Annotated in this window: 91 protein-coding genes, 5 tRNA genes, 1 other RNA gene and 8 pseudogenes (2 of these 105 cut by a window edge); 65 read left to right on the top strand and 40 right to left on the bottom strand. The window is 40.0% G+C overall.

Annotated features, from left to right (window positions below; all coding sequences use genetic code 11):
- The 4 genes from minD to CAP51_RS08285 form a co-directional block, all read right to left on the bottom strand.
- A protein-coding gene (gene minD, locus CAP51_RS08300) for a septum site-determining protein MinD (protein WP_087620271.1) crosses the window boundary here: on the bottom strand, positions 1–8 show its 5' end (the start). The gene continues 805 nt to the left of window position 1, outside the view; only the first 8 of its 813 coding nucleotides appear in the window; it begins with the start codon at positions 6–8; its stop codon lies beyond the left edge, outside the window.
- 63 nt (positions 9–71) lie between these two features.
- Positions 72–770 carry a septum site-determining protein MinC gene (minC, locus tag CAP51_RS08295; protein WP_087620270.1) on the bottom strand — a complete coding sequence of 233 codons (699 nt, stop codon included), beginning with the start codon at positions 768–770 and terminating at the stop codon, positions 72–74.
- A gap of 140 nt (positions 771–910) precedes the next feature.
- The gene (locus CAP51_RS08290) at positions 911–1,975 is read right to left on the bottom strand and encodes a hypothetical protein (RefSeq protein ID WP_087620269.1); all 1,065 of its coding nucleotides are present in this window, start codon (positions 1,973–1,975) and stop codon (positions 911–913) included.
- A gap of 24 nt (positions 1,976–1,999) precedes the next feature.
- Positions 2,000–2,905: an acyltransferase gene (locus tag CAP51_RS08285; RefSeq protein ID WP_087620268.1), complete on the bottom strand. Its 906-nt coding sequence runs from the start codon at positions 2,903–2,905 to the stop codon at positions 2,000–2,002.
- 274 nt (positions 2,906–3,179) lie between these two features.
- Here CAP51_RS08285 and CAP51_RS08280 point away from each other — a divergent pair, with 274 nt between their 5' ends.
- Complete coding sequence (locus tag CAP51_RS08280; protein ID WP_087620267.1) at positions 3,180–3,824, top strand: YiaD family glycine zipper/OmpA-like lipoprotein; 645 nt, start codon at positions 3,180–3,182, stop codon at positions 3,822–3,824.
- Between the two features lie 76 nt (positions 3,825–3,900).
- On the opposite strand, the gene CAP51_RS08275 is transcribed toward CAP51_RS08280, so the two are convergent.
- Entirely contained in the window at positions 3,901–5,361 is a 1,461-nt protein-coding gene (locus tag CAP51_RS08275) for a DASS family sodium-coupled anion symporter (protein WP_087620266.1), read from the bottom strand.
- A gap of 330 nt (positions 5,362–5,691) precedes the next feature.
- Here CAP51_RS08275 and CAP51_RS08270 point away from each other — a divergent pair, with 330 nt between their 5' ends.
- The 8 genes from CAP51_RS08270 to CAP51_RS08235 all read left to right on the top strand — a co-directional run bounded on the left by CAP51_RS08270 (position 5,692) and on the right by CAP51_RS08235 (position 15,576).
- Positions 5,692–7,734 carry a UvrD-helicase domain-containing protein gene (locus tag CAP51_RS08270; RefSeq protein WP_087620265.1) on the top strand — a complete coding sequence of 681 codons (2,043 nt, stop codon included), beginning with the start codon at positions 5,692–5,694 and terminating at the stop codon, positions 7,732–7,734.
- A gap of 6 nt (positions 7,735–7,740) precedes the next feature.
- A complete protein-coding gene (locus CAP51_RS08265; protein ID WP_087620264.1) occupies positions 7,741–8,094 on the top strand; it encodes a VOC family protein in 354 nt (117 codons plus the stop codon).
- 30 nt (positions 8,095–8,124) lie between these two features.
- Positions 8,125–8,577: a dUTP diphosphatase gene (gene dut, locus CAP51_RS08260; protein ID WP_087620263.1), complete on the top strand. Its 453-nt coding sequence runs from the start codon at positions 8,125–8,127 to the stop codon at positions 8,575–8,577.
- 186 nt (positions 8,578–8,763) lie between these two features.
- On the top strand, positions 8,764–10,161 hold the full coding sequence (locus CAP51_RS08255; RefSeq protein WP_425426778.1) for a phosphomannomutase/phosphoglucomutase: 1,398 nt from the start codon (positions 8,764–8,766) through the stop codon (positions 10,159–10,161).
- Positions 10,162–10,171: 10 nt separating this feature from the next.
- Positions 10,172–11,077, top strand: coding sequence for an acetylglutamate kinase (gene argB, locus CAP51_RS08250; protein ID WP_087620261.1), 906 nt, complete (start codon positions 10,172–10,174; stop codon positions 11,075–11,077).
- Between the two features lie 193 nt (positions 11,078–11,270).
- Entirely contained in the window at positions 11,271–11,801 is a 531-nt protein-coding gene (locus CAP51_RS08245) for an RNA polymerase sigma factor (protein WP_087620260.1), read from the top strand.
- 13 nt (positions 11,802–11,814) lie between these two features.
- On the top strand, positions 11,815–12,846 hold the full coding sequence (locus CAP51_RS08240; protein WP_087620259.1) for a FecR family protein: 1,032 nt from the start codon (positions 11,815–11,817) through the stop codon (positions 12,844–12,846).
- A gap of 210 nt (positions 12,847–13,056) precedes the next feature.
- Positions 13,057–15,576: a TonB-dependent siderophore receptor gene (locus CAP51_RS08235; RefSeq protein ID WP_087620258.1), complete on the top strand. Its 2,520-nt coding sequence runs from the start codon at positions 13,057–13,059 to the stop codon at positions 15,574–15,576.
- Between the two features lie 313 nt (positions 15,577–15,889).
- Here the strand turns inward: CAP51_RS08235 and CAP51_RS08230 are convergent, their stop codons facing one another.
- On the bottom strand, positions 15,890–16,294 hold the full coding sequence (locus CAP51_RS08230; RefSeq protein ID WP_087620257.1) for a type II toxin-antitoxin system VapC family toxin: 405 nt from the start codon (positions 16,292–16,294) through the stop codon (positions 15,890–15,892).
- Positions 16,291–16,554 (bottom strand): antitoxin, encoded by a 264-nt coding sequence (locus tag CAP51_RS08225; protein WP_087620256.1) that lies wholly within the window; start codon positions 16,552–16,554, stop codon positions 16,291–16,293. Before CAP51_RS08225 ends, CAP51_RS08230 begins: the two co-directional genes overlap by 4 nt.
- A gap of 540 nt (positions 16,555–17,094) precedes the next feature.
- On the opposite strand from CAP51_RS08225, the gene CAP51_RS08220 reads away from it, so the two are divergent.
- The 6 genes from CAP51_RS08220 to CAP51_RS08195 all read left to right on the top strand — a co-directional run bounded on the left by CAP51_RS08220 (position 17,095) and on the right by CAP51_RS08195 (position 21,389).
- Positions 17,095–17,179 (top strand) — tRNA-Leu (locus CAP51_RS08220).
- A gap of 203 nt (positions 17,180–17,382) precedes the next feature.
- Positions 17,383–18,162: a GNAT family N-acetyltransferase gene (locus CAP51_RS08215; RefSeq protein ID WP_087620255.1), complete on the top strand. Its 780-nt coding sequence runs from the start codon at positions 17,383–17,385 to the stop codon at positions 18,160–18,162.
- A 101-nt stretch (positions 18,163–18,263) separates the two neighbouring features.
- Positions 18,264–19,112 carry a class II glutamine amidotransferase gene (locus CAP51_RS08210; RefSeq protein ID WP_087620254.1) on the top strand — a complete coding sequence of 283 codons (849 nt, stop codon included), beginning with the start codon at positions 18,264–18,266 and terminating at the stop codon, positions 19,110–19,112.
- Positions 19,113–19,356: 244 nt separating this feature from the next.
- Positions 19,357–19,818: a bacteriohemerythrin gene (locus tag CAP51_RS08205; RefSeq protein ID WP_087620253.1), complete on the top strand. Its 462-nt coding sequence runs from the start codon at positions 19,357–19,359 to the stop codon at positions 19,816–19,818.
- Between the two features lie 144 nt (positions 19,819–19,962).
- Positions 19,963–21,051, top strand: a complete 1,089-nt coding sequence (locus tag CAP51_RS08200; protein ID WP_087620252.1) for a hypothetical protein — start codon at positions 19,963–19,965, stop codon at positions 21,049–21,051.
- Positions 21,052–21,053: 2 nt separating this feature from the next.
- Positions 21,054–21,389 (top strand): RnfH family protein, encoded by a 336-nt coding sequence (locus CAP51_RS08195; RefSeq protein ID WP_425426768.1) that lies wholly within the window; start codon positions 21,054–21,056, stop codon positions 21,387–21,389.
- A 71-nt stretch (positions 21,390–21,460) separates the two neighbouring features.
- Here the strand turns inward: CAP51_RS08195 and CAP51_RS08190 are convergent, their stop codons facing one another.
- From CAP51_RS08190 to CAP51_RS08165, 6 genes are all read right to left on the bottom strand, one after another.
- The gene (locus CAP51_RS08190; protein WP_087620251.1) at positions 21,461–22,384 is read right to left on the bottom strand and encodes a CysB family HTH-type transcriptional regulator; all 924 of its coding nucleotides are present in this window, start codon (positions 22,382–22,384) and stop codon (positions 21,461–21,463) included.
- Between the two features lie 48 nt (positions 22,385–22,432).
- Positions 22,433–23,497, bottom strand: coding sequence for a sulfate/molybdate ABC transporter ATP-binding protein (locus CAP51_RS08185; RefSeq protein ID WP_087620250.1), 1,065 nt, complete (start codon positions 23,495–23,497; stop codon positions 22,433–22,435).
- A gap of 48 nt (positions 23,498–23,545) precedes the next feature.
- Entirely contained in the window at positions 23,546–24,430 is an 885-nt protein-coding gene (gene cysW / locus CAP51_RS08180) for a sulfate ABC transporter permease subunit CysW (protein ID WP_087620249.1), read from the bottom strand.
- A complete protein-coding gene (gene cysT, locus CAP51_RS08175; protein ID WP_087620248.1) occupies positions 24,427–25,260 on the bottom strand; it encodes a sulfate ABC transporter permease subunit CysT in 834 nt (277 codons plus the stop codon). The genes cysW and cysT overlap by 4 nt, the downstream gene beginning before the upstream one ends.
- 65 nt (positions 25,261–25,325) lie before the next feature.
- Positions 25,326–25,940, bottom strand: a complete 615-nt coding sequence (locus CAP51_RS08170) for an RBBP9/YdeN family alpha/beta hydrolase (protein WP_087620247.1) — start codon at positions 25,938–25,940, stop codon at positions 25,326–25,328.
- Between the two features lie 41 nt (positions 25,941–25,981).
- Positions 25,982–26,992 carry a sulfate ABC transporter substrate-binding protein gene (locus CAP51_RS08165; protein ID WP_087620246.1) on the bottom strand — a complete coding sequence of 337 codons (1,011 nt, stop codon included), beginning with the start codon at positions 26,990–26,992 and terminating at the stop codon, positions 25,982–25,984.
- 176 nt (positions 26,993–27,168) lie between these two features.
- Here CAP51_RS08165 and pabC point away from each other — a divergent pair, with 176 nt between their 5' ends.
- From pabC to tmk, 3 genes are read left to right on the top strand one after another with little or no spacing between them, the layout of a single operon-like run.
- Positions 27,169–28,008 (top strand): aminodeoxychorismate lyase, encoded by an 840-nt coding sequence (pabC, locus tag CAP51_RS08160; RefSeq protein WP_087620245.1) that lies wholly within the window; start codon positions 27,169–27,171, stop codon positions 28,006–28,008.
- A 6-nt stretch (positions 28,009–28,014) separates the two neighbouring features.
- Positions 28,015–29,088 carry an endolytic transglycosylase MltG gene (gene mltG, locus CAP51_RS08155; RefSeq protein ID WP_087620244.1) on the top strand — a complete coding sequence of 358 codons (1,074 nt, stop codon included), beginning with the start codon at positions 28,015–28,017 and terminating at the stop codon, positions 29,086–29,088.
- Between the two features lie 20 nt (positions 29,089–29,108).
- Positions 29,109–29,726, top strand: a complete 618-nt coding sequence (gene tmk, locus CAP51_RS08150; protein WP_087620243.1) for a dTMP kinase — start codon at positions 29,109–29,111, stop codon at positions 29,724–29,726.
- A gap of 625 nt (positions 29,727–30,351) precedes the next feature.
- Here the strand turns inward: tmk and CAP51_RS08145 are convergent.
- A tRNA-Leu gene (locus CAP51_RS08145) sits at positions 30,352–30,437 on the bottom strand.
- Between the two features lie 279 nt (positions 30,438–30,716).
- Between CAP51_RS08145 and CAP51_RS08140 the strand changes: the two genes are divergently transcribed.
- Positions 30,717–32,483 carry an alkaline phosphatase D family protein gene (locus CAP51_RS08140; RefSeq protein WP_087620242.1) on the top strand — a complete coding sequence of 589 codons (1,767 nt, stop codon included), beginning with the start codon at positions 30,717–30,719 and terminating at the stop codon, positions 32,481–32,483.
- A gap of 132 nt (positions 32,484–32,615) precedes the next feature.
- Here the strand turns inward: CAP51_RS08140 and CAP51_RS08135 are convergent.
- Both CAP51_RS08135 and CAP51_RS08130 read right to left on the bottom strand, forming a co-directional pair.
- Positions 32,616–32,701, bottom strand: a tRNA-Leu gene (locus tag CAP51_RS08135).
- Between the two features lie 10 nt (positions 32,702–32,711).
- A tRNA-Cys gene (locus CAP51_RS08130) sits at positions 32,712–32,785 on the bottom strand.
- Positions 32,786–33,030: 245 nt separating this feature from the next.
- Between CAP51_RS08130 and folD the strand changes: the two genes are divergently transcribed.
- Both folD and CAP51_RS08120 read left to right on the top strand, forming a co-directional pair.
- Positions 33,031–33,879, top strand: a complete 849-nt coding sequence (gene folD / locus CAP51_RS08125; protein WP_087620241.1) for a bifunctional methylenetetrahydrofolate dehydrogenase/methenyltetrahydrofolate cyclohydrolase FolD — start codon at positions 33,031–33,033, stop codon at positions 33,877–33,879.
- Between the two features lie 6 nt (positions 33,880–33,885).
- Entirely contained in the window at positions 33,886–34,545 is a 660-nt protein-coding gene (locus CAP51_RS08120) for a class I SAM-dependent methyltransferase (protein WP_087620240.1), read from the top strand.
- Between the two features lie 52 nt (positions 34,546–34,597).
- Here the strand turns inward: CAP51_RS08120 and CAP51_RS08115 are convergent, their stop codons facing one another.
- A complete protein-coding gene (locus CAP51_RS08115) occupies positions 34,598–35,029 on the bottom strand; it encodes a hypothetical protein (RefSeq protein ID WP_087620239.1) in 432 nt (143 codons plus the stop codon).
- A gap of 221 nt (positions 35,030–35,250) precedes the next feature.
- Between CAP51_RS08115 and glpK the strand changes: the two genes are divergently transcribed.
- Entirely contained in the window at positions 35,251–36,765 is a 1,515-nt protein-coding gene (gene glpK, locus CAP51_RS08110) for a glycerol kinase GlpK (RefSeq protein ID WP_087620238.1), read from the top strand.
- Between the two features lie 154 nt (positions 36,766–36,919).
- Here the strand turns inward: glpK and CAP51_RS08105 are convergent, their stop codons facing one another.
- Entirely contained in the window at positions 36,920–39,049 is a 2,130-nt protein-coding gene (locus tag CAP51_RS08105; protein ID WP_087620237.1) for a TonB-dependent siderophore receptor, read from the bottom strand.
- Positions 39,050–39,179: 130 nt separating this feature from the next.
- Positions 39,180–41,009 carry a phosphoenolpyruvate carboxykinase (GTP) gene (locus tag CAP51_RS08100; RefSeq protein ID WP_087620236.1) on the bottom strand — a complete coding sequence of 610 codons (1,830 nt, stop codon included), beginning with the start codon at positions 41,007–41,009 and terminating at the stop codon, positions 39,180–39,182.
- A gap of 350 nt (positions 41,010–41,359) precedes the next feature.
- Here CAP51_RS08100 and CAP51_RS08095 point away from each other — a divergent pair, with 350 nt between their 5' ends.
- From CAP51_RS08095 to CAP51_RS08075, 5 genes are all read left to right on the top strand, one after another.
- Positions 41,360–42,301 (top strand): diacylglycerol/lipid kinase family protein, encoded by a 942-nt coding sequence (locus tag CAP51_RS08095; protein ID WP_087620436.1) that lies wholly within the window; start codon positions 41,360–41,362, stop codon positions 42,299–42,301.
- Positions 42,282–43,058, top strand: coding sequence for a metallophosphoesterase family protein (locus CAP51_RS08090; protein WP_087620235.1), 777 nt, complete (start codon positions 42,282–42,284; stop codon positions 43,056–43,058). The genes CAP51_RS08095 and CAP51_RS08090 overlap by 20 nt, the downstream gene beginning before the upstream one ends.
- A 177-nt stretch (positions 43,059–43,235) precedes the next feature.
- Positions 43,236–43,526 (top strand): co-chaperone GroES, encoded by a 291-nt coding sequence (locus CAP51_RS08085; protein ID WP_087620234.1) that lies wholly within the window; start codon positions 43,236–43,238, stop codon positions 43,524–43,526.
- A gap of 78 nt (positions 43,527–43,604) precedes the next feature.
- On the top strand, positions 43,605–45,239 hold the full coding sequence (gene groL / locus CAP51_RS08080) for a chaperonin GroEL (RefSeq protein WP_087620233.1): 1,635 nt from the start codon (positions 43,605–43,607) through the stop codon (positions 45,237–45,239).
- A 547-nt stretch (positions 45,240–45,786) separates the two neighbouring features.
- On the top strand, positions 45,787–45,990 hold the full coding sequence (locus CAP51_RS08075; protein WP_087620232.1) for a hypothetical protein: 204 nt from the start codon (positions 45,787–45,789) through the stop codon (positions 45,988–45,990).
- A 368-nt stretch (positions 45,991–46,358) separates the two neighbouring features.
- On the opposite strand, the gene CAP51_RS08070 is transcribed toward CAP51_RS08075, so the two are convergent.
- Complete coding sequence (locus CAP51_RS08070; protein WP_087620231.1) at positions 46,359–46,757, bottom strand: hypothetical protein; 399 nt, start codon at positions 46,755–46,757, stop codon at positions 46,359–46,361.
- Between the two features lie 361 nt (positions 46,758–47,118).
- On the opposite strand from CAP51_RS08070, the gene CAP51_RS08065 reads away from it, so the two are divergent.
- Positions 47,119–48,798, top strand: a complete 1,680-nt coding sequence (locus CAP51_RS08065; protein ID WP_140404415.1) for a YadA-like family protein — start codon at positions 47,119–47,121, stop codon at positions 48,796–48,798.
- 364 nt (positions 48,799–49,162) lie between these two features.
- On the opposite strand, the gene ssrA is transcribed toward CAP51_RS08065, so the two are convergent.
- From ssrA to CAP51_RS08045, 4 genes are all read right to left on the bottom strand, one after another.
- Positions 49,163–49,522: a transfer-messenger RNA gene (ssrA, locus tag CAP51_RS08060) on the bottom strand.
- A gap of 295 nt (positions 49,523–49,817) precedes the next feature.
- Complete coding sequence (locus tag CAP51_RS08055; RefSeq protein WP_087620230.1) at positions 49,818–51,347, bottom strand: DHA2 family efflux MFS transporter permease subunit; 1,530 nt, start codon at positions 51,345–51,347, stop codon at positions 49,818–49,820.
- A 6-nt stretch (positions 51,348–51,353) separates the two neighbouring features.
- On the bottom strand, positions 51,354–52,514 hold the full coding sequence (locus CAP51_RS08050) for an HlyD family efflux transporter periplasmic adaptor subunit (protein ID WP_087620229.1): 1,161 nt from the start codon (positions 52,512–52,514) through the stop codon (positions 51,354–51,356).
- Between the two features lie 148 nt (positions 52,515–52,662).
- On the bottom strand, positions 52,663–53,160 hold the full coding sequence (locus tag CAP51_RS08045; RefSeq protein WP_087620228.1) for a thioesterase family protein: 498 nt from the start codon (positions 53,158–53,160) through the stop codon (positions 52,663–52,665).
- A gap of 111 nt (positions 53,161–53,271) precedes the next feature.
- Between CAP51_RS08045 and hemB the strand changes: the two genes are divergently transcribed.
- Complete coding sequence (hemB, locus tag CAP51_RS08040) at positions 53,272–54,282, top strand: porphobilinogen synthase (RefSeq protein ID WP_087620227.1); 1,011 nt, start codon at positions 53,272–53,274, stop codon at positions 54,280–54,282.
- Positions 54,283–54,325: 43 nt separating this feature from the next.
- Complete coding sequence (locus tag CAP51_RS08035; protein ID WP_245809104.1) at positions 54,326–55,429, top strand: NAD(P)/FAD-dependent oxidoreductase; 1,104 nt, start codon at positions 54,326–54,328, stop codon at positions 55,427–55,429.
- Between the two features lie 69 nt (positions 55,430–55,498).
- Here the strand turns inward: CAP51_RS08035 and CAP51_RS08030 are convergent, their stop codons facing one another.
- The gene (locus CAP51_RS08030; RefSeq protein WP_087620226.1) at positions 55,499–55,939 is read right to left on the bottom strand and encodes an ABZJ_00895 family protein; all 441 of its coding nucleotides are present in this window, start codon (positions 55,937–55,939) and stop codon (positions 55,499–55,501) included.
- Positions 55,940–56,476: 537 nt separating this feature from the next.
- Between CAP51_RS08030 and CAP51_RS08025 the strand changes: the two genes are divergently transcribed.
- The 4 genes from CAP51_RS08025 (at position 56,477) to CAP51_RS08010 (ending at position 60,983) form a co-directional block, all read left to right on the top strand.
- A complete protein-coding gene (locus CAP51_RS08025) occupies positions 56,477–59,578 on the top strand; it encodes an efflux RND transporter permease subunit (RefSeq protein WP_087620225.1) in 3,102 nt (1,033 codons plus the stop codon).
- A 79-nt stretch (positions 59,579–59,657) separates the two neighbouring features.
- Positions 59,658–59,945, top strand: a complete 288-nt coding sequence (locus CAP51_RS08020) for a DUF3817 domain-containing protein (RefSeq protein ID WP_087620224.1) — start codon at positions 59,658–59,660, stop codon at positions 59,943–59,945.
- Between the two features lie 77 nt (positions 59,946–60,022).
- On the top strand, positions 60,023–60,604 hold the full coding sequence (locus tag CAP51_RS08015) for a DUF4112 domain-containing protein (RefSeq protein WP_087620223.1): 582 nt from the start codon (positions 60,023–60,025) through the stop codon (positions 60,602–60,604).
- A 13-nt stretch (positions 60,605–60,617) separates the two neighbouring features.
- Positions 60,618–60,983 carry a VOC family protein gene (locus tag CAP51_RS08010; protein WP_087620222.1) on the top strand — a complete coding sequence of 122 codons (366 nt, stop codon included), beginning with the start codon at positions 60,618–60,620 and terminating at the stop codon, positions 60,981–60,983.
- 48 nt (positions 60,984–61,031) lie between these two features.
- On the opposite strand, the gene htpX is transcribed toward CAP51_RS08010, so the two are convergent.
- Both htpX and CAP51_RS08000 read right to left on the bottom strand, forming a co-directional pair.
- Positions 61,032–61,931: a protease HtpX gene (htpX, locus tag CAP51_RS08005; protein ID WP_087620221.1), complete on the bottom strand. Its 900-nt coding sequence runs from the start codon at positions 61,929–61,931 to the stop codon at positions 61,032–61,034.
- Positions 61,932–62,045: 114 nt separating this feature from the next.
- Positions 62,046–62,894, bottom strand: a complete 849-nt coding sequence (locus tag CAP51_RS08000) for a lytic transglycosylase domain-containing protein (RefSeq protein WP_245809103.1) — start codon at positions 62,892–62,894, stop codon at positions 62,046–62,048.
- Between the two features lie 537 nt (positions 62,895–63,431).
- On the opposite strand from CAP51_RS08000, the gene ttcA reads away from it, so the two are divergent.
- Together ttcA and CAP51_RS07990 are read left to right on the top strand one after the other, a co-directional pair.
- On the top strand, positions 63,432–64,346 hold the full coding sequence (gene ttcA / locus CAP51_RS07995; protein ID WP_245809102.1) for a tRNA 2-thiocytidine(32) synthetase TtcA: 915 nt from the start codon (positions 63,432–63,434) through the stop codon (positions 64,344–64,346).
- 252 nt (positions 64,347–64,598) lie between these two features.
- Positions 64,599–64,982 carry an SCP2 sterol-binding domain-containing protein gene (locus CAP51_RS07990; protein WP_087620218.1) on the top strand — a complete coding sequence of 128 codons (384 nt, stop codon included), beginning with the start codon at positions 64,599–64,601 and terminating at the stop codon, positions 64,980–64,982.
- Between the two features lie 58 nt (positions 64,983–65,040).
- Here CAP51_RS07990 and CAP51_RS07985 read toward each other — a convergent pair whose 3' ends face one another.
- Entirely contained in the window at positions 65,041–66,156 is a 1,116-nt protein-coding gene (locus tag CAP51_RS07985; RefSeq protein WP_087620217.1) for a transglycosylase SLT domain-containing protein, read from the bottom strand.
- A gap of 348 nt (positions 66,157–66,504) precedes the next feature.
- On the opposite strand from CAP51_RS07985, the gene greB reads away from it, so the two are divergent.
- Entirely contained in the window at positions 66,505–66,978 is a 474-nt protein-coding gene (gene greB / locus CAP51_RS07980) for a transcription elongation factor GreB (protein WP_087620216.1), read from the top strand.
- Positions 66,979–67,081: 103 nt separating this feature from the next.
- Positions 67,082–67,171, top strand: a tRNA-Ser gene (locus CAP51_RS07975).
- Positions 67,172–67,882: 711 nt separating this feature from the next.
- On the opposite strand, the gene CAP51_RS07970 is transcribed toward CAP51_RS07975, so the two are convergent.
- The gene (locus tag CAP51_RS07970) at positions 67,883–69,382 is read right to left on the bottom strand and encodes a M81 family metallopeptidase (RefSeq protein WP_087620215.1); all 1,500 of its coding nucleotides are present in this window, start codon (positions 69,380–69,382) and stop codon (positions 67,883–67,885) included.
- A 12-nt stretch (positions 69,383–69,394) separates the two neighbouring features.
- Positions 69,395–70,708, bottom strand: coding sequence for an MFS transporter (locus tag CAP51_RS07965; protein WP_087620214.1), 1,314 nt, complete (start codon positions 70,706–70,708; stop codon positions 69,395–69,397).
- Between the two features lie 117 nt (positions 70,709–70,825).
- On the opposite strand from CAP51_RS07965, the gene CAP51_RS07960 reads away from it, so the two are divergent.
- From CAP51_RS07960 to CAP51_RS07935, 6 genes and pseudogenes are all read left to right on the top strand, one after another.
- Positions 70,826–71,740, top strand: coding sequence for a LysR family transcriptional regulator (locus CAP51_RS07960; RefSeq protein ID WP_087620213.1), 915 nt, complete (start codon positions 70,826–70,828; stop codon positions 71,738–71,740).
- Positions 71,741–71,757: 17 nt separating this feature from the next.
- Positions 71,758–72,134 (top strand): annotated as a pseudogene (locus tag CAP51_RS07955) (IS3 family transposase); the annotation flags it as partial.
- A 323-nt stretch (positions 72,135–72,457) separates the two neighbouring features.
- Complete coding sequence (locus CAP51_RS07950; RefSeq protein ID WP_087620212.1) at positions 72,458–73,435, top strand: DUF1852 domain-containing protein; 978 nt, start codon at positions 72,458–72,460, stop codon at positions 73,433–73,435.
- 43 nt (positions 73,436–73,478) lie between these two features.
- Positions 73,479–74,513 carry a methionine synthase gene (locus CAP51_RS07945; RefSeq protein ID WP_087620211.1) on the top strand — a complete coding sequence of 345 codons (1,035 nt, stop codon included), beginning with the start codon at positions 73,479–73,481 and terminating at the stop codon, positions 74,511–74,513.
- 198 nt (positions 74,514–74,711) lie between these two features.
- Positions 74,712–75,215 carry a flavin reductase gene (locus CAP51_RS07940; protein WP_087620210.1) on the top strand — a complete coding sequence of 168 codons (504 nt, stop codon included), beginning with the start codon at positions 74,712–74,714 and terminating at the stop codon, positions 75,213–75,215.
- A 204-nt stretch (positions 75,216–75,419) separates the two neighbouring features.
- Complete coding sequence (locus CAP51_RS07935; RefSeq protein ID WP_245809101.1) at positions 75,420–77,540, top strand: TonB-dependent siderophore receptor; 2,121 nt, start codon at positions 75,420–75,422, stop codon at positions 77,538–77,540.
- Between the two features lie 141 nt (positions 77,541–77,681).
- On the opposite strand, the gene CAP51_RS07930 is transcribed toward CAP51_RS07935, so the two are convergent.
- Entirely contained in the window at positions 77,682–78,119 is a 438-nt protein-coding gene (locus tag CAP51_RS07930) for a GNAT family N-acetyltransferase (RefSeq protein ID WP_171294754.1), read from the bottom strand.
- A gap of 358 nt (positions 78,120–78,477) precedes the next feature.
- Between CAP51_RS07930 and CAP51_RS07925 the strand changes: the two genes are divergently transcribed.
- From CAP51_RS07925 to CAP51_RS07910, 4 genes are all read left to right on the top strand, one after another.
- The gene (locus CAP51_RS07925; RefSeq protein ID WP_087620208.1) at positions 78,478–79,476 is read left to right on the top strand and encodes an ABC transporter substrate-binding protein; all 999 of its coding nucleotides are present in this window, start codon (positions 78,478–78,480) and stop codon (positions 79,474–79,476) included.
- Positions 79,477–79,479: 3 nt separating this feature from the next.
- Positions 79,480–80,490 carry a FecCD family ABC transporter permease gene (locus CAP51_RS07920; protein WP_087620207.1) on the top strand — a complete coding sequence of 337 codons (1,011 nt, stop codon included), beginning with the start codon at positions 79,480–79,482 and terminating at the stop codon, positions 80,488–80,490.
- 1 nt (position 80,491) lies between these two features.
- On the top strand, positions 80,492–81,262 hold the full coding sequence (locus CAP51_RS07915) for an ABC transporter ATP-binding protein (protein WP_087620206.1): 771 nt from the start codon (positions 80,492–80,494) through the stop codon (positions 81,260–81,262).
- Positions 81,263–81,551: 289 nt separating this feature from the next.
- The gene (locus CAP51_RS07910) at positions 81,552–83,189 is read left to right on the top strand and encodes an OFA family MFS transporter (protein ID WP_087620205.1); all 1,638 of its coding nucleotides are present in this window, start codon (positions 81,552–81,554) and stop codon (positions 83,187–83,189) included.
- Positions 83,190–83,284: 95 nt separating this feature from the next.
- Here the strand turns inward: CAP51_RS07910 and CAP51_RS07905 are convergent, their stop codons facing one another.
- Together CAP51_RS07905 and CAP51_RS07900 are read right to left on the bottom strand one after the other, a co-directional pair.
- Positions 83,285–84,283, bottom strand: a complete 999-nt coding sequence (locus CAP51_RS07905) for an ABC transporter substrate-binding protein (protein WP_087620204.1) — start codon at positions 84,281–84,283, stop codon at positions 83,285–83,287.
- Between the two features lie 4 nt (positions 84,284–84,287).
- On the bottom strand, positions 84,288–84,875 hold the full coding sequence (locus tag CAP51_RS07900; protein WP_087620203.1) for an ANTAR domain-containing response regulator: 588 nt from the start codon (positions 84,873–84,875) through the stop codon (positions 84,288–84,290).
- Between the two features lie 463 nt (positions 84,876–85,338).
- Between CAP51_RS07900 and CAP51_RS07895 the strand changes: the two genes are divergently transcribed.
- From CAP51_RS07895 to CAP51_RS07875, 5 genes are all read left to right on the top strand, one after another.
- Positions 85,339–86,679: an MFS transporter gene (locus tag CAP51_RS07895; protein ID WP_087620202.1), complete on the top strand. Its 1,341-nt coding sequence runs from the start codon at positions 85,339–85,341 to the stop codon at positions 86,677–86,679.
- Between the two features lie 27 nt (positions 86,680–86,706).
- Positions 86,707–89,256, top strand: a complete 2,550-nt coding sequence (nirB, locus tag CAP51_RS07890; RefSeq protein WP_087620201.1) for a nitrite reductase large subunit NirB — start codon at positions 86,707–86,709, stop codon at positions 89,254–89,256.
- Positions 89,257–89,278: 22 nt separating this feature from the next.
- On the top strand, positions 89,279–90,883 hold the full coding sequence (gene nirD / locus CAP51_RS07885; RefSeq protein ID WP_087620200.1) for a nitrite reductase small subunit NirD: 1,605 nt from the start codon (positions 89,279–89,281) through the stop codon (positions 90,881–90,883).
- A gap of 192 nt (positions 90,884–91,075) precedes the next feature.
- Complete coding sequence (locus CAP51_RS07880; RefSeq protein ID WP_087620199.1) at positions 91,076–91,885, top strand: formate/nitrite transporter family protein; 810 nt, start codon at positions 91,076–91,078, stop codon at positions 91,883–91,885.
- Between the two features lie 80 nt (positions 91,886–91,965).
- Entirely contained in the window at positions 91,966–93,714 is a 1,749-nt protein-coding gene (locus CAP51_RS07875; RefSeq protein ID WP_087620198.1) for a bifunctional protein-serine/threonine kinase/phosphatase, read from the top strand.
- 2 nt (positions 93,715–93,716) lie between these two features.
- Here the strand turns inward: CAP51_RS07875 and CAP51_RS07870 are convergent, their stop codons facing one another.
- Positions 93,717–98,366, bottom strand: a complete 4,650-nt coding sequence (locus tag CAP51_RS07870) for a molybdopterin-dependent oxidoreductase (RefSeq protein WP_087620197.1) — start codon at positions 98,364–98,366, stop codon at positions 93,717–93,719.
- Positions 98,367–98,909: 543 nt separating this feature from the next.
- Between CAP51_RS07870 and CAP51_RS07860 the strand changes: the two genes are divergently transcribed.
- Complete coding sequence (locus CAP51_RS07860; protein WP_087620195.1) at positions 98,910–100,883, top strand: oleate hydratase; 1,974 nt, start codon at positions 98,910–98,912, stop codon at positions 100,881–100,883.
- 191 nt (positions 100,884–101,074) lie between these two features.
- Here CAP51_RS07860 and CAP51_RS07855 read toward each other — a convergent pair whose 3' ends face one another.
- Complete coding sequence (locus tag CAP51_RS07855) at positions 101,075–101,953, bottom strand: LysR substrate-binding domain-containing protein (RefSeq protein ID WP_087620194.1); 879 nt, start codon at positions 101,951–101,953, stop codon at positions 101,075–101,077.
- 293 nt (positions 101,954–102,246) lie between these two features.
- Between CAP51_RS07855 and CAP51_RS07850 the strand changes: the two genes are divergently transcribed.
- On the top strand, positions 102,247–103,683 hold the full coding sequence (locus CAP51_RS07850; RefSeq protein ID WP_087620193.1) for an aspartate ammonia-lyase: 1,437 nt from the start codon (positions 102,247–102,249) through the stop codon (positions 103,681–103,683).
- Positions 103,684–104,114: 431 nt separating this feature from the next.
- On the opposite strand, the pseudogene rtcA reads toward CAP51_RS07850, so the two are convergent.
- From rtcA to CAP51_RS17600, 3 genes and pseudogenes are all read right to left on the bottom strand, one after another.
- A pseudogene (gene rtcA / locus CAP51_RS07845) lies at positions 104,115–104,886 on the bottom strand (RNA 3'-terminal phosphate cyclase).
- A 253-nt stretch (positions 104,887–105,139) separates the two neighbouring features.
- A complete protein-coding gene (locus CAP51_RS07840) occupies positions 105,140–105,598 on the bottom strand; it encodes a DIP1984 family protein (RefSeq protein ID WP_087620192.1) in 459 nt (152 codons plus the stop codon).
- A gap of 14 nt (positions 105,599–105,612) precedes the next feature.
- A pseudogene (locus CAP51_RS17600) lies at positions 105,613–106,263 on the bottom strand (RtcB family protein); the annotation flags it as partial.
- Here CAP51_RS17600 and CAP51_RS07830 point away from each other — a divergent pair.
- The 4 genes and pseudogenes from CAP51_RS07830 to tnpC all read left to right on the top strand — a co-directional run.
- A pseudogene (locus CAP51_RS07830) lies at positions 106,261–106,635 on the top strand (RtcB family protein); the annotation flags it as partial. The pseudogenes CAP51_RS17600 and CAP51_RS07830 sit on opposite strands and share 3 nt — an antisense overlap.
- 4 nt (positions 106,636–106,639) lie before the next feature.
- Positions 106,640–106,837 (top strand): hypothetical protein, encoded by a 198-nt coding sequence (locus tag CAP51_RS07825; protein WP_087620190.1) that lies wholly within the window; start codon positions 106,640–106,642, stop codon positions 106,835–106,837.
- Positions 106,828–107,244: an SIR2 family protein gene (locus CAP51_RS07820; RefSeq protein WP_213062682.1), complete on the top strand. Its 417-nt coding sequence runs from the start codon at positions 106,828–106,830 to the stop codon at positions 107,242–107,244. Before CAP51_RS07825 ends, CAP51_RS07820 begins: the two co-directional genes overlap by 10 nt.
- Before the next feature lie 308 nt (positions 107,245–107,552).
- Positions 107,553–108,287 (top strand): annotated as a pseudogene (gene tnpC / locus CAP51_RS07815) (IS66 family transposase); the annotation flags it as partial.
- A 98-nt stretch (positions 108,288–108,385) separates the two neighbouring features.
- Here the strand turns inward: tnpC and CAP51_RS17435 are convergent.
- Positions 108,386–108,523: pseudogene (locus CAP51_RS17435) on the bottom strand (IS3 family transposase); the annotation flags it as partial.
- Positions 108,524–108,857: 334 nt separating this feature from the next.
- Between CAP51_RS17435 and CAP51_RS07810 the strand changes: the two are divergent.
- Entirely contained in the window at positions 108,858–109,529 is a 672-nt protein-coding gene (locus tag CAP51_RS07810) for a hypothetical protein (RefSeq protein ID WP_087620188.1), read from the top strand.
- A gap of 489 nt (positions 109,530–110,018) precedes the next feature.
- Positions 110,019–110,153 (top strand): AAA family ATPase, encoded by a 135-nt coding sequence (locus CAP51_RS17695; RefSeq protein WP_140404414.1) that lies wholly within the window; start codon positions 110,019–110,021, stop codon positions 110,151–110,153.
- Positions 110,154–110,620: 467 nt separating this feature from the next.
- Here CAP51_RS17695 and CAP51_RS07805 read toward each other — a convergent pair.
- Positions 110,621–112,252 (bottom strand): annotated as a pseudogene (locus tag CAP51_RS07805) (DNA polymerase); the annotation flags it as partial.
- Between the two features lie 334 nt (positions 112,253–112,586).
- Here CAP51_RS07805 and CAP51_RS07795 point away from each other — a divergent pair.
- The 4 genes and pseudogenes from CAP51_RS07795 to CAP51_RS07780 all read left to right on the top strand — a co-directional run.
- Positions 112,587–112,898, top strand: a pseudogene (locus tag CAP51_RS07795) (hypothetical protein); the annotation flags it as partial.
- Positions 112,899–112,910: 12 nt separating this feature from the next.
- The gene (locus CAP51_RS07790) at positions 112,911–113,207 is read left to right on the top strand and encodes a hypothetical protein (protein WP_087620184.1); all 297 of its coding nucleotides are present in this window, start codon (positions 112,911–112,913) and stop codon (positions 113,205–113,207) included.
- 93 nt (positions 113,208–113,300) lie between these two features.
- Positions 113,301–115,172: a hypothetical protein gene (locus CAP51_RS07785; protein ID WP_087620183.1), complete on the top strand. Its 1,872-nt coding sequence runs from the start codon at positions 113,301–113,303 to the stop codon at positions 115,170–115,172.
- A gap of 22 nt (positions 115,173–115,194) precedes the next feature.
- Positions 115,195–115,343: the 5' portion of a hypothetical protein gene (locus tag CAP51_RS07780; RefSeq protein WP_087620182.1), read on the top strand. 100 nt of this gene lie beyond the right edge of the window; the window shows 149 of its 249 coding nt (coding positions 1–149); its start codon is at positions 115,195–115,197; its stop codon lies off the right edge, out of view.

The following is a 115,343-nucleotide window of genomic DNA, read 5'->3' as shown; positions in this document are numbered from 1 at the left end:
TTGGCCACCGAATATACTCCTGTTAGGTATTCCTGCCCCGGAAAAGGGCTTTATCTATATTTTAGCCTACCTTAAATGGATAAAGGCTCAAATTCAAGTTCTTGATTGTGATTTAAGTAAATTTGCACCGCTTTTTTAAAATATTCGCTTGGAATATCTTCTGCCACATAATAGGTCCCTGCAATCGAGATCAATTCGGCTTCTAGGCTATTACAAAAAATACGGGCATTCATATCACCACTGGCGCCAGCAATCACGCGGCCACGGGCAGTACCATAGATATAAATATTACCGGAGGCAATAATTTCAGAACCGCTATTCATGCTGGCAGTCAGTACAATATCACCATTTTCCTCAACCAAACTTTGACCTGTACGTAAAATTTCGTCATGGTAAACCGTAGGCTGGGCAACAGGTTTGATCACAGCCACTTTTTCCAGCACTGCTTCTTCTGTCTGGATCGTTTGAGAGGTCGCGGTAATGCGTTGTACCGGCTGGTCAGGGGAGATCACTGGAAACTGGATGGCACGGGCATCATCACCCAGAACACCATCGACAGCAGCCATAGGTTGGAGCTTGTATTCAATCAGTAATTGAATCAGTTCGATCAATTCTTGCTTGACAGTACTGTCAATGATCACCAGTGTACCACTGTAATCATCATCGGCAAGAATTGCTGAAAGTTGCTGGCGGATACGATCGAGGTCATTGGTTTCAAAAGTCAATCTTGAGAAATTGACCATGCGTCCTGTGATACGAATATCAGCCATATGTGTTCCTTATGTGCAAATAGTCTAAAATGCCAGTTGCGAGATAATGTATGTAAATGCTGTAATCCTAGTGGAAATTGCCAAAATGTTCTACCCCAAATCGCCAATTTCATCAGACTGTTGATGAATTCAGCGACTTTTTATGTGAATGATTTTTCATTTAAATTATTTTCATCCAGAAGTTGTTGCCAGTGTTTGATTTTAACCTGTTCACGAATACCGTTTAGGCTTTCACGGACGACTGATTCAACCAGTGCATCGATTTTTTCAGACTTTAAGGGCACTTGACTGATCTGAGTCGAAATTTCACTTAACAATGGATTGGCATTTTGCCTGCTAAGCTGCGTTTGTTGGCTAAACGGCGCAATAATACCTTGCGTGATATTTTCCCCCAGACGTTGTCCAATTGACTGAATTTGCTGTTCGATGCGACCACCGACGATTGGAATCAGTCTTAATAATTGTGTCAGTTCCGGTGTATCTTCTATGGCTTGATTAACGATCTGACCAATATTTTTACTGATATTGTCCTGTTGTTCGGCCAGTGCCTGAGCCAATGATTTTTGCAGGGTTTCAGCCAGTGTGTCTGCAAAAAGGTCACGGTGATGATCAATAATATTATGGATGATTTTATTGTGTATATTATTGGTATCGAGTTCTTTTTCAATTTGATTGAGTGCAGTCAGCACAATACGATCCGTGAGTTCTTCCATGACCACTTCGTAATAAAATTTAACCCGGACCAGAATCCAGTGCGGTACAACTTTATAACCCAGCTCATGTAAGCGATAGGCAATCACGCCGGCACGCAACAATCTTAAAAAACGCAACATCGGGATGATGGCAAGTACTTCATACCAGTGAATAAACGGGAAGAACCACCAGCGTCGATGATGTTTACCAATAATGGCAATCAACCAGCGAATCACCAGTTCGGAAATCAAAAAGCAGATAAAATAAAAGTCAATGCGGCGAACAAGCGGACTGAGGTGTTCGATATAAAAGAGTCTTTCGCCAGTAATATGCAGAGATTGAGCAATCCATGCGCCAAAGTCACTTAGAATAAATGCCTGTAGACCCAAAGTGACAAGGTTAATGACGATCAATGCCATCATTAACACGTCATAGGCAAGGAATAGTTTCCATTGCCATGTGGTGTGATCAATTGGACGAAAACTGTTTTTAGCCTGATTTGGGGCGGCCATACTCAATCTCTTTAGCGAATTGGATTATTGTAAATTTGCTTTCATTTGTTCGATACGCAGATCTTTTTCTTGCCAGATTTGATCGACCCATTGCTGAAATTTTTCCCGATAGGCTGGATCGTCTTCGTAATTTCCGCTATTGATCCAGTCTGGCAGATCAATTCTTCTTAAGTCAACGGCAATTCGTGGTACATCACCAAGCCAGAACTCGCCATAACCCGGTACACCATCCGGATAAACAATGGTCATATCGACAAAAGCATCAATTTGATCACCCAAAATATTTAAAGCCAACGCCAGACCACCAGCTTTAGGTTTAAGCAGGTTTTTGTAGGGTGAATGTTGCGCAGCATGTTTTTCTGCGGTAAAACGCGTGCCTTCCAAGTAATTTAGTAAAGTAAAGGGCTGGCTTAAAAGTTGCTGGCACGCTTTACGAGCTTCTTCCATGTCTCTAGTTTTTAATTGTGGATTTTTGGCAATCTCGGCTTTACTGTGCCGTTTCATCATGGGAAAGCCCAAAATCTTAAATGCCTGCCCGACAAATGGAATAAAAATAAGTTCCCATTTGGTAAAGAAACGGGTGAGTGGCATACGTGATACACCAAAATACTGATTAACCGTTGTATCCACCCAGCTTTGATGATTACAGATCATCAAATATCGTCCCTGCATACTTAGGTCTAGTTTTTCATCGACTGTAATGGTCCATTTGGTATTAGGCAAGACATGATCAATCAGCCAGTTGTTGATACCTAGCCAGCTATTGGTAATTTTAATATTGGTTTCGTCCACCTTTTTTGAGTTGGCGATGAGTTTGGTTAAGCCCAATGCCAAAACTGGTGGACCATGCACAAATGTACTTGCGGTAATGGTAGAGGCAACAGAGACACCACGGCTGATTTTTTTTAACAAGGTGTTGGATTTGGACATGTTCTACTCACGATTATAAGGGCTTATTGATCGTTTTTTTACCAAATATCAATAGAGCTTACATAATGAAATTGTTAAGTTGGAACCTTAGCAAAGATTTATAAATCTGTCATTCCCATCATTATGAAGTAAAATGGAATAGTTTTATGAGTGCTGTGCTTATAAATATTGCAAAATGTAAAAATAAATCACTTTTTTTACAATACAGCCATGGAACAAGATGTTTATTGATTGATAATAGTCATATAGCAAACATAACAGATGGAGATATACAATGCGTGCATTCGCTATTTCAGCGTTAATTGGGGCAGTTGCATTAACTGGTTGTACAACTGATCCTACAACTGGTCAAAGAGACTATAACAAAACTGCAATTGGTAGTGTTATTGGTGCTGCTGCTGGTTACGGCCTTTCTAAATCGAATGCCAATTCCAGTTCACAAAACAATCGTGGTGCTTTGATTGGTGCAGTGATTGGTGGTGCAGGTGGTTATATTCTGGATCAACGTGAGAAAAAATTAAAAGAGCAATTGGCAGGTTCTGGTGTAAGTGTAGATCGTAACGAAGATGGTTCTATCGGTCTGGTTATGCCGGGTAACATTACTTTTGCGACCAATGATGCAACTATTAATCCGCAATTCTATGCAACTCTGAATAAAGTTGCACAACAATTGAACGATGGTAAAGTTGCTGTTGTGGTATCAGGTTATACAGATAGCACAGGTAATGATTCGATCAACATCCCATTATCTCAACGCCGTGCGCAATCAGTACAAAACTATTTGATTCAACAAGGCGTACCATCTAACCGTATCAATGCACAAGGTTATGGCGCAAGCAACCCGATTGCAAGTAATGCGACTGCCGAAGGTAAACAACAAAACCGTCGTGTTGAGTTGAGCATTTATGCAGTGTCTTAATGTTTAAATCAATGTTAAAAAACCACGCTTAAATAGCGTGGTTTTTTTATCAGAATAATAACAATATTAGGTTGTATCACCAGTAACCCAAGATTTTCCACCAAAGTCCGCCAATAAAGATAAAAATGATAATTTCAACCACACTCATGACAAATCCGGCTTTCCACCATTCGCCTAGCGTAATGTAGTTTGAGCCAAAAATAACCGGTGAAGTGCCTGTCGCATAATGGGTGAGCGTCATCATGATGCTGGAGGCGGCAGCCATAATCAATGCAAAAAACATTGGTGGTGCGCCTAATGCCAGACCAGCAGTATAAAATGCTGCAAACATTGCCGTGATATGTGCAGTGGTACTGGCAAACATATAATGTGCATATAAATAGGCCAGCATTAATAATAAACAGGCAGGGATCCAACTCCATCCGAGTTGTGCAATGTTTGACTCCAGAATCCCGGAAAACCAGCCGATTAATCCAAGTTTGTTGAGATATGTTGCCATCATCACCAATGCCGCAAACCAGGTAATGGTATCCCATGCGCTTTTTTGCGTCAGAATGTCATCCCAAGTCAGAACGCCAGTGATTAATAATAAGCATAAGCCTAAAAATGCGGTGGTGGTTGCATCAACAGTCCATGCTTCGCCAAAAATCATGGCAGGAATACCGGCCCATAACAGTAATAAAATCCCAAATACACCGAGCATGATCAGTTCATGGTGCGTGATAGTGCCCATTTCCCTGAGTTTTTCCTTGGCAAACTGAGTGGCATTTGGCGTTTGTTTAACTTCAGGGGGATACATCCAGTACAACACCAAGGGCATGAGAATTAGACAAATCAAGCCGGGTAATAACATGGCAACTGCCCATGTGGTCCAGCTTAGGGAAATCTGACTATTGGTGGCTTTTGCGACCAGATCAACCACAAGAGGATTAGGTGCAGTTGCAGTAATAAACATGGCAGAGGTAATGGGATTGGCATGATAATTCACTAGGGATAAATATTTGCCCATGCGATTTTCTGTGCCTTTTTCTGGATCTGAATCGTAACTGTCGGCAATTGCCCGTACAATTGGATGAATGATCCCACCGCCACGTGCGGTATTACTTGGTGTCACTGGTGCAAGTAATAGCTCTGACAATACCATGCTATAACCGATCCCAATGGTACGTTTACCCCAGACAGCTATAAACATATAACCGAGCCGTGCACCCAAGCCGGTTTTCTGTAATCCTTTAGAAATCATGATAGAAATACCAATTAACCAGATGAGGGGATTGGCAAAACTACTTAATGCATCTTTCATCGCATCACTTGGGTTGGGATTGGTCACCCCCGTAATGGCGACCAGCATGATGGCAATGATAGCGATGGCACCGATTGGCATGGCTTTACCAATAATGGCCGCAATTACACCCACAAACATGGCCAGTAAGTGCCAGGCTTGAGGTTCTACGCCTTGAGGTACAGGAATAACAAACCAGATAATTAGGGCAATAGCCAGCGCAATGGCAGTAGGAATAGGCTTAAAACCGAACATGATGTCCTCTATTGTATTTAGGTCATTGGACCGAGTGTGAGGGATATAGATGACATTATTATAATCATGAACAATTAAAACAGCTTTGTTTTATAAAATGTTTTTTATTCTGCATATAGAGGCCTAGTATTTTGCATCTATAACTGCAATGTTTGGTGCTATTTAAGCATTCGGCAGCAACAATGCTGGTACATTATTTTGGCTATAAAATGATTGAATAGCTGATTGGCACAAGCTGGTCATTTTCTGTTGTATTAAAATAACAATGATTGCATGTGCAAGGTGAACGATTATAATCACAGTTCGTTTTTGCATAGTGGAACGATCATCATGTCGGCAGGTTCACATCTGAATGATAAACAACAAGAGGCAATGCGCTATACCAAAGGGCCATTGCTGGTACTTGCTGGGGCAGGTTCAGGTAAAACCTCGGTCATCACCCAAAAAATTGCCTATCTGATTGAACAATGTAATATTCCGGCACACCGGATTACCGCAGTGACTTTTACCAATAAAGCGGCACGGGAAATGAAGGAACGTGTGCTGAAATTGTTGAGTAAGGAACAGTCCAAAGGCTTGAATGTTTCGACGTTCCATACCTTTGGTTTAAATCTTTTACGTCTGGAACTCAAGCATACACCGCTCAAAAATAATTTTTCTATTCTCGATGCCGATGACTGTAAACGAATTTTGATGGATTTAATGCATCGCGATAATTTGGCAGGCGCCGAAAGTAAAGAGCTGATTGCCAAGGCGATGAAAAAAATCTCCGACTGGAAAAATGATCTGATTCCACCGGAACAGGCACATGTCACTTGCGAAACACCGGAAGATGTCCAGCTTGCACATTTATATCAACTGTATGAGCGTAATCTCCGTGCTTATAATGCGGTTGATTTTGATGATCTAATCGTGATGCCAACCCGACTGTTACAGGACAATGCCGAAGTTAGGGACAAATGGCAAAATCGTGTGCGCTATCTATTGGTGGACGAATATCAGGACACCAATACCGCCCAATACATGATGGTAAAACTGTTGGTAGGTGTCATGGGGCAGTTTACTGCGGTGGGGGATGATGACCAGTCGATTTATGCATGGCGTGGTGCCAAGCCGGAAAATATGGCATTGCTGGCACAGGATTTTCCAAATTTAAAAGTGGTCAAACTGGAACAGAATTATCGATCGACCAGTATTATTTTAAAAGCTGCCAATGCTGTCATTACAAACAACCCACATATTTTTGAAAAAGAGCTTTGGAGTGATAAAGGTCGTGGTGATGCGATCCGGGTAATTACCTGTCGTAATGATGATGACGAAGCAGAACGTGTGGTTAAGGATTTGATTACACATAAATTAATGAATGGTAAAAACTGGAAAGATTATGCTGTGCTGTATCGTGGTAACTTCCAGTCACGTGTAATTGAAACGCAATTACGTCAAATGCAGATTCCTTATAAATTGTCTGGTGGACAATCATTCTTTGCTCGGGCAGAAATTAAGGACGTGATGAGCTATCTGCGTTTGATCATCAATCCGGAAGATGATAGTGCTTTCCTGCGGATTATTAACACGCCAAAACGTGCGATTGGTCCTGTAACGCTGGAAAAGCTGGGATTATTTGCACAGGACAATCATTTGTCTTTATTGGGCGCAGCTTCCGATCAGCGTTTAGCCATGGTTCTGCCTAAAAAAGCCATGACACAATTGCATGAGTTTGCCGAGTTTATCCAGAATTTTACCCGTGAGCTGCATGATCATGATGACCCTGTACCATTGGTGCGTCAGATGATGAATGAAGCGGGTTATATTGATTATGTGCGTGAGCAGGCAGCGACCCCTGCACAGGAAAAAACCAAACTGGACAATATCGAAAGTCTGTACAACAGTATCCAAAGTCTGATTAACAAGGCCGATGATGTCGATGATCGCAATATTGAAAGTGCGATTCGTAAACTGGTGTTGATTGATATGTTGGAGCAACAACAGGAAGCCGAAGATATTGATAAGGTTAATTTGTTAACCCTACATGCAGCAAAAGGTCTGGAATTTCCTTATGTATATATGATGGGTCTGGAAGAAGAGTTATTGCCACATCGTAACTCGATTGCAGCCGATACCATTGAAGAAGAACGTCGTTTGATGTACGTAGGCATTACCCGCGCCAAGCAAGGTTTAACCTTGACCTTAGCTGAGCAGCGTAAGAATGGCGGGCAAATGAAACAAATGAATCCAAGTCGTTTTCTCGATGAATTACCCGCAGATGAAATCGAGTGGCTAGGACGTAAAAAACCGGCAAATGCGACACAGGTTGATCCAATGGAACAGGCACGACGTGCATTGGAAAATCTTAAAGCTTTGCGAAAAAGATAAACGACGATGACCGTTAAAAGAATTGTTGCAAACCTTGCCTCAGAGCATCTTGACGTGATGAGAGCATTTTATTGTGACCTATTTGAGTTGGAGCTGGTGATGAATCATGGCTGGATTCAGACTTATGTTTCACCAGAAAAGATGCAGGTACAACTGAGTGTTGCAATCGAAGGCGGTTCAAATACCCGTGTTCCAGATTTATCTATCGAAGTTGATAATCTGGATGAAGTATTACAAAAGGTAATGGATAGAAAATTGGACATCGTTTATGGCCCACAGATTGAACCCTGGGGTGTTCGCCGATTTTATATCCAAGATCTGATTGGTCGGTTATTAAATGTATTACAGCATATTGCGTAATATTTAGAATTTAAATGAATGGAACAAAAGATGAAAGTACAAGTCAAAGTTTTGGATGAGCGTTTAGGTAAACTATGGGATATGCCCAACTATGCCACCACGGGTTCTGCCGGTCTGGATTTACGCGCTTGTCTGGATGAGGCAGTGAGTATCGAACCGGGACAAACTGTATTGGTCAAAACAGGTCTGGCGATTTATATTCAGGATCCGAATTTTGCCGGTCTGGTTTTGCCTCGTTCTGGTTTGGGACATAAACATGGTATTGTTCTCGGTAATCTAGTGGGTTTAATTGACTCTGATTATCAGGGGGAATTAATGGTATCGGTATGGAATCGTGGGCAAAATACCTTTGTATTGGAACCGGGCGAGCGTTTGGCACAATATGTGGTCGTGCCAGTACAACAGGTTCAGTTTGATCTTGTCAATGAATTTGCAGCCTCAGAACGTGGTGCTGGCGGTTTTGGCCATACTGGTAAGCATTGATTATTTTAAAAAAGCACAGTAATTCTGAAATCAAATCAATACTAAAATCGGGTATTGATTTGATAAATTTTTCAGTATGATCACAAGGATAACGGTTTAGAATGATATTCAGACGAAGCACGAGATTGCTTGTCTGTCCTTATGATTGAAGATTTTATTGTGAATCAACTTGCTATTACAACAAACATATCGCCCCAGTGGGCTGTATCTCGAAAAATTTTCCGTGCTTATGATATTCGTGGGCATGTCGATCTTTTAACCGCAGAATTGGTTTATGCCATTGCTTTGGCTTTGGCGACCGAGTATCGGGAACAACAACAAAAACAGGTGGTTTTGGGCTATGACGCACGCTTAAGCAGCCCCAAAAATGCCGAAATGATGGCACAGGCTTTGACCGCTTCTGGCCTTGATGTCATTGAAATTGGCTGTGTTAGCTCGCCATTATTGTATTTTACTGCATTGCAACATGGTGGTAATGGCATCATGATTACTGCAAGTCATAATCCTGCACATGACAATGGCATTAAATGGTTAATCAAAGGTTTACCGCCATCTCCAGAACAAATACAGCAGGTTGCCGACCGGATTGAACAACAGGATTTTATTCAGGGGAATGGTTGCCTGACACACGGCTCAGCATTACCACACTATATCGACTTTCTACGCCATGATATTTGCTTGTCAAAAAATTTAGCCATTAGTCTGGAAGGATTGAATGGTTCGGCAGGTGCTATTGCATTGGCAGTTTTACAACAATTTGGATGTAAGGTCGATGCTTTACATTGCCATGCAGATGGTCATTTCCCTTTAGGTGCACCGGATCCGAGTCATCCTGAACGCTTACAGGCATTGGCTCAATCGGTGATTACTCATCAATCGCTTATGGGTATTGCATTAGATGGTGATGGTGATCGGTTGGTGGTGGTTGATGAGCAGGGTGATTATGTCAGTCCTGATCGATTATTGTGTTTATTTGCCAAAATTTGTCTATTGCAACATGCCAATGCAGAAATCGTCTGTGATGTAAAATGTTCTAGTAAGGTTGGGCAAACAGTTCAGCAATATGCAGGACGATTAACCATGATTCGTACCGGCAGTAGTTTTTTACGTAATTATTTATATCGTCATCAAGCGATTTTCGGTGGCGAGTTTGCTGGGCATTATGTATTTAATGATGGACGTGGCAAAGGTTTTGATGATGGCTTGTATGCAGCCTTACGGTTACTGGAATATTTAAGCTCAACCAAACAACGTTTGAGTCAGGTGTTGGCCGAATTCCCGGAACGAGTGGCAAGTAAGGACATTTATATTGCTTGTGACGGTGTCGATTGTCAGCAAATTCTGGCACAAATTGAACAATCTATTGATCTAAATACAGTACATTTATGCAAAGTGGATGGAATAAGACTTGATTTTCCATTTGGTTTTGGCATTATCCGTCCATCGAATACGGGTGAATATTTTACTGTGCGATTTGATGCCGATAGTCCGGCACATTTTGATGAAATTCGTCAAATTTTTGTGACAGCTTTGGGACACAAATTTTCATCCATTGCACAGGCAATTACCCAGATAACTTATTGAGGAGATCTTCATGTCAGCAAATCAACCTGCAATTGACAAAGCGACGGTTCTTACTGAAGCTTTACCTTATATTCAACGCTTTGCAGGTAAAACCATTGTGGTGAAATACGGTGGTAATGCCATGACAGATCCGGAACTTGAACGGTCTTTTGCCCGTGATATCGTGTTGTTGAAAACCGTCGGCTTAAACCCTGTGGTGGTTCATGGTGGTGGCCCTCAGGTTGATCATTTTCTCAAACAACTTGGGCGCGAGTCTGACCGAATTGACGGCATGCGGGTAACCGATGAAGCCACTATGGAAGTGGTGGAAATGGTGCTAGGTGGTAGTGTCAATAAATCGATTGTTAATCTGATTAACCAGCACGGTGGTCGCGCGATTGGTTTAACCGGTAAAGATGGTAATCTGATTCGTGCCCGTAAGCTGCTGATGGAAAAACAGAATGAAGATGGTTCTGTACAGAAGATTGATCTGGGTATGGTCGGTGAAGTGGTTGGGGTCAAAATTGATGTGATCAATATGTTCGTCAATAGTGACTTTATTCCGGTCATTGCACCGTTGGGTGTTGATGAAGAGGGCAATAGCTATAATATCAATGCCGATCTGGTGGCAGGCAAAGTGGCTGAAGCACTGGGCGCAGAAAAGTTGATTTTACTCACCAATATTCGCGGTGTATTGGGTGCCAATAAAGAATTATTGACTGGATTAAATACCCATGATGTGGATGCCTTGATTGCAGATGGTACCATTCACGGCGGTATGATCCCCAAAGTGACCTGTGCACTTGATGCAGTAAAAGGTGGGGTTGGTAGTTCGGTGATTGTCGATGGTCGTGTGCCCCATGCAACTTTGCTGGAAATCTTTACCGATCATGGTGTGGGAACATTAATTTCTAATCGCTTGCATCATAAAGCATAATATTTTTCTAGGGCAAATTGTATTGTCACGATTTGCCCTATACTGATCTTATTGGCAGTAAAATAACGCAATATAAAAATCAAAAAAAATAATGATTGAAGTGGTAATCATTATCGTTTGTTGTTAGACTTATTTACATTGTACCCTTGTGTTGTCGTTTTTTTCTAATCACATCCTTTTTGATGCAGATGAAATGGTGAAATCCTTAACAACCAGTAAAACTGATCATAACCTGAAAATTAGCCAATTTTATGCCGAGAATTATCAATGGCTATATGGCTGGTTATGTAAAAATTTACGCTCTCATAATCATGTAGAAGATATTTTACAGGATACTTTTTTAAAAATATTTATTACGCCTGAGCGCCTAGAAAAGATTCGGGAACCTCGCTCTTATTTAACCGTGACAGCCAAAAGTATTATTATCAGTCAGGCTCGGCGCAAGAAAATCGAAAATGACTATTTAAAACATCTTGCAGAGCAGCAGCAACTAGATGTTGATTGTTCCCCTGAAGACTTGGTGATTGTGACAGAAACCTTATACCGTATTGTCAGCGCATTAAGTGGTCTGGAACCACGTCCGCGTGAAGTGATGATGTTGCATTATCTGCATGGGATGTCACAAATGTCTATTGCTGAAAAACTGGGTATTTCCAGAACCACAGTACAAACTGATTTAATCAAGGCTGTGATGTCTTGTCATCGTCTGATGCAGCAGGATTAAATCATCAACACATATGATAAAACCTGATCAATCCCCGCTAAATATGGCAGACAGCAATGCTGAAGATGAACTTTTGCAGCAAGTCGCCGAGTGGTTGGTGAAAATGAGTGATGAGGATTGCTCGGAAGCAGATCGGCAGGCTTTTCAGGCATGGCAGAATCAGGATGCTCAACGACAAAAACTGGTTGAGCAGGTACAGGCAACATTACAACAATTTACCCAGATACAAGACAGCACGTCGCAACCATTTGCAACACAAGTTATAGAAGAGACCTTGAATGATGATAGCTTGAATCCTCATGTTTATTCGTCGGGATTGTTGCGTTCAGTGATGATATTTTTATGCAGTGGACTCATCATCGCCCTGATGGCATGGCAAATGCTGCCAATGAATGACTGGTTGGCTGATCGTCGTAACGGATACAATCAATGGACCGTACAATCCTTATCCGATCAGAGTCAAATTAACATTAGTGGCAAAACTGCATATGATATTGACTTTGACCAAGCACAACGTCTGATTAAATTGTTTAAGGGTAATATTCTGGTTGATGTGGCAAAAGATGCACAGCGTCCATTTGTGATTGAAACTCAATATGCCCGTATCACTGCTTTGGGCACGCGGTTTATCGTGCAGCATTATGATCATGCCACAATATTGATGATGCTGGAGTCGAAAACCAAAGTTGAGTATTCTGGTACAGCAATTCATTCCCCCGTAAATGTTGAAATAGCCGCAGGGCAGCAAGTCATCATTGATGCACAGGGGATACACCCAAGCCGCCAAATCTCGCCTGAATTACTAGAAAACGCATGGCAAAAACACATGCTGGTGATTCATCAAATGCCACTGGATCAGGTCTTGGGTATATTACAAAGTTATCAGCATCAACGCTTAAGTTACGATGCCAGACAATTACAACATATTATGGTGAATGCGGCTCTGCCATTAGATGGTGGCGCACTGCAATTACTACAAGACAGCCTACCAATTCAGGTACAACAAAATATGTGGGGCAGTCTACAAATTACTGAGAAAAAATAAAAAGATGACCAGTTTCCATTAATGTTTAAAGATTTATATTAAAAAATTTTTAAAAATAAAAATTATAAATAACAAATGATTATATGGAAAATGAATATTATTTTAATTTTTGACCAATCAATTTCGATTTTCATGCGTCCTATCCAATGAAAAAGATAAATGCTTATCGTTTTATTTTGATCAAATTTATACCATTTAAATGGGGCAACCATGATGAAAAAGCCAAGTCCTTGTACCAATTTTATTTTAAAACCTGTTGTACTTTCTATCCATCTTGCTTTTGCCAGTAGCTTTGCATTTGCCACGTCGAGTGCAACCGCCAGCAGTACCGAAAATATCCAGCCATATGCGATTGCAGCAGGGGATTTATCGCAGGCATTAAATCAGTTTGCAGTACAGTCTGGTGTGGCAATCTCGACTGAGGGTAAGGCTTTAACAGGTTTGACCACCAAGGGGCTATATGGAAATTATCGGGTTGAGCAGGGCTTAAATATTTTATTGCAAGGTACGCCTTTTACAGCCCAACCGACCCAAGTTGGTTATATCTTGATTGGAAAAAATGGCAACGACAGTGTACAAGCCCGTGATATGGGGCAATTAAATCCGATTGATGTGACTGCCAGAGGAACAGCAAATGGAAACATCACCCAATTGCCTGTAATTACTGTAAATGCAGAAATTACCGATGGTTCGGCTGATCAAGGCTATATTGCCAAAAAATTAAAACAAGTCGGACCCTGGGGCGAAAAATCGTTACAGGATACACCTTATTCGATGAGTGTAATGTCTAGTGAGCTGATTGAAAATGCAATTGCCGGAGATATGGATCAGATTTATAAAATGAATCCTGTCATTCAAAATTCTGCACCCTCTACAGTATATGGCACACCATATGCTGCATTTCGTGGTTTTCATAGCCAAGTTGGGATTATGGATGGTCTGCGCTTGTCATCGACATCTACTGGTATTGCCATGGAAGAGCTTGACCGAGTTGAAATAATTAATGGTCTAACAGGATTTATGTATGGGGTGAGTGGTAGTGAAGGAATTGGTGGTACAACGAATTATGTTTTAAAAAGACCAACCTATGATCGTTTGACTAATTTTACATTTGGTAATTATGGGAATGAACAATGGTTTGGACATATTGACCTCGGTAATAAAATTGATGAGGATGGGCAATTTGCATATCGCTTTAATATGGCATATCAAAATGGTGAAACAGGTAAATCTGACCAAAATATAGAACGAGCATTATTTAGTGGGGCTTTGGATTGGAACATTACAGATAAATTACGTTTACAGGCAGAAGCAGCGCATACCAAATATCATTTAGATGGAATAGATTCACGATTTTATGCTTATGCCAATAGTAGTTATGGGGCATTGGATTATTGGATACAACCTTTGGCAAATGATAAAACCTATACACCTGACTGGACATATCTTGATATTAAAACAGATCGTATGGGGCTTAATATTAATTATGACATTAATGAAATATTTAAATTTAGAGCAGCTTATATATACAAAGAAGATGAACAAGAATCTATTAATCTGTATCCTGCCTATTTCGCCGATTCTGGTTGGGTAAATGGATGGACATCCAAAAGTGCACCGAGCTGGAATATTGCACATGGCGCTTATGCATATTTAGACAGTACATTCAACACAGGAAAGATTCAACATAAACTTATCGTTGGTGCTTCGGGTGATATTTTGGAAACTAAACGATATGAAAATAATTCCAAGAGTGCTGGAAATTCACCAGCATATACAAATGTGAATGAAATGATGAACTGGTCTAAACCAGAGATTTTAAGTCAAGCTTGGGATTATGGGGCAAAATATAAATCGAGTAAATCAACCAATTCAAATGTTATTATTGGTGATGACGTTAAATTTAATGATCAATGGAGTGCATTACTGGGGCTAAATTATACAACTGTAACCACTGATAATTATAATGTTTTAGGCGTAAAGACTCCCGGCTATGATAAATCCAAATTAACACCAACGGTTTCTATTTTATTTAAACCTTTTGAGCAACTTACAACGTATACCACCTATATGGAAGGTTTATCAAAGGGTTCAACCGTACCAGATGATGCCATAGAATATAATGATCCTGGCAAAGTTCTAGATCCTTATATTAGTAAACAATACGAAATTGGGGCAAAATATGGATTTAATGAGAGTTTCTTATTAAGTTCTGCATTATTTAGAATTGAAAAAGCAAATACCTTAAATGAAAGGACGGCAAACGGCAAGATTACAGTCAGTCAGGATGGTTTACAGGTCCATCAAGGTTTAGAACTTTCGCTTACAGGAAAAATCACCGATGCCTTAACACTCATCATGGGTGGTACATTGATGGATTTAAATGTTGAAAAAGCGACGGATGAAAACTTGGAAGGTAAGGTGCCTGCTGGTGTATCTAAGGTTCTCGCAAAAATTTATGCAGAATATCAAGTTCCCGAATTAGAAGGCTTAAGTTTGACAGCGGGCGCATATCATTCGGGCAGTAAATATAAAGATAGTGAAAATTTACAAGAAATTGCTGGTTATACAATTTTTGATTTAGGTGCACGTTATAAAACAGAAATTCATGCTATTCCCACAACTTTTAATTTTAATATTTCAAATTTAACCAATAAAGATTATTGGGCAACGACTTATTCTTTGGGTATTCCAAGAACTGTTGCTTTTTCAGTTAAAACCCAGTTTTAATTTACAGTCAGAATGGTATCTAAATTTCCTATTGCAAAATTAATGATTAATTAATAATTTATGTTATTTTTAACGCTCCCTCCTTTGCAAAGGAGGGTTGGGGAGGATTTAAATATATGATTAAATCCCTATTCTTTACAATCTACAATGATTAAAAAAGATCTAGGTAAAAGTTGGTTTTTAAAGAGAGGGGGGAGATTTAAAATTATACTTAAATAATAGCCGAGTTTAAACGATTAATAATCATATCGTTTTATAGATTAAGTGTACAGGTAGACAAAAGAAACAAGGTTTTTTCCAAGTAATGGCATGGCTACACCCAGTTTTGCAATTGTAAATCGGGAATACGTTCAAATTCTTTCGTATTGTTTGTCACCAAAGCACAGCCCAGTGCCAGAGCATGACTGGCAATCCACAAGTCATTACTGCCAATGGGTGTTCCCTGACGTTTTAATCTTATAGCATGTTTAGCATAATAATCACAGATTAGCGATTGATCACTATATTCGACAGGAATAATATTGATCAATTTTGCCAGTTGTCGCAGGACTTTTTCTTGTCGCTGACTATCGTATGCACCTTTCAACAGTTCAGCATAACTCACAAATGACATGCACAAAATATCTGTGATGGGCAACAGGTTAATTTGTTCGACAACGCTTACAGGTTTATTCTTCATGAAATAAATCAGAATATTAGTATCAAGCATATATCTCATAATGCTTCACGTTCCTGTATCGGATTATCTTCCAAACGATTTTTTTCAAGAATTTCGACAAAATCATCATCGAAACCTTGCACCACTTTCAGTAATGCATCACCACGACTTTTTTCAATATCCGGCAATGGATGGATCACTAAATCACCATGTTCATTTTTACGAATGCTAACTCGTTTGGTGTCTAAGCGTAGTTCTTGTGGGATACGTATCGCTTGGCTATTGCCATTCATAAATACTCGGGAATTAAAATTTTGCATTTTTATCACCATTAAGTATGTACATCAATGTGTGTACATTAAAACACGTTTTTATTCATGAGGCAAACATGAAGCAAGGTTTTCGCCAGTTGATGGTATGGCGACTATGGACAGGTTTGATGGATGAGTATTATTGTTTATCTAGATTACGTCAATCTCAACTGTAATTTATTATTAAGTAATTGATAAATAATATATAATCTTTAATTTACACAAATATTGCTCGCATTACCGCCTTTGGCGGCTCGGCGAGTGGATGAGAGGCACTGCATCGCTGGGGAAGCTCTGATAAGCGATTAAAGCTTCGCAAGTATCTGCAATTTTGGTTGCCGTAGGCAACCAAAATTACAAAAACATAAGATCATTAGTGTATTAGTGAAAAATGATATTCTTAAATTAAGTTGAGATTAGCGTGTAACTTATTTAAGCACGAAGGAATAATTAGCGTAAAAAAACAACAGACCAATGAATCTTAAAGTAAAAAAATGATTTTTCCCTTGACGATAGGAGCAAATATTCATAATATTCGCCACACGGAAAGCGGATGTGGCGGAATTGGTAGACGCACTAGTTTCAGGTATTAGCGAGTAAAATCGTGGGAGTTCGAGTCTCCCCATCCGCACCATAATAAAATCATAATTATATTTTGTACAACAAACCTCTCGATACTGTAACCTCAAACAAACGATTCTCTTATTTAAGCAAAACATATTTTGTATTGGTATTAATTTTCATTCCTATGTAACGTTGTCATCAATTGCTCATCTAATCGTCATTGATTTGTCATCGCTTTTATCTAGTGTTGGATAAAAATGAGGAGTACAAATTATGTTGGAAAAATTCAATCAGTACCGTCAAACGCTTACTTCACCTTTACTTAGAAATAAAAATAACGCTAATCAATTCCGTTTTGAATGGGTCGATGACCTTAAACAATTACGTCAGGTTCAGCAATTCAGAGCCAAACAATTTGCCGATCAATTCGGAATTTCCTTTGATCAGGGAATGGATCAGGATGTTTATGATTTTGGCTGTGAACATGCTGTATTACGGGAAAAATGGTCTGGAGAGATTGTCGCATATACCCGGTTAAAACAATTTAAAGGACATGAACTAGCACAAAGTTATAGTGAACAGGAATTTGATGTGGTCGCCCGATTGTCACATTTACCCAATATTGTCGAAGTTGGTCGTACCTGTGTGCATCCGGAATTTCGTTCGGGTAAAGCATTATCGATGTTATGGTTAAATCTTGCACCAAAAGTTTTATGGGGTATGCGCGCCAAATATCTGATGGGCTGTGTCAGTATCCGTTTGGAGGATAATCTGGCCCGTGCATATCATACCCATCGTTATTTACAGCAGTTAGATGCTTCACAAAGTATCAATATTCAGTCAAAACAACGCTTCGAACCAAGTGTGCCAAGTCATAGTTTTGCGCAGGATGAACGCATTCCAAAGCTATTCGATGCTTATCTGAGTATGCAGGCAAAACTCTCCAAGCAAGCCTATTATGATAAAGATTTCAATTGCTTGGATTATTTTGTATTTTTAGAAGTGAATCAGGTTGCCAAGTCATTTGTTATGAATAAAATGATTAAAAAATAGTTTTTATATATCTTTTATAGATAAGTATATATGGATTGAAATTTGCATCCCTATTTTTGCTCATGCACAATATAAGCAGAAATAAGGGTTAAATGAAATCTATGTGTCAGTTATTGGGAATGAATTGTGCAACACCTACGGATATTAATTTTTCGTTTCGTGGGTTTTCTCAACGTGCAGGTATTACGTCAGATCACTCTGATGGTTTTGGTATTGCCTTCTTTGAGGATAAGGCATGTCGATTGTTTGTAGATAATCAATCGGCTGTCGATTCTCCTTTGGCTGAATTAATCCGTAATTATCCGATTAAATCCCGTAATGTGATTGCGCATATCCGCAAGGCAACTCAAGGTAAAATCAATCTTGAAAATTCGCATCCATTTATGCGGGAGTTGTGGGGGCGTCAATGGATTTTTGCTCATAATGGTGATCTTATGGGTTTTAATCCTGCATTAAGCGGGCGTTATCAGCCAGTGGGGGATACCGACAGTGAATTGGCCTTTTGCTATATTTTAGAGCAGCTTTCTTCCCGTTTTGGTGGTGTTCAGCCAACGCTGGATGATATTTTTGCATGTTTGGCAGAGATTGCTCCTCAGATTGCAGAGTATGGGACCTTTAATTTCTTTTTGTCTAATGGTCAGGCATTATTTAGCTATGCCACCACCAAGTTACACTGGATTATTCGTGAGTATCCATTTCAAAATGCACATCTGATAGATGTCGACATGGATATTGATTTTAGTACAGTCACGACGCCTGATGATCGGGTTGCTGTGATTACCACAGAACCATTGACCAATAATGAAACATGGCAGGCATATCAACCTGGTGAGATGATTCTGTTTAAAGATGGCAAAATAGAAAAGCAAAAATTAACCACGGTTAACCGTTTAAAACGTGAACGAGAAGATCCGAGTCTGATTCGTAAAACCAAAGCGGATATTTATTAATAGAAAGTAGGGTGTATTGGCAAGTTTATTGCTTCATTGTCAATATATCCTCCTTACTAACTTATTGAATTGGTTAAAAAATACTTTAGCCTTTTACTCGGGATATATTGTTAATTCCATAATTTTATTAAGGAATTTTGTGAAACATGACCTATTTTAGTAATTCTTAGTAATTTACTTGTTTTTATTTAAATTTATTTAACAGTAACATGGTGTTTAGTTAGGCAACATAGGTCTGATCCCCATGGCAATGAAATGGTTAAGTGAATACGATACAGGTATTGAAGTAATTGATGAGCAACACAAACGGATTGTTGATTATATCAATGATCTCGAAGATGTATTGTCAATGGGTAATTATCAACGCTTTCAGATTCAGGAAGTCCTGAATAATATTGTGGATTATACCCAGTCACATTTTACCTTTGAAGAAAGTTTGCAGGAAGAAGCAAATTATAAATATCGTGTGCCACATAAACGTGTTCATGATTTATTTATTCGTAAGATTGAAAGTTATCTTGAACGGTTTAATGCCGGTGAGTCAATTGAACAGGAATTGCATCAATTATTATGTAGTTGGTTAATCAATCATATTAAGCATGATGACCGGGATTATGTCGGTGCAGTGAAAGAAAATATGATTGGTATTATCAAACAACACGAAAAGAAAAAAGGGAAAAGCTGGTTTGCTCGTTTTTTTAGCTAAACCGAAAATAAAGAAAAGGACTTTGGCTTCGCGCAGCAAATCATTTAAATGATTTGCTTTTTTTATGTCTGAAACTTTTGCTTTTATAAGGTTTGAAAGGCAAAATACGCTTAAGTTTTTTATTGCAATTGCAAAAGAGGCACCATGCAAGACCAGCGAATTTCTTTCTGGACAACTCCTATTTTAGCCTTTTGCTTATCTTTGTTGTTAAGTGTAACTTTGGCGCCTGCTTTGGGGCTAGTAGACTATCAACAATATGATTTTTGGCTATTTTGGGTATTTTCCATGTTGATTTTGGCTTTGCCATTTACAATTCTGGAAATTGCCCTGGCAAAACGTGCACAATCCACACCACTACAAGCCTTTGTTAAATTAACCCGAGAAGCGGATCGCAGTACCAGATGGCGTTTAATCGGTTGGGCTTCAGTGGTTTTTGTCCCTTTTCTGGCGGGTGGAATTTTAGAATTTGCAGCACAACACGTTGATACCCAATTTGCACTGCCATTTTCCCATAGTATTTTGCTGTTGATTTGTGCGGTGATTGCAGTAGCTTTATCGTTATTACCCCGCATGATTCTATTCATTGCCTTGTTTGTTGCGACATTGGCTGTATTAATTATCGGTGTGCTGTCCAATACTGTACATACTTGGCAATGGACTCCATTCGAATTAAAAGAATGGGCAAAAGTGGTGACCCTTACTCTGGTAACAGGGGGCTTGGGACTGGGGCTTTATTGGCAAAATGCAGTCAATGCGGTTAAGACTGAGCAGAAAGCGCTGCCTGTAGTTTTACCCATTTGGCTTGCTCAAGTATTGGGACTCGGCGCATTTATATTTGTCAGCAACGTTCATTCTGATCTTCATGCTGTGGTTTTATTGATTGCTGCCCTGATCCTTGCCGGGATTTTTTTACAATATATACGTGAGCAGTTTTTAGAGCGTCAGACATCTATTGTGATTCAGGCAATCATACTGTTACTACCGATTTTGGTTTGGGCAATTCCTCAAGCGACATCGACATTTTATAGTATTGTGATTATTTTTGGCTTATTGCTGTGTTTTGCTCATGCTGTGTTTGCCGGTTGGTTAATGAAAATTAGCCATTTGCGTAAATCGATTAATTTTTCCAGTGAGGCAAGCTACAATATCTGGCGTGTGTTGATTCGTATCATTGTCCCACTTTCCATTATTCTGGCAGTGATTGGCTGGATTATGGCGTTGACAGGAGTATAAGGTTGACTCTGGCAAAAGTATGGGTTGTCTATTGTGCCGAAGATCAGCAATATGCAATTCATCTTCCTTTTCAACAAGGCATGACGGCTGCACAGGCCCTGGCACAAAGTCAGTTGGCGCAAAAAGTTGCCTTGCCCGAACCTCTGCAACTGGGTGTTTTCGGTTTAAAAATTAAAGATCCGGAACATTATCTATTAAATGCAGGGGATCGCTTGGAGATTTATCGTCCATTAAAGATGAATCCTAAAGATGTAAGACGAAAGCGCGCAGCACAACATCCTGTCGGACGTTTTAGTCGAGGAAATCAATGGCGTAAGCAGCAAAAAACCACTGAATAATTCAGTGGTTTTTTTATGGGAGAGGGTTTATTGACTTGATTGTATTTATATCAATCAAGTTAGATCGCCGTTTATTCTTCTGGATAAGCGGCTTTTTTCAATGCTTTGATGTCTGTGGTTGGTGAGCATAGGGAAATGAAGTCATAACCGTAACCACGCAATAAATGACCTTTTCTGACTGCAATCCATGTGGTATTGACACCAAAGATATCGGTATTGATCTGTTTTAAGCGGTGGTCGCGTTCTGCATCATAAGCCAGACTGTTGACGATTCCGACACCCATGCCCAGTTCGACATAAGTTTTAATGACGTCGGCATCGAGTGCTGCCATCACAATATCCGCTTCTATACCTGCATCATCAAAGGCTTTGTCAATTTTTGATCGTCCGGTAAAACCACCATGATAGGTGATGAGTGGATAACCAGACAAATCTGCCAGAGAAATTTGATCCTGCTGGGCAAGTGGATGATCTTTAGGGGTGATGACAGAATGTTCCCATTGATAATAGGGTGTACTTGCCAGCATTTCTTCAGCAGTTAACGATTCAGTCGCAATTCCGATATCTGCTTCACCTTGTAATAACATCTCGGTAATTTCAGTCGGACTTGCCTGTTGCAGAATTAAATGTACCTTGGGAAATAGTTTTTTAAACTGGCTAACAATCGGTGGTAATACATATCTGGCTTGTGTATGCGTGGTTGCAATGGTTAAAGTTCCTTCATCCACACGATTAAAGTCATCTGCCAGACGTTTGATATTATCGGCATCCACGAGCATGCGTTCAACAATATTTAATAAGGCTTGTCCTGGTTCGGTTAAACCTAATAAGCGTTTGCCTTTACGGATAAAGAGCTGCACGCCCAATTCATCTTCAAGGTCTTTAATATGTTTACTCACACCTGATTGAGAGGTGTAGAGCGCTGCGGAGGCTTCGGTCAAATTATAATTTTGACGTACAGTTTCCCGAATAATACGGAGTTGTTGGAAATTCACTTTAATCTCTCTCCCAAATGATGAGCTTCACACCATTTAAGTATGTGGTTAAGCATATTGTGTTGCATCAAATAAATGGAAATTTGAAGCAGTGATCCAGACAGTTTGTTGACTGCGCAATTTTAACTGGTCTGATTGTTCAGGCGTTAAGGAAATTTCAATTAAACGACCATCCTGATCCTGTAATTCGGCACGAATATCACCAGCAATCCAGACTTCACGCAAAAAATTGGCTTCAATTGCATTGTTGTGTGGTGCCGTATGAATATGCAATTCATTCGGGCGAGCAAATGCAATGATATTGCCATCTTGTGCTTGCGTATGCTGTGGCAGAATAATCTGGCTTTGACCAAGTTGTAAGGTGTCTTGTTGTAAGGTACCCTCAAAACGGTTGGCTTGTCCGAGGAAATCGAATACAAAAGGACTTGCAGGATGGTCATAGACTTCACGTGGTGTACCAATTTGCTCCACCTGACCTTTATTCATGACCACAATCTGATCGGCAACTTCAAGTGCTTCTTCCTGATCGTGGGTCACAAAAATCGAGGTAATGTGTAGCTCATCATGCAAGGTACGCAACCAGCGACGCAGTTCCTTACGAACTTTGGCATCCAGCGCACCGAATGGTTCATCCAGTAACAGTACCCGAGGTTCAACGGCCAGTGCACGTGCCAGAGCAATACGCTGACGTTGTCCACCAGAAAGTTGGGCTGGGTAGCGATCAGCTAGAAAGCCCAGTTGTACCAAATCCAGCAAGCGTGTCACACGTTTTTTGATTTCGGCTTCATTCGGACGAGTGGCACGCGGGCGTACACGTAAACCAAAAGCGACATTATCAAATACGGTCATATGGCGAAACAGTGCATAGTGCTGGAATACAAAACCAACCTGACGATGACGGACATGTAGGGTTGTGGCATCCTGACCTTCTAACAACACTTGACCTTCATCGGCTGATTCCAAACCTGCAATAATACGCAGCAGGGAGGTTTTCCCGCAACCTGACGGACCAAGTAATGCAACCAGTTCACCTTCCGGGAAGTCTAGTGTAATGTCTTTTAACGCATGGAATGCGCCAAAATGTTTGTTAATACCTTTAACTTGAATACTCATTTTTTTATCCTAAACTGTTAAACCAAGGTTGATTTTTAGTCCTAATCTTTATTGCGAAGCTTGATCATCATGTTGTAATGACTGCTCTTGACGATATTCGATCCAAGATTTCACAATTAAGGTGACGATTGCTAATAATGCCAACAGGGTTGCTACTGCAAAAGCGGCACTAAAACTATATTCGTTATAGAGAATCTCGACATGTAGTGGCAAAGTATTGGTTTCTCCACGAATATGGCCAGATACCACAGATACCGCGCCAAATTCACCCATTGCCCGTGCATTACATAGAATTACGCCATATAGCAAACCCCATTTGATATTCGGTAATGTCACATTCCAGAAGGTTTGCCAGCCTGAAGCACCAAGTACAATCGCTGCTTCTTCTTCTTCGGTACCCTGTGCTTCCATTAGCGGGATCAATTCACGTGCGACAAATGGAACGGTAATAAAGACTGTGGCCAATACAATGGCAGGAACAGCATACAGAATTTTGATATCGTGATCCTGTAACCACACGCCCCACCAGCCTTGTGTACCGAACATTAACACCAGCATTAAACCTGCGATTACTGGTGATACAGAGAACGGGATATCGATTAATGTGGTCAGTAACGATTTCCCTTTAAATTTGAATTTGGCCACAGACCATGCCGCTGCAATACCAAACACCACATTTAAAGGTACTGCAATTGCTGCGGTCAATAATGTCAATTTCACCGCAGATAGCGTATCAGGTTCAACCAACGCTCTAAAAAATACCTCGATACCTTGTCGAAATGCTTCAACAAATACCAGAACTAGTGGTAACAACAGGCAACTGGCAAAGAAAATCAGTGCAATTGCCAGAAGAATATAACGGACAATTGTCGGTTCACGGGTTGCATCGCGGGACTGTAATTTATTGGCTAAAGAACTGTTAACTGAACTCATTGTGCTGTTCTCCCAGTACGACGGCTTGCCCAGGTTTGTAATAAGTTGATGATGAGTAAGAACAGGAAGGAAATGACCAGCATCACTACAGCAATGGTTGTTGCACCGGCATAATCATATTCTTCCAGTCGGGAAATAATCAAAAGCGGTGCAATTTCTGTTTTAAATGGCTGGTTACCGGCAATAAAGATCACAGAACCATATTCACCAACACCACGGGCAAAAGCAAGGGCAAAACCAGTGAGCAGGGAAGGTAACAGGATTGGCAGAATCACTTTGGTCACGGTTTGAAAACGATTTGCACCGAGTGCGCTTGCTGCTTCTTCAAGTTCAGTTTCAATATCTGCAAGAACCGGTTGCACAGTCCGTACCACAAATGGAATACCAATAAAAATCAAGGCTAAAGTAATCCCGATCGGTGTATAGGCAATTTCAATTCCAATTTTTTCAAAGTATTGCCCAACCCAGCCATTTTTTGAATAGAGTGCTGTCAAGGCAATACCTGCCACCGCAGTCGGTAAGGCAAATGGAAGATCAACCAGCGCATCGATAATTTTTTTACCGGGAAAACTGTAACGAACCAGACACCATGCCAATAACAAACCAAAAACAACATTCACCCCAGCAGCAATCAGTGCAGTCGAAAAACTGAGTTGTAGCGATTTTATAATACGTTCTGAACTCAAAATCTCCCAAAAGCCATCCCAGCCAATCCCCATTGATTTAATAAAAACCGCAGAAAGCGGAATAATGACAATCAGGGATAAATAGGCAAGAGTAAAGCCTAGCGATAGTCCAAACCCAGGAATAACACGGGATTGACGAGACATGGTCGCTCCTTAATAAGCTTAAATGTTATAAAATTAATCTTGATCAGTTGCCAAAGCGCAAAGAGCTATACAGCAAAATGAAAATGTTGATGTGTTGCAAAATAATCTGTGTTGACTTTATGGCTACACATTGAAATATTGTCGATGTAATGCAAAAGTTCAGGCCATTTACCATAACCCGATGCAACATTGATATGACCTGCCAGACCCTGGTTGATATAGGGAATATTCCACAATTTTGAGTATTCGGTCGCTTCACTATAACTGAGCCATGGATCATTTTCACTGATGATCATCAATGAGGGTACATTGATACTGAAATTTTGAAACAAGGGGCCTAATTGCTCATCACTGTTGGCAAAGCCATGTTGACTGAACCGTGCAGGATTTGCAGGTGCAACCAGTAAGATAGAATGTACCCAACGACTTAAGTTTGGGTACTGATTCAGTGCCGCAATTGTGGTGAGGCAGCCAAAACTGTGAGCGACAATACGTACCGGACGGTTTAACTGGCGTACATGCTGATAAAACTGATCAACCCATTGATTCAGAATCGGCAGATTCCAGTCTTGTTGCTCAACACGGGAAGAGTCGGAAAGATGACGTTGTAACCATGATTGCCAATGGTCTTGATCACTACCGCCTACGCCAGGAACGATGACTGTATGTAAATGATTCATCTTTAACTCCTCCCACCACATATTACAATGACTTGCTTTTATTACTTGCTATTATTGGCTTTTACAATTTGATCAAAGATACCGCCATTGTCAAAGTGTAGTTTTTGCGTTTTAGGCCAGCCACCAAATTCTTTATCAATTGTTACCAGTTTCAATGGTTTAAATACATTGCTGTATTTTTTCAGGATTTGCTGATTACGAGGACGATAGAAATTTTTGGCTGCAATTTCTTGACCAGCTGGAGAATATAAATAGTTCAGATAGCCTTTTGCCAGATTGACGTTACCTTTACGCTCAGCATTTTTTTGTACAATCGCAACAGGTGGCTCTGCCAAGATAGATAAAGATGGTGTTACGATCTCAAATTTACCCGGTTGTTCACGAATGGCAAGATGTGCTTCATTTTCCCAAGCCAGCAATACGTCACCAATGCCACGTTCTGCAAATGTTGTGGTTGCACCACGTGCGCCGGAATCCAGTACCTTGGTATTTTTATAAATCTGGCGTACAAACTCTTGTGCTTTGGTATCGTTACCACCTGGTTGATGTTTTGCCCATGCCCATGCACCGAGATAATTCCAGCGCGCACCGCCCGATGTTTTTGGATTTGGCGTAATGATTTCTACACCCGGTTTGATTAGATCGCCCCAGTCTTTGATTCCTTTTGGATTGCCTTTACGTACCAGAAAAACAATCGTAGATGTATAAGGCGTAGAGTTGTCAGGTAACAGTTTTTGCCAGTTTTCCGGTAATAATTTTGCCTGTTCTGCAATCACATCAATATCTGCGGCAAGGGCCAAAGTCACGACATCGGCATCTAAGCCATCAATCACGGCACGGGCCTGTTTGCCAGAACCACCGTGCGATTGACGGAAATTCACATCCTGTTTAGTTTTTTCTTTCCACCAAGCACCAAAAGATTTGTTAAATTCATCATAAAATTCACGGGTTGGATCATAAGAGACATTCAGGAAATCTTTTGCAGCAAACGTAGCACTAGATAACCCCAGTAAGGCAATTGCAATACCTGTTTTTAATTTTGAAAATTTCATGTATAGCTTCTCCGAATTTTTTTGCAATAAATTGTTAATCTTGCGATTGAGCGAAGCATATGCAATTTTTTAATCCATAAAAAATAATAAAAAATGTATTTTATATGAAAAAAAGTGATTTGTAATGTTGGGTAAGTTTGAAATGATGACAAAATCGAATAAGCTTGGAAGAAAAAATGTTATATCTGAAAAATGGAGATTTTGTCGATCAACATATTGTTTCTATTGAAGATAGAGCATTTTTATATGGGGATGGTTGTTTTACAACTGCACGCTTGAAAGCTGGTGAAATTATGCTATGGAAACGGCATCTACAACGGTTGCAACAGGCGATTACTGCTCTAAGAATAAATTGTGATATAGATTTTATAAAAAACGATAAAGAGAAATTTTTGCAACATTTACCTGATGGAGCGACCGGAACAATAAAAATTCTCATTAGTCGGGGAACTTCAGCGCGAGGCTACGCCATACCGAATCAAAGTGCAGATATTTATTTTTATTATTATCCGGATGCACATTGTCTCACTCAGCCCGTGATATTAGAAAGGGTTGGACTCATAGCAGAAACATTAGCAAGCAGTTTTCGTCCATTAAAAGGCATAAAGACTTTAAATCGTCTCGAACAGATCATGTTAAAAAGTATGGCGATACAGCAGCAATGGGACGAAGCTTTGTGTTTTGATGTAGAGCAAAATTTGGTGGAAGGGATTTCCAGTAATTGTTTTGTATTCATTGATGGTATATGGCACACCCCGGATTTACAATGTACTGGCATTAATGGCATTATGCGCCAGGAAATTTTGGCACGTATGCAACACTATCAAATTCCGCATCAAGTCCGTATCATTAGCAAAGCAGAAATTTCGCAGATTGAGGCGGGATTTTTGTGTAATGCATTACATCCCATGCAAATCATGGGGCAGCTTGTGCGTGATCAAGACATTGTACAATCGCTGGATCGGCAAAAGTGTCTACAGTTATTCGAATCGTTACAATTGAAAGAATTGGTTTAATGTTTTATGGCAAAATCTAAAAAAACAGGCGCAAAGAAATCAAAAACATTTGCTCAGAAACGCCGATTTAAAAAACTGCTTTTTATCATTGTCCTTATTTCTATTGTTGTTGTGACTTGGGTTTTATCACAAAGTTTATTTAAGCATTATCCTGTAAATAATAAAGTCCAATTATTGTCGATCGATAAAGGTGAGACATATTCTGCCTTTATTCAGCGGCTTGCCGATCAGGAGAAAGTTAAATTTCCGATAGTCCTAAAACTTTATCAGAAAATTTTTATTCATGATTCTTTAAAAGCTGGGGTTTATCAAATTCATCAGGGTATGAGTGTACGTCAGGTATTGGTCATGCTCAGTGATGCCAATAATGCACAAATGAATCGTATTGCAGTGATTGAAGGAACCACGTTTAAGCAGTTAAAGAATAAACTTAAAGCGGATAGCAATGTTAAAAACACCGTTTTGGATTTATCCGATGCCGAGATCATGAAAAGTATTGGTGCGGAATATAGTCATCCGGAAGGATTATTCGCACCGAATACCTATTTTTTTGCCAAAGGTGAAACGGATCTCAATATTTTAAAAGAGCTTTATCAACGTCAGATCAAGGCATTGGATCAGGCTTGGGCGAATCGCGCTAAAGATTTGCCTTATCATAATAAATATGAAGCCTTGATCATGGCATCTATCGTCGAGAAAGAAACTGCACTGGAAGAAGAGCGTAGGCAGGTTTCAGGGGTATTTGTGCGTCGTTTACAGACGGGTATGCGTTTACAAACCGATCCAACCGTCATCTATGGCATGGGCGATAAATATCAGGGCAATATCCGTCGTGAAGATTTAAGAGCAGCAACCCCTTATAATACATACACCATGCATGGTTTACCGCCAACGCCAATTGCTTTGCCAAGTGAACGATCGATTGAGGCTGCCTTGCATCCGGATCAGTCCAAAAATGTCTATTTCGTTGCGACAGGCAATGGTGGACATAAATTCAGTGAAACACTGGAGCAGCACAATCAGGCGGTAAGAGAATATCTGGCTGTATTACAGCAAAAGCGTCAAATCAATTCAAATTAAACCAACCCGGGACAATACACATGTTTATCAGTTTTGAAGGTACAGAAGGTGTAGGTAAAAGCACTTTAATCGCTACATTACATCAAATCCTGTCACAACGTTATGCGGTGGTATTAACCCGTGAACCTGGCGGTACCCCGTTGGCTGAAAAAATAAGAGAAATCCTATTACAGCCAAATCAGGAAAAAATGTCTGATTCAACCGAGTTATTATTGATTTATGCGGCTAGGGCACAACATGTTGAACAGGTTATTTTACCTGCATTACAACAAAATAAAATCGTCCTGTGTGATCGATTTGTGGATGCCAGTATTGCTTATCAATATGGTGGTCGTGGTATGGATCGGGAGAAAATCGATATTCTCACCCAAAATTTTGTCAAGCAATTACCGGAAATCACATTCTGGCTAGATGCGCCCGTGGCATTGGGCATGCAACGTGCACAAAAGCGGGGAGAGCTGGATCGTTTTGAGCAGGAAAAGCTAGAGTTCTTTAATGGTGTACGTGTGGCATATCAGGAACTGGCAGAACAGGAACCTGATCGTATTGTTCGTATTGATGCAACACAGCGCCCTGAAGAAATTGCAGCGCAGGCATTAGAACTGATTGAACAACGGCTTAAGCATAAAAATAGCTGAGTTAATCAGAGAGCGTATTTTGAGTGTGGCTGAGTAAATGTTGGGAAGTGTTAGGTTACAGATAAAGCCTGTAATTGTTTGAGGTTAAGGATTTGGTCGTTGTTTTGAAAAAATATGGCTAGTTATTATACGGATAATAAAGTATGCGGATAATAACTAGCCCTGCTCTGGAGAAGATTTATTTTAATTCTCTATTTTAGTTATCCTTAATAGATGCTATATCACAACAGGCTCTATAAATAGATAAATTTATCAATAGATTCCGTAGGTTGTATAATGATAAAGCATCAGCACTTGTAATCAGTATAATGAAGTTTGACATTTGAACTATTGCATAAAATTTCAAATCATCAAAATTTTTATCTTTTAGAAAATTAAATAAACTCAGTATTTCTAATAATTTGGTTTAATTTTTCTAATAAATAGTGCATTTAATAGGCAAGGATTAGGGTAAATATACTTGCTAATTGATACTAAAAATCTTGATAAAAATAGTCAAAATTGGCAAAAAGTGACAATTTTTATAAATATAGTGAAATGATGAATAAATAGAAGTAAAAAATTGACAATAGAAGAGATTAAATTGAGAAATATTTAATTGATCATTGTATAGCAATGATAAGGATGGTGCCCGGGGCCGGACTCGAACCGGCACGCTTTGTGGGCGGGGGATTTTAAATCCCCTGTGTCTACCTATTTCACCACCCGGGCGTGAGCGTGATAATAGAGGACAATGTTTAGAATGACAAGATGTAAGTGGGTTTAATTGCATTAATTATGATCAAAGGCAATGATAATAAACGAAAAGGAAGAAATTGATGCACATATAGCATTTGTGAGTCATAGACTTGAATTATGATTTTGAATAGAGGTTAAATCAAAATATATTGCGCTATATTTTGATTTTGTCATGAGATGTTCATTAAAGTGATATCGGACTTTCATATTGCGCTTGTAGGGTGCTGCTAATGTTATTTTATGAGCAAGATCATGACGAAACAACTCAGCCGTAGAGAATTATTACAGCGTACCTTATTGGGCTTTGGCGCATTATCCTTGCCAGTTTCACTGACTGCATGTAATAACGATAATGACGATGCAACAGAAAATGCGATTCAAGTTGAGTTTTTACATGGCGTGGCAAGTGGTGATCCACTCTATGATCAAGTCATTTTATGGACACGAGTGACACCTAAAGATAATAGTAGTCGCTTGAATGTCATCTGGGAAATAGCAACAGATCAACAGTTTACAAATCTTGTTAATTCTGGTGCAGTAGAAACATCAAGTGTGTCTGATTTTACGGTCAAGATAGATGCCGATAAATTATCAGCAGGGCAGCGTTATTTTTATCGGTTTAAATGTGGAACAACATATTCTCCAGTTGGGCAAACCAAAACATTACCCAAAACTGCCACAGAAGTGAAATTTGCCGTATGTTCTTGCTCGAATTATCCTGCGGGTTATTTTTATGTCTATCGTGAAATGGCAAAACAGGATGTTGATGTAGTACTGCATCTTGGTGATTATATTTATGAATATGGTCAAGATGGCTATGCGACTGAAGATGCTGTCAGTCTGGGACGTACACTGGCAGAAGATAATAATCAGGAAATTATTCAACTAGATGATTATCGCAAGCGATATGCCTTATATCATACAGATCCAGATTTGCAGGCAGTACATCAACGCCATCCTTTTATTGTGGTTTGGGACGATCATGAGTTGGCCAATGATACTTGGCGTGAAGGTGCAGAAAATCATCAGGATAATGAAGGCAGTTTTCTGGATCGAAAACTGGCAGCATTACAGGCATATTTTGAATGGATGCCGATTCGTCCGGTCGCTGAAAATGATCATTTAAATATTTACCGTCAGTTTAAATTTGCTGATCTGGTTGATTTGACCATGCTGGATACCCGTATTCTGGCAAGAGATCAGCAGCTTGAATATGCTGATTATATTTCTGCTCAGGGCGTGGATTTTGAAAAATTTCAGCAGGATTTAACCAACCCAAGTCGGACTTTATTAGGTTATCAACAGCGCGAATGGTTACAAACTCAATTGAGCCAATCCACTGCTGTATGGAATGTGTTGGGACAGCAAGTGTTGATGAGTAAAATGTTGATTCCAGCAGAATTGTTATTATCTCTTGGTGCGATTACTAGTGGTAATGCAACTGCCGATGCACTGGCTGCCATGAATGCGACAATCACCGAATTGGTGATATTAAAAATGCGTATGTTACAGGGCGATCCAACATTAACCGTGGAGGAAAAAGCCAGATTACAAACGGTTGCACCGTATAATCTGGATGCATGGGACGGTTATTTTGCCGAACGGGAAATTCTGTATGCCACCTTAAAAGCACTGAATAAAAAGGTCGTAGTGCTGGCAGGTGATACACACAATGCCTGGGCATCTTATCTGCATGGTTATGACCAAACATATGTTGGTGTAGAGTTGGCAACAAGTTCGGTATCTTCACCAGGTATGGAAAAGTATCTGAATATTCCTTTGGCACAGTTACAGCAGTTTGAACTGGCGTTTACCACATTGATTGATGAACTGGCCTATTGCAATTTAAATCAGCGTGGTTATTTGTTGGTAAATTTTGATCAGTCTCAGGTTCAGGCACAGTGGATTTTTGTTGATAGTATTAAAACCACAGCTTATCAAGTGGATGAATCTCGTCAGTATGAATTGGTGCTGGATGTAAATTTGCTGGAAGTTCAGCAAACGCAAAAAAGTGCCTAAGTCGAACATTTGAATTTTAAAATGGATAAACCTGATGCAAATCAGGTTGTCTTATATTCAGAAATTTTAGACATAAAAAAACCAGCTTACGCTGGATCTTTATTTGCACCATTTATTCTATTGTTAAATAAATGGTGCCCGGGGCCGGACTCGAACCGGCACGCTTTGTGGGCGGGGGATTTTAAATCCCCTGTGTCTACCTATTTCACCACCCGGGCTTGACCAAATTGGAGGCGGAGGTCGGAATCGAACCGGCGTCCACGGAGTTGCAGTCCGCTGCATGACCACTCTGCCACCCCGCCACATTTGGTGAAGCACATATTAACAATGTTTTGAAAAAAAACAATACCGTGGCGTGTGAATGTGCGCATAAAAGCAACATATAAAAGAAAATTAAAATTTTAGCAGTGATTCATCGCTATTTATCGTGAGCGAAAATTAAAATTATATGGGAGAGAAGATGCAATCCATAGATGAATGTTTAATAAGCCTTGTTAATCATGTATGATTTGCAACATTGATTTTTCACCAGAATTGGAGTTGCGCTGTGGCATTGGTATTAGATGGTCGTGCATTGGCAAAGAAAATTGAAGCAGATTTACTGCAACGTGTTGAGCAATTAAAACAAAAATCTGGTCGCACACCGATTCTGGCCACCATTTTGGTTGGTGATGATGGTGCATCTGCTACCTATGTTCGTATGAAGGGGAATGCCTGCCGCCGTGTCGGTATGGATTCTTTAAAAATTGAATTGCCAGAAGAAACCACGACAGAACAATTGCTGGCCGAAATTGAAAAGTTAAATGCTAATCCTGATGTGCACGGTATTTTATTGCAGCATCCGGTACCTGCACAGATTGATGAACGTCTTTGTTTTGATGCCATCGACTTAAATAAAGATGTTGATGGGGTGACATGCCTTGGTTTTGGTCGTATGGCCATGGGTGAAGCTGCATATGGTTCTGCTACGCCACAGGGCATCATGACCACATTACAAGAATACGGGATTGAAATTGCCGGTAAACATGCGGTTGTGGTTGGTCGTTCTGCGATTTTGGGTAAACCCATGGCAATGATGTTATTGCAGGCCAATGCAACAGTGACGATTTGCCATTCACGTACGCAAAATCTGGCAGAGCTGGTCAAACAGGCAGATATTGTGGTTGGTGCAGTGGGTAAAGCAGAACTCATTCAAAAAGACTGGATCAAGCAAGGTGCGGTTGTGGTTGATGCAGGATTCCATCCTCGTGATGGTGGCGGCGTGGGTGATATTCAATTACAGGGTATCGAAGACATTGCATCGGCATATACGCCTGTACCAGGCGGTGTAGGACCAATGACAATTACTACACTGATTCGTCAGACTGTGGAAGCAGCCGAAAAAGCTTTGGCTTAATTCAAGATGACAGCATTGCATCAAGTGCCTCAGCATTTGCTTCAGGCACTGCATCAGATTATTCCTAATTGCGAGTTGTTGGCACAGCAATTGCCTGAAACCCCTATATCTTTATGGTTGATTCCACCGATTTTTTCACATGATCGGCTTGATGATGAGGTAATTCGTCGCATCTGGAATGATACACCATATTGGATTTTTTGCTGGGCATCGGGTTTGGCAATGGCACAGTGGTTATTGAGTGAGCCACAGCATGTGCGAGATCAAGTGGTTTTGGACTTTGGTGCCGGTTCTGGTGTGGTGGCGATTGCTGCAAAGCTGGCAGGTGCAAAACGGGTAATCTGCTGCGATATTGATCCTGTTAGTCTGGCAGCTTGTCGTGAGAATGCCAAATTGAATGGTGTTGAACTGGAATATCTGGACGATTTATACCAAGCACAGTCCGTTGATGTATTGTTGGCGGCTGATGTGTTATATGACCAGTGTAATCGTTTTTTTCTTGATGATTTTCTGAAATTTGCTGATGAGGTCTGGGTTGCAGATAGTCGGGTTAAAAACTTTAGTCACCCCAACTATCAAAAGCTTGATGAAAGAAGTGCAACCACATGGCCAGATCTGGATGAAGCACATGAATTTCGCAATGTCAGCTTTTATAAAACTTTATAACTTTTTTCAAGGAATTACCGAGGCAAGTGTTTAATTGCCTCTACCTCAAGAGTTATGTTGGTGAGCAAGTATAGCGGATTACTTTTAAAGTGCTAGGACGGGTTTCCAGTGCTTGACGTGTTGAATAGTCTTCACTATTGGTGGTGCTTGGTGTGTTGGATAAACCAAAAGAAGTTTGGCTTTGTCCAATTTTAACCCCTGTCTGTAGTGGTTGTAATTGCTGATTCTCTATTTCTGCGGTACTGAGTATTTGTATTGCAAATGATGCATTCGCACCCAATACCTGTTGGCAGGCACGATGTAGTTTTTTCTGTTCATTTTGGTCTTTACTGTTCGCTGCAAGGGTATAGCGCAGGGTAGCAACATTGTTGCTTAGACTCTCGACCTCAAAGCCAGTGACACCATTATAGGGCTGTGGCTTGGTTTGACAGGCAGTGAGCAATAACAGGCTAGAGAGGGTGCTCAGTAAAATTAATGCTTTCATGATAAATTCCTCGGTGATGGTCAATAGTATGGCATAAAGGCAATAGATTTGCGTATTTCAAATTATTTTTCTGCATCGTTGTTTTTAAGTATGGATAGCATTTGAGATTTATATTTTGCTTTTGATCGCTGTTATTTCTATATTATGATTTGGTCAATTTTTTACGATATGCACACTGAAAATAGAAATGTATGGTCATTATTATGTAAGGATATTTAACGTTGCTAAAGACAAATAAGAAATATATCGTCGCTTTTGATCAGGGAACAACAAGTTCAAGGGCGATCGTGTTTGATCATGATGCCAATGTCGTCAGTATTGCACAAAAAGAATTTACCCAAATTTATCCAAAAACAGGATGGGTCGAGCATGACCCGATGGAAATTTGGGCCACTCAGAATGCAGTATGGGTTGAAGCACTGGCACAAGCCAACATTTCCAGTGAGCAGATTGCAGCCATAGGCATTACCAATCAACGAGAAACTACGATTATTTGGGATAAGCTGACGGGCAAGCCGATTTATAATGCAATTGTCTGGCAAAGTCGTCAAAGTACCGCGATTTGTCAGCAGCTTAAGCAGATGGGATTGGAGCAACATGTACGGCAAGTCACTGGCCTGGTGATTGATCCCTACTTTTCCGCAACCAAGATTAAATGGATTTTAGACCATGTTGAAGGGAGTCGGGAACGTGCCAGAAAGGGTGAGTTGTTGTTTGGTACAGTAGATACCTGGTTGATCTGGAAACTGACCCAAGGTGAAGTCCATGTTACCGATTATACCAATGCATCGCGTACCATGTTATTTGATATTGAAAAATTACAATGGGATGACACCTTATTACAGGCATTGGATATTCCCAGAGAAATTTTGCCAGAAGTGCGTTCATCATCGGAAATATACGGCTATAGCCATACCGTGAGTGGACAAGAGATTCGTATTCCGATTGCAGGGATTGCAGGTGACCAGCAAGCGGCTTTATTCGGGCAGATGTGTGTGCAGTCGGGTCAGGCAAAAAACACCTATGGCACAGGCTGTTTTCTGCTGATGAATACGGGGAAACGTATTGTACAGTCAGAGCATGGTTTAATCACGACAATTGCCTGCGATGCACAAGGTGGCGTCAGTTATGCGCTGGAAGGGGCAATCTTTAATGCCGGGTCCAGTGTGCAATGGTTGCGTGATGAAATGAAAGTCATTCATGATTCACATGATTCTGAATATTATGCGACCAAAGTCAATGATAGTCATGGCGTCTATGTTGTTCCTGCGTTTACAGGCTTGGGGGCACCTTATTGGGACCCAGATGCACGGGGGGCAATTTTTGGTTTAACCCGAGGGGCCGGTGTCGAGCATATAATTCGGGCCATACTGGAATCGATTGCCTATCAGACCAGAGATGTGCTCGATGCCATGCAACAGGATGCACAGCAAAAATTACAAACCTTGCGTGTTGATGGTGGTGTCATCAGTAATAATTTTTTAATGCAATTTCAGGCAGATATTTTACAGGTCGAGGTTGAGCGTCCCACCATGAAAGAAACGACGGCAATGGGCGCAGCATTTTTAGCTGGATTGGCGGTAGGATTTTGGTCAGATCTACAAGAATTAGAAAATAAGACCTCTATTGAACAAATATTTCAACCGCAACGTCAAGCGGAGGAAGTGTCTAAACTTTATCGAGGTTGGTTAAAAGCTGTTGCTCGGACACGGGACTGGGCAAAAGATGAGGTTTAAATTAATGCTATCAAGTTCTCAAAACAAAAGTATTGGAGGTTTTAATTATTGGTAGGTTGGGGTTCCCATGCTGATCTTAATTCAAGCCAGATCAATCCAATCATGGCTAGACAATCAAAAGGCCGCCGAAGCGACCTTAGATCAATCCTGTGCTTTAATATTTAAATTTTAAGGCAACGGAGTAGTTTGCTGGTTCACCATAAAAAGCCTGACCATATGCAAAGCTATTTAAATATTTTTTATCAGTCACATTATAACCATTCGCTTGAATGGTGAGATGTTTGTTGACATCATAACTTGCCATTAAGTCAACCAGTGCATAAGCATCTTGATGTATTGTTGCATCTATATCAGAGAAATATTGTTCGGTATCGTTTTGATAGCGTAAAGCTGCGCCGACTTTAAGTGCAGGAACTTGAGGGATTGTATAGGTGGTTGATAAATTTATTGTTTGTGTCGGATTGTAGGTGCGGGCATCGCCTCCATTTTTGAGATCTTTTAAGCTAAATTGAGTAAAACCAAAAGATAGATTCAGGTGATCGGTGAGTGCTCCGGTTAAGCCAACCTCAACACCTTGTGCGCGCATATCAGTCGTGGGAACATCGTGATTGAATGGATTGTCACTGGTACGCAATGGATAATTATTTTCTTCAGTTCTAAAAATTGCCAATGTACTTGTCAATTGTCCATCTAGCCATGCACTTTTTACACCGAGTTCATAGCTTTCACCTTCAATTGGGTCATTAACTTTACCTTCATTTGTTGCAGTTTGGGGGCGGAAAATGGAGGTATAGCTTAGATAACCTGTATATTCCGGGCTAAAATTATAGGTAATTCCCGTATATGGAGAAAATTTGTTTACATCATAATAAACACTGGCATTGTAACTCTCACCGTCACTTTTTGCATTTACAAAGTTACCACCAATGATAAGTTTAAAATCATCATTTAAGTGTAATCGTGTGGCTGCAAAAATTGAGTGAATGGTCTGTTCATAATTTGCTGCTTCATAAAAATCCCCCATATCAAACGCGGAGAGTGTAGAAGGTGTCCAACTGGCTAGATCTGTCGTATAAAGGTAATTGTTGGCAGCAGCTTCAGATTGTCGGTATTGATATTGTGACCAGCTATAACCGATCATTGCCTCATGTTGACGGTTAAATAAGCTATAGCGACCATCTAGACTTATATTGGCTTGGCGGGTTTTAATTTCACCAGCATAATTACCAGGCCATAATAGAATACCGCTGGTATTGTCTGTACTTGATGGGGTGCCATAAAGATATAGCAGGGAGGACTGGTTGTCTTCTTTACTATCATCATAATTGAGTTTTAGCGTCCAATCCTGACCGAGTTTTTGTTCCAAACCTACAAAATAATTGGTCACTTTATGGTCTTTGTAGGTCCAGTCCGGACTATAGTTATAACTGCGAGAATAACTTAATTCTTCGCCAGCATCATTGTAAATCGGATTTGCACCCCAGTTCGCTGCATTGGCATAACTTCTGGTTTGAGAGATGCCGGCAGAGAGTAAAGTTGAATCGCTAAGGTCGGCTTCAATGATAGCAGCAAGACCATTTTTCTCTTTGGAATAACGATCTAGGTAAGAGTCCCCAGTTTGTTCATAGCCCATGACACGTCCACGAACATTACCTGATTGTGTTAAAGCCCCGGAAACATCTGTTTCATAACGCTGTGTATTCCATGATCCATAACTGATATTGGCAGCAGCATTAAACTCTTTGCTAGGTCGCTTGCGAATCATATTGATGGTGGCACTTGGATCACCAAATGCGTTGGTTAATGCATCTGCACCTTTTACTACTTCAATCCGATCATACAGGAAAGTGTCCTGATTAAGATCATTGTAGTTGTAGCTGCCGAGCGGAAAGCCTACGCCATCGACTAAAATATTTGAAATTTCAAAGCCTCGGGCTAAATATGAACTTCGGTCTGTTTCTTCATTGGATACAGTGATACCAGGTGTGAGTGTAAGTGCACTACGAATACTATTTACATTAAAATCTTGCAACTGTTGTTGCGTCACCACGTTAATGGTTTGAGGTGTTTCTTTAGCCTCAATATTAAGTTTGGTCGCACTTGAACTATTTTTGATGTTGTAGGCATTGCTCGCCAGTGAACCAGTGTCATCTGTTGCAAGAACCTCAATGGTGGGTAGTTGTTGTATTTCGTCTTGTGCAAAGCACGCCATACTGGTGATTGAGGCACTACAACATACTGCAATATACAAGCGATGATAGGAAAATAGACGAGGGGTTGGCATAGATAGTACCTGTTAATAGTAATCTTTCTAATTATCATTTATAAATAAAATTACTGCAATAAAGTGTAAAACTTTTTTAATTAAAAAAGGCCGCCGAAGCGACCTTTTGATATTTTACTTACTGCAATATTTATGCAGATTTCACAGCATTTAACAATTCAGCCTGACGATCTTTTAAAGCTTGTGGTAAGCGTTCGCCAAGTTTGTTAAATAATTCGGTATGACTTTCGATTTCTTTTAACAACAGCTCTTTATCTTGAGAAGTCACTTTCTCAAAATCTTCTGGAGAGAAATCTGTACCTGCCCAGTTAAGATCCTGATAGGTTGGCACATAGCCAATCGGTGTTTCAACCGCATTGGCACGACCTTCTACACGGTCAATGATCCATTCCAGTACACGGGTATTTTGACCAAAACCTGGCCATACAAAGTCACCGTTTTCATCACGACGGAACCAGTTGACATTAAAGATTTTTGGTAATTTATTGCCAGCAGCTTCTGCTTTTTTGGCAACTGTTTCACCCATTTGCAGCCAGTGATTGAAGTAGTCTGCCATGTTATAACCTGTGAAAGGTAACATTGCAAACGGATCACGACGTACAACACCTTGTTGACCAACCGCAGCAGCAGTTGTTTCAGAACCCATGGTCGCTGCTTTGTAGACACCATCAACCCAGTCAAAAGCTTCGGTAATTAATGGCACAGTATCGGCACGGCGACCACCGAAAATAAATGCAGAAATCGGTACGCCTGCTGGATTTTCCCAATCGGCATCGATAGATGGACATTGTGCCGCAGAAACTGTGAAACGTGCGTTTGGATGTGCAGCTTTTTCACCGGCAATATGTGGTTGACCTTTCCAGTTGGTCAATTTTGCAGGCGCTTCTTTGGTTAAACCTTCCCACCAAACTTCACCATCTTCGGTGACTGCAACATTGGTATAAATCACATCTTTATGCAATGTTGCCATACAGTTCGGGTTGGTTTTGGTATTTGTACCTGGTGCAACACCAAAGAAACCAGCTTCTGGGTTAATGGCATACAAACGGCCATCTTCACCAGGTTTGATCCAGGCAATGTCATCACCTACGGTTTCAATTTTCCAGCCTTCATAACCTTGTGGTGGGATTAGCATGGCAAAATTGGTTTTACCGCAAGCCGATGGGAATGCCGCTGCGATATAATGTTTTTCACCTTGTGGATTGGTCACACCCAAAATCAGCATATGTTCAGCTAACCAGCCTTGTGCCCGACCCATAGATGAAGCGATACGAAGAGCCAAACATTTTTTACCCAGTAATGCATTACCACCGTAACCAGAACCGTAAGACCAGATTTCGCGGGTTTCTGGATAATGCACGATATATTTCTCTGCATTACATGGCCATGCAACATCTTTTTGACCTTCTGCAAGTGGTGCACCGACAGAATGAACGCAAGGTACATATTCACCATCTGTACCTAAAACATCATAAACTGCTTTGCCCATACGTGCCATTTTGGTCATGCTGACTGCAACATAAGGTGAGTCTGTTAACTGAACACCAATTTGTGCAATATGACTGCCTAAAGGACCCATAGAATAGGGTACAACGTACATGGTACGTCCTTTCATACATCCATCAAATAGACCATTTAACTTGGCACGCATGACACTTGGTGCTTCCCAGTTATTTGTTGCACCGGCATCTTCTTGTTGTTCAGAACAAATAAACGTGCGATCTTCAACACGTGCAACATCAGAAGGATCAGAATTTGCAAGATAAGAACCAGGATGCTTTTCTTCGTTTAATTTTTGCATGGTACCATTTGCAATCATCAGGTCGATTAGACGCTGATATTCTTCTTCGCTGCCGTCACACCATTCAATTTTGGCTGGTTTGGTTAACTTGGCAATTTCTTCAACCCATGCGATAAGCTTGGGATGACGAACGAATTCTGGTGCGTTCACTTGGGTCATGTTGAGGCCTATAAGTAAAAATGTACAAAGTACAAATCATCACCGTGATACGGTGACGTAAATGACTAAAAATTGTGGGCGTATTAAAACATAATTCAATTTAAATGATAAGCAATCGAATTTGGCATGCCAGAAAATGGCGTGATATTTTTATTTAAAAATTTTTTAAATTTAATGTGTTACAAGTCAACATTTATTTTTTTGATAAAAAAACTCCATATATTTCTATAGGAAATATCAAGAGCTTTGGTCGTCATCGTATCATTATTGCAAATGTTTTATTGTTTTTTTATACAATCGTTTATGATAACAATAAGGTAAAAAATCGATTGTTTTTTAAGAGAAAAATCATGCATGTAGGCCAGCCATTATCGATCATTATGAATGTTCGTTCCGGACATCATGGACAAGGTCATGAAATGGAAATGCAGTTAATTGCACAAACCCTTGAAAAAACTGGATTTGATGTAGAGATTTTTTTTACCACTGAAGACTTTCCTTTACAGCAATGTATTCGCACAGCAATCGCAAGACATCAACCTTTTGAAATAGGTAAACAGGGGATGGTTGTTGCAGCAGGGGGAGATGGTACGATTAATGCAGTGGCTCAGGCATTAATCCATACCCAGATTGAACTCGGAATATTGCCACTTGGTACTTTTAATTATGTCGCTCGAGCGTTGAATATTCCCATCGAATTACCTGTTGCGGTACAGAATTTAATTGAGGGTAAAGCGCGCCCCATTCATGTTGGGCAGGTGAATCAGATGATTTATCTTAATAATGCCAGTATTGGGTTATATCCTGTAATCATTGAAAATCGTGAATATTATAATAAAAAGTTTGGGCGTTTTCCGCTGGTGGCTTATTTATCCGGCTTGGGCGTCTTGGTAAAATCACATAAACATTATAATTTGCAGCTTAAAATTGATGGACAGCAATATCCGCTGGATACGCCAATGGTATTTTTTGGCAATAATCAATTGCAACTACAAGACTTGCGTTTAAAGCTGGCCGCTTGTGCCGCACAAGGTAAATTAGCGGGTGTGGCGATTGGCGAGGTCAGTCGATGGCAGCTATTACAACTCATGATTAAGCTATTAAAAGGGGAGCTTGAACAAGCCGAAGATGTTTATAGCTTTTGTGCAGATCATGTGGAAATTTCCGCCAAACGTCCACTGATGAAAGTTGCGTTGGACGGAGAAATATTGCAATTACGCACCCCTTTAAAATTTTCTGTTTTGCACGATGCAATTCAAGTGAGAGTGCCACATGCTATTACATCTCTCTGATTTGCACTTTGGTACAGAACAACCTGATCGGGTGGCAGCAGTCAGACAATTTTGTCTTGATTATCAGCCAGAATTAATCGTGGTCAGTGGTGATTTGACACAGCGGGCACGATTTCATCAATTTTATTTATGCAAACAATTTTTGGAAAGCTTGCAATGTCCTTATCTGGTGGTGCCAGGTAACCACGATATTCCGCTGTATCATGTCTGGCGACGTTTTTTTTCACCTTTCAATCGTTACCAATTATTTTTTGGTTCTCCCGAAAATGTGATGCAGACAGAACATTTCTATGTGATCGGTGTGAATAGTATTCGGCCTTCCCATCATACAAAAGGCTATGTATCAACCGAACAAATATTGCGGGTGACGCAATTGTTGCAGCAGGCACCCAAGCATCTATTAAAATTTATCGTTGTCCATCAGCCGTTTTATACCGAACCCGATGATAAACATGGCAGTAAAGATTGTCCTGTACTGGGTGAAATTGCCTTACAGCACTGGGCTAAAGTTGGATTAAACGGGTTGTTGCATGGTCATTTGCATCAGTCTGCGGTTTATCATTTAAACCAGCTTTATCAATTACCGGGTGCTCAGGATGTACTGGATATCCATGCTGGGACAGCTTTGTCTTTTCGTCTGCATCATGGCCAGCAAAATGGATTTAATCTGATTTATCCAGATGGGCAAATTGATGGATTTTTATTTAATCCTGCGACACAAATATTTGAAAAAGATCAGACATTATGGACGTGTTGAATTAAGAGATTAAAAAATACACAAATCATGCAAAAAAAATAAAAATTCCCCTTGAAGCAAAAATTTGTAACCCCACTACAGAAGCAACAATTTTTTATATCAAACATAAAAGTTGTGCAAAGGGTATTTCATAATTTTTATGTTGTTAATCTAGACTAAGTCTGATGGAGTTAAAACATGAGCAATATTCGTCCGTTACATGATCGCGTTGTGGTAAAACGTGTAGAAGAAGAAACCAAAACTGCGGGTGGTATCCTTTTACCTGGTTCTGCTGCTGAAAAGCCATCGCAAGGTGAAGTGATTGCTGTAGGAAATGGTCAAATCACAGATAACGGTGTACGTGCACTAGATGTAAAAGTTGGCGATAAAGTATTGTTTGCGACTTACGCAGGTACCACTGTAAAAGTAAATGGTGAAGAGTTATTGATTATGAAAGAAGCAGATATTTTAGGCGTATTGGAAGGCTAAATATCTCGATCATATCTAAAACGATTTTAGATAAATAAATAGTCAGATTAAATAGATAAATGATACTTGGAGTTTAACATGTCAGCAAAAGACGTAAAATTTGGTGATTCAGCTCGTTCAAAAATGATTGCAGGCGTAAATGTGCTTGCAGATGCAGTAAAAGTAACTTTAGGACCAAAAGGTCGTAATGTCGTGATTGACCGTTCATTTGGTTCACCACACATCACCAAAGATGGTGTAACTGTTGCCAAAGAAATCACATTAAAAGACAAATTTGAAAACATGGGTGCGCAACTGGTGCGTGAAGTGTCTTCAAAAACCAATGATGTTGCAGGTGATGGTACAACCACAGCAACTGTATTGGCTCAGGCTATTTTAAATGAAGGGATCAAATCAGTAACTGCTGGTATGAACCCAATGGATTTAAAACGTGGTATTGATCTTGCTGTAAAAGCAGTGGTTGAGAATATCCGTTCTACTGCGAAAGCAGCTGATGATTTTAAAGCGATTGAACAGGTTGGTTCAATTTCTGCTAACTCTGACCATACTGTCGGTAAACTGATTGCACAAGCCATGGAAAAAGTGGGCAAAGAAGGTGTAATCACTGTCGAAGAAGGTTCTGGCTTTGAAGATGCGCTGGACGTTGTAGAGGGTATGCAGTTTGATCGTGGTTATATCAGCCCATACTTCGCCAACAAACAAGATACGTTAACAGCGGAACTGGAAACACCATTTATCTTGCTGGTAGACAAAAAAATCAGCAATATCCGTGAATTAATCACCGTATTGGAAGCAGTTGCCAAAACTGGTAAACCACTTTTGATCATTGCCGAAGATGTTGAAGGCGAAGCTCTTGCAACTTTAGTTGTAAACAACATGCGTGGTATTATCAAAGTTTGTGCGGTTAAAGCACCTGGTTTTGGTGATCGCCGTAAAGCAATGTTACAAGATATTGCCATTTTAACTGGTGCAACAGTCATTTCAGAAGAAGTTGGCATGTCTTTAGAACAAGCGACACTGCAAGATTTGGGTACTGCACATAAAGTGACTGTATCTAAAGAAAATACAGTGATTGTTGATGGTGCTGGCGATGCCAATGCGATTGCCGAACGTGTTCAACAAATTCGCGCACAAATCGAAGAAGCTACTTCTGAATATGACAAAGAAAAACTTCAAGAACGTGTGGCTAAACTTGCCGGTGGTGTTGCAGTGATTAAAATCGGTGCAGCAACAGAAGTTGCAATGAAAGAGAAAAAAGATCGTGTAGACGATGCGCTTCATGCAACACGTGCTGCGGTTGAAGAAGGTGTAGTTGCTGGTGGTGGTGTTGCTCTGGTTCGTGCCATTGCTGCACTTGACGGCTTAACTGGTGCTAATGATGACCAAACTGTAGGTATCAATATTTTACGTCGTGCCATTGAAGCACCACTGCGTCAAATCGTTTCCAACTCTGGTGATGAGCCATCTGTTGTAATTAATGCAGTGAAAAGTGGTGAAGGTAACTATGGTTACAACGCTGCAACTGGTGAATATGGCGATATGCTGGAAATGGGTATCCTTGATCCTGCAAAAGTAACGCGTTCTGCACTTGAACATGCTGCATCTGTGGCTGGTTTGATGTTAACCACAGAAGCCATGATCACTGACATTCCAGAAGATAAACCTGCTGCACCAGATATGGGCGGTATGGGTGGCATGGGCGGTATGATGTAAATTGCTCATATATAGTATAAATTTTTGTAATTTAAAATAATTTATACTTAATATTTTAAGCATGTCCACCATGTTACTCACATTTGGGCGTGTTACAAGAAAGGTCGCAAATAAAAGTTTGCGGCCTTTTTTAATAAGGGAAGTCTTGCTTTAAAATAATTTAAAAAAAACAAATATTAGATCAAGAGCAAGTGCATTTAAGCTGAGATACAAAAATTTTTTAAATGATCATAAAAATTCAAAAGATAAAAATAAATATATGAATTTTAATGATTTAAAAAAAATCTAGTATTGGACACCACCTGTCCATCTTATTGGTTATTATGGTTGAATTAACATTGTATTTAAGGAAATATATGATCATAATCATCAATATAGAATTAGTCTTAGAGCAGTAGTTGATACATAGATTACATATAGTGTATAAAAAAACATTAAGCAGTTGTGAGCTATCTCAAGAAAATCATTGTTACATGAATCAAGTAAGAAAACCTTTTAAGTGTTAAGTTGTTGGCTAAAGTTATAGTATTGTGGGAAATAGATAAAAATGTCGAGTGAAAATCAGTTAAATGTTGAGCAGCAGAAAGAATATGCGATGTATCCTGTGCAGGAAATCCAGCGATTGTACATGCTACATCAACACTATCAGATGCTACTTATACAAATAGAACAACTTAAAGTAGAAAATTACTCGCTTAGGCAAAAAATATTGGAATTAAGCAAAAATACTGCAAATAATAAAATAGACTAAATTGATTCATAGATACACAATTTAAGACAATTACTATTTAAAAAATTGCTAATTTAGCAACATGATAAATTTTTGCGATAGGAAGTATTTGACCCCTATAAGCAGAAAATTTTGATCCAGAATATTCCAAAATTAGAACATTAATAAAAAATTTGGGGGATTATCCTAGGAAATAAAGATGAGTATTGAACTTGTAATGAATGAAGTGATATTGTTAAAACAGATTATGTCACATAAAAAAAGAAGCAATATATGCGATATCTTATAGTTGAAGTTAAAAGATCATCGGTTGAAATATCAGATGTTATGCCAAGTATTTGAACACCTATCAGTATAAATAAGTAGAATTATTTTGAAGTTTATAATCATTATTGATTATTGATAAGCATTTCATTAATTAAATGATAAATAAGGAATTTTTGTTTGTTGCTAAGTTTTTCAAATTTATCTGCTAGATCACTAAGTTGAATAGATTGATTATAAATCAATCTTTGATCTGCTTTATAATCATTCGGTTGTTCTTCACCAAACCGTAACCATTGGCTTGAGGTATCTAGCCATGTTGCGAGAATCTGTAATTTATCCTGATTGGGAATAGCATTTCCAGATAACCAGTTACTAGCGGTCTGCACACTAATCGATTGCCCACTATAGCGTAAATTAAATTCCCGTGCTAACCAAGTAGGGCTGTTGACTGGCCAGCTATATTTTGCCAGTAGTTGTTTAAGTCGAAGACTAAAGGCAGATTTTTCACTTTTTTCTTTCATAGAAAACATTAGACCATATAGATGTTGGAATAACTTAACATGTTTAAATTCAAGTTTTGATTGATAAAATGTTGTTATTTAATTAGCCTATTTGCATTATTTTTGGTTAAAAAATATGCTTTTTAAGTTTTTTTAAGAAAATCATATGAATAAAAAGTAAAAAATATATATATTTTTAATCAAGTTTTGATTGATTAATGTTTAAAGTGAAACTAGAATTGGCCTATGGGTTACCTCGGATGTATTTTCATCTGAACTACTGATGCTATGTCAATGTGAGAGCTCATAATAGATAAGTAGTGAAGACACGAACCGTGTTTTGGGGAAACAATTCGTAAAGTAAATTTAAAGGTAGTTTTATATGAAAAAGACATTGTTAGCGTTAAGTTTGACTATGGGTGTATTTGCGGGTCAAACATATGCTGCTCCTATCACTAGTGAAGCCGATGTGTATAAATATGCTGATGCTCAAGGTAACACAATCCTAAAAGTTGAGATTCGTAATGGTAATGATGAAATCATCTCAACTGGTGCGTATACTTTGGTAAATAATGAACTTGTAGCATATACAGGTGATACATCTAAATATTCAACTTTGATTAGTGGTGGACAAGTAGCAGCTGAATATGAAGAAGGGGATGTTACAATTGGTGGGCAAACAAATACTAAGAATGATTATTGGTCATATAGTACGCTCACTACGAGTGGTTTTGATTTTAATCTAGAAGGACAATTAGTTGATTCTAATGGTGTTGTAATTGATGAATTGGATGCATACAAAAGCGGTAGAAATGATACACTTGCGCTTAAGGATGTCGAAGTTGGTAATCTAGAAGCGGCCAATCAAGTTGAAGCAGTGAGAAACTTTACTTTGTCATCTTCTAGTAAAAATGCACAAGGTTTAATTTCACGTGATGGTTCTTCTGTAACAGCGGTTACAGGTAATGGTATTGCCTTAGTTAAAAATAGTGAAGGTACTGAGATTGATGTAACCAAGGGTACAGCAACTAAGACAGTAACAATTACTGGTAGTAAAGAATCTTCCAAAGAGCTAAAAGCTTATACTACAGCTAATAATAATAAAGTTTTCCAGATTGGTGATGAATATTATTCTGTAGGAAACAATGGTCAATTAACTACTTTCACTGGAAACACATCTTCATTAACACAATATGCTGCTGGTGTGGCTGATCAATTTGGTGGTGGTACAACTAATAAATCTGTAAATACAGCTTTTGTAAGTAATGAAAATGTAACCTATGGTGAAAGTGTTTCATCACAAGCTAATGCTGGAACAATTACATTAGGTAGTACAGATCCCAATTTAGTTCAGGATTTGGGTGTTAATTATACTTTAGGTACTGCTGGTGATGTTGTAGAAACATCTAAATCTGTAGTAACTGGTATTATTGATACTAATGAAACAACAGGCAATACATATGGTTTGGAAGCTACTACTACAAAAGATGGTATTGTAACTGATAAAACTACTATTACTGCTGCTGGTATCTCAACAACTGGTACAATCAATGCATCTGACTATCAAGTAAATGGTGTAAGTATTACTGAGTCATTAAATAATGCTGTTACTCAGGCTCAAGATGCCGCAAATGGTGTTAAAGAAGCTGCTATAACTGAATCAAATACTTATACTGATACTCGTGAAGCATCAATTCGTACAGATTATGCTGCCGCTGATGCTAAAACATTAACTGATGCAAATGCTTATACTGATGCAGCGGTAAGTAGTTTCCAATCTAATGTTAACCGTATTAGCAAAAAACTTGATGATGTTGAGAAAACTGCTTATCGTGGTGTTGCTATTGCATTAGCTGCACAACAACAAGTACCAAACATCAAACCGGGTCAATTTGCAGTGTTTGGTGGCGTAGGTCACTATGAAGGCGAAAGCGCAGGTGCATTAGGCTTAGTCAGTGCGTTAGCTGATGGTCGTACATCAATCAGTGCTGCTTTGGGTGTTGCAGGTAGCGGTGAAGTAGGTGGTCGTGTTGGTGTCGCTTACGTTTTCGGTGGCAACTAATTTAATATAAGTTTAAGTTTTCATTTCCTCCTCTGTCCTCGCTTCGGCGGGGATTTTTTATTGCAAAAAGTAAAAAAGATCATAATTGTTTTTGATGCTGAACCAGGCGTTATTTCATCTCTTGTCATTTAGTGCAGAATAACTTTTAAAATTCTAGTGCAGAATGAAATGCAAATTAGTGCAGAATTGACTGTAAACTAACAGTATCACAGCGGTTTCAATAAAAGTGCAATGATACAAGCTATGCAAGGTTGTAATTCGTGATATGAATGTGTAATTACATAAGAAAAAAGGCTTAAACCATTACAGTTTAAGCCTTTTCATTTTATAGATCGTGATAACTCGATCTGTAAATTTAAGTATATGGTGGAGATGGGGGGAGTTGAACCCCCGTCCGCAAGCACTACACTCGAGAATACTACATGCTTAGATATCGTCTATTGTTTTAACACTTTATGACCCGACGAACAGGGTACAAAGCGCGATCCTCTAAGTTTGGTATAAAGTCCCGAGGCTTAACTTTATACGGACTTGTGTGCGTGCGCTTCAGTCGGGCTACCAGACCACAAGTATTCTAGTAGGCGGACAAGCTGCCCTTAGGCAGCTAGAGCGTAAGATTCGTCGTTTGCGACTATTAAAATGCAAATTTTATTTACGAGAGGAAATGCGCTCTCGGCATGCATCTATGAGTTTCATCACCAGCGTCGAAGCCAATAACATCCCCAGATGATTTGCCAATACTAACAGAGAAAAAGCAAAATTGCTAGCTTTGACTTTTCCTATATGCACTTGGCCTTGCACTGTATATGGTGTGTTGTTAAAAAATTTCAAGAGGGGGAAATGAAAAGAAGAAGTTTATAGAGTTATAGTCATCTGTTCTTGAATGAGCATACCTGATTTTATTACATAATGATTTTCATAGTGATAAATATATTGTCCTACAAATTAATCTCAAGAGATATCGTATCGAATGCTTGTAAAGCAGGTTAGATCATGATGACCTAACCTTTTTATTAGGATTAATGGGCAGCACCTTTGGGAATAGAGACTTTTTGGGGTTTCGGTGCAAGCCAGACCAGTGCCGCTGCAACAAAAAATAGTAGTGTAAATAATAGAAATACATGATCGACAGCAACAGTAAGTGCTTCCTTATTGACTAAATCGGAAACAATACCTAGGGCAACTTCATGGGAAAATCCATTTTCTTGTAAGCTTGTTAAGGTTGCATCGGGCTGTAAGGTTGAGACGATTTGATTACGTGCCATAGAGGAACGATCATCCCAGATTGTGACTGCCAAAGAGGCACCGATTGCTCCGGCAATGGTTCTTAAAAAGTTCATTAATCCAGCTGCTGAGGCAATTTCCTGAGGCAGTACTGATGCGAGTGCTAGATTAGAGAGGGGAATAAAAAACATTGGCACGCCAAAACCCTGCAAAAATTGCGGGAGTGCAACGACCCAGAAATCAGCATCGTTGGTCCAGAAGGCACGCATGAGTGTAACTCCTCCCAACCAGATCAACCCAAATGAAGCAATGGCACGAGGATCATATTTAGTGGACCATTTGGCGACCAGTGGCGACATCATAATGCTGCCAAAGCCCATAGTTGCAGTCACATAACCAGCCCAAGATGCTGTGTAGCCAATGTTACTTTGTAGCCATTGGGGGATGACGACAATACAGCCAAAAAAAGCACCAAAACCAAAAGCCAGCGCAACAACCGCACTACTAAAACCGAGATGTCTAAAAATCTTGATGTCAACAACTGGATTGGATTCAGTGCTTTCCCAAATAATAAAACTGATAAAACCAAGTATGGCAATGATGGCAAGACTACAAATAAATGTACTGCCAAACCAGTCATGTTCATGGCCTAGATCCAGCATGAGTTGTAATGCGCCAATCCACAAAACCAATAAGGCTAAACCCATTGCATCCATACGAAGTTTAAAGGTATCGGTCTCGGCTTCACGTAAATAGCGCCAGACACCCACCGCACAAAGTATGCCTACTGGAATATTGATAAAGAAAATCCAGTGCCAGGATAAATTGTCACTAATCGTACCTCCGAGAATAGGGCCTAGAATTGGTCCGATAACAGTGGTTAGTGACCAGATCGCCATGGCTTTGGCATGTTGTTCGCTAGGGAAAATACGCATCAACAGGGTTTGGCTCAGTGGCATAATCGGACCGCCGAACAGACCCTGACCAATCCGGCAAATGACCAGCATGGCCAGACTATTGGACAAACCGCACAAGATTGAAAAAGAGGTAAATCCAATCAGCCCAACGACAAAGACCCTGACTGTACCAAAACGATTGGCTAGCCAACCTGTTAAGGGAACACAAATGGCTTCGGCAACCGCATAGGAGGTAATGACCCATGTGCCTTGCGAACTGGAAACTGCTAATCCACCTGCAATATGTGTCAATGAGACGTTGGCAATGGTCATGTCCAGCACCACCATAAAGTTGGCAAGTGCTAATAACATTGCTGCAATCAGTAATCTTGTACCTTGCAGGCTGGTAGGATAAGTTTGTGCATTCATGGCAGATTACTTGCTGCTTAAGTCGATACTTGCTTGCATGGATAATCCGACCCGCAATGGATGAGCAATTAACTCTTTGGGATCCAATGTGATGCGTACCGGTAGACGTTGAACCACTTTAATCCAGTTTCCGGTTGCATTCTGGGCTGGAATCAGGGCGAATGCAGCACCTGTTCCTCCGGCAATACCTGTGACCTTGCCATGATAAACAATATCTTTACCGTAATAATCAGAGGTGAGAGTGGCAGTTTGTCCTACACGGACTTTTGCCAATTGACCTTCTTTAAAATTGGCATCAACATAGAGTTGTTGTACTGGGACAATCTTCATGATGACACTGCCCGCAGCAAGACGTTGTCCAATCTGGACGTTGCGCTGCGTCACGATACCTTCTATTGGGGCACGAATAATGGTTCGTTCAAGGTCAAGCTGGGCTTGTTCGACGTTGGCTTTAGCAACCAGCACATCAGGACTGTCATTTTCGGTGCTTCCCTGAATCAGGGCATCATTGGCAGCCAGATTGCTTTGGGCAGCATTGCGGCTGGATTGCGCCTGAGCCAGACCTGCTTGTGCAACTTGTAGTGCAGCTTTGGCTGTGTTGACAGTTGTTTGTGCTGCACTTAAATCTTCTTTCGAAACCCCACCGATAGCCACCAGTTGTTGACGGCGTTTAAAATCATCGAGTGCTTTATCATAATCGGCTTGGGCTTTGTTGATCTGGGCTTTGGCACTATTGATGACATCATTACTAACATAAATTTGTGAATCCAGTGCACTGCTATTGGCTTTACTTTGTTTAAACTGGCGTTGTGTTTTAGCCAGTTGCGCCTGTGCTTGTGCCAACGCAATTTTAGCATCCCGATCATCAAGCTGTACCAGAATATCGCCTTGATGCACCAATTGGGTATCATTGACTAGAACTTTTAGCACCTGAGCATTGGCCATGGATGTGACCTGTGCTGTATATGCTCCGACATAGGCATTATCCGTATCAACTTCATCACTAAATAGCCAAGACCAGAGCAAATAAGCCAGTACAATGATAAAAATCAATAGGGCAAAAATTTTAAATAATTTTTTTCGTGTGGCTGTAGGTGAAGCAGTTTGTTGATTGTCACTTTCACCTGTATGAGGTGCATCACTGCTAGGGTGTTGAGCGTCACGCATAGAACATTATCCTGAAATAGAACATGATCGCAATATTTAACATCGACGTTAAAATAGTGTACTGATCAGTACACGAATAATAATCCTATTTCAGAAAAAAACTAGTCACTCTTTTTACTGCAAATGAAATTTTTTGAGTAAAACAACGCTAATATGAATAAGAACCGATTGCCGTCGCAATCAATTGTTCTTCGTTATTGGTCAGATCCATACGCATGGTACAGCTTTTGCGTCCCATTCGTAAAACGTCTGCCCGTGCAATAAAGTATTCACCTCGACCCGGGGCAATGTAATCGACACGCATATCCATGGTTGCCAGACGTGTGACTTTTTTAATGGTGTCAGCAAATTCTTCGGCTTTTGCCCGTTTATATAGCTCACCCATGGCCACAATACCGCCGATACTGTCTAAAATCGTTGCAGCCACTCCGCCATGTAAAATCTGAAATGCAACATTGCCGATTAAATAGGGTTTCATCTCGATATAGGCTTGGATTTGTTCATCAACAACCTGCATTTGCATATTATTGTGAGAAAAGAAAGGAGAGGAGTTAAATGCCATACACAATTGCTCAAGGATTAATTGTATTTGCCCCTGATTTTCAGGGTTTAAGTTTCCGGTCCAGTCAGAAGTGCTCTTGCTCATTGGATTTGCTCGCCTATTTCCTTTTTGATATTTCTCATCCGATCACTTTGCCCATTTGTAGGCAAAGGCGTACAATAGTTGCGTATTCTAATCGCAATTTTTGAGAATGTTATGACTTATACGTTCAATCGTCCTGCATTTCCAGCGACACGCATGCGTCGTATCCGTAAAAATGATCAAATCCGTGAGATGGTAAGTGAAACGCAATTAATGGCAAAACAGCTTATTTATCCAGTATTTGTATTGCCAGGGCAGAATCAGCGTCAGGACATTCCAAGCATGCCGAAGATTCAGCGTTTATCTGCTGATTTATTGCTCAAAAAAGCTGAACATTTATTGCAATTGGGTGTGTCCAAGCTGGCATTATTCCCGGTAACACCACAGCAAGACAAGTCTTTAACGGCTGAGGCTGCATGGCATGAAAATGGTCTGGTACAAAATACCTGCCGTTTATTAAAAAAAGAATTACCAGAAATGGTGCTGATTACTGATGGCGCGCTGGATCCTTATACCACGCATGGTCAGGATGGCATTATTGACGAAACTGGCTATGTGTTAAATGAAGAAACTGTAGAATGCTTGGTAAAACAAGCATTAAGTCATGCCGAAGCGGGCAGCGATATTATTGCACCGAGTGATATGATGGATGGTCGGATTGCATCAATTCGTCAGGCACTTGAGCAAAATGGTTATATTTATACCAATATTATGGCATATTCGGCGAAATATGCATCCAGCTATTATGGACCATTTCGTGATGCAGTAGGTTCCTCAGCCAATCTGAAAGGTGCCAACAAATATAATTACCAAATGGATTTTGCCAATCGTGCCGAAGCATTGCATGAAGTCGCACTGGATATTCAAGAAGGTGCAGATATGGTTATGGTAAAACCGGGTATGCCTTATCTGGATGTGGTACGTGAAGTAAAAGATACCTTTGGTATTCCGACATTTGTATATCAGGTCAGTGGTGAATATGCCATGCATATGGCAGCGATTGAAAATGGCTGGCTCTCTGAAAATGTGATTCTGGAATCATTGTTATGTTGTCGCCGTGCAGGTGCCGATGGTATTTTGACTTATTTTGCCGAAGTTGCAGCAGAAAAGTTAAAACAATTTTAAATTTTTACTATCGCAGTTTTTCGATAAAAATTAAGGACGATTTGTGTCTTTCTCTCAAGAAAAAGTCATTATTATTGGTGCAGGCATCGTGGGTTTGATGACTGCACTGGAATTGATAGAACATGGCTATCATGTCGAAATTTTTGATCAAACCGATGCTGCCAAAGCGGCTTCATGGGCAGGAGGCGGTATTCTTAGCCCGATGTATCCGTGGAAATACCATCCGGCAGTTAATCAACTGGCACAATTTGGCAAACAAAGCTATTTGAGCTGGAATAAAAAATTAATGCCGGTTTCCGGAATTGATTTTGAAATTGAACAAGTCGGGATGCTGATTTTTGATCATGACCAATATGATTATGGTTTAAATTATGCACATGATTTTCATGAACCTGAACAGGAATCTAGTTTGCTGACTCAGGACACATTACATCAATTAAATCCTCGCCTGAATAAAACCCTAGATTCTGCGGTTTATTTTCCCCAACTTGCCAATATACGTAATCCACGCTTAACCCAGTCGGTATTAAAGTATCTGCAATCGCAACCGAATGTATTGATCCATCAGCACCAAAGAATTATAGAATTTAAGCAAACGAATAATCATATTCAGGCGGTGCTAGATGAGGAGGGCAATCGTTATGTTGCGGATCATTATGTGATTGCCACGGGCGCATGGACCGAAAATTTAATTGATCAGTTTGGTTTAAAACTGGAGATTAAACCGATTCATGGACAAATGGTGTTATATAAAACCCCTGAAAAATGGCTTCCGAATATGTGTATGAACAATACCATGTACCTGATTCCAAGACGAGATGGTCATATTGTATGTGGATCAAGTACCAATGATTTTGGTTTTGACCGAGATTTACGTGAAGACATTAGCCAGAATATTATTCAGGCAGCTTTATCGCTGGTACCGGATTTGGTTGATTTCCCTATTGTAAAACAATGGAGTGGATTACGTCCGGGATCGCCAACCGGCGTACCTAAAATTGGTCGTGTAAAAGATTTGAATAACCTTTGGATAAATGCCGGACATTATCGTAATGGTTTGGTAATGGCACCTGCATCAGCACGTTTATTACGTGAACAAATACAGGGTGTTGCAACTTTTTTTGATGCTAGCCCTTATCAAATTTAAGTTTTTTAACTTTGATTTTAAAATTTGGTTTTGTACATCGAGTTTTAGCGACGTGTTGTAAATTTCAGATCAAGACTTGTGATAATGCGCCAACATTTTGGCTGTTGGATTGCCAAGGAACCAATAGCCTAGAACAACTAAAAAAGCATTTAAAATAAAGAAAATGCCCAAAAATATTATGACAAATATAATGTTACTAAACGCTTGCTTGAGGGCAACAAAATCAATATGACCTTGCGTCATCAATAACCCGATTATTCCCGCCAAAATACTATATAGCCAGAATATCGTGGTACATCCAAGGCTTAATTGCCAGCGTTGTGTTACGGTCGGCAAGATTTTATTGACTTTGACAAAACGTACAGTCATTAAATAAAACGCCAGTAAATACGGTAACAAGGCAAACAGGCTGACGATCTGTGCAGACAGCATCCCTAAAAAGCCCAGCAAAAAAGTAAAGGTGATGAGCCACATTGAAAAAATTGCATAACTGGGTAACAATCGTGTCATACGAAAATAAACGTCAATTGAAGTGTCATGATCATAACATGACAAAACAATGATTAAAAAAATAGTTTTTTCAAATAAATTTTAAATTATTTGTCAACCAAACTAATCCTGATGACGTTATAGAGAGTAAGACCAGCAATAACTGAATAAAAAATTGCATGGCATCTGCAAATGAAACGTACATTTTATCCTTTTTGTGCGTTTACAGGGTTTGGTGGTCTGACTTTCTTTTGAAACGCTTTGTGTAATATATGGCATCTTATATAAAGCATTGGATATTAAACCAGTTAAGCCTCGCATCTTAACTGGTTTTCTTTTATCTACGCTCTACGTCATTGTGGAGAAAATATTTTTTTTTGTAAAAAATTCCAAAACTTATAAAAAATGTAAAATAGATGACGCAGGAATATGCTAGATTTCAAATGAGTTTTATTCTTATGTTTGTCATATTTCTCGATGCCATTCGAACCCGTCGAAGCGGTGTAATTCAAATTATTTAACTTGAGCCCGTAACTTGAACCCAAAGTCAGATACAGTATGATTTCTCGTTTTTTTATTTATCGACCTATCTTTGCTTTTGTCTTGGCAATTATTCTGATGTCGGCAGGTGTGTTTGCTATTAAAAGTTTGGCTGTTGAACAATATCCGGATATTGCACCACCGAGGATTACTATTTCGACAACTTATTCTGGTGCAGGAGCACAGGAAGTCGAAGACAGCGTAACGCAAGTTTTAGAGCAACAAATCAAGGGTATTGATCATTTACTGTATTTTACCTCTAAAAGTGAAGCAACTGGTCGAAGCCAAATCAGTTTGTATTTTGATCAAGGGACAGATCCCGATCAGGCACAGGTTCAGGTACAAAATGCGATTAGCAGTTCGATTACTCGATTACCCGATGATGTGCAGCGGCAGGGTGTTCAGGTTTATAAATCTTTAAGCGACAGTTATCTGGTGGTCGGTTTATATGATGAAAGCGGTCGATCAACTAATATCGATATTTCGGATTATTTAACCAATCATTTTGAATTGACTTTATCACGTCTGGAAGGTGTGGGTGAAATTAATGTCTTTGGTTCCCAATATGCCATGCGCATCTGGCTCAATCCTTTAAAATTACAACAATATAATCTGATGGTAAGCGATGTTCGCACAGCCATAGAAACCCAGAATACGCAGGTGGCCGCAGGCGCAATTGGCGACTTACCAATGCCGGCTGATCAATATTTAAATGCCAAAGTGACCTCTGGCTCAATTTTGCGTACACCGGAACAGTTTGAAAATATTATTTTAAAAGCCAATGCCGATGGCAGTTTTGTTTATTTAAGAGATGTCGCCCGAGTTGAAGTTGGTGCAGAAAATTATCAGGTCTTTAACCGTTTAAATGGTTATCCGGCATCCGGGCTTTCAGTTGCACTGGCTTCTGGTGCAAATGCGATTCAAACTTCGGAAGCAATTTATCAGCAAGTCGATGAACTCAGAAAGCATTTGCCTGCGGGCTATAAAGTCGTTTATCCACGAGATGGAACACCTTTTGTGCAAGAGTCGATCAAGCAGGTGATTCACACCCTGTTTGAGGCGATTCTTCTGGTGGTGGTGGTGATGTTCCTATTCTTGCAAAGCTGGCGTGCGACATTAATTCCGGCTTTAACTGTGCCAGTCGTGATTTTGGGAACATTTGTTCTTTTGGCGGTTTTTGGCATGTCGATCAATACATTGACACTGTTTGCACTGGTACTGGCGATTGGCTTGCTGGTTGATGATGCAATTGTGGTGGTGGAAAATGTAGAGAGGATCATGCATGAGCAAAATATTGATGCAAAGCAGGCCAGTATCCTCTCCATGCAGGAAATCAGCGGAGCGTTGATTGGTATTACTTTGGTGTTGACGGCTGTATTTATCCCTATGGCATTTTTTAGCGGGGCAACAGGTGTAATTTATCGCCAATTTTCCATCACCTTGGTATCTGCAATGACTTTGTCATTACTTGTTGCATTAATTTTAACACCTGCAATGTGTGCACTGCTCTTAAAACCACAACAGAAGAAAGCCAAATGGGCAAACTGGTTTAATGGCAGTATTGACCGACTTAAACAGAATTATCTTAAAGTTTCCAAGGCAATGATTCGGTTCAAGTATCTTTCTCTGGTCATATTTGCTGTGTTGATCACCAGCTTTGTCTGGACGTATCGGGACTTACCGACCAGCTTTTTACCGCAGGAAGATCAGGGAATGCTAGGGATTCAGTTCCGTTTACCTGAAGGCACTCCAATGCAGCAGACTGAGTTGGTTGGTAAATATATTTCAGATTATTTTATGCAGCAGGAAAAAAATAATATGAATGCGATCATGGTGGTCTTGGGTCGCAACTCTTCCGGTACAGGTCAAAATCTGGGGCAGGCTTATGTTTCATTTAAACACTGGGACGAGCGTAAAAATAAGGAAGATAGTATTCAGGCAATTCGGGCCAGAGCCTCAGCATATTTTTCCAAGCATAATCAGGCTAGAATTTCTGTAATCTTGCCACCTGCTATTCGCGGATTGGGTTCCTCGGATAAAATGGAGTTTTTCTTACAGGATGTAGAAGGAATCGGCCGGGAAAAATTATTACAGCATTTTGATGCCTTACAGCAACAGACTAATCAGAGTAATATTATTCAAAATCTGGATAAAAAAACCAATTCGGAGCAGGCAGTTTTAAATCTTAACATTGATCCGCGTTCGGCAATGAAACTGGGTTTAGATATTGCAGATATCAATCGCACTTTGTCTACGGCATGGAGTGGTAGTTATATCAATGATTTTATTGACCGTGGCAAGATTAAGCGGGTTTATATACAAGGCGATGCTGAGTTCCGTTCAAAACCCGAAGATATGCGTTATTGGTACGTGAAAAATGCCAGTGGTCAAATGGTACCTTTCACCCAGTTTGCCACTGTGAACTGGCAAGGCGCACCACCAGTGCTGGAGCGTTTTATGGGCTATTCTGCACTTGAACTGGAAGCGAATACTGGCAATGATGTGAGTACCGGGCAAGGGATGCAGGAACTCAATAAGTTGGTTGCCCAGCAGCCTGAGGTACAATTATCCTGGAGTGGTTTGTCCTATCAGGAGCAGAAATCAAGCAATCAAACACTGGGTTTATATCTGGTATCTGTCTTGTTCATCTTTTTGTGTCTGGCGGCATTGTATGAAAGTTGGTCGATTCCAACTGCTGTTTTGGCAGCAATTCCGCTTGGCGTCGGTGGTACGATATTATTTAGTGCCTGGTTTTCTTTCCCCAATGATATTTATTTCCAGATCGCTTTGCTGACCACCATTGGATTATCGTGTAAAAATGCCATATTAATGGTGGAGTTTGCATCAGAAAGACAGCGACAAGGCAAATTGGCATATGATGCTGCTTTAGAAGCTGCTGCATTACGCCTAAGACCGATTCTGATGACATCAATTGCTTTTGGTGCAGGTGTGGTTCCACTTATGCTGGCAACCGGTGCTGGCGCATTAAGTCGTCAGGCCATTGGCTATAGTGTTTTTGGTGGCGTATTATTTGGCACAATTTTGGTGTTAGTTTTTATTCCACTGATGTATGTGTTGATCCGACAACGCAAAGCTACAGCAAATGAAATAGGTAATTAATCAAAAATCCCAGTGTTATATAGCTTTAACGAACTTAAGCGTTCGTGTGAATATTATTGATAATTTAAGGAGTTAATTTATGAATACGAAGTTGGTTCGTATGGTGGGAACTTTAGAGGGGATTTCTTTTCTGGTTTTATTATTGATTGCCATGCCAATGAAATATATTTGGGGTAATCCATTGGCAGTGAAATACGTGGGAATGGCACATGGTGTTTTATTCTTATTATTTGTCGGTATGTTATTGTTCCTATGTATGAAGAAACAATGGTCTTTACGCATCTTTATTTTAGGCTTGATTGCTGCGATTTTGCCCTTTGGCCCATTTGTTTTTGACCATAAACTAAAACAACTTGATCCACATTAATTCATGGTGAATACTGCTCATCACAACAGACTTTTATGTACATAGAAAGTGTGATGATCAATATATAGAGCCTAATTATGTCCCAACCAACAAAATTAACACAACAAGAAGTGATTGCGATAGAACGTGATCTGGCAAAGTTTGCCAATACCATGGATAGTCTGGTACGTATTCCGTTTACCAAACAGGGCGTCGGGGCAGATGCTGCCTTAAGTACGATTCCATTTGCTGGGGATGTTGCAGGTTTTGTATTAACCATTTATGCCTTTAAAAAAGCCAGAGAAGTAGGCGTCCCCCAAAGCAAACTCAATGGTGTGATCAGACTTGCTGTGATTGATATGCTGGTCGGTTTTATTCCTGTACTGGGCACTGTTTTCGATATTTTTATTCGTCCAAGTCGTAAGACATTGGACATCGTACATGCGCATATCCGTGACCAGTATGCCATTGAAAGTGATATTCATGTTGTGCATCCGTTTTTACATGAAGCATTGGAGCAAAAACAGCAACGTTCGGCGTTTTGGCGTAATCCAGTGATTAGTTGGCTTTGGTTGCGTATTCCGGATTTGTTGGGTTTGATTTTTATTATTGCCTTGGGATTTTTATTGGTCCTAGGTCTACAATGGCTTTGGCATTTGGACATCTGGCAAAAAATTTAAAAGGGAGCAATCCGTGGGAAGCAAACAGGATCATGTGAGTGCCAATTTACCTGCATTAAATTTTGAAGATACCTTGGCCTTTTATCAGAATTTGGGTTTTCATGCCGAATATCTTTCCGATCAATGGATGATTTTGGTTCGAGGACCTTTGGAAATCGAATTTTTCTTGCATGAAACATTGCAGCCTTTACAGTCTGATCATAGTGTATGTATTTGGGTGCAGGATCTGGACGGACTTTATGCATTATGGTCGGCACTGGACTGGCAAGATTATACCGCACCAGTCAAAATCACTGAAATTTTACAGGATGCTCAGATTAGACGTTTTAGTATTATTGATATAAATGGCAATCTATTACGTTGTTTGAGTTTGAATTAAAAAAAGTTAAGTTAAAAAAATGCTTCTCGAAAGAAGCATTTTTTTTGATTATCTCACATCAAGTTTTTGCAAAGCAGCAACGCGTTGCTCAATACTTGGATGGGTATGGAATAATGCTGCCAGACTAAAGCCTTGATGTTGACCTTCGGCAATAGCAAAAGCCTGCATTTCCTTAGGCATTTGATCAGGCATTTCTGATTCAGCTTTTAAGCGCAGCAGGGCAGAGATCATGGCTTGTTTGCCAGCAAGGCGGGCACCTGCTTCGTCGGCACGATATTCACGGTAGCGTGAGAACCAGAGCACAATAGTGCTTGCCAGAATACCAAATACAATGTCCAGCACCATGGTTGTGACAAAATAGCCAATACCGGGAGCTTCATTGTCGCCACGACCAAACACATTACGATCAATAAAATCACCGGCAATACGTGCAAAGAACATGACGAAGGTGTTGACTACGCCCTGAACCAGAGACAACGTGACCATATCACCATTGGCAACGTGACCGATTTCATGGGCCAGTACTGCACGGACTTCATCCGCCGACATTCTTTCCAGCAATCCTGACGAAACTGCAACCAGCGCATCATTCTTGTTCCAACCCGTTGCAAACGCATTGGATTGTGTCGAATAGAAAATCCCAACCTCTGGCATTTTAATGCCTGCACGTTGTGATAAATCTGCAACGGTTTGTAATAACCACTGTTCCGCCTGATTACGCGGAGACTCAATAATTTGTGTACCAGTTGTTTTTTTCGCAATCCATTTTGACATGAACAGTGAGATGAAAGATCCCACCATACCAAAGACAAAACAGAAGACTAGTAAGTTGCCCAGATCCAATCCGCCTGCGGAACGATAACTTCCAACACCTAGGATAGATAAAACAAGACCTGCAACTACTAGAACTGCGAGGTTGGTTAGCAAAAACAAACCAATCCGCATCATGGACCTAATCCTCTAAAAAAATAAAAAGTATGTGATTCATATCACGTGAAAAATATGACTATAGCATGTGATTTTTTATGGGGGAAATGAATGAGATTTCAAGATGTAAAAAAATTATTCACTAATACGAATATTAGAGGTCACAATGGCGGCATCTGTGGCATAGGTACGTGTTGCAGCGCGATCTGTATATACACCATTACTATACACAATTTCCCGTTTTGGTGATGACTGGGTGCTAGGGGTGTAATTACTTGAAGCCGAAAGGACTTTGACATCCTGAGCGTTGGCACCGCTAGAGGAACTGGCAGCCGAATTGGTCAGATTTAAACCACTTGCATAAAGGTTTTGATAGCGGCTCATCACCCGGTTGACATAGTCACGCGTTTCACGAAAAGGTGGAATACCACCATATTTATCGACATTGCCTTCGCCGGCATTATAGGCTGCCAAAGCCAGACTGGTATTACCATTAAAGCGTTTGAGCAACCAACTCAGATATTTTGCTCCGCCATGAATATTTTCGGCAGGATCATATACATTATTTACATTAAAACGACGGGCCGTAGCGGGCATGAGTTGCATTAATCCCTGTGCACCAACAGGGGAGCGGGCATAGGCATTAAAACTGGATTCGGTATGCATCACGGCTTTGACCAGACCTTCAGAAATTCCATACATTTGCGCAGCAGCACGAATAATATGGTCATAAGCATCTTTGGAACGACTGAAACTAGGTAAAACTGCCGCTTCTGAGTTACCCCAGTTTTTATAACTATGAACGTTGGTATCGGGATAGTACGTTACTTTTTCTTGTTTATAGCTACCGCTGTTGACTTTTTTATTGGTTAATAATGCAGTGCCTTGATGATCACGATAAACATATAAGTTACCCGCATGGCTCAATTGTTGAACACCTGATATCAAAATTATCGCTGTGCTGATTTTTTGTAATACAGTCATCGATATCATTTTTTTATTCATGCCATGCCGCCGAAAAAATTATTTGTAGATAAAGCCAAAGAAGTGTATCAAAAAAACATCAGTTGTAAAAAAAAACTCTACAATATTTTGTTTAATCGTCTAAAAAATCGCTGCTAAAACTTGACATTCATTTTATCCAAAAAATTTCAAAATAAATTAAAAATTTTTCTAAATAAAAGGCTTGCTTTATATAACTAGTTGAAATTTAACATTAAAAAATAGTGATTAAAATTTAACCAATCTAATCAAATGCCTTAAATTTACTTGCTCTGCTTTTGTCAAGCACCTAGTTATCCATAAAGTTATCCACAGGTTTTGTGGAAAACAAAAAAATGAGGGGTTCATCAATAGCTTAGCGGCCAATCGAAAATATTAGCAGTTGATAATGATGCTTTAATGACAAACTAAAGTACATATTACAAATAATTTGAGCAAAAGCTGATTGAGATGGCTGTGTAAAATGTTGCAGATAGGGTAAAATGGCTGCCTTATTTTTTTCTGAGTATGGAAAAGAACGTGTCAGCATTTACGCCCGTCGAAGATTCAAGCCTAGGTTTTAATTTTAAGCCAGAATTGCCTACCAGCTCGGCTTATTATCGTCTATTAAAAAAATTACGTCGTCAGGTTGGCCACGCAATTCGTGATTTTAAGATGATTGAAGACGGCGATAAAATCATGGTGTGTATTTCTGGCGGTAAAGACAGTTATACCTTGCTCGATATTCTGTTGCAATTTAAACGCATTGCACCGATTAATTTTGATGTAGTTGCAGTAAATCTGGATCAGAAACAACCCGGTTTCCCCGAAGATGTATTACCAAGATATCTGGAACAAAATAATATTCCTTATTATATTCTAGAAAAAGATACCTATAGCATTACCAAACGTCTAACGCCTGAGGGCAAGACCTATTGCGCAGTTTGTTCACGTTTGCGTCGTGGTTCATTATATGGTTTTGCACAGGAAATTGGCGCAACCAAAGTGGCTTTGGGTCACCATCGTGATGACATCATTGCAACTTTCTTTCTTAATTTATTTCATGGTGGTAGCTTAAAAGCCATGCCACCAAAGTTATTATCTTCAGACAAGAAAAATATTCTGATTCGCCCATTAGCTTATGTCGAAGAGAAAGACATTATTAAATATGCGGAATTACGTCAATTTCCGATTATCCCATGCAATTTGTGTGGTTCTCAGGAAAATCTGCAACGTGCCATGATCAATGACATGTTACGGGAATGGAATAAGCAATATCCAAAACGTTTACACAGCATATTTGGCGCATTACAGAATGTTTCTCCTTCACAGCTTGCAGATCGTGAATTATTTGATTTTGAGATTCTGGATTCCGAGCGTGAATTTGATCTGAAAAGTCCGGAAGAATTAAAAAATCGTTTAGATGTGGTAAATTTGAGCATTGCAGCGGATTAATCAAATAATTCGCTATTTGTGTTTTTATTTTTTATTATATAACTGATTTTATAGGAATTTTAACTGTAATTGATCCTTCGGTTGATTAAGTGCTAAGGCGATAATTGACTAAAAAAATGAATTGCAAGTAAAAAATTACCTATCGCTTTTTTTGCTAAGCATGGTATAAACAATTAAGGATATAACGATGTACAAGCAATAGATGCTTGAATCATCTCCATGACGGTCTTACAAAGAAATTGAGGAATAAACATGCCTGCTTTTTTAACTGATGATTGGTTCTCTACTGTTGAGCAATTAACAACTGAAGCGGGAGATTTGAACTTACCGCCTGCGCTTGCAAATTTAGCCTTAAATTTGGTTGTTACAGATGCCGATGGTGAAACCCAATTATCACTTGAGGGTGGTAAAATCCAAAAGGGACTTGCAGATAATGCAAAAACCACTTTAAACATGGATGCAGAAACCCTGCGCAAAGTATTTTTAGAGTTTGATATGGCTGCGGCAATGCAGGCATTTATGACTGGTAAAATCAAAGTACAGGGCGATATGAGCCAATTAATGGCTTTGCAAACTGCACAGCCAAGTGCTGAACAAAAAACACTATTCAAACGTATTCTTGAGCATACCGCTTAAAATTTTATCATCGCGCGTATGATATAAAAAAACCTCGGATTCGAGGTTTTTTTATGGCTTAGATTTGAGCAAGCTGCTCGGTTGTCTTAATGTGTTCCAAATAAATACGGATACGTTTGACATACTGAATGGCTTGCTGATGTCTGGCGTTGGCGCGCTGATTATTTTCCAGATACTGATAGAGATTAATCCATTGATCTGGATCTTTGCCCTGTTTTTGCAAACGTGTACGAATTTGATTGACTGCGCCCGGTCCCATGTTATATGCGACTAAAGCGTACCAGTTACGATCGGGATAAGGAATATCCTGATATTCCTGTAGCATCAAATTGAAATATTTTGCACCGCCCTGAATACTCTGGGCGGGATTGGTTCTGTCTTGGACACCCATGGCTTTGGCTGTATTTTGTGTAAGCATCATCACGCCACGCACACCGGTTGGGGAAACAGACTCAGGCTTTAAATAAGATTCCTGATAACCAATGGCTGCCAGAAATTGCCAATCCAGATTAAGTTGCTGAGCACTTTTCTTAAAGCTGGTTTTATAAATTGGCAAACGTTGCTGTAAATTATGGGTAACGGTATTTAAATCCTGTTGATTGACGTAGTTCTGATCATAAAATGATGCCAAACGCTGCATTTCACCAGTTTGTTTACTCTGACATAAATGGCCTGTGGCAGTCACTGCCAACGGATCCTCTGCCGATTTAAATACCCATGAAATATTACTATTCAAGCCATATTTTTGCAGTGTGCTTTGGGCACCGCAACTGCCTTCAACTGCAATCAGTTGGGCCTGCTCAATCTGGTTGATCGGGGCAGTGGTTAAAGCAAATTGCGCTTTACCTTTTTTCACCCATTTGAGTGCAGTATTATTGTCATTTACCGTGACGAGATTTAATTTTAGGTCCATACTTTTGGCATAACTACGTGCCAAATCATAGCCAAAACCATGCGTAAAACCATCATTTTGGAATACGGTTGTCGGGTTTTGTACCGCAACCACAGTTAAAGTATGATTGTCATCTACGGACTGAGGATGCAAATAACCCTGAGAGACATTAAGGCTCAATGGAATAATTGCGGCGATTAGTAAGGAAATTTTGAGTCTGGGTCGAGATTTAAGGTGATTGAGGCATTGCCTCGATCGAGACTGTTGAGTGGTGGGCTTCATTGTGTCTCCGCAACAAGTGAATCATTGTCACAAGGTCAAATTGATTCTTGAACAAAACTAACTGTGGGTAGATAACATGACGCAAATACGACACGTAAACTGGGAAAGAAAAGGTTTAAGCTGGATTACAAAAAATGAATAAAAGATATACAGAGATATTGCAAAAACCTAAGATAGGCGCGCATTCTATCTATAAAATCGATATTAGTCAAATTTTGTACAAATTATTTGTTACAACTCAAACTAAGTTAATGTTTTATTGTTAATTTTAATTGTGGAGTGGGGTGCTGTTTTTGATGAATTTTTATTATCTTTTGATGCAAAAAATGTAAAGGTTGTAATGCGAATATGAAATCTGTACTGATTACGCAAGAAGGACATGACAAATTGGCTGCCGAGTTACAACAGCTCTGGTACGTGGAACGCCCCGAAATTACCAAGAAAGTGACGTGGGCTGCAAGTTTGGGGGATCGCAGTGAAAATGCCGATTACCAATATAATAAGCAATTGTTAAGAAAGATTGATCGCCGGGTACGTTATCTGGGCAAACGCTTGGAAGAACTAAAAATTGTTGCATATTCACCTATTCAGGAAGGAAAAGTTTATTTCGGTGCATGGGTTGAGATCGAAAATGAACTGGGTGAAACGATAAATTTACGTATTGTTGGGGTAGATGAAATTTTTGATACTGATCCAAGCTATATTTCCATTGATTCGCCCATGGCCAAAGCATTGTTGGGTAAGTCTGTCGATGATGAAATAGAAGTAGTTACGCCAAGCGGTAAAAAAACCTGGTTTATCAACCAGATTATGTACAAATAATGGTTTAAAAAATGCAAGATTGTTTTGTTTTTATTCAATTGACTGTAAATTTTAACAAAATTATTTGCCAATTGCCTAAAATCTTTATAAGATAACGCCCACTGGAAGCGTGGCAGAGCGGTTTAATGCACCGGTCTTGAAAACCGACGAGGGCGCGAGTCCTCCGTGAGTTCGAATCTCACCGCTTCCGCCAAATATCTAAAAGCCCTTGTTTTTACAAGGGCTTTTTTTGTATTTGTACTTTGTCCCACATTGTAACTTACATAACGTCAGTTCGGGATAAGAGTCCTTGTTATATCTGAATAAATTAATTTCAATGAAAGAATCACGACAGAGTCTTACAAGATTAGGCATATTTTAGGATAAACTCACTTCGTCTTGCACTGCGATTGAAATATATTTCAATTGCAGTGCAAGTTCGACCTGAGAGGCATTGTCTCGCAAAGCTTTCGGGAAGAGTGGTATGACCACGCAAGGGCAAAACCATCTTGCTCATGAGGAGTATATTCCGTAAAGCTGATCACTGCAAACTCGGTCAAATACCACTAAAAAAAATAAATTAATTGAAAAACATTATCTTACAAATTCTTGCCGCATATATGGCTCATGACCTTGAACAAGCAGAGGACGCTGCTACGAAACCAATTTCTTCTACTCATCTTATCCTGAATTCACGTTACTCTATGAAAATGACTTTAGGTTTTGTTGATGCCGACAAGCTCTATCCTTGTACTAAATGTGGTGTGGAGTCCTTATCTCGTCAATTCATATTTATCAATAAAAAAAGGTCATCTCAATGTGAACAACCTTTTTCTATAACAAGGACATATTTAAATTACTATTAACCTAACAAGAAATCGAGATGGTTATTCTCGATAGTCTCGTACTTATTAGATAATACTAATCACTTCACTGTGATCAAAAAAGGTTGGCCATTTGGTTTTAGTCTTATTCCTTGCCTTAAATGTGCCCATGGTAAATCTGAAGGATCTGCAATCATAGGTCCAGGTGCTTTAGCTACTAACACTTTTTCAGCAATTGGACCAAAATCTGCTCTAAAATGTACGGAACTTTTGTTTACTAAAATACTCATTTTTTCCGGATCGATGCCAGCGATTCTATAAAGATTCCTATCAATCATTTGTGCTTTTGAGGAGCTGACAGCAATCAATATTCCTTCTAGTTGTAAACAAGCAACTGGTCCAACATCGACAAACATTCCATGCATCATGGGTCCATCAAAATGGCATTGGCCATTAGATAAGTGGATTACATCAAAATTTGCCTCAAGAGGTGTATCGCCCGGTATCTTTGCTTGCCCTCCAAGTTTGATTGATATTTTTCCTCCAATTCCTGCTTCATATGCTGCCTGCACTGCTTCAGCATCACATATCAAGCCGACAGCAACATTATTTGCTTTATTACTTAAAAGTGCTTTGATTAATCCAGTAGTATTTGCATCTCCTCCGGCACCAGGATTATCTTGAGTATCAGCAATGACAACTGGTCGATTAGCATTTTTAGAAATGGCTATAGCTTCTTTTACAGCCTCATCTGGAGTGAGAAATGATATTTCCCAATCTGATTCCTCTTTTAGTAACTTATCGTATAAGCTGTTAACTGCAATTTCCAGTCTACAATAATCAGTACCATATCCCCATAAAACAGGTCCACATTCATTAAAATCTGCTGCGGGGAATCCTGGAGCGAATGATAAAGATATTTGATCGCACTCGAACTCTTCCAATAAGGAATAAAATTCCTTGGCAGGGTGTACTAATGTACACATACTATTAATTGGGATTAAATATGGTAATCGACAACTATAGCGATATAATTTGCCTTCACGTAATCTCAAATCCATCAATTTAGCAGCACGAGAACCTGTTTCAGCCATATCAATATGAGGATATGTTCTGAATGCGGTCAATGCATCTGCTGAACTCAGCATTAGCTCAGTGACATTCGCATGTAAATCTAAAGATGCAATAATTGGAATATTGTCACCAACTATATTTCTAAGTCTTGATAATAAAATACCTTCACCATCATCAATATGTTCTGCAACCATAGCACCGTGTAGATCTAAGTAAATACCATCAATTACTTGGTCACTTGCAGCTAAGGTAATCTCTCTGACTATTCGTTCGTACGTTTCTTCTTCGACATGTGCTGAGGGGCTTGCTGCGGCCCATATAACGGGAATTAGTTCAAACTCAAATTTCTCTGCTTCGTTTATAAAGCCTCCTATTGGAATATTTACATCGCGAAGCTTTAAAACATCTTTTCCTCGTGCTAGTTGAGGAAAACCTTCACCACGTACAAAGCTTTCGTATGTAGCTTTGCTTGGAGCAAATGTATTCGTTTCATGCTGAAACCCAGCTATCAAAATTTTATATTTCATAACTAACCATTCCTATTTAATTAATGAACTATTCGTTAAAGAAACTTTCGTTCTAGGTTTGTTTGCTGCTAAAAGTATCGAACCAAATCCAACTATTAAAGCCATAGCGAGTACACCCGCAGAGGAGCTACCTGTGTAGGACTTAAGTAAACCAATTAGCGTTGGGCTCACGAATCCACCTAGTAAACCAATTGTATTAATTACGGCAATCCCACCAGCTGCCGCTGTTCCTTGAAGATATTGAGCAGGTATAGCCCAGAAAACTGTATAGGCGCTCCAGATAAAAGCAGTTCCCAATGATAAAAATATTAATGATACGAGAAGATTTTCAGTAAATACTGTCGAAATAGCTAAACTGATCGCGGCAATGAATGCAGGAATTGATGTATGCCAACGTCTTTCATTATATATATCAGATGTACGTCCAAATATTTGCATAAAGATAATTGCTGCTATATATGGAATCGCTGATAAAAATCCAATTGACATTAAATCATTTACGCCACTATCACGAATGAGGGATGGAAGCCAGAAACTCATAGAATAGATGCCGCAAATTAAGCAAAAGTATCCAAATGCCATTAAGTAAATTCGGGGATCTTTTAGTGCTGCTCTAAATGATGAGTGCGCGTTATCTGAGCTTATAACTAATTTAGCATGAATTTTTTTTTCATCGTCAGATAACCATTTAGCTTGAGATGGAGCATCAACAAGTAATTTTAAAGCCAAAATTCCAAGAATAACGGCAGGAAATCCTTCAATTAAGAACATCCATTGCCAACTTTTGAGTCCACCTATGCCAGCAAATTCTGTCATGATCCAGGTTGATAGTGGCGCTCCTATAATACTCCCTATTGGACCAGCAAGCATTGTTATAGCCATAACTCTTGCAAGTCGATCGCGACCATACCAAAGAGTGAGATAGTAAATCATTCCAGGTGCAAACCCTGCTTCAAACACACCTAAAAAAAATCTTAATATATAGAAGTTTATCTCATTATTAACTAAAAACATGCAACTCGAGGTTATGCCCCAAAGTAACATAACTCGGCTTAAAGTTTTTCGAGCACCAATTTTTGTTAGTAGTAAATTACTTGGTGTTTCGAAAATGGCGTAACCAATAAAGAAAATTCCAGCGCCTAGTCCATATGCAGCATCTGAGAGTCCTAGATCACTCTGCATATGTAATTTGGCAAAACCTATATTAACTCTATCTAGGTAGGCTATAAAATAACAGACTAGAAGAAAGGGGAGGATTCTTAAGTCAATTTTTCGATAAATTTTTGATACCTCTGAGGTAGCACCCATTGCTTTGTTCTTCACCATCTCACGCAGACTCCTTGTCTTGATACCCTATAATCTAAATTTTTTTTTGATACAGCAATAGCAACTTAAGAAGCACTTTGTTACCTTATAAGCAACAACAAAATTAGATTGAAAACTATGCGCGATTTGAATCAACGTCGAATGCGTTATTTTTTTGAAGTATGGCGACATAAATCAATTCGAGGAGCAGCTGAACAGTTAAATACAGCGCCGTCTGTAATTACTAGACAAATTAAACTGCTCGAAGAAGAAGTGGGAGTGAAACTATTTGATAGACAATCAAGGGGTGTTGAACCAACTGAGGCCGCCCAGTTTTTATTAGATTTTTGGCGTGGTTGCCAAGCTCAACAAGAGCATTTTGAGGAACAGTTAAGATCTTTGAGTGGATTGCAAGATGGAAATATTCGTATAGCACTGAGTGAAGGATTTATTGATATATTAAATAGTAAAGTACTTGGCGAATTTTCACGTACTTATCCGGGAATAAAAATATATCTTGATATACTTCCAGTAAATGCTGTTATTAATGAGGTTGCAACGGGAAAGGCTCATTTTGGTATAGCATATAATCCATCCATTTGTGATGATGTCTGTTATATTGCATCATGTAAACAACCAATAAAACTACTGCTCAGGCCTGATCATCAACTAACTAAATTACAGCAGCCTATTCATTTTGAAGATATAATTAAGTTTCCTATCGCTCTTATGCCTTCTGAGTATGGTATAGGACAAGCTTTAAAGTATGTGTTTCATATGGAAAACATTGCGTTGAATCCAGCTTTTACTACTAATTCACTATCCGCATTAAGGCATTATGTTGTTAATACAGACGCAGTTACCTTTATCGCAGAATTTTCGGCGTTCAGTGATATTATCTCTGGTCAACTGACTACCTTAGAAATTGATAATGCTATTTTAAATAATATTTACGGCAGATTGATAGTAAAGAAATTAACTTCTATATCACCTGCTGCAAATGAGCTTATTGCATGGATATTAGAGCGTATGGAAATATTTTCTACAGATTAGTTAAATTGTATGATCTCACTGATACACGGATAGATCGTCAATTGGTGCGTGGTGCATTTCATTATGCTCTAGCTCGTTAGGGCTATCCAATGAGTATCATGGTGCACTATGACCAAGGCTCACAGTACTGTAGTCGTGATTTTAGATGGCTATTTATTAACGAATGATTGTATTCAAAGCATGTCACGTAGAGGCCTTGCGCAGTATACTGCTCATGGGATAATACTATTATAGAAAGCCTATTTCATACATTAAAGCTCATGTGGTTCACGGTATTGTATTTACTACTAGAAAAGAAGCTAATACTGTATTATTTGAATATATTGAGATTTACAACAATCGAATTAGACGACATTCTACAAATGACTATTTAAGCCCAAAAACCTTTGAATAGAAATATTTTAAGAATTTAGAGGGGAGTACTGTCCACGACAGTGTCTAGGAGCATTTTGTACAATTTTACCAATTCGAGTAGCAATATAAGCATCCGTAAAGCCCAATTGATTTTAATTGGATGCTTACTTGAATCTATTTTTTTTCAGCAACATTTCCACTTTCTATAAAATATCCTCCCTTGTCTTGCTTAATATGACAAAAAATACATCGTGAATTTATTTCATGTTTTGGTGAGAAAAGATCGTTTTTATTCATGTTGGGATTCAGGTATAAAGCACACTATATTCAGATTTATCTCAGAACTTAGGGTACCGGATCACAATGTATAAAGCGTTTATATTTAAGATTAAGCAAATTAGTTTCGATGAAAACTACCATCCCTCAGACAAAACACGTCTCACCACCAACTTTGCAAATTTGGCGAGAGGGGCGAGTCGTCAAGAGAATTTACGCAATACCTTAAGGATGATGAACAATCGTTTCAATGATTTGGCGCATTGGGATAACCCGAAAGGCGATCGTTATTCTCTCGAACTTGAAATCATTTCTGTTGATATAGATGTTGAGGGCAATGGTGAAACCTTCCCTACGATTGAAATCTTACAAACCAGTATTGTTGATCATAAAAATAATAAACGCATTGAAGGTATTGTAGGGAACAGTTTTTCTTCTTATGTGCGTGATTATGATTTTAGTGTATTACTGCCGGAACATAATTATAATCAAGCCAAATTTAGTCTTCCGGAAAACTATGGTGAGCTTCACGGAAAAATCTATCAATCTTTTATAAATTCAAATACATTTAAAGATCATTTTAATAAACCACCTGTGATTTGTTTAAGTGTTTCAACCACAAAAACATATCATCGGACTGCAAATATACATCCAATCTTAGGTGTTGAATATCAACAAGATGCATATTCTTTAACGGATGAGTATTTCGGAAAAATGGGCTTGCAGGTTCGCTATTTTATGCCGCCAAATAGTGTTGCGCCTTTGGCATTTTACTTCCATGGTGATTTGCTCAGTGATTACACCAATCTTGAGTTGATCAGTACCATCAGTACGATGGAAACCTTTCAAAAGATTTATCGCCCTGAGATTTACAACGCAAATGCTGCGGCAGGACAATATTATCAACCAAGTTTGAAGCATCAGGATTATTCACTCACTCGCATTGTTTATGATCGGGAAGAGCGTAGCCAGTTGGCGATTAAGCAGGGAAAATTTACGGAAGAGCAGTTCATCAAGCGATATCAAAATATCCTTGAGCAATGGGCTGCGAGCTACGCTGTTTAAAAATGATGTTGTTATATAACCAAGCTAGAAAAGATTATTGATTATGAAAATATTATTACCAACTTCAACTGCTGGCAGTTTACCAAAACCATCTTGGCTTGCAGAGCCAGAAAAACTTTGGTCACCTTGGAAATTACAAGATGATCAATTAATCGAAGGTAAACAGGATGCTTTGCTTTTGGCATTGCAAGAACAGCAACATGCAGGAATTGATATTGTCAGTGATGGCGAACAAACTCGCCAACATTTTGTCACGACGTTTATTGAACACTTGAATGGCGTTGATTTTGAAAAACGCGAGACTGTGAGAATCCGTAATCGTTATGATGCAAGTGTGCCAACCGTGGTAGGTGCTGTGTCTCGCCAAAAACCGGTTTTTGTTGAAGATGCCAAGTTTTTACGTCAGCAAACCAATCAACCGATTAAATGGGCGCTACCCGGTCCGATGACGATGATTGATACGCTCTATGATGGTCACTATAAAAGTCGTGAAAAACTGGCTTGGGAATTTGCCAAAATTCTCAACCAAGAGGCCAGAGAGTTAGAGGCTGCTGGTGTTGATATTATCCAATTTGATGAGCCTGCATTTAACGTATTTTTTGATGAGGTAAATGATTGGGGGATTGCCACTTTAGAAAAAGCCATTGAAGGGCTGAAATGTGAAACTGCGGTACATATCTGCTATGGTTATGGTATCAAAGCCAATACAGATTGGAAAAAGACACTGGGTTCAGAGTGGCGACAATATGAAGAAGCATTTCCAAAACTGCAACAATCTAATATCGATCTTATTTCACTCGAATGTCACAACTCTCGTGTGCCAATGGATTTACTTGAGCTTATTCGCGGTAAAAAAGTGATGGTAGGTGCCATTGATGTGGCAACCAATACTATTGAAACAGCAGAAGAAGTCGCTGGTACACTTAGAGCCGCACTGCAATTTGTCGATGCTGATAAACTTTATCCTTGTACCAACTGTGGTATGGCGCCTTTATCCCGTCAAGTTGCAAGTGGCAAGCTCAATGCTTTGAGTGCAGGTGCAGAACTCATCCGAAAAGAACTCGCAAACGGGCACTAATCGGTATAGGAATGTATAAAGGGTTACCTTTTCCAGTTTGATTGGATTTTATATTTATGATTAAACTGGTCACCCTTATCTCAATCAGCCGGTGTTAGCTTCCATACAGAGCTCATTCATAATGTGCCTATATGGGGGAAATGGCGTGGTATCGCGAGATCTAAAGAAAAAAGGTACGGTTCAATTTAGGAAAAAATGATGATTGAAGCAACAGACTTTAGAAATGCAATGTCGATGTTAACAGGTGCGGTAAGTGTCGTTACTACGGCAGGTTCATCTGGTCGTTATGGATTTACTGCATCTGCCGTGTGCAGTGTCACTGATACACCGCCAACATTATTGATATGTATGAATAAAGCAGCTAGCTCACATGTACATTTTGTCGAAAATAAAATTTTAACCGTGAATGTTTTGGGCGCACATCATCAGCATATTTCTCATGTGTTTTCATCCAAAATGAGTCCAGAAGAACGGTTCGAACATGGTGTCTGGACTGCATTAGAAACGGGTTCACCCGTGTTAGAGGATGCTTTGGTGAGTTTTGATTGTCAGATTGAGCAAATTCAGGAAGTTGGAACACATACTATTTTTATCTGTGGTATTGTCGCGATTCAACAAAGTCAACATGACCAAGGCTTGGTCTATTTTAATCGCAGCTATCATCAGGTGGGGCATCATGTCGAGCAGGTAGAAATTGCTTAAAGGGACTTTTTAATTTTGGTTCTGTCACATGAGGAAAGCTTGAAAAGAATTTGTTTTTGAAGCGCAAGTGATAGCAAGAGGTTTAAAGATTTTTATATAAGAATTGGATTTATAAAGAAAATTTAAAGAAATGATATTGTTTTATTGATTGGGATGAATATAATGTTACGTTATAACATTTTATTTATTTAAGGCTATTACTTCATGAAAGTACCTTTTATTTTATTCAGTTCGATGGGGCTTTTAACAGCCGTATCGGCTGCCAATGCCAAAACAATTGAAGCAGAGCAAAATAAACAGATAAAAGCTTTACCTACCATCGTCATCACGGCCACCGAAACCGAAAATCAAACAACGGCTGCAACCAAATTTGAATTGGACCCATTACAAACACCGCAAAACGTCCAAGTATTGGGGCAAGATATTTTGCAGGATAATCATGCACAGCGTATTACCGATGTGACTAAATTAGTGAGTGGTGTATCAGTACTTAATCCCATGGCAGGTTTATGGGACAATTATGCCATTCGTGGTTTTAATACCGATCAGACTGTGGGTGCAAGTGCGCTTAGAAACGGTGTAAATGCTTATCTTGGCATGAATGCCGCCCATGATATGGTCAATATTGACCGTCTGGAATTTCTAAAAGGCCCCGAAGCTGCTTTATATGGGGCAGGTGATCCGGGTGGTACAATCAATATTGTCACCAAAAAGCCGCAGTTTTCACCTGAGCATCGAGTTGATTTGAGTGTGGGTTCTTATGACCAATATCGTGCAGCCTTCGATTCGACCAATGCCATTACCGATACAGTAGCGTATCGTTTAGGTATAGCGTATGAAAATAAGCATAGCTTTCGGGATTTTGTCAAACATGATCGTTTATTTGTAGCACCGCAATTGACATGGCAGCCGAATGATCAGACTCAAATTGATTATGATAGTGAATATACACAGGTCAATAGCCGCTTTGATCGTGGTGTACTGGCAGTAAATCAACAACTGGGTAAAATTCCCAATCATCGTTTCTTAGGCGAACAAGCAGATGGCTTAATTGATATGGATGATTATCTACAACAATTACGACTCAAACACCAATGGAATGATGACTGGAAAAGTGAAGTAACACTCAATTATAAGCATAATACTTTGCAGGGGTTTTCAACCGAAGCCTATAAACTGATTAATGATCAGGGCGATCTTAACCGCGAACGTCGTTATCGGGATAATACTACCAGTAGTTATTTGTTGAATCACGATTTAATCGGTCAATTTTCAACGGCTAAGCTTTTGCATAAGGTGGCGATTACCACCGAATTGAGCCATTTGAATATTCTGAATAAACTGCAACGCTATCGTAAGACCAGTGGGTCTGATATGGATTTGATTAATATCTATCGTCCGGTATATGGGGCGAATCTACCAGATGTTAATACGACAGTTTTGGATACCGATGAAGATCAAAATAATATTGCCTTTGGCTTAAGTGATTATATTGAATTTAATCCACAATGGGCATTTTTGCTTGGTGGACGTGTAGATTATTATCAGCAGAAATTTAACGAGCATGCAAAGTCCAAACAGGGAACGCAATATTTTACCCATTTTAGTCCAAAAGCTGCATTAAATTATCAGGTGAATGATCAATGGTCTATGTTTGTTAGTGCAGGTAAGTCTTTCCATCTAAATTCGGGGTTGGATGAAAATTCGGAATTATTCCAACCTGAAAAGGCTTTAACGTATGAATTTGGTACAAAAAATAAATTTTTTGATGAACGAATAGAATCGACGATTTCCTTATTCCATATCAAAAAGAAAAATGTTTTGGTGGATAATCCAACGGGGTTATCGGATTACATCAGCACAGGCGAGCAATTAAGTAGAGGTGTGGAGATTGATTTAAGCGCAGAGCCGATTGATCGTCTAAAGCTTAAACTGGCGTATGCCTATACCGATGCGTCGGTAAGAAAGGGGGAACCAGCAGTTGGCATTGAGCGGGGTGATCGCTTGTTGAATAGTCCAAAACATAGTGCTAATCTTTTTGCGATGTATGATCTGTGGCAATCGGGTCAACAAAAGATTGGTGTGGGTGGAAATTTAAACTATGTCTCTGACCGTTCAGGAAATGTCAAAGATGATGGTTTTGAGCTGCCTTCCTATACTTTGCTTAATTTAAATGCTTATTATCAGATCAATGAAAAATTGCGTAGTCAATTCACTTTAAATAATGTATTCAATAAGACTTATTATAGTGCCAGTCTGAAAGATGAATGGGTGACGCCGGGAAATCCGCGAGAAGCATTTTTGAGTCTGAGTTATGCATTTTGATGATGTGAAATATTTAAGTGTTTAGGTCTTTTGGATTTCTATAGCTTATTCATATATAACGAATCATAGATAGAAATTCTTAGACCTCATACTATGAAGATGGTTATCGTCTAGATTTGGAAGATTTTTTGATTGCAGTATTTATATAAGATCGGCGGTCATGTGTATGGTATTCCAGATCCCATCATCTTCCTGCAAAATTTTATGAAATCCTTGTTTTAGCCAGAATATTTCTGCTCCGTTGAGAAAAGGATGGGTATGTAAATATAGTGTTTTAATTTTTCGCTGTGTTGCTATTGTTTTTAAATGATCAATTAATACACTGGCTAGCCCCAATTGTCGGAAATCTTCATGAATAAATAATTTAACGATTTCAACCACAGGTGTAGAGGAGAGGTTAAAATTTGAAAATCGGTGATCGTAACGCTTAAATCCTACTACACCAATCAACTGTGAGCCATTCTCCAGTTTAATCAAGCAGCCTAAATCATCATCAATAAATGTCTGTTGAAAATGAGCGAGATCATCAGGCAATTGTTGATGATCCAGCATGGGAAAAAGCTGTTTGCGACTGCGCATGATAAAGTCCACGATTTGATCAAACTCATGGCAATCTGCGGGTGTTAGGCGGTGAAGGTGAAATTTAGGTAATCGACCTTGGTAAGACGTAATGTTCTTCATCCTTTCAAGTTTAGCCGGCGATAAAGGCTGACTTGATCATTTTCATTAAAAATTTCCAGTTAAAATTGCACTTCATCGCTGGTTCCATTTAGAATGCAGCCCCCGATAGATAAGATTGTATTGATGGATTGTTGTGATGTCTATGCTTTGCTTAAAACTGTGCTAGATCATGATATTTGTTGTCTACTCATATCTCCGCTGTAAAAAATGGCACTATTTTGCAACAGCTGTATATATTTGTCTGTTAATACTCAGCATGTGCTTGTCTGCTTGTGATCATTCGGCGCAAGAAAAATTCAAGCAATCTTATGCGATTCAAGTCACTGATGCCAAAGGTGATTTGGTTCAGTTAAAGCAACCTGCACAGCGGATTGTCTGTTTATTTGAGGCGAGTCTGGATAATCTTTATATGCTGGGTGCAGGGCAACGGGTTATTGCTATTCCTGGTAAAGTTTATAGTTCAAGCTCACTCTATCAAGCTTATTCGATTCTGGATGCGCGTATTAAAGAGAAAAAATTGGCAACACCGAGTCAATCGGATTCTGCTAGCAGTCTGGAAAGTATTATCAGCTTAAAGCCGGATCTGGTGGTGATGTATGCCAATCAACCCGATAGCATTACTTTGCTTAGAAGCATGAAGATCCCAGTGTACGCAGCACAATCAGAAAATCTGGCGCAAACCTTAAAAGAGTTGCAAGATTTGGGAACATTGACTGGACAACAACAACGTGCGTCACACCTGATTCAGTTTATTCAGCATGAGCTTGCAGTGATTCAAAAAACAACAGATGTTGATTTTCCCATCAAGAAAACTGTCTATTATGCCTGGTCGGGTGGTCGGATTTTTTCTAGTTCAGGTCGGGATTCTATGCCAAATAGTATGATTACGCTGGCAGGTGCGGAGAATATTATACAGGCTGCTATTGATCAGCCGAATGTGAATCCTGAAAATTTAATTGAATGGAATCCTGATGCAATTTTATTATGGAATTCCGATGCAAAGTTAATTTATCAACAGCCGGAATTACAAGGCTTGAAAGCAGTTAAGCAACAACAGGTTTTTAATCTGACACCAAGTTTTTTCTATAATCCGCATACACCGAAAATATTATTGGCAGCCAATCAATTGCATCATTGGCTGTATCGGCAAAATGATGCAGCAAGTCACGCAAAACAGGATCAATATCGTATTTTGAATATGTTCTACGGTACCCAACATGGTCAGCAGTTGGCACAATTAACGGAAGTACCCTAATGCATGTATAAATTTTATTTAATCTATGTGCTGCCTTTACCTTTACTGTTTTTTTCTTTATTGATTGGCCCTTCACAACAATTTTCCATTGTTGATTTCCTGCATGCCGTGTATTACTGCTTTGCTTCGACTGAGCATTTAACGATTGTCCAGCAGGACAAGATTGAAATGATGCAGAATATTATGCTCAATGTGCGTATGCCGCGAATATTTCTGACCTTTATGGTGGGCGCAGCACTGGCATCTTCCGGCAATGCCTTGCAGGCATTATTTCGTAACCCGCTGGTCGATTCCTATGTGCTAGGCATTTCTTCTGGAGCTGCTTTAGGGGCAGCCATTGCCTTGTTGTTTAGTTGGTTACCCGTACAAATTTCGGCGTTTATTTTTGGTATTGTGGCGGTCTGTCTGACCTATGGTTTTGCTTATCAGCGTTATCAGAAAAGCTCTGTGGTTGTGGTGCTGTTGTCCGGCATGATTGTATCTGGATTATTTATTGCAGGTCTGAGTATTGTGCAATATTTGAGTGATCCATATAAATTACAAGCGATTGTACAGTGGACGATGGGGAATCTGCATCAGGCAACTTGGCAGAAAGTACAACAGTCGTTTTTTCCAATTACTGTTTCGTTAATTGGTCTGTATGTTTTACGCTGGCGTATGAATCTATTGGCTCTTGGTGGATTGGAAGCACAGGCGGTTGGTGTGGATCCGAAACGAGATCAATTGTTGATTGTGTTATTTGTGACGCTGGCGACGTCTTCATCTGTGGCAGTGGCAGGTATTATCAGCTTATATGGACTTTTTTTACCACATATTGTGCGTATGTTAATTGGTCCCAATAATGCCAAAACTGTTCCTGCCAATATTTGTTTTGGTGGATCATTTCTGCTCATCATTGATAATATTTCACGCACAGTATCTAGTTTTGAGATTCCAATTGGGATTTTTACCATGTTTTTGGGGGCACCATTATTTTTATATCTGATCCGTCGTTATCACAGTAATTGGGCATAATATGACTGCTATCCAAGTTAAACATGTCAATTTTTCCTATGCCGCAAAAAGCATTTTACAGGACATTAATATCGATTTTGCCGCACATCGATTTTCTGTATTACTTGGGCGCAATGGTAGTGGTAAATCGACATTATTTAATTTGCTTGCGGGTATTTATCCCATTCAGCAGGGTGAAATTTTATTATCGGGTAGGGCATTAACGCAGTATCAGGGTATTGCACGAGCGAAACAGTTGGGATTTCTCGCACAATCCCATCAAAGTCTGTTTAATTTTAAAGTGATGGATGTGGTACTTACTGGGCGAGCTGCATTTAATCGTTTTGCGCCCAATGCAGAAGATCATCATCTGGCAGAGCTGGCCCTAAAAAATCTGGAAATTGAGCATTTGGCCAAGCGTGATTACACCACATTGTCTGGTGGTGAAAGGCAACTGGTAATGATCGCCCGTATCCTGACTCAAAATCCAAAAGTGATTTTGCTGGATGAACCCACCAATCATTTGGATGTGTATTATCAAGTGTATTTGATGGAAAAACTCAAACATCTATCAGAACAAGGTTATACCATTATCAGTATTATGCATGATCCGAATTTGGCATTTTTATATGCCGATGATTTTTACTTTATTAAAAATCAGAAAATAATACAGCCAGATTTAGTGCAAAGTGTTAGCGATCCAGTTTTTTTACAACAAGTGTATGATATTTCTTTTCAACAGATTCAGATTGGACGACGTCATATTGTGATGCCGCAAAGTAAATCGAATTAGGGTAGCGTGATAACAAGTTGTCTATGAATATGCTATTACCCATATTATAAATTTCTGCTGAATGCTATTAATGATGACAAAGCGCAATAGCGAACCATTGCTAGTCGATACGATAAATTGGGTTTAAACTTTCTTAATCGTTATTAAGCTGGTTGCTTCAGGGATTTAATTTAATTGCTGGCTTATCCTAAAATAGAACAAAAAATGCTTTTTTACTGGACAAAAACATTCTTGCAGCGTATATCGTGTGGCGAAATTCATACTTATTGAGATTGTGGGGAATCCAAGTATGTCACAACCTGCTTTTTTATCAAAACAGCGCATCATTGCCAAACCCGGATTTAACCGCTGGCTGGTGCCGCCTGCTGCATTGGCAATTCATTTGTGTATCGGTATGGCTTATGGCTTTTCGGTATTCTGGTTACCCTTATCCAAGGCTTTAGGCATTAGTGAATCGATTGCCTGTGTACCGGATATCGGATTTTTCCAGCAATTGTTTGTCGCACATTGCGACTGGAAAGTGTCAACCTTGGGCTGGATGTACACCATGTTCTTTGTGTTGCTGGGCAGTTCAGCGGCGATCTGGGGTGGCTGGCTGGAACGAGTAGGACCACGTAGAGCTGGTTTGCTCAGTGCTGTATGCTGGTGTGGGGGAATGCTGATCTCTGCATTGGGAATTTATCTGCATCAATTCTGGATTATGCTGTTGGGTTCCGGTGTGATTGGGGGAATTGGTCTGGGACTGGGCTATATTTCACCTGTCAGTACCTTGATTAAATGGTTTCCGGATAAACGTGGTCTGGCTACAGGTATGGCGATTATGGGCTTTGGTGGTGGTGCCATGATTGGTTCGCCACTGGCTGTCGAATTGATGTCGTATTTTTCCAGTGCAAGTAGTGTTGGTGCGGTTCAGACTTTTGTGGTGATGGCCTTTATCTATTTTATTTTTATGGTTGGCGGTGCGCTGGCTTATCGTATTCCGCCAGCAGGCTGGAAACCTACAGGATGGCAGCCAAAACCACAGCAACAGAATGTATTGATTACTCAGCACCATGTGCATGCTAGTAAAATCTGGGGAATTCCACAATTCTGGCTGGTGTGGATGGTGCTATGTATGAATGTTTCTGCTGGAATTGGTGTGATCGGCATGGCATCACCGATGTTACAGGAAGTTTTTGCTGGCAGTTTGATCGGTATCCAGAGAACTTTTAGCCAACTGGATGATGGACAGCTAAAAGCCATTGCTGCGATTGCGGCAGGTTTTACCGCATTGCTTAGTCTGTTTAATATTGGTGGGCGTATTGTCTGGGCCAGTTTATCTGACCAGATTGGACGTAAACATACCTATACCATCTTCTTTGTACTGGGTGCAATTTTATATGCCACGATTCCGTTTTTTGCCGAAACAGGAAATAAACTATTTTTTGTTGCGGCAGTGTGCATTATTTTGAGTATGTATGGTGGTGGTTTTGCTACGGTGCCGGCATATCTGGCAGATTTATTTGGTACGCAAATGGTTGGAGCTATCCATGGGCGTTTGCTCACGGCATGGGCCACTGCTGGTATTATTGGTCCGGTTGTGGTGAATAATATGCGTGATTATCAGTTGGCACTTGGTTTGCCAGCCAGTCAGGTATATAACCAGACCATGTTTATTCTCGCCGGCATGTTGTTGATTGGTCTGATCTGTAATCTTTTAATAAAACCTGTCAATGCCAAATATTTTATGACGGAAGAAGAGTTGGCAGTTGAAAAGAAACTGATGCAGGAAAAGCAGCAAGCAGAAGAAACCAGTGATCAATCGGTTTCGGCACCAGTCGCTGCAAAAACCAATCCGGTCTGGGTAGTTCTGGCGTGGCTGGCTGTTGGCGTACCATTATTATGGGGTGTATATCGTACTGCATTAAGTGTGCAGGCATTTTTCTAGACAACATCGTAGGCACAACAGCGATTATTAATCTCCCAGATCTCTATCATGTTGATCTGGGTTTTTGATGATTTGGGGCGATGTTGTGATGGGGATTAAATATTCCTAATAGGATAAATACATTGTCTGGCAAGTGCCTGTTCATCGGAGATGGGCTGATGCAGTTGATCCCATTTTTGCATCTGCTCAATCAGCCAGACAAAATCGTCTTGTGTGGGAAGGGCACTGTCCTGAATAAAATTGCGAATGATATTTTGAATCTGATGATACTGTTGGGTATGAACTGTTTCAGAACAATTGAATTGTACAATATTAAAATCGACTAATAATTGCCAGACTTCACCATAATCCGTTAATGTTTGTAGCTCATCTTGTGCACGTTGTATGGCGATTGTAATTGCATTTAAGGTGTTGGGATATTGTAGTGCCCATTCAGCACTAAAGGCCAGAACTTTATCGGCAACTTTGGGAATGACATCCTGACTAGAAGTAACAATCTGGCTGACACCCAGTAATTCACCTTGTATATTCCATGGTTCACCGACACAAAAACCATCAATGCTATGATTGGAAATCGCTTCTACCATATAAGGTGGTGGGAAAGTGGCCAGTTTAATTTCTCGCGCCACATTGAGATCTGCCAGTGCCAACCACTCTCTTAAACAATAATGATGAATCGAATAAGGAAAAACATGCGCTAATCTAATGAACTGACCGCTTTCGATTGCGGTGAAAAGTTTATGGGCAGATTGCTGCGGGGTATCAGTCTTTGCAATATTGAGATCGTAACAAAGTTTCTGGCTTAAACTAATATTGGCGCAGTTGCGGCTCAGGATAATTGAGGTTTGAAAGGGAATACCAATCTGATCCGATCCGACCAAAGCCGCAGGTAGCATGGCTGATAGACAGTGCGCTGCATCCAGTAAACCAAAGGCTAGGCGATCCCGTAAACTTGCCCAGGATACTTCCTTGACCAAGTTGACCTGCAAACCTTGTTGCTCAAAATAACCCTGATGTTTTGCCCAAAGAATTGCAATACAGTCCAGTAGCGGAATATAGCCCAGTTCAATTTCGGTTTTTTCTAAATGCTGCATGGCTTTAATCCTTTAACTGGTTATTGAGCAATGCTTGCGCATCAAGCAAGCGACGGGACATCTCGCCCATGGTCATACGATGACTCATGGCATTTTTGCGCAGTAACTGAAAGGCAGAATCCTCACTGAGTCCATGCAATTGCATCAATAATACTTTGGCTTTTTCAATGTCTTTGCGATCGGCGAGTTTGGTTTTGGTTTCCTTTAGATCATCTTCGAGTTTTTTATGTTTTCTAAACTGTTCAATTGAAATTTCCAGAATGGTTTGTAATTTTTCCGGATCTATTCCATCCACAATATATGCAGTGACACCGGCATCAATGGCACTCTTAATGGTGTCCTTATGGCTGTTTTTGGTGAATAAAACCGTAGGTAAATTAAATTGACTGACACAGTTTTCAATAATATCACGGTGTGGATTGTCCATGTCCAGCAGGATAATATCGGCATTTAAATGCTCGAGTTTAAATAGATTGACGTAATCTATTGTCAGGCAGGCGACGACATCAAAATCATGCTCAATGAGTGATGTTTTGATAAAATGGGCACGTTCTTGATCATCATCGATTAAAGCAATTTTTAGCTTGAACATACATCAACTTAATGCTTAGATCTGGCGAATTTATTTAAGCAAGTATAGTGCCACGACGTCAACATATCTTTTCGTGTGGGCAAGTGATATGTAGATAAAATATACATCTGTCAAAAACTAGATTGATTTGCCCAGTTGAGCGTTTGGGTTGTGCAAGGGTGGACAATAATAGAGCCTTACAATGGTGCATATATCAAGTGGATATTGAGCATAAAAGAGCTTCAATTGTGCAGAATGAAAATAAAGAAATCTTTTTAATATAGTAAATCATCTAAAATTTCACTGTATTTCTATCAATAAGTATATTTATAAATAGATTGGCATATTAATTGCTTTTTAAAATTTTGAGTCAAAGATGACTTCAATACGTTTAATCGACGGTCAAAGGCGCCCGTTCTGATGATGTCGCAGCTCACACATGTGTGTTTGCTGTATTTACTGATCAGTTCAGGAGAAGACCATTATGTCTGTTGATATTTCTGCTAAAAAAGCCACATCCATCAAACTGTTTAGTTTTTCAAGCCCTGCCATGCGGGCGTTTCATATGACGTGGTTGGCTTTTTTTGTCTGTTTTTTTGCATGGTTTGCCTGTGCGCCATTAATGCCCGTAATTGCAGGCGAATTTAACCTAACCAAAGATCAAATCGCCAATATCAATATTGCTGCGGTTGCCATTACCATTCTGGTACGTCTGATTGTCGGGCCTCTATGTGATAAATATGGTCCTCGTATTACTTATACGGCCTTATTGCTGATTGGTAGTATTCCTGTATTTGGTGTGGCTGCTGCCAATAGCTATGAATCCTTTTTATTCTTCCGCTTGTTGATTGGTGCAATTGGTGCCAGTTTTGTGATCACGCAATATCATACCAGTATTATGTTTGCGCCAAATGTAGTTGGTACAGCCAATGCCGCTGCCGCAGGTTGGGGTAATGCAGGGGGCGGTGCGACGCAAGCCCTCATGCCGCTCATCATGGGCGCACTGATCATGGTAGGTGTGGATGCCGCATGGGGCTGGCGTGCTGCACTATTGGTTCCAGGCATTTTGATGGTCATCGTCGGTATCTTATACTGGAAATTTACTCAGGATTGTCCACAGGGGAATTTCAAGGAAGTTCGTGCACTGGGAATTGCAGCAGGTAGTGACAAAAAAGGTGGATGGGCTATTTTAAAACAGGCCGCCAGTAACTATCGAGTCTGGGTATTGTTTGTTTCCTATGCAGCATGTTTTGGTATCGAGATTTTTATTCATAACATCGTTGCCATGTACTACGTCAATAACTTTCAGTTTGGATTAAAAGAAGCAGGCCTTACCGCTGGGATTTTCGGTTTACTGGCACTGTTTGCCCGGGCACTGGGCGGTATTATCTCTGACAAGATTGCCCTGAAAAAAGGTCTTGATGGCCGAACCAAAGTTTTATTCATCATGATTCTGGGCGAAGGTATCTTTTTAATTCTGTTTTCACAAATGAATAGTGCCTGGCTGGCGATTATTTCCATGACATTTTTTGCACTATTTACCCATATGGCATGTGGTGCAACCTATGCACTGGTGCCATTCATTGATCGTGATTCTCTGGGCGGTGTGGCAGGCATTATTGGTGCAGGCGGTAATGTTGGTGCGGTAGCGGCGGGCTTTTTATTAAAAGGCATGTTGGATATCCAAACCTGTTTATTTGCTTTGGGTATTTTGGTATTGATTGCTGGTGTATCTGTCATATTTATCCGCTTTACTGCAGAACATAAACAAAAAGAACAACAACTCTTCGAGCAAGCCATTGCTGATCGTAACAGCATCGCCTAGCCAGATGATATTTTGAGGAGATTAAAGATGAAATTAGTAATTGTTGGTCATGGCATGGTGGGACACAAATTCGTCGAAACTGTGCTGGATAATGTGCAAAGTGATGTACAAGATCAGGTGGAAATTACCTTAATTGCCGAAGAACCCTATCTTGCCTATGATCGTGTTCACTTGACGGAATATTTTTCCGGAAAAACCGTGAAGGATCTTTCACTGGCACGGCAAGATTTTGCCGAGGCTTATGGTATAGATTTGCATTTGAATACCCAAGCGATCGCCATTGATCGTGCAGAAAAAATTGTCACCACCAAAACAGGGCAACAGGTGGCGTATGACAAACTGATTCTGGCAACCGGTTCTTATCCTTTTGTACCACCAATTTCGGGCAATGATCACGCCAATTGTTTTGTCTATCGTACCATTGATGATCTGGATCAGATCCGTACAGCCAGTTTAACTGCAAAAAATGGTGTGGTGATCGGTGGTGGTTTGCTGGGGCTAGAAGCTGCCAAAGCCTTAACCGATTTGAATTTGCAAACGCATGTGGTGGAGTTTGCACCACGCTTGATGGCGGTACAAATTGATGATTTGGGTGGAAAAGTTTTACGGCAAAAAATTGAAGAACTGGGCGTAACGGTACATACCCAGAAAGCCACGCAGTCGATTGAGCAGGGGAAAGAACATCAATTAAAAATGAATTTTGCTGATGGTTCCGAACTAGAAACCGATTTAATCGTATTTTCCGCAGGGATTCGTCCGCGTGATGAACTGGCACGGCAGGCAGAACTGGCAATTGGTGAGCGTGGCGGTATTGTGGTCAATGATTATTGTCAGACTTCTGATGACGATATTTATGCCATTGGGGAATGTGCTCTCTGGCAAGGCAAAATTTTTGGCTTAGTTGCTCCGGGCTATGATATGGCTCGGGTTGCTGCAAAGCATATATTGCAACAGGATACTGCACCATTTACCGGTGCAGATATGAGTACCAAGCTCAAGCTGATGGGTGTAGACGTGGCATCAATTGGTGATGCACATGCGACCCAGCCAACCGCCATCAGTTATTTTTATAATGATGAGCAAACTCAAGTCTATAAAAAAATTGTGGTGTGCAAGGAAAGTAAAAAACTACTGGGTGCAGTTTTGGTCGGTGATGCCAAAGAATACAGCGAACTTTTGCAAATGATGCTAAACGGCATGGATTTGCCAGAGCATCCAGATAGTTTGATTGTTCCGCAATATGGTGGCAGCAATGTCAAGGCAGGAGGAACTGGTGTCGATTTACTACCGGATTCAGCTACTATTTGTTCCTGTAATAACGTATCAAAAGCCGATTTATGTGAAGCGATTGCCAGTGGTTCGACTTCTTTAGGTGCATTGAAAAAATGTACCAAAGCTGCGACAGCCTGTGGGGGATGTACACCTTTAGTCACTCAGGTGCTGAAATCCGAATTACAGCGACAAGGTGTTGCGGTTAATAATCATCTTTGTGAGCATTTCCCATATTCACGTCAGGAACTTTATCACCTAGTGCGTGTACATGAGATCAAATCCTTTGATGCCTTGATTGAACAACATGGACATGGTTTGGGCTGTGATATTTGTAAACCGACTGTCGCCAATATTTTGGCATCATGCTGGAATGATTTTGTCCTGAAAAAAGATCATGCAGGTTTGCAGGACAGTAATGATTATTTTCTTGGCAACATTCAAAAAGATGGTTCTTATTCCGTAGTGCCACGTATGGCAGGTGGCGAAGTCACTCCAGATGGTTTGATTGCAGTCGGGCAGATTGCCAAAAAATATGGTTTATATACCAAAATTACTGGTGGGCAACGGGTGGATATGTTTGGTGCACAGGTGCATCAATTACCATTTATTTGGGAGGAGTTGATTGCCGCAGGGTTTGAAACTGGACATGCCTATGGTAAATCGCTGCGTACAGTAAAATCCTGTGTGGGCAGTACGTGGTGTCGCTATGGTGTAGATGATTCTGTCGGTTTGGCAATTTTTCTGGAAAATCGTTACAAAGGCTTGCGTTCACCGCATAAATTAAAAATGGCGGTATCGGGTTGTACCCGTGAATGTGCCGAAGCACAGGGCAAGGATGTCGGTATTATTGCCACCGAAAAAGGCTGGAACCTCTATGTCTGTGGTAATGGTGGCATGAAACCACGACATGCCGAATTGCTGGCCTCGGATCTGGATACCGAAACTTTAATTCGCTATATCGACCGTTTCTTTATGTTCTATATCCAAACCGCAGACCGCTTACAACGGACTAGTGTCTGGCGTGACAATCTGGAAGGCGGACTGGATTATCTCAAGGATGTGATTGTCAAGGACAGCCTAGGGGTGGCAGCAGATCTGGAACAGCGTATGGCACATATTGTTGATACCTATCAGGACGAATGGAAAACCGCGGTCACCGATCCTGCTGTACGTGCAAGATTCCAGACCTTCATTAACTCGAAGCAAGCCGATCCGCACATTCAGTTTACCGAAGAGCGTGGACAAATTCGTCCATTAAAACCACAGGAACGGGACGAAAAACGCATTGCAGTGTCGAGCGTTTAGGGCAACTGGAGGAGATATAGAGATGACACAATTTGCACAAGATTTAGACTGGCAACGTATTTGTCAGTTAATCCAGATTCAGCCCAATACAGGCGTTTGTGCCTTGATCAATGATCAGCAAATTGCCTTATTTCGGGTCGGTGATGAACAAAGGATTTATGCCTTGAGTAATCATGATCCATTTAGTGGCGCAAATGTCATGTCACGCGGCATTATTGGCGATATTCAGGGTGAACGAGTGATTGCTTCACCCATTTACAAACAGCATTTTAGTTTGGCAACCGGACGTTGTCTGGAAGATGCCGATCAACATTTAACAGTGTATCCCTGCAAAGTGGAGGATGGTGATGTTTGGGTATCGCCTGTGCCACAAAAAACCTATTTAACCAGAATCGCCACACAACAAAGCAAGCACAAACTGGTATTGGTGGGCAATGGTCTGGCGGGAATGCGTTGTCTGGAAGATTTACTGGATATTGCGCCTGATTTATATGAGATTACCGTGATTGGTGAAGAACCATGGGGCAACTATAATCGTATTATGTTGTCACCGGTGTTGTCAGGTGAAAAGACCATTGAACAAATCATGCTGCATTCACCGGAATGGTATAAAGAAAAAAATATCCGTTTTATTGGCGGTGATCTGGCAGTCAGGATTGATCGAAGTCATAAGACTGTCATAACCAAATCAGGTCTAGAGGTTCCCTATGACCGTCTGATTCTAGCGACAGGTTCACGTCCGTTTATGCCACCGATTAAAGGCAATGATCTAAAAGGCGTGCTCAGTTTTCGTGATATTTATGATGTCAATCAAATGATTGAATTAAGCCAGCATAAGCAAAATGCCATTGTGATTGGTGGTGGATTGCTGGGATTAGAAGCAGCTTATGGTTTAAAACAACGTGGCATGAATGTTACGGTGTTACATTTGATGGATCGGATTATGGAGCGGCAACTGGATCAACGTGCCAGCGAGATGCTACGCAAAAGTATTCAGGCCAAAGGCATAAAAATCATTACCAAAGCCTCAACCGAGGAAATTATCGGGCAGGACGGACAGGTGACTGCTGTACGTCTGGCAGATGGTACGCAATTGCCAGCCGATTTGGTGGTGTTTGCTGTTGGTATTCGTGCCAATATGACACTGGCGCAAAATGCTGGGTTACGTTGTAATCGTGGCATCGTGGTAAATGCTACCATGCAGACTTTTGATCCTAGCATTTATGCCGTGGGTGAATGTATCGAGTATAACGGCACCACATTTGGACTGGTTGAACCTTTATGGGGACAGGCATTTGTGTGCGCACAACATTTGGCAGAGCACGGCAGTTTAACCTTTAAAACAGTGCCTACGCCGACCCAGCTTAAAGTCAGTGGTGTGGATGTGTTTTCAGCAGGTAATATCGAAGCACAAAATGAGGTTGAAGATATTATTTTGCATGATGAAAAACGACAAATTTATAAACGGTTGATTCTTCGCGATGACAAAATGATCGGTGCAGTCTTATTTGGTGATACCGAAGATGGTGCATGGTATGCGGAATTAATTAGTGATCAGACGTCAGTCAAGCAGTTCCGCAATAAACTGTTGTATGGCCGCGATTTTGCCTTAAAACAGGCCGGTTAATGATTGCATTAGAAATATATTAATATGGCACGTTATTTGCTTTATTTAATATGTATTTGGCAACGATGCCAAGATTAAAACCATATTGATCTCATTTGATATCAGGCAATGGCGCCTAAAGCTGAAAGATGCTTTAGGCGTTTTTTTATGTCTGTATTTGATGAAGATTAAAATAAACCGAGGTGAAAAATTATGTCCTATCTTGCGCCATCCGAGTTCTCAACCAAAATAGTTGATGCTGGCGAATCAAAATTGCACATGGCAACCAGAGATGTATTAATCAGAGGAATTATGGCTGGTGCAATTCTGGCAATTGCAGCAGTGTTAGCAATCAGCATGGGTATTCAGACCGGTTATCCACTGGTTGGTGCGCTATTATTCCCGGTTGGTTTATGTATGATTTATTTGCTGGGTTATGATCTGGTAACAGGTGTTTTTATGTTGACACCGTTAGCATGGCTGGATAAGCGCCCCGGCGTGACATGGGCAAGGATCTTTAAAAATTGGGGTCTGGTATTTGTTGGTAATTTTATTGGGGCACTGATTATTGCTGTGTTGATGGCATTTGTTTTTACCTATGGATTTTCCACCGAACCTGATGCGGCGGGTAATAAAATTGCCCATATTGGTGAAAACAGGACTTTAGGCTATAAAGCACATGGGATACAAGGCTGGATCACAATTTTTATTCGTGGCATGTTATGTAACTGGATGGTTTCACTTGCAGTGGTCGGTGCAATGATTTCTACCAGCGTGAGTGGTAAATTTATTGCCATGTGGATGCCTGTCATGCTGTTCTTTGCCATGGGCTTTGAACATTCGGTGGTGAATATGTTCTTATTTCCATTTGCAATGATGCTGGGCGGTGATTTTTCTATCATGGACTATTTGTTATGGAATGAAATTCCTGTTGCCTTAGGTAATTTGGTCGGTGGTTTTCTGATGACTGGGCTTGCACTTTATGTTACCCATGTAAGAACTGCGCCAAAACGTCAATTCTAATCGATGCATAACCATTAAAATGGGATAAGGATTTGTCCCATTGATAACATTCATTATCCAGTAAAATCGAGTATTGATAGATGCCTAAAACCAGTAAATTTTCGCAATTAAGTGTGCAGTTAGGACAATATTCGCATGCTGGTCGTAAAGCTGAAAATCAAGATTTTTATGGAGCAAGTCTCGCCGAAAATTATTTGCTACAACAAAAAGGTATGGCATTTGCCATTGCAGATGGGATCAGTAGTAGCAATGTCAGTCATATTGCCAGTGAAACCGCGGTCAGTAGTTTTCTATCCGATTATTTTTCTACTCCGGATTCCTGGCGCGTTAAAACTTCGGCAGAACGCGTGATCAATGCTTGTAATTCATGGTTATATGCGCAAACCCAGCAAAGTCAGGGACGGTTTGATAAGGATCGGGGATATGTTTGCACCTTGAGTGCCCTTATTTTAAAAGCCAATCAGGCACATATTTTCCATATCGGTGATGCCAGAATTTATCGTTTACAGTCTGGTCAGCTTGAGCAGTTAACCATTGATCATCGGGTTTGGTTGTCTTCAAAAGAAAGCTATTTAAGCCGTGCGCTGGGTGTTAATCAAAAAGTCGAGATAGATTATTGCAGTGTTGAGATTTATCCAGATGACATTTTTATATTGATGACAGATGGTGCCTATGAATATCTGGATAAAACAATAATACTTGATGTTTTGACACAACATCAGCAGCTCGATGAGGCAGCCAAATTACTGGTTGAAACAGCATATGAGCAGGGGAGTTCTGATAATTTAACCATACAAATCATTAAAGTACAGACAATATCGTATGTGAGTAATGGAAATTTTAGTGCAGAATATCAGAATTTAAGTTTTGCCCCAAATCTGGAGGTGGGGCAATCTTTTGAAGGCTATCAAATTCAAAAGATTTTACGGCATAATCATCGCAGTTGCTTATATCTGGCATATGATGAAGTGCAGCAATCCAGTCTGGTACTAAAAGTTCCCAGTGCAGATTTACAACAGGATCAATGTTTGCTGGAACAATTCTTTTTGGAAGAATGGGTGGCAAAGCGTATTGATCATCCTCATGTACTGGCAGTTTATCCACATTTTAGACCCAAAAATTTTATTTATCATACCCTGCAATATATAGATGGACAGACCCTGACACAGTGGCTGGCCATACAAAAACAGCCAGTCGAAATTGCCCAAGTGGTAGAAATTATTACACAGGTGGCAAAGGGATTGAATGTCATGCATCGCTTTGAAATATTGCATCAGGATATTCGTCCCGAAAATGTCATGATTGATGCCCAACAACACATCACCCTGATTGATTTTGGTTCAAGCTCAGTCAAGGGGATTGCCGAATTCCAGCCACAACATGCTCACCGCGCACTGGGAACTTTGGCCTATATGGCACCAGAATATTTTATTGGTCAACTTTCCTCGACCCGATCCGACCAATTCTCTTTGGCTGTAATGACCTATTATTTGCTGTGTAAGCAATTACCTTATGCAACTGACATTGCCAAATGTCGAAGCAAAAAGCAGCTTAAAACCTTACATTATCAAAGTATTCAGGCATATCGCCCAGATATTCCGGACTGGTTTGATGCTGCTTTACAAAAAGCCTTGCAACTTGATCCTGATCAACGTTATGAGGCCTTATCAGAATTTATTCATGATTTAAAACATGTCAACCCGGAGTTTTTGCGTAAAGCGCATAGCCATTTAATGGCAAAAAATCCACTCTGGTTCTGGCAGTCACTTTCTGCAATTTTATTGCTATTGATCATTGTCGGTATCGTCGCGATTTATTATCCACATTAGCATCAATACACATCACGTAAATAACGTTTTTCACGACTCATGCCAATTACATATTCGGTGGCTTGTTCTTCAGACATTTGACCGTGGGTTGCAATAATTTCTTTTAATGCAGCATCCACATCTTTTGCCATGCGACTGGCATCACCACAGACACAGAAATATGCACCCTGTTGTAGCCACTGCCATAGTTCTGCACCATTCTCACGCATGCGATCTTGTACATAAATCTTTTGTTCCTGATCACGTGAAAATGCCAGATCCAGACGGGTTAAAATGCCATTTTGTTGTAGTTCCAGCAATTCATCCTGATAGTAGAAATCATGCGCTGAAAATTGTTCGCCAAAGAACAGCCAGTTTTTACCTTGATCACCGCGTGCCTGACGTTGTTGCAAGAAACCGCGGAAAGGGGCAATACCCGTACCCGGTCCGACCATGATTAATGGTAGATTGCCGTCCGCTGGCGGATGGAATGATGCAGACTTTTGCACGAAAATTGCCACAGTTTGATCTGTCGCGCGATCCGCTAAAAAGGTTGAAGACACCCCTTTGCGCTGACGTCCCTGACAGTCATATCGTACTGCGGATACGGTCAGATGAATCTGCTTTGGATATGCAGCGGAACTTGACGCAATGGAATATAAACGGGGTTGTAAATTACCAAGGATCCCGATTAACTCATTGGTTGCCAGTTTTACCGGGAATTCATGCAGAATATCGACCAGTTGTTTGCCCCAGAGCCATTTTTTTAACTCAGATTTGTCGGGTTGATCGAGTAAATCCTGTAAAAAGTGATAATGTCCTTTTGTCGCGATGAGTTGCAGTGCCTTGGTTTGTGGCTTGGCAATTTCAAAGCGTTCAGTCAATGCTTGCCGTAATGGCATTTCGGCTAAGTCAATTTTGGATACGATACTATCACCGGATAATTTACATACGCTGAGTAATTCTTCAACCAGTTCGGGACAGTTTTTAGGCCAAACACCAAGTGCATCGCCTGCTTCATAACTTATTCCAGAGTCTTTGATATCAAAGGCAAATAAACGTATATCCTTATTGGAGTGTTCGGCATTAAGTCGCTTGTTACAGATCAACTGAGCGTAAAACGGTTTCGCTTTAGTCGGAGCATTTGAGTTTATTTTTCCCGGTTTTAGCGGTGAGGATTCAATCGTTTTGGTCGGTTCAGTATTTAACTTGGATAATACACTGGATAACCATTGTTCAGCTTTTTCCTGAAAATCGGTATCACAATCGATGCGGTCAAAAATTCGTGAAGCCCCAAGTTCAGCCAATTTTTGATCAAGACGTTTGCCATGTCCACAGAATTGATCATAGTTTGGATCACCCAGTGCCAATACGCTATATTTTAGGGTTTTAAGATCCAGATCTTTCTGGCTGTTTAAATCATTCCAGAAATTTTGCCCGTTATCTGGTGAGTCACCATCACCAAAGGTACTGCTAATACAGAGTAAATGTTGGGTTTTATTCAATTGCTGAATCGAAAAATCATTCATTTCCTGCATAGCGACCTGATAACCGGATTGTTTGATTTTTTCGGCAAAAGATTCTGCCAGACTTTCGCTATTACCAGTTTGAGATGCCCACAATAAAGTAACTGCTGATGTTTTTTTGGCTGTGTCATTGCTGGAAAAATCAGATAATTTTGCCAAAATATTATTGAACCATTGCTCGGCTTTCTCTTCAAAGTCGGTATCACAGTCGATACGGTCCGAAATTCGCGCAGCGCCCAGTTCAGCCAGTTTTTGATCAAGACGTTTACCATGTCCACAGAATTGATCATAGTTTGGATCACCCAATGCCAATACACTATATTTCAGGGTTTTAAGATCCAGATCTTTTTGACTGTTTAAATCGTTCCAGAAATTTTGTCCGTTATCAGGAGAATCACCATCACCAAAGGTACTGCTGATACAGAGTAAATATTCGCTGTGTTGCAGTTGCTGGATGCTAAAGTTATTCATGTCATAACACAGCACATCGTAATTTGCCTGTTTGAGTTTTTCGACAAAAGATTCTGCTAGCGTTTCACTATTGCCTGTTTGTGATGCCCAAAGTAGCGTGATTTTGATTTTACTTTCGGTACTTTCTATTTGTTGTAAAGTCGGCGTGGCTGAGGTGTTGGGTTGCTGGCTGATGCTAGTACGGGCAAATAGACCCGCTAATAATCCATTGACCCATAATTTATGTTGCTCCGAGATAGGGGCATTATCAGGTAAGGTAGGCATACTATTTGCGGGTACAGCCAAATGTTGCAATGCTGCAATAAAGCCGGAAAGATAAAGCTTTTCCTGATCATTTAAATTAGGTGCTGTACTTGGTGGTAGTCCAATAAGACTGGCAATAATTTGATGAATATTTGACATATCTGAATCTGGTATCGCAAAGGAAGAAGATGAGTCAGCATAAAGTGCTGTTGTTTCTTGTTGGTTTTGATTGTCAGCCGAGAGTTCCTCTATGCTTGATGATGTATCAACCATCACCGGACTCAGCTGTACAGCACAAATTTTAAATTCGGGTTGTTGTGAGAGCGGATCAATGGCATCACTGGTCACAGCATTAATTGCAAGATTTTCTCCATAGACATCATTCCAGTGGAAGGGAGCAAAACAATTGCCCGGCAAAACCCGATCGGTAATCACAGCAGGTAAAATGGCTTTACCGCGTTTAGAACAAATTTCGACTGGCTGTTTTTCTTTAAGACTTAGTTGAGCTGCATCCTCGGGGTTAATTTCGACAAATGGCCCGGAATTTAATTTATTCAGCATGGCGATTTTTCCGGTTTTGGTCAGCGTATGCCATTGATGCTGAACCCGCCCGGTGTTTAATATAAATGGATAAGTTTCATCTGGCATTTCTGCCGGATCTAGATGAGGACGGGCAAAAAAGATGCCTTTATTACGTTCGGTTGGAAAAATCAGTCGGGGTCTGGTTTTACCCTCATCAGGCTGAAGCAAGGGTTGGCTGATTCCATCATTCAGATAGCGAATCGGGTGGCGATCTTGCTGCCCTTGTTCGGTATCAAGAGGAGGGCATGGCCATTGCAATGGCGTTTCTCTTAATCGTGCATGGCTGGCACCACGCAGGTCATAACCAGTTTTAGGATTGGAGCAGCCACGGATTTCATCAAAAACTTCTGCTGCGGATTGATAGTTAAAGGCATCTGCATAGCCCATTTCACAGGCAATCCGACTGATGATTTGCCAATCTGGTAATGCCTCTCCAGGTGGATCAATGGCTTTTTGCATCAGGGTCATGTTGCGTTCAGAATTAATCATCACGCCTTCGGCTTCGGCCCATAGTGCAGCAGGTAACAGAATATCGGCGTAGCGATTGGTTTCAGTTTCTAAAAAAGCATCTTGTGTGATGACCAATTCGGCATGTTGTAGTCCATCAATAACAGTCTGCCGATTGGCAACTGTTGCAACCGGATTGGTACAAATAATCCAGCAGGCTTTAATTTCCCCTGTTTTTATTCGCTCAAACATATCAATGGTACCTTTACCTAGATTGGTGGTGAGTGTACCTTTGGCGATGCCCCAATAATTTTCGATAAAGTCACGATCCTTTTCCGCCAGTACTGCACGTTGTCCTGGAAGGCCGGGTCCCATATAGCCCATTTCCCGACCACCCATGGCATTGGGTTGTCCAGTCAGTGAAAATGGACCACTACCTAACTTACAAATTTGTCCAGTGGCCAGATGTAGATTACAAATCGCATTGGTGTTCCATGTACCGTGTGTGCTTTGATTCAGTCCCATTGTCCAGCAGGTCATAAATTTGTCTGCTTCTCCGAGCCACTGTGCTGCCTGCCGGATTTTCTCTTCGGCAATACCCGTCTTTTCAGCCACCAGATGTGGTGGATAATCTTCTAGAAAGTCAGGCATTTGTTGCCAGCCTTCGGTATAATCCTGAATAAATTCATGATCTATATGGTTGTTTTTAAGTAATAAATGCAACAAACCATTGAGTAAGTATAAATCTGTACCGGGTTTGATTTGCATAAATAAATCGGCTTTATCGGCAGTGGTATTACGCCGTGGATCAACTACAATCAGTTTTGCGCCTTTTTTCACCCGATCCATTAAACGTAAAAATAAAATGGGATGACAATCTGCCATATTGGCACCGATGACAAAAAAAACATCGGCATGATCAAAATCCTGATAAGAACCGGGCGGGCCATCGGCACCTAGCGAAAGTTTATAACCACTGCCGGCACTTGCCATGCAAAGACGGGAATTGGATTCGATATTATTGGTGCCAATAAAGCCTTTGGCGAGTTTATTAATCAGATATTGTGCTTCAATGGACATTTGTCCAGAGACATAAAACGAGACGGCATTTGCACCATCTTGATCAATGATCTGGCGCAATCGTTGGGCAGTTTGCGAGATGGCAAGATCCATCGCTGTTGCAGCAGGTTCGGCATTGCGTACGGAACGTAAATAGGCTTTTTCCAGACGACCAGATTGGCGAAGTGCCTGATGAGCAGAAGAACCTTTGGTACATAAACGTCCAAAATTAGTTGGATGATTTTTATCACCAGCTAATTTAACAACCTGATTATTCTCGACTTGTAAGATCATGCCGCATCCAACACCACAATAGGGGCAAACGGTTTTGATTGACTTCGTCATGAATTTCACCTTCACTTGTTTATGCAGAAAAAGCACAAATCGGCATAATATAAACCCATTACATGAGAACTTTTTTGCATCATGTTGGGTATATCAACCAATTCTTACAAGCAGGCATCGTTGGCTGCAATTTTATACATATCATTATGTATAAATGGTATTCTTTGAATAAAAGCAAATTTTATGCCAGATAAAAATAGATATTTAAAGCCTTATATAGATCGGGTGATTTTTTGATTCAAAATTTAGTAATAGATTATGGTTTGCTTTTAATTGAAAAAAAAGTATGTTTGGCCATGAAAGTTTGAATATGTTGAATTCAAATTTAAGACATTAAATATTATTACAGTATTTGGTGGATTAAATATGCCTTTAGAGCAGCCAAATGGTTAGGTTTTAAAATATCCTTTTTACCACCAGCTACATATTCACTATCTTTCAAGGCGATTTTTTGTAATATCCGCTCGCACCATATACCAATTGACATCAAAATCTGAAAATTCGATAATTTCTGGGCGTTCATCCACAACAGAAGATAAGATAATGACAGAAAACGCCGGTAATATGCCAGAGACAGTTCCAACTAAACTACCAATCGAAGCCAATGTAGGGGCTGGTTTCTGGTACAAGAGCCCGAAAGATACTCTTCCACCACCGGATATGATGGGGCCATATATGCGCAACCGTCCCATTCCGGTTGAAGTCGTTGAAGGGCGTAAGGCATGGATCATCGGCAGTGGCATTGCCGGTCTTGCAGCAGCTTATTACATGATCCGTGATGGTCGTATGAAGGGCGAGGACATTACCATCCTTGACACCATGGATATCGCTGGTGGTTCACTTGACGGTGCCGGCAATGCTGAAGACGGTTATATTATTCGCGGTGGTCGCGAGATGAATTTCAATTACGATATTTTCTGGGATCTTTTCCAAGATGTTCCCGCGCTGGAGTTGCCTGAGGGCTACAGTGTGCTGGATGAATATCGGCTGGTCAATGACAATGATCCTAACTTCTCCAAGGCACGACTCATGCACAAGCAGGGTCAAATCCGTGATTTCTCAACTTTGGGCCTTAGCAAAGTACATCAGTGGGAGATTATCAAACTGCTGCTCAAGCGCAAGGAAGACCTTGACGACATCACCATCGAACAGTATTTTAGCGAGAGTTTTCTTGAAACCAATTTTTGGTATCTCTGGCGCTCAATGTTCGCCTTTGAGAACTGGCAAAGTCTGCTGGAAATGAAACTCTATATGCATCGCTTCCTTGATGCCATTGACGGTTTAAATGATATGTCAGCATTAGTATTTCCTAAATACAATCAATATGATAGTTTTGTTGTGCCACTGACTCGTCTACTGAAAGATAAGGGCGTCAAGATACAATTCAATACCCGCGCTTATGACCTTGACATGACCGAACAAAATGGTCACCGTACCGTAACGGCCATCCGTTGCAAGGTAGGAGATCAGGATGAAACCATTGCTATCGATCCAAAAGATGTAGTGTTTGCACTGACTGGTTCAATGACTGAGGGTACGGCCTATGGTGATCTGGATACTGCACCCGTTTTAGCTTCTGGCAATCAGGAAGCGAGCGAGGACAGTGATTGGATGCTATGGAAGAACTTGGCAAAGAAATCCCCTGTCTTTGGCAAGCCGGATAAATTCTGTGGTAATGCGACAGCTTCAATGTGGGAATCGGCAACGTTGACCTGCAAACCTTCACCATTAATTGATAAACTCAAGGAACTGTCGGTCAATGATCCTTATTCGGGCAAGACGGTGACTGGAGGAATCATTACTTTCACCGACTCCAATTGGGTGCTGAGTTTCACTTGCAACCGTCAGCCACATTTCCCGACCCAGCCTGATGATGTGCTGGTACTATGGGTCTATGCGCTGCTGATGGACAAAGATGGTAATTATATCAAGAAACCAATGCCGGCATGCACTGGACGGGAGGTCCTCGCAGAGCTTTGTTATCACCTAGGCATAGTTGATCATCTCGATGAAATTGCAGATAACACCAAGGTTCGCCTTGCCTTGATGCCCTACATCACTGCGCAGTTCATGCCGCGTGCGGCGGGTGACCGGCCACGCGTTGTGCCTGAAGGTTGTACAAACCTCGCATTGCTAGGGCAGTTCGTAGAAACCAGTAACGACATTATTTTTACGATGGAAAGTTCAATTCGAACAGCACGGATAGGGGTCTATACGTTATTGAATCTTCCGAAACAAGTTGCCGACATTAGCCCGACACAATATGACATCCGTAATATATTGAAAGGGGCTCGGGCACTTAATAACAATGAGCCGTTTCCTGGTGAACGGCTTTTGCATCACTTGCTCGACAAAAGTTATTATGCCCATATTCTGCCACCATTACCTGAGCGTGAAGATAAAATACGTGATCTTACAGAAGCTGAATTATCGGCGCTTCTTGGTAAAGGCAGTCAGGCGCTTGGTACGATTTTTGGTTGGTACGACAAGTTACGCGATGGATTACGAAACAAATAAACGTAGTGTATAAACAATACCAATAGGAGAGCAAACATGTGTTGCTCTCCTTTTATTTAGGTTATTATTCCGGGACCAAAACAATGTGCAAGATATGAGAAAAGCATCTAATGGAGACATGATTATTCGTGCTAGTTCACAATGATCAAGTATATTCAGCGATAATAGTTTTATCAGTGATTATCCTGCCATTATTTTAAGGCATTCCACATGTCTTTCAAATGTGCCTCATGAGAAAGCTTGTTTCTAAAGATATAAATCTGTTGTTTGATGATGAAGGCATCATCTTCAATAATGCTCACCTGATTATTGGCAAGTTCATCTTTAATCGTCAATTTGGGCAACCAGGCAACGCCTGCACCTTGCAGGACAAAATCTTTTAAATTATTGGCATTGTCTGTTTCATATGCAATTCGGTAATTCAGCCGATTGACAATTAATTGATCAACGAGATTATGGAGATAGGCATGCTTACTATACGTTAACAATGGAAAATATTGATGAATATCATATTTATTTTGTCCATTGGCATTTTTTAAGGTCACAGGTACAATTTCGGTTTCTCCAAGTTTTAAAAAGCTTAAAACATTAGGATTGATTTGCTTTAGTTTTTGTTGATCTGAATAACAAATAAGAAAATCACAGGCCGCTTCTTTTAATAATCGAAATCCTTCATCGACATTGGCAACCATAAGTTCAGTTTTAAAATCATGAATAGTATCTGGGAATAGTCGGATTAAATTTGAAAAAAAAGCCGATGATAATGAATGTACCACAGCAAACCGAATGGTTATATCATTACTCTTATTCATATTATGAATTAAAGCTAATGTTTCATTGAGCTGATGTTCTATATTTTTGGCAGTTGTCAGTAAAATTTGACCTGCATCAGTAAATTCTAGATAACGCGAATGGCGATCCAGAATCGCAAAACCAAGACTTTGTTCTAGTTGCTGTATACGTCTGGTAAACGCAGATTGGCTTATGCAGCGTTGTTCTGCTGCTTTTGAAATAGAGCGTACTTGTTCTAAGGTCAGTAAATCTTCAATCCAGCGAATTTCCAGACTCATTTTTCCAGATCCAACATTTGCTTTTAATCAAAGGCTTTAGACTTTGATGGTAATCGTCATTGTATAAGTAAATTTTTATAAAAGCACGATATTCCTTTGTTTTACTTATATTGATTCTATTAGGTTCAGACTTTGCTGCAACGTTTGGGCAGGATTTGGGGGCATATATTTGCCGGTTGTTTGCATATGGATTTATCTATGCAAAAAATGCATACGAAAACTAAACTATGCATTAGAAAAGAATCGTTACAAATTCTAAGATAAAATCACTTTGTTAACTGGCTAATTGAAAAATGAACGCTGATGTTTCTACCCGTATTGAAAAAGATCTTTTAGGTTTACGTGAAGTTCCAACACAATTCTATTATGGTATTCAAACCCTTAGAGCAATTGAAAATTTTGATTTAAGTGCTAGCAAGCTTGCACAATTTCCCAACTTAATCAAATCATTGGCAATGGTAAAAATGGCATGTGCCAAAGCGAATCAGTCTTTGCAGAAACTGGATCAGCATAAGTATGAGGCGATTGAATATGCTTGCAGTCGCTTAATCCATGGAGAATTTCATCAACAATTTCCACTTGACATGATTCAGGGTGGGGCAGGGACTTCCACCAATATGAATGCCAATGAAGTCATTGCCAATATTGGTCTGGAATATCTGGGGCATGCCAAAGGTGAGTATCAATATCTGCATCCGAATAATGATGTCAATATGTCACAATCCACCAATGATGTCTATCCAACGGCAATTCGTCTGGGCTTATTATTAAGTCTGGATGATTTACATGCGCCTTTTCGTCGTCTGATTGATAGCTTGCGCGTCAAAGGACAGGAATTTTCACATGTTCTTAAAATGGGTCGAACCCAGTTACAAGATGCTGTTCCGATGACACTGGGGCAGGAATTTAATGCTTTTGCTGCGACACTTGAAAAAGATCTGGCAAAATTAAGCAGCATTCCCTATAGCACGTTGAATTATATGAATTTAGGGGGAACAGCGATTGGTACAGGTATTAATACCGAAGCAAGTTATACCTCACTTGCAGTGACTGCTTTAAGTAAAATCAGTCAAAAAGACATTCAGTCTGCTCCGGATTTAATTGAAGCAACTTCTGATATGGGAGACTTTGTTTTATTGTCGGGTTTACTTAAATGTACGGCAACAAAATTATCGAAAATTGCCAATGATTTGCGTCTATTATCCAGTGGTCCGCGTGCAGGTATTCAGGAAATTAATCTACAACCACGCCAACCCGGTAGTTCAATCATGCCTGGCAAAGTTAATCCGGTGATTCCGGAAGCATTAAATCTTGCTTGTTTTCAGATTATTGCCAATGATCTGGCAGTGACGCTGGCAGCAGAAGCGGGTCAACTACAGCTGAATGCAATGGAACCATTGATCGCATTTAAATTGCTTGAATCTATTGAATTACTAGGCAAAGCACTTGCCATGTTCCAAACGCATTGTGTTGAACACATTACGGCGAATGAAGAATATTGCAAGGCACAGGTCGAAAATTCGATTGGTATTATTACTGCATTAAATCCATATCTTGGTTATGAAACGACAACTCGTATTGCAAAAACAGCCAATCAAACTGGTGCAAGTGTACTGGAACTGGTACGTCAAGAGCATCTGATTACCGATGATGTATTAACCAAAATTCTTACTGTAGAGAATATGGTGCAACCTAGCAGTAATACCATGCAGGAAAAACTGATTGCTTGATATAAGTTTATGAGTGAAAGCTGAAATAAAAAAAGCCCCAAGTGATGTACTTGAGGCTTTTAAAAATCTTGGAGCGGGAAACGAGACTCGAACTCGCGACCCCAACCTTGGCAATAGTCACCCACATTTTTACTTTAAAAGGTGCTAAATTACATTAAAATAAATTATTTTATTTCAACAATTTATAATTTTTAATGTATATTTTAAAATTTAAAGCTCATCTATACGATAAATCTTGGTCACTTTTACTCTTTTAAAATTCAACAAAAGTCACCTACATTTTATAATTCTTAGATTGTCAGATGAAGTGCTTTAGGCTGATCATCTTGGGTTAATACCATGAGTGGATAATTAGCAGGTAAATTACTCGAAATTATTACCTCTGCTTGACCTCTTGGATAATCTTCAAACCGTCTTTCTTCTTTGAATATTTACGATTCTACGTTTACTTTGACCTGAAACAGATTTTTATTCAGCTCTATAAACTCAATTTCACAATCAATAAACTTTTCAATCATGCTAGCCTGAGTGCGAGTATGTTCACTAATACATTGTGCAGTAAACTCACCGCCTTGACCCAATGCTAAAAGCCTCCGTACTTTGCAAATTCCCACGTTCTAATAAACATAATTTGTTTCGGTGTTGCCACGGCTGAATCTTGATTTGAATTTCACCTGCCCCAATCGGGAAAAAACCAGCTTTATTTAACTTAAATTCGCTTTCTATACCAATTTTCGCTAGTACAGGCAAAAAGCAATGCTCAATAAAATCTGCTGTTGGTGCAAGTGGATTGTGTGTTCCACCAGAAATTGTGAGTTCACTGGCTTCATTTTGCAATAACAAAGCAGGTAATAGGGTTTGTAAAACCAGTGTCGTGCTTCCCGCAGAACCAATCTGGAATTGGTATTTTCCACTTTGCACATGCTGTGGTGCAAAGTATAACCGCTGGCTATGTAACTCAGCACCTTCCACATAAGCTTGACTGATGTGTTGAGATGCCTGTACATACACCAAATGCTGGCGCATTAAGCCTGGTTTTTTACGGCCAGCACGAATCTTAATTAATTCAAATGCCTGACCTGTAATCATTGAAAGGGCAAGAGCAGTTCTTAAAATCTGACCACCACCTTCACCTTGTGAACCATCAATCTGGATGGTTGCTGGTTGACTGATTGCTGGCATATTTGCCAAAGTCTTATTCATGTCTATTTTCCTTATTTTCTAATTTAATGAACATACTGTCAGTACATGGTAGTGTGAAGTAAAGCGTGACTTTGCTTTTAGCAAAGGTTTACAAGATGCATAGTGCTGAGCCTAATCAGTGAAGATGGATGCACGGCTCACATGCTGCCGTAGCCGCCTGAATTATTTTCAATCCCTCAAGTGGACGCAGGATCTTGTACTCGCCCAGTATGTCCAAACTGTGATTGTGAACTAGATTCACAAAATCTGTTGTCTATTCAACCAAATCAATCTGCCAATTGGCAGCCTGAATTTTGATATTTAAGTCGCGTAATTTTGCGCTGATATCATCTGCTTGTTTTTGCAAGTTAGAAACAGGGATAACCTTCTTCCATTTGATCTCACGTGAGCTATAACGATCTGGTTCACGATGGGTATTGGCAATCGCATCAACGAGAATCTTATGTTGCTCAGCATAACTATCACGTAAACTTAATAGGGACAGCAATATTTTTCCATCCTCCAATTTTGCTTGCGCATTGGTCAAATGAATACGACAAATTAATTGATTGCTTTCTTGGATTAAAGCAAATACCTGTTTGATGAGTTCGTTTGGATCTTCACTCGGTTCATCACCATCTTGTACCAATACATTGGCGTTGATCCGTTGTTTTAATGAAGCGAGCTTTTTTTGTTGATCGCTTCGTAGTAAAAGTGCTTCTGCGAGTTTCATCTTATTTACCTATTTTAAGTATTAGCTTCAAAAGTAATCAGGATCTCAGCATCTTTACCTTTGAGATAAAGATGCTGCCAATGTTGAACATACGTTGGAAGGTATTTGTTCGGTGGTCTTATATAACCCTGTTGGGAAGATGTTAATTCTCCGATTAAACCTTCAATATGTGATTTTAAATAACCTGAAATTACTGCAAATTGCTTATTATTTAACGTGGAAAATAGATTCCTACGGAAAAAATAATTTATCGTTTCAGTGGGGGTTCCCATTTTTTTCATGTGGAATTGCCAATCTATAAATTCTGGATCATCACACATTTTCTTCATATACCTCCAAGACGAGTTAAAACGTTGTGCCCAACCCACGGCAAACCAGTAATCATCAAAATGCTCAGTTCCTTCAACTAAATACGCCAAATCTTTATTTGGTAAGTTAATAAAATGCTTTTGCATATCTTTACGTGCAAGCTCGATAAAATGATTACCAATGGCATTACCAACGCCACGAGAACCAGAATGCAGCATAATCCAGACATGATTATGCTCATCCAGACAGATTTCTACAAAGTGGTTCCCTGTTCCTAAAGTTCCCAAGTGCTTTCTATTGTTGGTATTTTTGAGGCGAGGGTGCTTGGCACAAATCAATTCAAAATCTGCGACCAAAAGGAAGAACATTACGGCGAAGAAGTGATGGTGACTCGCAAAGGTGCTGTAAGTGCCAAACTTGGACAATATGGAATTATCCCTGGTTCAATGGGTGCCAAGTCCTTTATCGTTCGTGGCCTTGGAAATCAGGAATCATTCTGTTCATGTTCACATGGTGCAGGACGCGTCATGAGCCGTGCTGAAGCAAAACGCCGATTCACTGTGGAAGATCAGATTGTCCAGACGGAAGGTGTGGAATGCCGTAAAGATGCTGCTGTGATTGATGAAATTCCATCGGCTTATAAACCGATCGAAGATGTGATGAAAGCACAACAAGATTTGGTTGAAGTGGTTTATACATTACGACAAGTGGTTTGTGTTAAGGGATAGAAACATGCAAGATACCGAGATAAACAAACTCAATCATATTCTAGAAGGACTATGTATAACAGCAAATGCTTTAGATCCTGAACGACAACCACAATTTGACTGTTATATAGAACAATTAAATTTTAATGGAAACTTGCCTATTGATGAGAACTTCAAACAATTCTTTACTATTATAGTAAAATATCAGATATTTTGCATATAAGTAATGCTAAAAAAAATGTCCCGCAGATTATTAAATTTCATGGAGACTTTTCTGATGATAATAGTATCGTTTTAAACGAAAGTAGTTATTATCGAAGAATGAAATTTGAAGATCCAATTGATGTTAAATTTAAGTCAGATTTGTTGAATCACAGTGTATTATTTATCGGCTATTCTTTGAATGATATGAATATTCGAAGAGTGTTATTTGACCTTAATAACTCTTGGCCTTTAGAATATAGATTAAGAAAACCTAAATGCTACATCATAGTAAAAAATCATAATGAAATTATTGATACTGTTTTAGAAGACTGGGGAGTTGTTCCTGTTACTGCAGGAGAGTTAGGTATTACTGAGTCTGATAGAAGTTTGCAAAGTGCTTTGATCTTAGAAGCTATTAGTTCTTAAGTAAAACAATACAGATTTAAGTAAGCGTCCGCTGAACCCCACTTTTTCTAACGCATTTATATGCCGATAGTGTCCACTTAAATTTTAGTGGATACCTCTTTATGGTTTTAAAGTAAGCATCCGCTAAACACACCTTATCAAGCACTTCTATAAGCCTTGATTTAGTCCCTACTTATTTTTAAGTGGGGACTAAATTTATGACGACTCATGACCAGATATCCACTATATCTGCTACCAGAAAAAGAAGAACAGACAGTGCTGAATTTAAACATCGTGTCGTTCAAGCCTGCCAAGAAGGTTATGTCTGAGCCTATGCCACTACACAATACAATGTGGTTCAGGCGGTGATCTATGACTTCCAGCCGAGCCGTTCAGGTCAGCATGCTGAAGAATTCCTGAAAGACTGGCAGGGTCATCTGATCTGCGATGATTACAGTGGCTATAAAGTCCGCTTTAAATCAGGCCAAATTATTGAATTCGGCTGCATGGCACATACACGACGTAAATTGCATGAACTGCATATGACCGGGAAAAGTCAGATCGCTAAACAGGCATTACTGCTGATTCAGAGATTGTATGCCGTAGAAGCAGAACTCAGGAAAAAGATGAATGGGACAGCGCAACAATGTTACGAATATCGGCAAAAGTACAGTCAACCAGTGATGCAACAGCTGTATGAGTGGCTCAACCAGCACTATCTGACGGTGCCATCGAACTCTGCAACGGCTAAATCCATCAATTACGCGCTGAAACGTTGGTCAGCTTTAAGCCGCTATTTGGATGATGGCAATTTGCCGATAGACAACAATTGGGTCGAAAATCAGATGCGCCCTTGGGCCTTAGGTCGCAAGAACTGGTTGTTTACTGGCTCGCTGCGCAGCGGTCAACGAGCAGCGAATATCATGACTTTAATCCAATCGGCCAAGCTGAATGGGTTGGATCCCTATGCCTATTTAAGTGATGTGTTGAAAAGGTTACCGACACATAAAGTGACCCGAATAGAAGAATTACTTCCACACTGTTGGAAATCTAAGCCGAATTAAAAAATAGCAATGGGGTTTAGCGGATGCTTACACACCGGCGCTAAAAAAGCCCTGTCGAACATTCACAGCTAAATTTAAACATCAACTTATTCAGAAATGTCAGCAGCTATCCATGAGCTGCTTGAACCCACTGGATTAGCTTCACGAATCCATTTGTCTAAGGTTGAATAACCCACACCTAGTTTTTAGGCGATTGCAGCTACAGACTCGTGTGAGTTTGAAAGTGCATAATGAATTGCTTGTTGTTTAAATAAGCATACGGATTAAGTAGATTATATTGACACTTTTAGCTTTAAAAATATCTAAATAGTAAAATTCAATTGCCAAAGGCTTGACAGAAGTGCAGCAGAATCTAGTCCAATACATCCCCCAGTACCAAACAAGGAAGGAATCGGAGGTAAATTATTGAGACTGCAAGATTAAATAATAATTATAATGAAAATTTTTAAAAGAATTGTAGTCGAAAAAAATTAACTTAAAATATTAGACTTTATAAATTTGTAAATTATGGGTATTTAGTATTTTATTATTGATATATTTAAGTATCACTTAATAACCGAGAACTAAAAAATGGCTTATACAGCATTAGATCCAGAAACACGTGACAAACAAACGATTGAATGGTTTATCAAAAACAGAATAAAGCAGGGCTTATGTGAAGTATGTGAAAGCGTAATGGACATTCGAGCACAATATTCCTCCAATAGGCCAGCTCATTTATATCATCCAAAAAATACTGCTTGTCCAACCAAATTTGAGAATCATAAACGATACGAACATCTCACAGCTCGGCATTTTGATAAATCTCATGGCTTAATAATTCGACAAGAAGTTCAACAAAATCTATTCAATATTTATTTGGCATGCTCAGCAATAATTGGGAAAAATATTTTATTTGATACATTTAAAAAATTACTTTCAGAGGCATCGAAAAAAAAGATTTGGGATTATAAAGGGATTTCATTAAATTACATACCATATATTTTACTGTCATTAAATGAAGGTTTTTTTGAGGCAAAATTTAGAAATGAGGAAACTAACAAATATGAGGAAACTAAATTCTTTATTGCACTAGAACCTGGTATCAAATTTTTTGATGATTTATGGATTGATGCAAATCAAAAAAAAATGATTTGGAAAATTGCAAAAAATGGTCAACCCTTGGAAAAATTAAAAATACAAGGGGAACTCGTAATCATCCCAAATTGGTTTAAAAGATTTCAGCAATCTGTTGGATTGTAATCCCCAGACATGACCAAATTGCTCATAATTTAAATAATGAAGATAAGCAATATTGCTTGCCTTTTTATTTAGGCACAATTATGAGTGATGCACAATAACAAATTAAATAGGAAATTCAAGCCAAATGCTTAAATGCACTATGTTTAACACATGGATATAATGATGGTGTTATTGCGAATGAGCACTATTTTAGTGCTTCGGAAGGTGAGCGTTTTGCATTCTTTGGGACTAGTATGCGATTATAGATGTTCCCAAGCCTTTGGATTTCCTTACATTCTATGTACTTGTCCTTAAAAACGGTTTCATTCATTATTAACACTGTTACTTAATCATTCAACACAGGTGGAAATTTTTTACGGTGGCTGGATTGTTTCAATCCAAAATACTTAAAGATAGCTATTGATTATTGTTTGTTTCATTTCTGTTGCCAGAGAAGCTAATATCAAGGAAGATATATCTAATCGAGATTTTACACTGCATTAATAATTTTTGAAATTTGAGTCACTTGAACTTAGCTTTGATAGTAGTATTAATATATTAATTGGGGACAATGAAACTGGTAAAAGTACAGGCCTTTGCGCATTATATTTATTGTTCGGTAAGCACAGAGTTTTAGTTAATTAAGAGAGACAGTATATGGTGTTGACAAAGGAATCAGCATATCAAGCGATTGCAGAGATTTTTACTGAGAAGCCTTTTGTTTTATTTGGTACAGGAACTTCTTGTGCACTTGATCTAAATTTTGGGATGCCAGCCCTAGAGCGTCACCTTCGAGCCGAGTTGACTGGTGGTATGACAGATACTCAGGCGCAACAATGGCAGCAAGTTGTCTCCGCTCTTGATGAGGGTAGACATGATTTTGAATCCGCTATGGACTTCATCAAGGATGAGACTCTGACTACTCGTATAGTCGAACTAACTGCAAGCTTTGTTGCATATCACGATAACGTTCACGCCCATCAAATCATTTCAGGATTACGCGATTGGCCTGCTGGCCCACTACTGAAAAAGCTCGTTGAGACTCTGCCACAGGCCGATAAACAACTTCACGTCGCAACACCGAATTACGATTTATTAGCTGAATACGCCTTGCTGATTGCTTCAATCGCTGCTTGTTGCAATTCCTTCCACCATGCGGATATATTTGGATGTGCATATCGCCATGATCGTTTAAAAGAATCGCAAACAAGCCATGTATTTTTCTTAAGACCGAAAGTGTTGCGCTTCTCTTTCTTGTGCCATTCCCATGCACGGATGGCCTCATTCATGATAGATTGATCGATATTACTAAATGCCTGTTCTGCCATTGCATCAAGATCAAGTCCATAGGCTGCGGCAAAGGTTAGGAATGCGCCTACGCCACCTTCATAGCCAAGGGCTAACTCTTGTACCTTACCGACTTGGCGTTGCTCCTTGTCCACATCCTCCGGCGATACGCCGAAAGATTTTGCGTAAGATAACTTATAAAGGTCATGCCCTTTGCCAGCGTCGAAATCATAGAATGCTTTGATTTTCCATGATTCGCCTGCAAGCCATGCCAGTGCCCGACCTTCAATATTTGATAAGTCGGCAACAACTAACTTTTTGCCTTTAGGTGCACAGATACAACCTCGGATTGCGGAACTGGTTAGCTCCATGACGTTATCAAAGATCAGATCGGCGCAATCTGCCTTTAATGCATCAATGCCAATATCAATCTGCTTTTGCTTTAATCCCGGACGAGGTAGGTTTTGCGGTTGGAATAAACGGCCTGCCCAACGGCCCGTAAGTGATGCACCGTTAAACTGTAAGGTACCTCTTAATCTGCCGTCCGAGCTGGTGGCATTAATCAATGTTTTATACTTTGCAGTACTGGTACTAGATGCCTGTAGCCTAATCGCTAGTAATTCACGTAAAGGCAATGGCAGACTGTCATCATTTAAGCGACGTTCAAGGGTGCTTTTCTGCATATCAGGTAAAGTAATCCCATACGCATTGAGCATATGCTCAAGCATTGCATCACGCTGAGTGGCTGCTTGTACTTCACCATCGGTCAATTCTACTGTACGTCTAGCTAGAACCTTTTGGGCTTGTTCAACCGCTTGAATAGAAGACCGAGCAAGATCCATGTCGATGCATACACCGCGGTTATTAATAACCTGGTCCAGATGCCAAAGTTCTAATTCTGTGCCACGGTAATTCCACAGGGGTAACTTTCTATAAAGTTCACGCATTGCTTCAATATCTGACTTGGCATAATTGATGAATCTTTGCCATTCGGTAGGGTGGGTCTGACTAGTAGCACGACGTATCTTTTGGTTTGCTGGACGAGGTTTGCAAAATAACTGAATGAGCTGCTTACCCGATTTATCTTTTACCTTATCCTGAGCTAAACCAAAAATCTGACCGAGGGTATCAAGTGAACCGGGCAGGGAATGACTGAATGCACGTACCATAGTGTCATGTACACGATTCAAGGGTAGGTTGATTTTCAGTGCGTGTTTAAGAACAACAGTATCGAACATACCGCCGTTATGCCAAACGGTTAGAATATCTGGGTTTGCCAAGTGCGCTTTAAGATCACTTGGCATTTCATAATTTGCGGTTAAATCCCAAACTTTAATAGGTTGATCCTCAAGTGCATATGCCCACAGCATAACTTCTGCTTTTTCGGCATAGGCATGTGTACCGTTTTTAATCGGTACTTCGCTGTATGTTTCAAGGTCACAGAATAGGGGAGTCATTTACTTTGTTCCTTAAGCTTGATGCTTTGGAAAGTGAATGCAGAGGGTCAGCAATACATTCACTTTCCAAAGCATCCGGCACTGGGCCGGGTGCGATTGGTTTATGCTGAAAATTCACCTTGGTAGAAAGTACCAATACCTAACAATTTACCTTCTAGGGATTGTGTGAACTGATCGGCTCGGCGTTGGTCATGCGCATCCGATCCGACAAAACGTAAGATAAAAGTAGGTTCTGCATCTTGGGTGGAAATGCGGAATGAGATTTTTAGTTCTTCCGCTGGCAGTCCTTTATAACTTTCGGTAAGCAGGGTAAAGTGGGTAGGTAGTTTTTCGCTTAAGTAATACAGATAGCAATGTAATGAATGATCGATACACAGCATCACCAGTATTTAGCATGGGTGAGTCTGGTCTTGCTTTAATCCAGCATGCTAACCGAGCACTGGACGATGATAAGGAAGTTAATCAAGGGCGCTTCGCACGAGATGCACTCAATAGTGCAACTTTTGCAACTGGCATTCCTTTTGCCATGCTAGGTAAACCATCTCACTATTGGTTGCAAATCGAACAAGGCAAACAAGATGAACCTAATAGCATCACAGATGCAGTGCGTGGTACGATCACTGGTAAACATGCGCCAAGTGAATAAGGAGAAGTAAGCGTGGATTTATCCAATAAGTATGATGATTTTATTCGATCCGATTATTTTGATAGTTCTAATGGAAATTCTAATACAAATATTAGAAACTTTTTCCGTTATGTGAATTTATCTAGTCTTATTAGTATTCAAAATCAGTTGATCTCTATAGATAATAATTTTGAGCACGTAAATTCGGTGGGTAATAGAGATTCTTATCGGATAGAGTTTTCAAATGCCCCTGATATTTTGGAAAAAGATGACTTCATAAAATGGGTTGAAAAAATCATAAGTGAAATAAAAGCCTTTTTTACTGTCTAGCCTGTTGACAGTGCAGGCTTTGTGCCCCTATCAATCAAAACGTCCATCTTTAAAATTGGCTATAGAGATATAGCCTTTTTATTGGTGGAATTTATGACCGTTCCTGTTTCGGATCGACTTAGCCCGTTGTATGTGGGTGACGGTGTACAAGTACGTTTTGACTTTACTTTCAATGTGTTTCAGCAAGAAGATTCCACAGGTATAACTGTACGAGTTAAAAATGGATCCGAATTTGAAGAGATTGATCCTACGAAATACACCGTAACTTTAAACAATGATGAGGAAGGTGGATACATCACATTTATTAGCCCACCTGATATTACCCAATTTTTTTACATTATGGGTAGCACCGCTGTAGATCAATTACTTGATATTACCAATTATAATAATTTCTATCCTGACGCGCTTGAGCGTGCGCTTGATAAGATCACAGCGATATTACAAGAATGGTATTCAAATCTCGATCAAGAAACTTTATCTCGTATCTTAGCCGATATTAATTATGATAATTTAGCAAAACAACGAGAAGCCGATCTTAAAGCATATATCGATGGTATCGCTTCCGCTATTTTTGGCCGGCCTGTCATTGGTTTGCCAAGCGTATTTGTTGGAACCAGCATTGATGACTTACCCACACAAAAGTTATTTAATGAAAAAACAGTCACGACAGTAGAATCAATTGCCGATCTTGCTAATTTGGAAGTTTGGGAAGGGCGGACTGTTTATGTAAAAAGAGAAGGTAACTTTAAATACACACAAGGAAACTGGTTTTTTGATCGCGACAGGATTCGATGTATTGCGACAATTGCAGAGTTGCGTTTAACAAAGCCGCAATACACCAATGAAATTGTATTTGTAGTTGAGTATTCTGAAGGTTCGGTTGTAGGGGGTGGTCATTTTCGGTATGCAGCTGAGATGTCATCTACTGTTTTTGCTGATGATGCAGTAATTAATATTAAAAACGGCTCAAACATCTGGACGCGCTGTAACTCAGACGGAAGCATAGTGCGTGAAGTGCCGATGGAATGGGGTGGTGTATTTAGCACATATGACTACGATCAATCAGATAAAGTACAAAATGTGATTAACACATGCTTAACTCTGGCGACAAATCGTAGTGCAGCAGTTAAATCGCTTGCCCGTCGTGTTGCGATTATTCCGCCACCTAAATTACGTTGTAATAAAACCATTAAAATTAATATTACATTTTTGAAAATTATTGGTAAATCAAGTGAGTGGGCGTTTGATGCCAATGGTAATTATGACGAACACCCAACAGCAACAGCGCTAGATGGTACAAAGCTAAAAGTATGTCTTGCTGGAGTTGGTTTCGGTCTTAGTAATAATGATTCTGTAGCATGTTATCGAGATCGCGTTGATTTAAACGAGGTGTCTTTTTACCTCGCAACATCATATGCGAATGATATGCCGCAGGTGACACAAGCAGATACCAAAATTATTGGTTATGCAGCATACAGCAATGAAAGCACATTGCGCCAAGCACAAGTGCACTATAAAGACACATCATGGATTCGGTTCGGAATTGGCTTCTGCAACGGCAACTATTCATGGGGCTGTGAATTCGACAATTGCAAGTGGTCTGAGAATTATTATGCGACATGGTTAATTGATGGAGAGGATAACGGCGAGCGCATGAGCTTTAATTTTTGCATCATGCAGAATAATATGCATGCTTTATGGAACAGGTCGTGGAACGGCCATATCACTGGTTTTGGTGGGTCTTACGTGTGGAATAAAGGTGAATATTTTCATCTTGGCACATGCTTTGGTGCAACGCTAAGACCGAATCATGTTGAGTATGTTACATCTGAATCAACACTGCTATCTACAAGTGAACGTAACGACACAGACTTTGTGCGAACAAGAGCAATAACGTGGTCAGGTGGAGAACCGTATCAAAGATTTTTTTGCGCTAATCCCTTGTGCTTGGACAGAAGGTGTTAGCACATCAAAAATAGATTGGACTATGTCGTTTATTGCATATAACTCGAAACTTGGGTTCGGTTCAAATACGTCGCTTGGCGATGCTAATTTTTACAATGCTGCTGCAAATGTATTTCCGCTGAATCAATATGGTCGTGCAGCACAAATCTTAAATACGGATCTTGGTGTATA

The sequence above is a fragment of the Acinetobacter populi genome (assembly GCF_002174125.1).
GTDB lineage: Bacteria > Pseudomonadota > Gammaproteobacteria > Pseudomonadales > Moraxellaceae > Acinetobacter > Acinetobacter populi.
The sequence above is the reverse complement of the archived record's forward strand: the minus strand, read 5'-3'. Positions and strand labels throughout refer to the sequence as shown.

Coding starts and splice junctions, on each gene's coding strand:
- CAP51_RS08185 (WP_087620250.1), bottom strand. CDS start 23,497: ATGAGTATTCAAGTTAAAGGTATTAACAAACATTTTGGCGCATTCCAT.
- minC (WP_087620270.1), bottom strand. CDS start 770: ATGGCTGATATTCGTATCACAGGACGCATGGTCAATTTCTCAAGATTG.
- CAP51_RS08065 (WP_140404415.1), top strand. CDS start 47,119: ATGAAAAAGACATTGTTAGCGTTAAGTTTGACTATGGGTGTATTTGCG.
- pabC (WP_087620245.1), top strand. CDS start 27,169: ATGTTATATCTGAAAAATGGAGATTTTGTCGATCAACATATTGTTTCT.
- CAP51_RS07905 (WP_087620204.1), bottom strand. CDS start 84,283: ATGCAGCATTTAGAAAAAACCGAAATTGAACTGGGCTATATTCCGCTA.
- dut (WP_087620263.1), top strand. CDS start 8,125: ATGAAAGTACAAGTCAAAGTTTTGGATGAGCGTTTAGGTAAACTATGG.
- CAP51_RS07895 (WP_087620202.1), top strand. CDS start 85,339: ATGTCTGTTGATATTTCTGCTAAAAAAGCCACATCCATCAAACTGTTT.
- CAP51_RS07810 (WP_087620188.1), top strand. CDS start 108,858: ATGGCTTATACAGCATTAGATCCAGAAACACGTGACAAACAAACGATT.
- CAP51_RS07925 (WP_087620208.1), top strand. CDS start 78,478: ATGTGCTTGTCTGCTTGTGATCATTCGGCGCAAGAAAAATTCAAGCAA.
- CAP51_RS07950 (WP_087620212.1), top strand. CDS start 72,458: ATGTATAAAGCGTTTATATTTAAGATTAAGCAAATTAGTTTCGATGAA.
- CAP51_RS07985 (WP_087620217.1), bottom strand. CDS start 66,156: ATGAAGCCCACCACTCAACAGTCTCGATCGAGGCAATGCCTCAATCAC.
- CAP51_RS07900 (WP_087620203.1), bottom strand. CDS start 84,875: ATGTTCAAGCTAAAAATTGCTTTAATCGATGATGATCAAGAACGTGCC.
- CAP51_RS08095 (WP_087620436.1), top strand. CDS start 41,360: ATGCATGTAGGCCAGCCATTATCGATCATTATGAATGTTCGTTCCGGA.
- CAP51_RS07915 (WP_087620206.1), top strand. CDS start 80,492: ATGACTGCTATCCAAGTTAAACATGTCAATTTTTCCTATGCCGCAAAA.
- CAP51_RS08115 (WP_087620239.1), bottom strand. CDS start 35,029: ATGAAAGCATTAATTTTACTGAGCACCCTCTCTAGCCTGTTATTGCTC.
- CAP51_RS07945 (WP_087620211.1), top strand. CDS start 73,479: ATGAAAATATTATTACCAACTTCAACTGCTGGCAGTTTACCAAAACCA.
- CAP51_RS07855 (WP_087620194.1), bottom strand. CDS start 101,953: ATGAGTCTGGAAATTCGCTGGATTGAAGATTTACTGACCTTAGAACAA.
- argB (WP_087620261.1), top strand. CDS start 10,172: ATGTCAGCAAATCAACCTGCAATTGACAAAGCGACGGTTCTTACTGAA.
- CAP51_RS08045 (WP_087620228.1), bottom strand. CDS start 53,160: ATGAGCAAGAGCACTTCTGACTGGACCGGAAACTTAAACCCTGAAAAT.
- CAP51_RS08230 (WP_087620257.1), bottom strand. CDS start 16,294: ATGAGATATATGCTTGATACTAATATTCTGATTTATTTCATGAAGAAT.
- CAP51_RS08020 (WP_087620224.1), top strand. CDS start 59,658: ATGAATACGAAGTTGGTTCGTATGGTGGGAACTTTAGAGGGGATTTCT.
- nirD (WP_087620200.1), top strand. CDS start 89,279: ATGACACAATTTGCACAAGATTTAGACTGGCAACGTATTTGTCAGTTA.
- CAP51_RS08290 (WP_087620269.1), bottom strand. CDS start 1,975: ATGGCCGCCCCAAATCAGGCTAAAAACAGTTTTCGTCCAATTGATCAC.
- CAP51_RS07825 (WP_087620190.1), top strand. CDS start 106,640: ATGCAAGATACCGAGATAAACAAACTCAATCATATTCTAGAAGGACTA.
- CAP51_RS08100 (WP_087620236.1), bottom strand. CDS start 41,009: ATGACCCAAGTGAACGCACCAGAATTCGTTCGTCATCCCAAGCTTATC.
- CAP51_RS08170 (WP_087620247.1), bottom strand. CDS start 25,940: ATGAATCATTTACATACAGTCATCGTTCCTGGCGTAGGCGGTAGTGAT.
- CAP51_RS08015 (WP_087620223.1), top strand. CDS start 60,023: ATGTCCCAACCAACAAAATTAACACAACAAGAAGTGATTGCGATAGAA.
- htpX (WP_087620221.1), bottom strand. CDS start 61,931: ATGATGCGGATTGGTTTGTTTTTGCTAACCAACCTCGCAGTTCTAGTA.
- CAP51_RS08105 (WP_087620237.1), bottom strand. CDS start 39,049: ATGCCAACCCCTCGTCTATTTTCCTATCATCGCTTGTATATTGCAGTA.
- CAP51_RS08225 (WP_087620256.1), bottom strand. CDS start 16,554: ATGCAAAATTTTAATTCCCGAGTATTTATGAATGGCAATAGCCAAGCG.
- CAP51_RS07970 (WP_087620215.1), bottom strand. CDS start 69,382: ATGAAATATAAAATTTTGATAGCTGGGTTTCAGCATGAAACGAATACA.
- CAP51_RS08090 (WP_087620235.1), top strand. CDS start 42,282: ATGCTATTACATCTCTCTGATTTGCACTTTGGTACAGAACAACCTGAT.
- CAP51_RS08085 (WP_087620234.1), top strand. CDS start 43,236: ATGAGCAATATTCGTCCGTTACATGATCGCGTTGTGGTAAAACGTGTA.
- CAP51_RS08280 (WP_087620267.1), top strand. CDS start 3,180: ATGCGTGCATTCGCTATTTCAGCGTTAATTGGGGCAGTTGCATTAACT.
- CAP51_RS08070 (WP_087620231.1), bottom strand. CDS start 46,757: ATGAAAGAAAAAAGTGAAAAATCTGCCTTTAGTCTTCGACTTAAACAA.
- CAP51_RS07875 (WP_087620198.1), top strand. CDS start 91,966: ATGCCTAAAACCAGTAAATTTTCGCAATTAAGTGTGCAGTTAGGACAA.
- CAP51_RS08030 (WP_087620226.1), bottom strand. CDS start 55,939: ATGACACGATTGTTACCCAGTTATGCAATTTTTTCAATGTGGCTCATC.
- mltG (WP_087620244.1), top strand. CDS start 28,015: ATGGCAAAATCTAAAAAAACAGGCGCAAAGAAATCAAAAACATTTGCT.
- CAP51_RS08265 (WP_087620264.1), top strand. CDS start 7,741: ATGACCGTTAAAAGAATTGTTGCAAACCTTGCCTCAGAGCATCTTGAC.
- CAP51_RS08240 (WP_087620259.1), top strand. CDS start 11,815: ATGATAAAACCTGATCAATCCCCGCTAAATATGGCAGACAGCAATGCT.
- groL (WP_087620233.1), top strand. CDS start 43,605: ATGTCAGCAAAAGACGTAAAATTTGGTGATTCAGCTCGTTCAAAAATG.
- CAP51_RS07910 (WP_087620205.1), top strand. CDS start 81,552: ATGTCACAACCTGCTTTTTTATCAAAACAGCGCATCATTGCCAAACCC.
- CAP51_RS08245 (WP_087620260.1), top strand. CDS start 11,271: ATGGTGAAATCCTTAACAACCAGTAAAACTGATCATAACCTGAAAATT.
- cysT (WP_087620248.1), bottom strand. CDS start 25,260: ATGTCTCGTCAATCCCGTGTTATTCCTGGGTTTGGACTATCGCTAGGC.
- CAP51_RS07960 (WP_087620213.1), top strand. CDS start 70,826: ATGCGCGATTTGAATCAACGTCGAATGCGTTATTTTTTTGAAGTATGG.
- CAP51_RS08270 (WP_087620265.1), top strand. CDS start 5,692: ATGTCGGCAGGTTCACATCTGAATGATAAACAACAAGAGGCAATGCGC.
- CAP51_RS08055 (WP_087620230.1), bottom strand. CDS start 51,347: ATGAATGCACAAACTTATCCTACCAGCCTGCAAGGTACAAGATTACTG.
- CAP51_RS07840 (WP_087620192.1), bottom strand. CDS start 105,598: ATGAAACTCGCAGAAGCACTTTTACTACGAAGCGATCAACAAAAAAAG.
- CAP51_RS08165 (WP_087620246.1), bottom strand. CDS start 26,992: ATGAAATTTTCAAAATTAAAAACAGGTATTGCAATTGCCTTACTGGGG.
- CAP51_RS07965 (WP_087620214.1), bottom strand. CDS start 70,708: ATGGTGAAGAACAAAGCAATGGGTGCTACCTCAGAGGTATCAAAAATT.
- CAP51_RS07870 (WP_087620197.1), bottom strand. CDS start 98,366: ATGACGAAGTCAATCAAAACCGTTTGCCCCTATTGTGGTGTTGGATGC.
- CAP51_RS07930 (WP_171294754.1), bottom strand. CDS start 78,119: ATGCGCAGTCGCAAACAGCTTTTTCCCATGCTGGATCATCAACAATTG.
- tmk (WP_087620243.1), top strand. CDS start 29,109: ATGTTTATCAGTTTTGAAGGTACAGAAGGTGTAGGTAAAAGCACTTTA.
- CAP51_RS08050 (WP_087620229.1), bottom strand. CDS start 52,514: ATGCGTGACGCTCAACACCCTAGCAGTGATGCACCTCATACAGGTGAA.
- CAP51_RS08285 (WP_087620268.1), bottom strand. CDS start 2,905: ATGTCCAAATCCAACACCTTGTTAAAAAAAATCAGCCGTGGTGTCTCT.
- CAP51_RS08200 (WP_087620252.1), top strand. CDS start 19,963: ATGCAAGACCAGCGAATTTCTTTCTGGACAACTCCTATTTTAGCCTTT.
- CAP51_RS07920 (WP_087620207.1), top strand. CDS start 79,480: ATGTATAAATTTTATTTAATCTATGTGCTGCCTTTACCTTTACTGTTT.
- nirB (WP_087620201.1), top strand. CDS start 86,707: ATGAAATTAGTAATTGTTGGTCATGGCATGGTGGGACACAAATTCGTC.
- CAP51_RS08075 (WP_087620232.1), top strand. CDS start 45,787: ATGTCGAGTGAAAATCAGTTAAATGTTGAGCAGCAGAAAGAATATGCG.
- CAP51_RS08215 (WP_087620255.1), top strand. CDS start 17,383: ATGTTGGAAAAATTCAATCAGTACCGTCAAACGCTTACTTCACCTTTA.
- CAP51_RS08000 (WP_245809103.1), bottom strand. CDS start 62,894: ATGACTGTATTACAAAAAATCAGCACAGCGATAATTTTGATATCAGGT.
- CAP51_RS07940 (WP_087620210.1), top strand. CDS start 74,712: ATGATTGAAGCAACAGACTTTAGAAATGCAATGTCGATGTTAACAGGT.
- CAP51_RS07785 (WP_087620183.1), top strand. CDS start 113,301: ATGACCGTTCCTGTTTCGGATCGACTTAGCCCGTTGTATGTGGGTGAC.
- CAP51_RS07880 (WP_087620199.1), top strand. CDS start 91,076: ATGTCCTATCTTGCGCCATCCGAGTTCTCAACCAAAATAGTTGATGCT.
- CAP51_RS07850 (WP_087620193.1), top strand. CDS start 102,247: ATGAACGCTGATGTTTCTACCCGTATTGAAAAAGATCTTTTAGGTTTA.
- cysW (WP_087620249.1), bottom strand. CDS start 24,430: ATGAGTTCAGTTAACAGTTCTTTAGCCAATAAATTACAGTCCCGCGAT.
- hemB (WP_087620227.1), top strand. CDS start 53,272: ATGACTTATACGTTCAATCGTCCTGCATTTCCAGCGACACGCATGCGT.
- CAP51_RS07860 (WP_087620195.1), top strand. CDS start 98,910: ATGACAGAAAACGCCGGTAATATGCCAGAGACAGTTCCAACTAAACTA.
- CAP51_RS08120 (WP_087620240.1), top strand. CDS start 33,886: ATGACAGCATTGCATCAAGTGCCTCAGCATTTGCTTCAGGCACTGCAT.
- CAP51_RS08210 (WP_087620254.1), top strand. CDS start 18,264: ATGTGTCAGTTATTGGGAATGAATTGTGCAACACCTACGGATATTAAT.
- CAP51_RS08275 (WP_087620266.1), bottom strand. CDS start 5,361: ATGTTCGGTTTTAAGCCTATTCCTACTGCCATTGCGCTGGCTATTGCC.
- CAP51_RS08235 (WP_087620258.1), top strand. CDS start 13,057: ATGATGAAAAAGCCAAGTCCTTGTACCAATTTTATTTTAAAACCTGTT.
- CAP51_RS08140 (WP_087620242.1), top strand. CDS start 30,717: ATGACGAAACAACTCAGCCGTAGAGAATTATTACAGCGTACCTTATTG.
- CAP51_RS08025 (WP_087620225.1), top strand. CDS start 56,477: ATGATTTCTCGTTTTTTTATTTATCGACCTATCTTTGCTTTTGTCTTG.
- CAP51_RS07990 (WP_087620218.1), top strand. CDS start 64,599: ATGCCTGCTTTTTTAACTGATGATTGGTTCTCTACTGTTGAGCAATTA.
- CAP51_RS07935 (WP_245809101.1), top strand. CDS start 75,420: ATGAAAGTACCTTTTATTTTATTCAGTTCGATGGGGCTTTTAACAGCC.
- greB (WP_087620216.1), top strand. CDS start 66,505: ATGAAATCTGTACTGATTACGCAAGAAGGACATGACAAATTGGCTGCC.
- CAP51_RS08205 (WP_087620253.1), top strand. CDS start 19,357: ATGGCAATGAAATGGTTAAGTGAATACGATACAGGTATTGAAGTAATT.